Source organism: Streptomyces sp. NPDC050418, assembly GCF_044458745.1.
Taxonomy (GTDB): Bacteria; Actinomycetota; Actinomycetes; order Streptomycetales; family Streptomycetaceae; genus Streptomyces.
The window spans coordinates 118,143-232,075 of sequence record NZ_JBITIG010000013.1; the positions used below are offsets into that span (position 1 = coordinate 118,143).

General features: G+C 70.4%; 100 protein-coding genes (1 of these 100 only partly in view). 47 read left to right on the plus strand and 53 right to left on the minus strand.

Annotation, left to right across the window (positions count from 1 at the left end; all coding sequences use genetic code 11):
• Positions 1-736 precede the first annotated feature (736 nt).
• Positions 737-3,349: an alpha-glucan family phosphorylase gene (glgP, locus tag ACIBI4_RS28800; RefSeq protein WP_399207029.1), complete on the minus strand. Its 2,613-nt coding sequence runs from the start codon at positions 3,347-3,349 to the stop codon at positions 737-739.
• A gap of 216 nt (positions 3,350-3,565) precedes the next feature.
• Here glgP and ACIBI4_RS28805 point away from each other — a divergent pair, with 216 nt between their 5' ends.
• The 6 genes from ACIBI4_RS28805 to ACIBI4_RS28830 all read left to right on the plus strand — a co-directional run bounded on the left by ACIBI4_RS28805 (position 3,566) and on the right by ACIBI4_RS28830 (position 11,871).
• Entirely contained in the window at positions 3,566-4,549 is a 984-nt protein-coding gene (locus ACIBI4_RS28805; RefSeq protein WP_399207030.1) for a helix-turn-helix domain-containing protein, read from the plus strand.
• Positions 4,550-4,613: 64 nt separating this feature from the next.
• Entirely contained in the window at positions 4,614-6,227 is a 1,614-nt protein-coding gene (locus tag ACIBI4_RS28810; protein WP_399207031.1) for a protein kinase, read from the plus strand.
• Positions 6,228-6,318: 91 nt separating this feature from the next.
• Positions 6,319-8,796 (plus strand): protein kinase, encoded by a 2,478-nt coding sequence (locus ACIBI4_RS28815; protein WP_399207032.1) that lies wholly within the window; start codon positions 6,319-6,321, stop codon positions 8,794-8,796.
• Positions 8,797-8,804: 8 nt separating this feature from the next.
• On the plus strand, positions 8,805-9,548 hold the full coding sequence (locus tag ACIBI4_RS28820) for a serine/threonine protein kinase (RefSeq protein ID WP_399207147.1): 744 nt from the start codon (positions 8,805-8,807) through the stop codon (positions 9,546-9,548).
• Between the two features lie 10 nt (positions 9,549-9,558).
• Complete coding sequence (locus ACIBI4_RS28825; RefSeq protein WP_399207034.1) at positions 9,559-10,473, plus strand: hypothetical protein; 915 nt, start codon at positions 9,559-9,561, stop codon at positions 10,471-10,473.
• A gap of 201 nt (positions 10,474-10,674) precedes the next feature.
• Positions 10,675-11,871, plus strand: a complete 1,197-nt coding sequence (locus tag ACIBI4_RS28830) for a S8 family peptidase (protein ID WP_399207035.1) — start codon at positions 10,675-10,677, stop codon at positions 11,869-11,871.
• 120 nt (positions 11,872-11,991) lie between these two features.
• Here ACIBI4_RS28830 and ACIBI4_RS28835 read toward each other — a convergent pair whose 3' ends face one another.
• Both ACIBI4_RS28835 and ACIBI4_RS28840 read right to left on the minus strand, forming a co-directional pair.
• A complete protein-coding gene (locus ACIBI4_RS28835) occupies positions 11,992-13,515 on the minus strand; it encodes a DEAD/DEAH box helicase (RefSeq protein ID WP_399207036.1) in 1,524 nt (507 codons plus the stop codon).
• A gap of 159 nt (positions 13,516-13,674) precedes the next feature.
• Positions 13,675-13,878, minus strand: a complete 204-nt coding sequence (locus ACIBI4_RS28840; protein ID WP_399207037.1) for a cold-shock protein — start codon at positions 13,876-13,878, stop codon at positions 13,675-13,677.
• A gap of 260 nt (positions 13,879-14,138) precedes the next feature.
• Between ACIBI4_RS28840 and ACIBI4_RS28845 the strand changes: the two genes are divergently transcribed.
• Genes ACIBI4_RS28845 through glgB form a run of 4 tightly spaced genes read left to right on the plus strand, consistent with a single transcriptional unit; the run spans position 14,139 to position 22,010 of the window.
• Positions 14,139-16,148, plus strand: a complete 2,010-nt coding sequence (locus ACIBI4_RS28845) for an alpha-1,4-glucan--maltose-1-phosphate maltosyltransferase (protein WP_399207038.1) — start codon at positions 14,139-14,141, stop codon at positions 16,146-16,148.
• Between the two features lie 19 nt (positions 16,149-16,167).
• Entirely contained in the window at positions 16,168-17,868 is a 1,701-nt protein-coding gene (treS, locus tag ACIBI4_RS28850; RefSeq protein ID WP_399207039.1) for a maltose alpha-D-glucosyltransferase, read from the plus strand.
• Positions 17,869-17,924: 56 nt separating this feature from the next.
• Positions 17,925-19,388: a maltokinase gene (locus ACIBI4_RS28855; protein WP_399207041.1), complete on the plus strand. Its 1,464-nt coding sequence runs from the start codon at positions 17,925-17,927 to the stop codon at positions 19,386-19,388.
• 54 nt (positions 19,389-19,442) lie between these two features.
• The gene (glgB, locus tag ACIBI4_RS28860) at positions 19,443-22,010 is read left to right on the plus strand and encodes a 1,4-alpha-glucan branching enzyme (RefSeq protein ID WP_399207042.1); all 2,568 of its coding nucleotides are present in this window, start codon (positions 19,443-19,445) and stop codon (positions 22,008-22,010) included.
• A 68-nt stretch (positions 22,011-22,078) separates the two neighbouring features.
• On the opposite strand, the gene ACIBI4_RS28865 is transcribed toward glgB, so the two are convergent.
• From ACIBI4_RS28865 to ACIBI4_RS28875, 3 genes are all read right to left on the minus strand, one after another.
• A complete protein-coding gene (locus ACIBI4_RS28865) occupies positions 22,079-22,534 on the minus strand; it encodes a hypothetical protein (RefSeq protein WP_399207043.1) in 456 nt (151 codons plus the stop codon).
• A gap of 160 nt (positions 22,535-22,694) precedes the next feature.
• Positions 22,695-24,989, minus strand: coding sequence for a HelD family protein (locus ACIBI4_RS28870; RefSeq protein ID WP_399207044.1), 2,295 nt, complete (start codon positions 24,987-24,989; stop codon positions 22,695-22,697).
• 131 nt (positions 24,990-25,120) lie between these two features.
• Positions 25,121-25,900 carry an NAD(P)H-dependent oxidoreductase gene (locus tag ACIBI4_RS28875; RefSeq protein ID WP_399207046.1) on the minus strand — a complete coding sequence of 260 codons (780 nt, stop codon included), beginning with the start codon at positions 25,898-25,900 and terminating at the stop codon, positions 25,121-25,123.
• A gap of 162 nt (positions 25,901-26,062) precedes the next feature.
• On the opposite strand from ACIBI4_RS28875, the gene ACIBI4_RS28880 reads away from it, so the two are divergent.
• Positions 26,063-26,977 (plus strand): helix-turn-helix transcriptional regulator, encoded by a 915-nt coding sequence (locus ACIBI4_RS28880; protein WP_399207047.1) that lies wholly within the window; start codon positions 26,063-26,065, stop codon positions 26,975-26,977.
• 24 nt (positions 26,978-27,001) lie between these two features.
• Here the strand turns inward: ACIBI4_RS28880 and trxA are convergent, their stop codons facing one another.
• From trxA to ACIBI4_RS28895, 3 genes are all read right to left on the minus strand, one after another.
• A complete protein-coding gene (trxA, locus tag ACIBI4_RS28885; protein ID WP_399207149.1) occupies positions 27,002-27,334 on the minus strand; it encodes a thioredoxin in 333 nt (110 codons plus the stop codon).
• 5 nt (positions 27,335-27,339) lie between these two features.
• Positions 27,340-27,789: a MerR family transcriptional regulator gene (locus tag ACIBI4_RS28890; RefSeq protein ID WP_399207048.1), complete on the minus strand. Its 450-nt coding sequence runs from the start codon at positions 27,787-27,789 to the stop codon at positions 27,340-27,342.
• Positions 27,790-27,873: 84 nt separating this feature from the next.
• Entirely contained in the window at positions 27,874-28,287 is a 414-nt protein-coding gene (locus tag ACIBI4_RS28895) for a DoxX family protein (RefSeq protein WP_399207049.1), read from the minus strand.
• A 79-nt stretch (positions 28,288-28,366) separates the two neighbouring features.
• Between ACIBI4_RS28895 and ACIBI4_RS28900 the strand changes: the two genes are divergently transcribed.
• A complete protein-coding gene (locus ACIBI4_RS28900; protein WP_399207050.1) occupies positions 28,367-28,819 on the plus strand; it encodes a MarR family winged helix-turn-helix transcriptional regulator in 453 nt (150 codons plus the stop codon).
• Positions 28,820-28,892: 73 nt separating this feature from the next.
• Here the strand turns inward: ACIBI4_RS28900 and ACIBI4_RS28905 are convergent, their stop codons facing one another.
• The gene (locus tag ACIBI4_RS28905; protein WP_399207051.1) at positions 28,893-30,323 is read right to left on the minus strand and encodes a cation:dicarboxylate symporter family transporter; all 1,431 of its coding nucleotides are present in this window, start codon (positions 30,321-30,323) and stop codon (positions 28,893-28,895) included.
• A 103-nt stretch (positions 30,324-30,426) separates the two neighbouring features.
• On the opposite strand from ACIBI4_RS28905, the gene ACIBI4_RS28910 reads away from it, so the two are divergent.
• From ACIBI4_RS28910 to ACIBI4_RS28930, 5 genes are all read left to right on the plus strand, one after another.
• A complete protein-coding gene (locus ACIBI4_RS28910) occupies positions 30,427-32,088 on the plus strand; it encodes an ATP-binding protein (RefSeq protein WP_399207052.1) in 1,662 nt (553 codons plus the stop codon).
• A 14-nt stretch (positions 32,089-32,102) separates the two neighbouring features.
• Entirely contained in the window at positions 32,103-32,825 is a 723-nt protein-coding gene (locus ACIBI4_RS28915; protein ID WP_399207150.1) for a response regulator, read from the plus strand.
• A 148-nt stretch (positions 32,826-32,973) separates the two neighbouring features.
• The gene (locus ACIBI4_RS28920) at positions 32,974-34,344 is read left to right on the plus strand and encodes an ABC transporter substrate-binding protein (RefSeq protein WP_399207053.1); all 1,371 of its coding nucleotides are present in this window, start codon (positions 32,974-32,976) and stop codon (positions 34,342-34,344) included.
• Complete coding sequence (locus ACIBI4_RS28925) at positions 34,341-35,201, plus strand: carbohydrate ABC transporter permease (RefSeq protein WP_399207054.1); 861 nt, start codon at positions 34,341-34,343, stop codon at positions 35,199-35,201. Before ACIBI4_RS28920 ends, ACIBI4_RS28925 begins: the two co-directional genes overlap by 4 nt.
• A gap of 1 nt (position 35,202) precedes the next feature.
• Positions 35,203-36,051 (plus strand): carbohydrate ABC transporter permease, encoded by an 849-nt coding sequence (locus ACIBI4_RS28930; protein ID WP_399207055.1) that lies wholly within the window; start codon positions 35,203-35,205, stop codon positions 36,049-36,051.
• A gap of 57 nt (positions 36,052-36,108) precedes the next feature.
• Here the strand turns inward: ACIBI4_RS28930 and ACIBI4_RS28935 are convergent, their stop codons facing one another.
• Entirely contained in the window at positions 36,109-37,353 is a 1,245-nt protein-coding gene (locus ACIBI4_RS28935; RefSeq protein ID WP_399207056.1) for a glycoside hydrolase family 64 protein, read from the minus strand.
• 251 nt (positions 37,354-37,604) lie between these two features.
• Here ACIBI4_RS28935 and ACIBI4_RS28940 point away from each other — a divergent pair, with 251 nt between their 5' ends.
• The gene (locus ACIBI4_RS28940) at positions 37,605-38,288 is read left to right on the plus strand and encodes a helix-turn-helix domain-containing protein (protein ID WP_399207057.1); all 684 of its coding nucleotides are present in this window, start codon (positions 37,605-37,607) and stop codon (positions 38,286-38,288) included.
• Between the two features lie 112 nt (positions 38,289-38,400).
• Here the strand turns inward: ACIBI4_RS28940 and ACIBI4_RS28945 are convergent, their stop codons facing one another.
• Complete coding sequence (locus ACIBI4_RS28945; protein WP_399207058.1) at positions 38,401-39,426, minus strand: ATP-dependent 6-phosphofructokinase; 1,026 nt, start codon at positions 39,424-39,426, stop codon at positions 38,401-38,403.
• Between the two features lie 339 nt (positions 39,427-39,765).
• Between ACIBI4_RS28945 and pta the strand changes: the two genes are divergently transcribed.
• From pta to pyk, 3 genes are all read left to right on the plus strand, one after another.
• Complete coding sequence (pta, locus tag ACIBI4_RS28950) at positions 39,766-41,859, plus strand: phosphate acetyltransferase (protein ID WP_399207059.1); 2,094 nt, start codon at positions 39,766-39,768, stop codon at positions 41,857-41,859.
• Positions 41,856-43,076 (plus strand): acetate kinase, encoded by a 1,221-nt coding sequence (locus ACIBI4_RS28955; RefSeq protein WP_399207060.1) that lies wholly within the window; start codon positions 41,856-41,858, stop codon positions 43,074-43,076. Before pta ends, ACIBI4_RS28955 begins: the two co-directional genes overlap by 4 nt.
• Before the next feature lie 89 nt (positions 43,077-43,165).
• A complete protein-coding gene (gene pyk / locus ACIBI4_RS28960; RefSeq protein WP_399207061.1) occupies positions 43,166-44,596 on the plus strand; it encodes a pyruvate kinase in 1,431 nt (476 codons plus the stop codon).
• A gap of 79 nt (positions 44,597-44,675) precedes the next feature.
• Here the strand turns inward: pyk and ACIBI4_RS28965 are convergent, their stop codons facing one another.
• The 4 genes from ACIBI4_RS28965 to ACIBI4_RS28980 form a co-directional block, all read right to left on the minus strand.
• Positions 44,676-46,061 (minus strand): hypothetical protein, encoded by a 1,386-nt coding sequence (locus ACIBI4_RS28965; RefSeq protein WP_399207062.1) that lies wholly within the window; start codon positions 46,059-46,061, stop codon positions 44,676-44,678.
• Positions 46,051-46,581, minus strand: a complete 531-nt coding sequence (locus tag ACIBI4_RS28970) for a DUF6114 domain-containing protein (RefSeq protein ID WP_399207063.1) — start codon at positions 46,579-46,581, stop codon at positions 46,051-46,053. The genes ACIBI4_RS28965 and ACIBI4_RS28970 overlap by 11 nt, the downstream gene beginning before the upstream one ends.
• 165 nt (positions 46,582-46,746) lie before the next feature.
• A complete protein-coding gene (locus tag ACIBI4_RS28975; RefSeq protein ID WP_399207064.1) occupies positions 46,747-47,385 on the minus strand; it encodes a DUF6230 family protein in 639 nt (212 codons plus the stop codon).
• A gap of 724 nt (positions 47,386-48,109) precedes the next feature.
• Positions 48,110-49,081, minus strand: a complete 972-nt coding sequence (locus tag ACIBI4_RS28980; protein ID WP_399207065.1) for a tetratricopeptide repeat protein — start codon at positions 49,079-49,081, stop codon at positions 48,110-48,112.
• A gap of 553 nt (positions 49,082-49,634) precedes the next feature.
• Here ACIBI4_RS28980 and ACIBI4_RS28985 point away from each other — a divergent pair.
• Positions 49,635-50,279, plus strand: coding sequence for a TetR/AcrR family transcriptional regulator (locus ACIBI4_RS28985; protein WP_399207066.1), 645 nt, complete (start codon positions 49,635-49,637; stop codon positions 50,277-50,279).
• Positions 50,280-50,326: 47 nt separating this feature from the next.
• Here the strand turns inward: ACIBI4_RS28985 and ACIBI4_RS28990 are convergent, their stop codons facing one another.
• Together ACIBI4_RS28990 and ACIBI4_RS28995 are read right to left on the minus strand one after the other, a co-directional pair.
• Positions 50,327-51,334 carry an SDR family NAD(P)-dependent oxidoreductase gene (locus tag ACIBI4_RS28990; protein ID WP_399207067.1) on the minus strand — a complete coding sequence of 336 codons (1,008 nt, stop codon included), beginning with the start codon at positions 51,332-51,334 and terminating at the stop codon, positions 50,327-50,329.
• On the minus strand, positions 51,331-52,491 hold the full coding sequence (locus ACIBI4_RS28995; protein ID WP_399207068.1) for a UDP-N-acetylglucosamine--N-acetylmuramyl-(pentapeptide) pyrophosphoryl-undecaprenol N-acetylglucosamine transferase: 1,161 nt from the start codon (positions 52,489-52,491) through the stop codon (positions 51,331-51,333). The genes ACIBI4_RS28990 and ACIBI4_RS28995 overlap by 4 nt, the downstream gene beginning before the upstream one ends.
• Before the next feature lie 64 nt (positions 52,492-52,555).
• Here ACIBI4_RS28995 and ACIBI4_RS29000 point away from each other — a divergent pair, with 64 nt between their 5' ends.
• Entirely contained in the window at positions 52,556-53,257 is a 702-nt protein-coding gene (locus ACIBI4_RS29000; protein WP_399207069.1) for a response regulator transcription factor, read from the plus strand.
• On the plus strand, positions 53,254-54,720 hold the full coding sequence (locus ACIBI4_RS29005; protein WP_399207071.1) for a sensor histidine kinase: 1,467 nt from the start codon (positions 53,254-53,256) through the stop codon (positions 54,718-54,720). The genes ACIBI4_RS29000 and ACIBI4_RS29005 overlap by 4 nt, the downstream gene beginning before the upstream one ends.
• Here the strand turns inward: ACIBI4_RS29005 and ACIBI4_RS29010 are convergent.
• Entirely contained in the window at positions 54,717-55,700 is a 984-nt protein-coding gene (locus tag ACIBI4_RS29010) for a DUF5937 family protein (RefSeq protein ID WP_399207072.1), read from the minus strand. The genes ACIBI4_RS29005 and ACIBI4_RS29010 overlap by 4 nt on opposite strands.
• Positions 55,701-55,806: 106 nt before the next feature.
• Here ACIBI4_RS29010 and ACIBI4_RS29015 point away from each other — a divergent pair, with 106 nt between their 5' ends.
• The gene (locus ACIBI4_RS29015; RefSeq protein WP_399207074.1) at positions 55,807-57,087 is read left to right on the plus strand and encodes an MFS transporter; all 1,281 of its coding nucleotides are present in this window, start codon (positions 55,807-55,809) and stop codon (positions 57,085-57,087) included.
• A 6-nt stretch (positions 57,088-57,093) separates the two neighbouring features.
• Here ACIBI4_RS29015 and ACIBI4_RS29020 read toward each other — a convergent pair whose 3' ends face one another.
• The gene (locus ACIBI4_RS29020) at positions 57,094-58,278 is read right to left on the minus strand and encodes a hypothetical protein (RefSeq protein ID WP_399207075.1); all 1,185 of its coding nucleotides are present in this window, start codon (positions 58,276-58,278) and stop codon (positions 57,094-57,096) included.
• Between the two features lie 170 nt (positions 58,279-58,448).
• On the opposite strand from ACIBI4_RS29020, the gene ACIBI4_RS29025 reads away from it, so the two are divergent.
• The 4 genes from ACIBI4_RS29025 to ACIBI4_RS29040 all read left to right on the plus strand — a co-directional run bounded on the left by ACIBI4_RS29025 (position 58,449) and on the right by ACIBI4_RS29040 (position 62,353).
• Positions 58,449-58,958: a MarR family winged helix-turn-helix transcriptional regulator gene (locus tag ACIBI4_RS29025; RefSeq protein WP_399207076.1), complete on the plus strand. Its 510-nt coding sequence runs from the start codon at positions 58,449-58,451 to the stop codon at positions 58,956-58,958.
• A gap of 56 nt (positions 58,959-59,014) precedes the next feature.
• Positions 59,015-59,356, plus strand: a complete 342-nt coding sequence (locus tag ACIBI4_RS29030; protein ID WP_399207078.1) for a DUF3817 domain-containing protein — start codon at positions 59,015-59,017, stop codon at positions 59,354-59,356.
• Positions 59,357-59,439: 83 nt separating this feature from the next.
• Positions 59,440-61,140, plus strand: coding sequence for a methylmalonyl-CoA mutase (locus ACIBI4_RS29035; protein ID WP_399207151.1), 1,701 nt, complete (start codon positions 59,440-59,442; stop codon positions 61,138-61,140).
• Positions 61,141-61,315: 175 nt separating this feature from the next.
• Positions 61,316-62,353: a glycoside hydrolase family 6 protein gene (locus ACIBI4_RS29040; protein WP_399207079.1), complete on the plus strand. Its 1,038-nt coding sequence runs from the start codon at positions 61,316-61,318 to the stop codon at positions 62,351-62,353.
• Positions 62,354-62,462: 109 nt separating this feature from the next.
• On the opposite strand, the gene ACIBI4_RS29045 is transcribed toward ACIBI4_RS29040, so the two are convergent.
• The 7 genes from ACIBI4_RS29045 to ACIBI4_RS29075 form a co-directional block, all read right to left on the minus strand.
• Positions 62,463-64,424 carry a galactose oxidase-like domain-containing protein gene (locus ACIBI4_RS29045; RefSeq protein ID WP_399207080.1) on the minus strand — a complete coding sequence of 654 codons (1,962 nt, stop codon included), beginning with the start codon at positions 64,422-64,424 and terminating at the stop codon, positions 62,463-62,465.
• A 3-nt stretch (positions 64,425-64,427) separates the two neighbouring features.
• Positions 64,428-66,251 (minus strand): glycosyltransferase family 2 protein, encoded by a 1,824-nt coding sequence (locus ACIBI4_RS29050; protein ID WP_399207081.1) that lies wholly within the window; start codon positions 66,249-66,251, stop codon positions 64,428-64,430.
• Positions 66,252-66,692: 441 nt separating this feature from the next.
• Positions 66,693-67,370, minus strand: coding sequence for a TetR/AcrR family transcriptional regulator (locus ACIBI4_RS29055; protein ID WP_399207152.1), 678 nt, complete (start codon positions 67,368-67,370; stop codon positions 66,693-66,695).
• 11 nt (positions 67,371-67,381) lie between these two features.
• Positions 67,382-68,062, minus strand: coding sequence for a DUF4166 domain-containing protein (locus ACIBI4_RS29060; RefSeq protein WP_399207082.1), 681 nt, complete (start codon positions 68,060-68,062; stop codon positions 67,382-67,384).
• 2 nt (positions 68,063-68,064) lie between these two features.
• Positions 68,065-68,862 carry a hypothetical protein gene (locus ACIBI4_RS29065; RefSeq protein ID WP_399207083.1) on the minus strand — a complete coding sequence of 266 codons (798 nt, stop codon included), beginning with the start codon at positions 68,860-68,862 and terminating at the stop codon, positions 68,065-68,067.
• Between the two features lie 148 nt (positions 68,863-69,010).
• Positions 69,011-69,310 carry an MTH1187 family thiamine-binding protein gene (locus ACIBI4_RS29070; RefSeq protein ID WP_399207084.1) on the minus strand — a complete coding sequence of 100 codons (300 nt, stop codon included), beginning with the start codon at positions 69,308-69,310 and terminating at the stop codon, positions 69,011-69,013.
• Positions 69,307-69,651 carry a DUF3817 domain-containing protein gene (locus ACIBI4_RS29075; protein ID WP_399207085.1) on the minus strand — a complete coding sequence of 115 codons (345 nt, stop codon included), beginning with the start codon at positions 69,649-69,651 and terminating at the stop codon, positions 69,307-69,309. The genes ACIBI4_RS29070 and ACIBI4_RS29075 overlap by 4 nt, the downstream gene beginning before the upstream one ends.
• Before the next feature lie 120 nt (positions 69,652-69,771).
• Here ACIBI4_RS29075 and ACIBI4_RS29080 point away from each other — a divergent pair, with 120 nt between their 5' ends.
• The 4 genes from ACIBI4_RS29080 (at position 69,772) to ACIBI4_RS29095 (ending at position 72,429) form a co-directional block, all read left to right on the plus strand.
• A complete protein-coding gene (locus ACIBI4_RS29080) occupies positions 69,772-70,410 on the plus strand; it encodes an AIM24 family protein (RefSeq protein ID WP_093608165.1) in 639 nt (212 codons plus the stop codon).
• Entirely contained in the window at positions 70,410-71,060 is a 651-nt protein-coding gene (locus ACIBI4_RS29085) for an AIM24 family protein (protein WP_399207086.1), read from the plus strand. Before ACIBI4_RS29080 ends, ACIBI4_RS29085 begins: the two co-directional genes overlap by 1 nt.
• Positions 71,057-71,827, plus strand: a complete 771-nt coding sequence (locus ACIBI4_RS29090) for an AIM24 family protein (protein WP_399207087.1) — start codon at positions 71,057-71,059, stop codon at positions 71,825-71,827. The genes ACIBI4_RS29085 and ACIBI4_RS29090 overlap by 4 nt, the downstream gene beginning before the upstream one ends.
• 122 nt (positions 71,828-71,949) lie before the next feature.
• Positions 71,950-72,429, plus strand: coding sequence for a MarR family winged helix-turn-helix transcriptional regulator (locus tag ACIBI4_RS29095; RefSeq protein ID WP_399207088.1), 480 nt, complete (start codon positions 71,950-71,952; stop codon positions 72,427-72,429).
• Here the strand turns inward: ACIBI4_RS29095 and ACIBI4_RS29100 are convergent.
• The 4 genes from ACIBI4_RS29100 to ACIBI4_RS29115 are packed head-to-tail and all read right to left on the minus strand — an operon-like array spanning position 72,426 to position 76,802.
• Positions 72,426-73,847 (minus strand): ATP-binding protein, encoded by a 1,422-nt coding sequence (locus tag ACIBI4_RS29100; protein ID WP_399207089.1) that lies wholly within the window; start codon positions 73,845-73,847, stop codon positions 72,426-72,428. The genes ACIBI4_RS29095 and ACIBI4_RS29100 overlap by 4 nt on opposite strands.
• Positions 73,844-74,536 carry a response regulator transcription factor gene (locus ACIBI4_RS29105; protein WP_399207090.1) on the minus strand — a complete coding sequence of 231 codons (693 nt, stop codon included), beginning with the start codon at positions 74,534-74,536 and terminating at the stop codon, positions 73,844-73,846. Before ACIBI4_RS29105 ends, ACIBI4_RS29100 begins: the two co-directional genes overlap by 4 nt.
• A 52-nt stretch (positions 74,537-74,588) precedes the next feature.
• Entirely contained in the window at positions 74,589-75,545 is a 957-nt protein-coding gene (meaB, locus tag ACIBI4_RS29110; protein WP_399207091.1) for a methylmalonyl Co-A mutase-associated GTPase MeaB, read from the minus strand.
• Between the two features lie 54 nt (positions 75,546-75,599).
• Entirely contained in the window at positions 75,600-76,802 is a 1,203-nt protein-coding gene (locus tag ACIBI4_RS29115; protein WP_399207092.1) for an acetyl-CoA C-acetyltransferase, read from the minus strand.
• 140 nt (positions 76,803-76,942) lie between these two features.
• Here ACIBI4_RS29115 and mce point away from each other — a divergent pair, with 140 nt between their 5' ends.
• The 7 genes from mce (at position 76,943) to ACIBI4_RS29150 (ending at position 86,746) form a co-directional block, all read left to right on the plus strand.
• Positions 76,943-77,383, plus strand: coding sequence for a methylmalonyl-CoA epimerase (gene mce / locus ACIBI4_RS29120; protein ID WP_399207093.1), 441 nt, complete (start codon positions 76,943-76,945; stop codon positions 77,381-77,383).
• Between the two features lie 190 nt (positions 77,384-77,573).
• Complete coding sequence (scy, locus tag ACIBI4_RS29125) at positions 77,574-81,332, plus strand: polarized growth protein Scy (RefSeq protein WP_399207094.1); 3,759 nt, start codon at positions 77,574-77,576, stop codon at positions 81,330-81,332.
• A gap of 319 nt (positions 81,333-81,651) precedes the next feature.
• A complete protein-coding gene (locus ACIBI4_RS29130) occupies positions 81,652-82,584 on the plus strand; it encodes a cellulose-binding protein (protein ID WP_399207095.1) in 933 nt (310 codons plus the stop codon).
• A gap of 89 nt (positions 82,585-82,673) precedes the next feature.
• Positions 82,674-83,648: an ABC transporter ATP-binding protein gene (locus ACIBI4_RS29135; protein WP_399207096.1), complete on the plus strand. Its 975-nt coding sequence runs from the start codon at positions 82,674-82,676 to the stop codon at positions 83,646-83,648.
• A 3-nt stretch (positions 83,649-83,651) separates the two neighbouring features.
• Positions 83,652-84,422, plus strand: coding sequence for an ABC transporter permease (locus ACIBI4_RS29140; protein ID WP_399207097.1), 771 nt, complete (start codon positions 83,652-83,654; stop codon positions 84,420-84,422).
• Between the two features lie 159 nt (positions 84,423-84,581).
• Positions 84,582-85,835, plus strand: a complete 1,254-nt coding sequence (locus tag ACIBI4_RS29145) for an ATP-binding cassette domain-containing protein (protein ID WP_399207098.1) — start codon at positions 84,582-84,584, stop codon at positions 85,833-85,835.
• The gene (locus ACIBI4_RS29150) at positions 85,832-86,746 is read left to right on the plus strand and encodes an ABC transporter permease (RefSeq protein WP_399207100.1); all 915 of its coding nucleotides are present in this window, start codon (positions 85,832-85,834) and stop codon (positions 86,744-86,746) included. The genes ACIBI4_RS29145 and ACIBI4_RS29150 overlap by 4 nt, the downstream gene beginning before the upstream one ends.
• Positions 86,747-86,760: 14 nt before the next feature.
• Here ACIBI4_RS29150 and ACIBI4_RS29155 read toward each other — a convergent pair whose 3' ends face one another.
• Complete coding sequence (locus ACIBI4_RS29155) at positions 86,761-87,099, minus strand: ATP/GTP-binding protein (protein WP_399207101.1); 339 nt, start codon at positions 87,097-87,099, stop codon at positions 86,761-86,763.
• A 373-nt stretch (positions 87,100-87,472) separates the two neighbouring features.
• On the opposite strand from ACIBI4_RS29155, the gene ACIBI4_RS29160 reads away from it, so the two are divergent.
• Positions 87,473-88,501, plus strand: a complete 1,029-nt coding sequence (locus ACIBI4_RS29160; protein ID WP_399207102.1) for an LLM class flavin-dependent oxidoreductase — start codon at positions 87,473-87,475, stop codon at positions 88,499-88,501.
• A 73-nt stretch (positions 88,502-88,574) separates the two neighbouring features.
• Here ACIBI4_RS29160 and ACIBI4_RS29165 read toward each other — a convergent pair whose 3' ends face one another.
• A complete protein-coding gene (locus ACIBI4_RS29165; protein ID WP_399207103.1) occupies positions 88,575-88,967 on the minus strand; it encodes an SCO5389 family protein in 393 nt (130 codons plus the stop codon).
• 268 nt (positions 88,968-89,235) lie between these two features.
• Between ACIBI4_RS29165 and nucS the strand changes: the two genes are divergently transcribed.
• Complete coding sequence (gene nucS / locus ACIBI4_RS29170) at positions 89,236-89,895, plus strand: endonuclease NucS (protein WP_399207104.1); 660 nt, start codon at positions 89,236-89,238, stop codon at positions 89,893-89,895.
• Positions 89,896-90,000: 105 nt separating this feature from the next.
• Here nucS and ACIBI4_RS29175 read toward each other — a convergent pair whose 3' ends face one another.
• The 3 genes from ACIBI4_RS29175 to ACIBI4_RS29185 form a co-directional block, all read right to left on the minus strand.
• The gene (locus tag ACIBI4_RS29175; RefSeq protein ID WP_399207105.1) at positions 90,001-92,505 is read right to left on the minus strand and encodes an ATP-binding protein; all 2,505 of its coding nucleotides are present in this window, start codon (positions 92,503-92,505) and stop codon (positions 90,001-90,003) included.
• A 239-nt stretch (positions 92,506-92,744) separates the two neighbouring features.
• Entirely contained in the window at positions 92,745-93,059 is a 315-nt protein-coding gene (locus ACIBI4_RS29180) for an STAS domain-containing protein (protein ID WP_399207106.1), read from the minus strand.
• A 205-nt stretch (positions 93,060-93,264) separates the two neighbouring features.
• On the minus strand, positions 93,265-94,113 hold the full coding sequence (locus ACIBI4_RS29185) for a 3-hydroxyacyl-CoA dehydrogenase family protein (RefSeq protein ID WP_399207107.1): 849 nt from the start codon (positions 94,111-94,113) through the stop codon (positions 93,265-93,267).
• Between the two features lie 276 nt (positions 94,114-94,389).
• On the opposite strand from ACIBI4_RS29185, the gene ACIBI4_RS29190 reads away from it, so the two are divergent.
• A complete protein-coding gene (locus ACIBI4_RS29190) occupies positions 94,390-94,965 on the plus strand; it encodes a cob(I)yrinic acid a,c-diamide adenosyltransferase (RefSeq protein WP_399207108.1) in 576 nt (191 codons plus the stop codon).
• 18 nt (positions 94,966-94,983) lie between these two features.
• On the opposite strand, the gene ACIBI4_RS29195 is transcribed toward ACIBI4_RS29190, so the two are convergent.
• Positions 94,984-95,658: a TetR/AcrR family transcriptional regulator gene (locus ACIBI4_RS29195; RefSeq protein WP_399207109.1), complete on the minus strand. Its 675-nt coding sequence runs from the start codon at positions 95,656-95,658 to the stop codon at positions 94,984-94,986.
• 137 nt (positions 95,659-95,795) lie between these two features.
• On the opposite strand from ACIBI4_RS29195, the gene ACIBI4_RS29200 reads away from it, so the two are divergent.
• A complete protein-coding gene (locus ACIBI4_RS29200; RefSeq protein WP_399207110.1) occupies positions 95,796-96,185 on the plus strand; it encodes a VOC family protein in 390 nt (129 codons plus the stop codon).
• 21 nt (positions 96,186-96,206) lie between these two features.
• On the opposite strand, the gene ACIBI4_RS29205 is transcribed toward ACIBI4_RS29200, so the two are convergent.
• Entirely contained in the window at positions 96,207-96,779 is a 573-nt protein-coding gene (locus tag ACIBI4_RS29205; RefSeq protein WP_399207111.1) for a hypothetical protein, read from the minus strand.
• A 161-nt stretch (positions 96,780-96,940) separates the two neighbouring features.
• Here ACIBI4_RS29205 and ACIBI4_RS29210 point away from each other — a divergent pair, with 161 nt between their 5' ends.
• The 3 genes from ACIBI4_RS29210 to ACIBI4_RS29220 all read left to right on the plus strand — a co-directional run bounded on the left by ACIBI4_RS29210 (position 96,941) and on the right by ACIBI4_RS29220 (position 100,822).
• Positions 96,941-98,119, plus strand: a complete 1,179-nt coding sequence (locus tag ACIBI4_RS29210; protein ID WP_399207112.1) for a sensor histidine kinase — start codon at positions 96,941-96,943, stop codon at positions 98,117-98,119.
• Entirely contained in the window at positions 98,116-98,763 is a 648-nt protein-coding gene (locus ACIBI4_RS29215; RefSeq protein ID WP_399207113.1) for a response regulator, read from the plus strand. Before ACIBI4_RS29210 ends, ACIBI4_RS29215 begins: the two co-directional genes overlap by 4 nt.
• Positions 98,764-98,983: 220 nt before the next feature.
• On the plus strand, positions 98,984-100,822 hold the full coding sequence (locus ACIBI4_RS29220) for a glycosyl hydrolase family 18 protein (RefSeq protein WP_399207114.1): 1,839 nt from the start codon (positions 98,984-98,986) through the stop codon (positions 100,820-100,822).
• Between the two features lie 66 nt (positions 100,823-100,888).
• On the opposite strand, the gene ACIBI4_RS29225 is transcribed toward ACIBI4_RS29220, so the two are convergent.
• The 15 genes from ACIBI4_RS29225 to prmC all read right to left on the minus strand — a co-directional run.
• Entirely contained in the window at positions 100,889-101,335 is a 447-nt protein-coding gene (locus ACIBI4_RS29225; RefSeq protein ID WP_399207115.1) for a DUF2550 domain-containing protein, read from the minus strand.
• Between the two features lie 159 nt (positions 101,336-101,494).
• Complete coding sequence (locus ACIBI4_RS29230) at positions 101,495-101,869, minus strand: F0F1 ATP synthase subunit epsilon (RefSeq protein ID WP_399207116.1); 375 nt, start codon at positions 101,867-101,869, stop codon at positions 101,495-101,497.
• A gap of 135 nt (positions 101,870-102,004) precedes the next feature.
• Positions 102,005-103,441, minus strand: coding sequence for a F0F1 ATP synthase subunit beta (gene atpD / locus ACIBI4_RS29235; RefSeq protein WP_399207117.1), 1,437 nt, complete (start codon positions 103,439-103,441; stop codon positions 102,005-102,007).
• A complete protein-coding gene (locus tag ACIBI4_RS29240; RefSeq protein WP_399207118.1) occupies positions 103,441-104,358 on the minus strand; it encodes a F0F1 ATP synthase subunit gamma in 918 nt (305 codons plus the stop codon). Before ACIBI4_RS29240 ends, atpD begins: the two co-directional genes overlap by 1 nt.
• Before the next feature lie 20 nt (positions 104,359-104,378).
• Positions 104,379-105,977, minus strand: coding sequence for a F0F1 ATP synthase subunit alpha (gene atpA / locus ACIBI4_RS29245; RefSeq protein WP_399207119.1), 1,599 nt, complete (start codon positions 105,975-105,977; stop codon positions 104,379-104,381).
• Between the two features lie 131 nt (positions 105,978-106,108).
• Positions 106,109-106,930: a F0F1 ATP synthase subunit delta gene (locus ACIBI4_RS29250; protein WP_399207120.1), complete on the minus strand. Its 822-nt coding sequence runs from the start codon at positions 106,928-106,930 to the stop codon at positions 106,109-106,111.
• Entirely contained in the window at positions 106,927-107,475 is a 549-nt protein-coding gene (locus ACIBI4_RS29255; protein ID WP_399207121.1) for a F0F1 ATP synthase subunit B, read from the minus strand. The genes ACIBI4_RS29250 and ACIBI4_RS29255 overlap by 4 nt, the downstream gene beginning before the upstream one ends.
• 41 nt (positions 107,476-107,516) lie before the next feature.
• On the minus strand, positions 107,517-107,762 hold the full coding sequence (gene atpE / locus ACIBI4_RS29260; RefSeq protein WP_052579491.1) for an ATP synthase F0 subunit C: 246 nt from the start codon (positions 107,760-107,762) through the stop codon (positions 107,517-107,519).
• A gap of 73 nt (positions 107,763-107,835) precedes the next feature.
• On the minus strand, positions 107,836-108,606 hold the full coding sequence (gene atpB, locus ACIBI4_RS29265) for a F0F1 ATP synthase subunit A (RefSeq protein WP_093608359.1): 771 nt from the start codon (positions 108,604-108,606) through the stop codon (positions 107,836-107,838).
• A 273-nt stretch (positions 108,607-108,879) separates the two neighbouring features.
• Positions 108,880-109,317 carry a hypothetical protein gene (locus ACIBI4_RS29270; protein WP_399207122.1) on the minus strand — a complete coding sequence of 146 codons (438 nt, stop codon included), beginning with the start codon at positions 109,315-109,317 and terminating at the stop codon, positions 108,880-108,882.
• Between the two features lie 250 nt (positions 109,318-109,567).
• Positions 109,568-110,944, minus strand: coding sequence for an MraY family glycosyltransferase (locus tag ACIBI4_RS29275; RefSeq protein WP_399207123.1), 1,377 nt, complete (start codon positions 110,942-110,944; stop codon positions 109,568-109,570).
• Between the two features lie 139 nt (positions 110,945-111,083).
• Positions 111,084-112,346, minus strand: a complete 1,263-nt coding sequence (gene glyA / locus ACIBI4_RS29280; RefSeq protein ID WP_399207124.1) for a serine hydroxymethyltransferase — start codon at positions 112,344-112,346, stop codon at positions 111,084-111,086.
• Between the two features lie 86 nt (positions 112,347-112,432).
• Complete coding sequence (locus tag ACIBI4_RS29285; RefSeq protein WP_399207125.1) at positions 112,433-113,110, minus strand: protein-tyrosine-phosphatase; 678 nt, start codon at positions 113,108-113,110, stop codon at positions 112,433-112,435.
• Positions 113,107-113,754 carry an L-threonylcarbamoyladenylate synthase gene (locus tag ACIBI4_RS29290; protein ID WP_399207126.1) on the minus strand — a complete coding sequence of 216 codons (648 nt, stop codon included), beginning with the start codon at positions 113,752-113,754 and terminating at the stop codon, positions 113,107-113,109. The genes ACIBI4_RS29285 and ACIBI4_RS29290 overlap by 4 nt, the downstream gene beginning before the upstream one ends.
• A gap of 37 nt (positions 113,755-113,791) precedes the next feature.
• Positions 113,792-113,933, minus strand: partial view of a peptide chain release factor N(5)-glutamine methyltransferase gene (gene prmC, locus ACIBI4_RS29295; RefSeq protein WP_399207127.1) — the 3' portion only. The gene runs 704 nt beyond the window's last position; 142 of the gene's 846 nt are visible here — the last part of the coding sequence; the start codon falls outside the window, past its right edge; it ends in the stop codon at positions 113,792-113,794.

Consider the following 113,933-nt stretch of genomic DNA (forward strand, 5'->3'; position numbering starts at 1 on the left):
GGAGACCATTCCGCGAGCGGCCGGGTCGGCCACAGGAGACCATTCCGCGAGCGGCCGGGTCGGCCACAGGAGACCATTCCGCGAGCGGCCGGGTCGGCCACAGGAGACCATTCCGCGAGCGGCCGGGTCGGCCACAGGAGACCATTCCGCGAGCGGCCGGGTGGAGCACGGATTTCCGCCCCGGCAGACCGGTCGAGTACGCCACGGCGGTCGGCGCCTCCACTGCCCGGTTGCGCCGCAGCGGACCGCTTCGCAGGCGCGCCGTTCAGGCCACGGCACGCAGGGCCTGAACGACAGCCGAGGCCCGGCCGCTGCTCCGGGTAACGGACGCCGTACGTCGCGCAACGGACGAGATCCGGCCAACCGGTGCGGGGGCGGTCTGGCATGGACCCGTCAGCGCTGTCACGCTGCCAACGCGCGCGCAGCAGCCAAGCACCCGCATGCGTCGCACTTCCCCGGAGCCCGGGCGGTCCCCCATGCCGCCCGGGCTCACCTCACACCTGGCCCGGCACCTTGTGCGGCCCTCGCACCTCAGGTCCCCCGGCACCTCGTCCGCGCCGACGCGCCACGCCGGCCGCCCGGGCGCACCTCACACCCGGGCCCGACGCTCGCGGGCCTGGCGCCTCGCGGACCTGGCGCCTCGCGGACCTGGCGCCTCGCGGACCTGGCGCCTCGCGGGCCGAGCGCCCCGTACCCACCCCTCGTGCGCCCCTCGCCCCACGCACCCACCCCCACCTCACCGCATCAGCACCCCGGCCCCCTCCCCCGTCAGCTCCGACGGCAGGGCGACCAGGCCCAGTTCCTGTGGGGACGTGAGGAGGCGGTGGGACGGGAGGATGCGGACCGTGTAGCCGAACGGGCCCGTGCGGTCGAGGGCCAGGGGGCCCTCGTAGATCCAGCGGCCCTCCAGGTCCGGGCCGCCCGCCGGCTTCAGCGGGGTCGCCACGGCCTCCGTGAGCGTGTCCGAGGAGTCGACGCGGCCCGTCACGGACTGCACCTCGACGTCGTCCGGCTGGAGTTCACCGAGGCGCACCCGGACCCGCAGGGCGACGGTCGCGCCGAGCTCCGCCGTCGAACCGCCGGCCGCGGACTCCACGTGGTCGACCGCGATATGCGGCCAGGCACCCCGGATCCGGCTCTTCCACGCGGCGAGTTCGCGCGCGGACGTGAGGTCGAGGCCGCGCTGGGCCTGGGCGGCGGGCGTGTACAGATTGGCGACGTACTCGCGCACCATCCGCCCCGCAAGGACGCGCGGCCCGAGCGAGGTCAGGGTCCTGCGGACCATCTCGATCCAGCGGTCGGGCAGCCCCGCGGGCCCGCGCTCGTAGAAGCGCGGCGCCACCCGCTGCTCCAGGAGGTCGTAGAGCGCGGCCGCCTCCAGCGCGTCGCGCCGGTCATCGTCCGTGGCCGCGCCGTCGGCCGTGGGGATCGCCCAGCCGAAGTCCGGCTCGTACCACTCGTCCCACCAGCCGTCCAGGACGGACAGGTTGAGGCAGCCGTTGAGCGCGGCCTTCATCCCGCTCGTGCCACAGGCCTCCAGGGGCCGCAGCGGATTGTTGAGCCAGACGTCGCAGCCGGGATAGAGCTTCTGCGCCATCGCCATCCCGTAGTCGGGCAGGAAGACGATGCGATGACGTACGCGAGGATCGTCCGCGAACCGCACCAGCTCCTGGATCAGCCGCTTGCCCCCGTCGTCCGCCGGATGCGCCTTGCCCGCGACGACGATCTGCACGGGCCGCTCGGGATGCGTGAGCAGCTCCATCAGCCGGTCGCGGTCGCGCAGCATCAGGGTCAGCCGCTTGTACGAGGGCACGCGGCGGGCGAACCCGATGGTGAGCACATCGGGGTCCAATACCTGGTCGATCCAGCCGAGTTCGGCCGATCCGGCACCCCGCTGCCGCCAGGACGCCCGCAGGCGCGCCCGTACCTCGTCGACCAGATGGGAGCGCAGCACCCGCCGCAGCTCCCAGATCTTGTCGTCGGGGATCTCCGCCACGGCGTCCCAGCGTTGCGAGCCGCCGATGGTGAACGCGTCCTCGGTGCGCTGCGCACCGATCTGCTGCGCGCCGAGGCGGAACACCTCCGGGGCGACCCAGGTCGGTGCGTGCACCCCGTTGGTCACCGACGTGATCGGCACCTCCTCGGGGTCGAATCCCGGCCAAAGCCCGGCGAACATCTCGCGGCTGACCCGTCCGTGCAGCGTCGACACCCCGTTGGCGCGGGCCGCGAGCCGCAGCCCCATCACGGCCATGTTGAACAGATTCGGCTCGCCGCCCGCGTATGTCTCCATCCCTAGCCCAAGGACTCGCTGCACGTCGATGCCGGGCAGCTCGGCGCCGGGGCCGAAGTGCCGGGCGACCAGCTCGCGGTCGAAGCGGTCGATCCCGGCGGGCACGGGCGTGTGCGTGGTGAACACGGTCCCGGCCCGTACGACTTCGAGGGCGGCATCGAACTCCACGCCCTGCTCGGTGAGTTCGGCGATCCGCTCAAGACCGAGGAAGCCCGCGTGGCCTTCGTTCGTGTGGAACACCTCGGGTTCGGCGTGACCGCTCAGGCGGCAGTACGTCCGCACGGCCCGCACCCCGCCGATCCCGAGCAGCATCTCCTGCAGCAGCCGGTGCTCGCTGCCGCCGCCGTAGAGCCGGTCGGTGACATCCCGCTCCCCCGGGTCGTTCTCCTCGACGTCCGAGTCGAGCAACAGCAGGGGTACGCGGCCGACTTGGGCCTGCCACACCTGGGCCCGCAGCCGGCGTCCGTGCGGCAGCGCGAGCGCCACCTGGCTGGGCGTGCCGTCGGGCTCCTCGAGGAGCGTGACCGGCAGCTCGTTGGGGTCGAGCACGGGGTACTGCTCCTGCTGCCAGCCGTCCCGGGAGAGCGACTGCCGGAAGTAGCCGTGCCGGTAGAGCAGCCCGACACCGATGAGCGGCACCCCGAGATCACTCGCGGCCTTCAGATGGTCACCGGCGAGGATGCCGAGACCGCCGGAGTACTGGGGCAGCGCCGCGGTGATCCCGAACTCGGGCGAGAAGTAGGCGATCCCGGCGGGCGCCCCGGCACCGGACTCCTGCTGGTACCAGCGCTCCCCGGTCACGTACTCCCGTAAGTCCTCAAAGACCGCGCGCAGCCGGCCGAGGAACTCCTCGTCCCCGGCGAGCTCGTCGAGCCGCGACGGCGGCACGGTCCCGAGCAGGTGCACGGGATCCCCGTCCCACCGCCCAGGATCGACGGAGGCGAAGAGCTCCCTGGTCCCCGCGTGCCAGGACCAGCGGAGGTTGCGGGCGAGACCGCTGAGTGGCTGCAGGGGCTCGGGGAGCACGGGACGCACGGTGAATCGACGAATTGCCTTCACGGGTTCCACCTTCGCAAGGGGCCGACGCGCACAGGGAATACGGAGAACCGGGATACGGGGACACACACCGTCGTACGTCCCCCTCGTCGCCTTCGACGGTAGCGGCGGGCGGAGGCGGCGGATAGCGGCTCCCGGGCGGCGCGGGCGGCATACGGAGGTCCGCCGGGTTCCCGATGCGCCCCGGCCCGCACCGGCCCGCACGGCTACCCTCCTGCCATGTCCGGCACACTGCGTATCCACTTCACGCCGCAGGATCTGCTGCTCACACAGCTGGCCAGGCAGCCCGATCCCATGTGGGACGCGGTGCTCGGTGTGCAGGTCCTGACGACCGCGAACGGGCTGCTCGACGCGCGGCTGCGGGCCTGGAAGGCGGGTGCGCGCCGGCGGATGGACAGCGATATACGGGCGGCGTGCCGGCTGCTCACGGATCTCGCTCCCGCCACCGCCACGTACTTCCCCGACTTCCTCACACCGCTGGACGCCTCGGAGGGCCTGGACGCCGGTCTCGACGCGTTGCGCTCGACTCCGCGCAGCCGGGTGGCGCGCGAGCTGGCGGTGGCGGCGGGGCGGCGTCAGCTGCCGCGCTGGACCGGGCGCCTCGCGGATGCCGACGGTACGGCGATGGCCGAAGTGTCCCGGTCGTTCGAGGTCGTTCACGAGCAGTTGATACGCCCCGAGTGGACCCGCGTGACGGCCACGGTCGAGATGGACCGCGCTCGTCGGCTCGGCGCGCTCGAACACGGCTTCTCGGCTCTGCTGTCCGCGATGGCCCCCTTCACCTGGAAGGATCCGGTGCTGTCCGCTCCGTATCCGATGGACTGGGACATCCGGCTGCGCGGGCGCGGCATCTGCTTCGTCCCTTCGTACTTCTGCGACCGGCTGCCGGTCGCGATCGTCGACCCGCACCTGCCGCCCGTGGTCGTCTATCCGCTGCAGGACCCACCGGACGACGGGCCGGGCGACGCGGCTCTCGACGCGCTCCTCGGCGCCAACCGGGCGCGGGTGCTCGCCGCACTGCGCACCGCCTCGACGACGGGGGCCGTCGCACGGCTCACGGGGCTGCGGGACTCCGTGGTCTCCAATCACCTGAAGGTGCTGCGGAACGCGGGACTCATCGACAGCGAACGGCGCGGAACCCACGTGGTGCACACCGTCACCGCGCGCGGCAGCATCCTGCTCCGTCACGACAACCCCAACTGACCTCGCCTTTTGCCCCTCAGGAAAACTCCGCCGGCTGATCCGGCACCGCGGTCGCCTACGATCCGTGACCTCCATTCCGGCCAGGACCAAGGCCGGTTCGGGCAGGGGCGAAGGCGTGCACAGGAGCGGGGGCCGTACGGTGCACAAATCGGTGGGCCGCTACGCGCTGCTCGAACGCGTGGGCCGGGGCGGCATGGGCGAGGTCTGGGCCGCGTACGACGAGCGGTTCGACCGGCGCGTGGCGGTGAAGCTCGTCAGCGACGTGATCCTGGAGCATCCCCACCGCGCCGTACTGCTGCGGCGCTTCGAGCGCGAGTGCCGGGCCGCCGCGCGCATCGAGCACCCGGGGCTCGTACCCGTGTACGACACGGGGGCGGTCGGCGAAGAGGCCTTCTACCTGGTCATGCAACTGGTCGAGGGCCGGGATCTGTCCGGGCTCGCGCCCGCCTGGCATCCGGCTCCGTGGCAAACGGCCGTGGCCGTCGGCGCCCAACTGGCCGCCGCGCTGGCCGCGGTGCATGCCGCGCCCGTGGTCCACCGTGACGTCAAACCGCAGAACGTCATGGTCCGCACGGACGGCACCGTGGTCCTGCTCGACCTGGGCATCGCGTCCCTCGTGAACGACGAGGGCACCAAGCTGACCCGCCGGGGCGAGCCGCTCGGCACCCCCGCGTACATGGCGCCGGAACAGAGCCGCGAGGGGGCGGCCACCCCCGCCTGTGATCTGTACGCACTCGGCTGTGTCCTGTACGAACTCCTCGCCGGCGCACCCCCGTTCACAGGCGAGACGCGGATGGAGATCCTGATCCGGCACTGGCAGGAGGAGCCCGCGCCCCTGCACGCGCACCGTCAGGACCTGCCCGAAGCGCTCACTGCGCTGGTGCATGAGCTGCTCGCCAAGGATCCAGGGCTGCGCCCCGGCGACGCACGCGAGGTCTACCGGCGACTGCTGCCGCTGCTGCCTCCCGTCTGCACGGACGGGGCGGCGGCACTCGCCCCGCACCCGGCGTGCGATCCGACCCGTCCGTTCCGCTTCCCGTTCGCGCCCGCCGTCGAGGACGCGCCGGCGGCCGCGCCTGCCGCCGCGGGCGCGACGCAGCACCGGCTGCCCACGGTCGTCGACCCCCACGGCGACGCGCTGCTCGACGCGCGCCACCAGGCGCAGCAGTTGGTCGGGCAAGGACTGCCCGCACGCGCCGCCGACGTACTGGACCGTGCCGTGCCCTTGGCCGTGCGGCAGCGCGGCGGGCAGGACCCGGGGGTCGCGGTGGCCCGCCGGCAGCACGCGCAGGTGCTCATCCTGGCCGGACGGTACGAGGACGCCCTGGCCGTGCTCGACCTGGTCCTGCCGCATCTGGCCGCGGACGAGGGGGCCGACAGCCGCAAGACTCTCGACTACTGGTTCCGCAAGGCCTCCTGCCTCGAACAACTCGGCCGCCTCGACCAGGCTCGCCCGCTGTACGAGTGGCTGGCCGATGCGTACGCGCGCTCCGTGGGCCTTGATCCCGTGGACCTGTACGGCCTGCGGCAACGCATCGGGCGGATCCAGCTCACGCTGGGCGAGACGGCATCGGCCCGGCAGACCCTGCGCGCGCTGCTCGGCGAGATGACGTCGGCGCTGGGCCCCTACCACCAGGACGTCATCGGGGTGCGCACGCTCCTGGAGCGCACCCGGTGAGCCGGTCCCGCCGCGGCACCCTCCAGGCCCGGAGGTACCGCCGCCGCACGCCCCGCGCTGTACTCGGGCCGATCCCAACTCTGGAGGCAAGGTGACCACACCGTCCCCGGCCTGGGCGCCGCCCGGGTACCGGAACATCCGCGAGCTCGGCCGCGGGGCCCAGGGCATCGTCTGCCTGGCCTTCGACGAACGGAGCTACCGGCAGGTGGCCATCAAGTACTTGAAGGGGCCTCTGGCACGGGACCCGCATTTCCTCGGCGCGTTCCGCGAGGAGGCCGCCCTGCTCACGCGGCTGCGCTCCCCGCACATCAGCCCGCTCCTGCAGTGGGTGGAGCACCCGACGGGGTGCGCCATCGTGATGGAGCTTGCGCAGGGCATCACCCTGAGCGAGCTCATCGAGCACGGCGGCGCCCTGCCGCTGGAGGCCTCGCTCGCGGTCCTGAAGGGTTCGCTGCTCGGCCTGGCCGAGGCGCATCGCGCGGGCGTGGTCCACCGCGACTACAAGCCGGGGAATGTGATCGTCGGCCCCGAAGGCGTCTCCCGGCTCCTCGACTTCGGCATCGCCGCACGGTCCGGCGAGCGGGCGGGCCTGTCGGGGTCCGCGCCCTATATGGCTCCGGAGCAGTGGCGGCAGTGGCCCGCCTCGCCGGCGTCCGACGTGTATGCGGCCACCGCCACGTTCTACCAGTGCCTGACCGGACACCCGCCCTTCCCGGGCCCCGGCCCCGACCAGTACGCCGCACAGCATCTGTACGACCGGGTGCCCGAGCACGGCTCCCTGCCGCCGACGGCGCTCCGGCTGATCCGCAGCGGGCTCGCCAAGCTTCCGGAGGAACGCCCCCGCGGCGCGCAGGAGTTCGCGGTGGAACTCGACCGGCTCGCGTGCGGGGAACACGGCGGGGACTGGGAACGGCGCGGGCAGCAGAACCTCGCGGCGTGGGTGACGGAGCTGGCCGGGCGCGGTCTCGGCCTGTGGTTCCTGCAGGAATCCCTGTCCAGCGGCGGCGAGTTCACGGGCCAGGCTCCACCCCCGCCTGAGACACCTCCCACTCCGCCGGACACTCCGCCGCCTGCCACGCCGGACACCCCGCCCATGCCCGTACAGGACCCGGCCCACGCCTTCGGCGATCCCGGGCTCGCGGCCGGTGAGGCAGGCCGGGCCGCCGTGAACGCGGGCCACCGCGCGGCCGGACGGGGCGCGCGTGCCCTCTGGCCGAAGGCCGTCGCGGGCGTGGCCGGTGCCGCGGTGATCGCGGGTGGGGCGATCTACCTGCTGCGGCCGGACCCGGCGCCCGGCGATGACGCGGGCGGCCGGTCGGACCGGCGCCCGGCGGCCGCCGACAAGGCCTCCCCCGCCCCATCCGCCGGCACCCCCTATGCCGGGCCTCCGCTGCCGGGCCTCAAGCCCAAGGCCACCTGGGGCAGTTCGGACGACGAGGCCTGGCCGGTGGGCAACAGCATCGTGGTGCTCACCGGCGAGGACAGCGCCTCGGGCCGCACGCTGGAATTCCGTACGGCGAGCAGCGGGAGGCTCCTGAGGAAGGTGCCCGTGAAGGGTTCGGCGCTCCCGGCGACCTGGCACGGGGAGCCGGCCGTGGAGGTGTACACGAGCAGAACCAAGGAGGCGTCCGGCCTCGACAAGGCCGACACGCTCCGTACCACCACCGTCTACAGCGCCACCGGCAAGCAGCTCGGCAAGGTCGAACGGGCAGCGTCCGAGGGCGAGTACACGGTCGTGGACGGCTGGCTCGTCACCCAGGAGCCGGACGAGAACCAGAAGGCGGAGATCTCGGACGTACGAGGCGGCCCCAAGCGCAAGGTGACCTGCCCCGAGAACCCGCAGTGCCAGATCGACGTCGACTTCAAGTCGGGCTCCGCCGAGATGATCTCCACAGGTCCCGACACCCCGCTGGTGACGGCGGGCCTCACGTTCACCTGGCAGGACGCCGACGACGACCTCTTCACCCACGACTACCGTCTGGTGGCCACCGATCTGACGACCGGACGCAAGGCCTGGGACTCCTCCGCCCTGAAGCGTCCCGCGCAGGCGCTGCCCGAGGCGGGCCCCGGGGACAACGACGACTCGGTGCCGTCCGTGCTCGGCGACCTCAACGGCCGGCTGCTGCTCTCCTGGGACGCGGAGGGCGGATGGTCCGACGCCTGCCTGGTGGGCGTGCACGATCCGGCGACGGGCCGGCTGAAGAGCCATGGACCGCTCCTGAAGGGCGACATCCTGCTCGGCGCCGAGCAGAACTTCACCTACGACCGGGCAGGGACGCTCGCCGCCATGGGCAGCGAACCCACCACGGCCTGGGACCTCAAGACGGGCACGAAGCTGTGGAGCCTGGAGAAGGACGAGCGTGTGGTGACCCCGGCCGCCCTCGGCAACGGGGTCCTCTACGCCCGGTTCGACGAAGGCGAGGGCCCGGCGATCGCGCTGAACGCCCGCACCAAGGCCGTCCTCAGCGACAAGCCGGAACTCGATGTGCCGCGCTTCACCGTGAACGGCCACGGCCTCGTGACGACCGACACGGGCTTCCACGTATTCGCCCCGGACCCGGTGAGCTGACCATGCCCATGCTCTCCTCACCGTCCCCGTCCCCGTCCACGCCTCGGAGCACGGTGATCGTGGAGCCGCCCGGCAGCCGCGGCCCCGCCGACCTGCTGCATCTCTCCGCGGGCGATCTGCTCGCCTTCGGCCGGGACATGAGCGCCTGCGGACTGCACCTTCCGGAGCCCGGCCTCTCCCGGATCGCGGGCGTGATCACCCCGGCGGACAGCTACTGGACCCTGTCCAACCACAGCCGTCATCACACGTACGCCGTGGAGAACCCGGAAGGCGCCGGCGAGTACCTCAAGGTCCCACCGCTGCGGCTTCGCTGCCCTGTCCCCTTCGAGATCTCCCGGGTGGTGCTTCCCACCCGGGACGGCCTGGTGTCCTTCCGGGTGTACGCGCCCGAGCACGCCTTCGACGACGAGAGCGACTCGCTCACCGGCCATCTCACGCCCGTCCCCTTCGCACTCGACCGCACGGCCAAGTACTTCCTGGTCCTCGTCGCCCTGTGCGAACCCCGTCTCAAGGACCGCTCGTACGTCGCCATCCCCACGGCGGAACAGGTCGCGGCCCGGCTGCGCCCTCTCCCGGCCTGCGGCGACATCACCCCGAGCGCCGTCCACTACCACATCAAGTACCTGGCCGACACGAAGCTGCGCATCGGCTCCAAGTCCCCCGGCGTTCAAGGCCGCAAGCAGGAAGGGCTCGTCGATTTCGCCCTCCGCTTCAACGTCGTACGCGAAGAGCATCTGCCCCTGCTGCCCTGAGGGAGCCCCCGTGATCCCCACCGAAATCCCTGTCGAACTGCCTGCGGTGCTGCCCGCCGACGGCAGTCCGCCACCGCTGCCCGAGAGCCCGGACATCAGCCCCGGTGACCTGTTCATCGAGCTGCTCGGGGCGCTCTTCGGCTGGACCAACCCCGTCGTCGTCGCCCTCGCCTATCTCGTCTCGATACTGATGCTGGCGAGCTGGATCCACTCCGTGTGGACGGACTCGCGGCGTGCTGCGCGCGGCACGGTGCGCTCGGTCATGGGCGTCCTCCGCTTCCTCGGCCGCACTCCCGGCCGCCGCACCCTGGCCCTGTTCCTGGGTCTCGGTCTCGCCCTCGTCCCCTGGGTGGGACTCTCCTGGTTCCTGGGCAGCTTCGGGGCCGCGGTGTGGCGGATCAACGTGCAGCACGACGAGGAGCTGCTGCGGCGGATCGAGACCGAGCACTGGGGTCCGCTGCTCGGCACCGACGAGGCCGTGCTGTTCGCCGCCGTCTGTGCCTGCATCCCTGTGGTGGTCTTCCTCGCGTACGCGGCGGCACGGGGCCGCAACCGCGACATCGTCGCCAACGTCGCCGGAGGGGTCGTCGCCGTCCCCCTCGCCCTGCCCGCGGCTCTGCTCGGTGTCGTCACGGCACTCGTCGTCGCCGTCGTCGGCGGGCTCGCGGGGGTCTTCCAGGTGCTCGCCTGGATCTACAATCTGCTGCCGTTCGGCGATGTGCACGAGATCTACGGAGCCGATTTCTGGCCGGTGATGGGCGCCATCCTGCTCGCCTGCGTGCTCTGCGCCATCCACGTGGGCGGGTTCGTCCTGGCGGTGGCAGGGACCACCGCGGTGATGGAGGAATGGGACCGCTCCGCCCGCCCGGGCCCCACCCCCGCACCCGGCAGGCGTTCCGGCCTCTCCGGCCCCGGCTTGTCCTGATTCCGGCGCAACCCTTTACACAACGCACAGTCCACGCACAGCCGATATGGCCGATTCCCCCCGGAGGTACGCCTTGTTCCACTTCGGGGCGTACGGGAGGCTGCCTGATGTCGCCGGGAAAGCAGGGGGTGCGGGCCGTCGACCACGCTCGTGACCCCTTCCGGCCACTTCCGATCCAGGAGGGGAACGAGCGGTATGGGCATGAGCAGGACACGCCTGCGCCGGGCGGCCGGAGTGACCGCCGCGGTCACCGCGGTGATGGTCTCGGCCATCTCCGCGCCCGCGCAGGCCGCCCCGCACGAGGGGCGGATACTCGGGGCCGGGCAGGCCGGCGCGATCGGGAACAGCTACATCGTCACGCTGGACGAGGACACGGATTCCGCGTCCGGGGCGGGCAGGTCGCTCGCCGAGAAGTACGGGGCCAGAATCAGCCACACCTACGACGAGGCGCTCAACGGGTACGCGGTACGGCTGAGCGCCGGTCAGGCCAAGCGGTTCGCGGCCGACCCGAACGTGGTGTCGGTGGCGCAGGACACCAAGGTGACCACACAGCACACCCAGCCGGACCCGCCGTCCTGGGGGCTGGACCGGATCGACCAGCCCGCGCTGCCACTTGACCGCTCCTATACCTGGCCGGAGTCCGCGGGCGCCGGCGTGAAGGTGTACGTGCTCGACACCGGCGTGCGCGTCTCGCACCGCGACTTCGGCGGACGGGCGCAGAACGGCTGGGACTTCGTCGACAACGACCCGGTGGCCCAGGATGGTCTCGGGCACGGGACGCATGTGGCCGGGACGATCGCCGGGGAGAAGTACGGCGTCGCCAAGAACGCCGAGATCGTGGCCGTGCGGGTGCTCGACGACGAAGGCGCGGGCACGACCGCCGGGATCATCGCGGGCATCGACTGGGTGGTGCGGCACAAGGACGGGCCCGCCGTCGTCAACATGAGCCTGGGCGGACCGGCCGATCCGAACCTGGACACGGCCGTGCGGAACGCGACAGCCGCCGGGATCACCTTCACGGTCGCGGCCGGGAACGAGTCCCAGCCCGCCGGCCTCGTCTCGCCCGCACGCGTACCCGAGGCGATCACCGTCGGCTCGACCGACGCGAACGACATGCGGTCGCTGTTCTCCAACTGGGGTCCCGCGCTCGACCTGTTCGCGCCCGGCGGCGCGATCACGTCGCTGTCGAACGCGAGCGACACGGCGGTCGCCACCGAGTCCGGTACGTCGATGGCGGCACCGCACGCGGCGGGCGCGGCGGCGCTGTACCTGGGCGACCACCAGGCGGCCGCCCCGGCCGAGGTGGCCCAGGCGCTGCGGCAGAAGGCGGCGCCGGGGAAGGTGTTCGGGGCGCTTCCGGGGTCACCGAATCTGCTACTGCAGGTCAACAACCCATAGGGCAGGGGCGGTTCAGCTGCCCGCACGGGGTTCGGAGAAGGGCCGGCCCCCTGTCGCTCGTACGCGACAGGGGGCCGGTCCATGATCCGATCAGGTCGGGTCAGGTCAAGTCAGGTCGGCTCAGGCCGAGCGACGCACCCGCGCCGCCTTGCGCGCCTCCGCCATCTCCCGCGACTCGGCGGCCCGGCGCGAACCGCCGCCGGAACGGCCGCCGGCACGACCCGCACCGCCCGCAGGCTGGCCACGACGGGTACCCCGGCCGCGGAACGGGGCGCCGCCGCGCGGCTGCTTGGGCCGGTCGGTGGCCGGCGCGGCCATGACGACCGGGACGCCGGACGGCGCCTGCGCACCGGTGACCTGGGTGAGCGCGGCATCGCCGGAGCGCACGTCGGTGATGGTCGGGCGGATGCCGGCGTCGGACATCAGCCGGCTCATCTCGCGGCGCTGGCTGGGCATCACGAGCGTGACGACGCTGCCGGACTCGCCGGCGCGTGCGGTGCGGCCGCCGCGGTGCAGGTAGTCCTTGTGGTCGCCCGGCGGGTCGACGTTGACCACGAGGTCGAGGTCGTCGACGTGGATGCCGCGGGCCGCGACGTTGGTGGCGACCAGCGCGGTGACCTCGCCGTTCTTGAACCGGTCGAGGGTACGGGTGCGCTGCGGCTGGGACTTCCCGCCGTGCAGGCCCCCGGCCCGTACGCCGCTGGCGAGCAGGTGCTTCACCAGCTTGTCCACGGCGTGCTTGGTGTCGAGGAACATGATCACGCGCCCGTCGCGGGCGGCGATCTCGGTGGTCACCGCGTACTTGTCGGCGACCTGGATGTTCAGGAGGTGGTGGTCCATCGTGGTGACGGCACCGGCCGACGGGTCCACGGAGTGCACGACGGGGTCGGTGAGGTAGCCGCGGACGAGCTTGTCGACGTTGCGGTCCAGGGTGGCCGAGAACAGCATCCGCTGTCCGTCGGGACGCACCTGGTCGAGCAGCTGCGTGACCTGCGGCAGGAAGCCCAGGTCGCACATCTGGTCGGCTTCGTCGAGGACGGTGATCGCCACGCGGTCGAGACGGCAGTCACGCCGTTCTATGAGGTCCTTCAGACGGCCGGGCGTCGCGACGACGATCTCGGCGCCGGAGCGCAGCGCACCGGCCTGCCGGCCGATGGACATTCCGCCGACGACGGTGGCCATGCGCAGATTGACGGCCCGGGCGTACGGGGCGAGGGCCGCGGTGACCTGCTGGGCGAGCTCACGCGTGGGGACGAGGACGAGACCGAGCGGCTGCTTGGGCTCGGCCCGGCGGCCTGCCGTGCGCGCGAGCAGCGCGAGGCCGAAGGCGAGGGTCTTGCCGGAGCCGGTGCGGCCGCGGCCGAGCACGTCGCGGGCCGCGAGCGAGTTCGGCAGGGTGGCGGCCTGGATCGGGAAGGGCGCGGTGACGCCCTCGGCGGCCAGCGTCTTCTGCAGCGCGGCCGGCAGGTCGAGGTCCTGGAAGGACTCGACGGAGGGCAGCGCGGGGGTCACGGTCTCCGGGAGCGCGAACTCCGCGGGCGGGGTGCTGCGCTTGCGGCCGCGGCCGGCGTTGCGATTGCCGTTGCCGCCGGCGTTGCGGTTGCCGTTGTGCTTCTTCGGGTTCGCACGGTTGAAACGGTTCATGGAGAACCTTCCTCGATGGGGCACGCATCGAGGAATTCATGGCGAAATCGAGCAGCCGAATGAATTGCAGGTACGAGCCGGTAAATAAAACTGTGTGAAACATCACGAAGCAGCCGGGATCGCGTGAACGATCCCGGCTGCGTCGTGCAGCGCCTGCGATCAGGCAGGAACGATGTTCTCCGCCTGCGGACCCTTCGGGCCCTGCGTGACGTCGAAGGTCACCTTCTGGCCCTCGAGCAGCTCACGAAAGCCCTGGGTGGCGATGTTCGAGTAGTGGGCGAAGACGTCGGGGCCGCCACCGTCCTGCTCGATGAAGCCGAAGCCCTTTTCCGAATTGAACCACTTCACGGTTCCAGTGGCCATGACAATCTCCTTTGGTAAAAACAAAAAGTGCCTCGCGGCATCCAGCCGTCGAGGCGCTTGAAGTCAGACACCAGGGTAACCCACTTTGCGTCCGCCGCTCACCACGCCGCGCTCGGGGCCCGCCACGTCTTGTCTGCGCGCTTACGCGCTAGTAGGTAACAAAGCACCGGATTGCCCGGCCCGGGAGCGTGGAAGGCTCCCCCGGTACGCGCTCCGCACCACCCCGCCACCCACCCCCAGGTGATGCCGTGAAGCCAAGCGTGAGCAGGTCCGCCGCCGGCGGATCCATATCCTCCGCCACCGTCGGGCGGATCCCCGTCCTCGACGTACGGCCCCTCCTCGACTGCGGCCGCAGACCCGTGAAATCCGTCGCGGGCGAGACCTTCCAGGTCACCGCCACCGTGTTCCGCGAGGGCCATGACGCGGTCGCCGCGAATGTCGTCCTGACCGCGCCGGACGGGACGGAGGGCCCATGGACCCCGATGCGGGAACTGGCCCCCGGCACCGACCGCTGGGGCGCCGAGGTGCGCGCGGACAGCGAGGGGCTGTGGACGTACCGCGTGGAGGCCTGGGGCGATCCGGTCGCGACGTGGCGGCATCACGCGGGGATCAAGATCCCGGCCGGGATCGACACCGAGCTCGTCCTGGAGGAAGGCGCCGCGCTGTATGAGCGCGCCGCCGCCGGCGTGCCGAAGGCCGCGGGCCGGGACGCCGTGCTGCGGGCCGCGGAGGCGCTCCGGGACACCCGCAGGCCGGCGAGCGCGCGGCTCGCGGCGGCGCTCACCCCGCAGGTGGACCAGGCGCTGAGGCGTCATCCGTTACGGGACCTCGTCAGCGCTTCCGCCGAGTTACCGCTGCTCGTGGAGCGCACCCGCGCGCTGTTCGGCTCGTGGTACGAGTTCTTCCCGCGCTCCGAGGGCGTGCGGACGCTGCCCGACGGGACCCGGACCGGCGGCACCCTGCGCACGGCCGCCGAGCGGCTGCCCGCCATCGCCGCGATGGGCTTCGACGTGGTCTATCTGCCGCCCGTCCACCCCATCGGCACCACCTTCCGCAAGGGCCGCAACAACAGCCTCTCGCCGGAGCCCGACGACGTCGGCGTCCCGTGGGCGATCGGTTCGCCGGACGGCGGGCACGACGCGGTCCACCCGGATCTGGGGACGATCGAGGACTTCGACGCGTTCGTCGCCGAGGCCGCGCGCCACCGTCTGGAGGTCGCGCTCGACTTCGCGCTGCAGTGCTCCCCCGACCACCCCTGGGTCGGCAAGCACCCGGAGTGGTTCCATCACCGCGCGGACGGCACGATCGCGTACGCGGAGAACCCGCCGAAGAAGTACCAGGACATCTATCCGATCGCCTTCGACCAGGACATGCCGGGCCTGGTCGGCGAGACCCTGCGCGTCCTGCGGCACTGGATGGACCACGGTGTACGGATCTTCCGCGTGGACAATCCGCACACGAAACCGGTGGTGTTCTGGGAGCGGGTGCTCGGCGAGATCCGGCGCACGGACCCCGATGTGCTCTTCCTCGCGGAGGCGTTCACGCGGCCCGCGATGATGCGCGCTCTGGCCTCGATCGGCTTCCAGCAGTCGTACACGTACTTCACCTGGCGTAATGAGAAGCGCGAACTGACCGAGTACGCCGAGGAGTTGGCGCGTGAGACGGCGCACTACATGCGCCCGAACTTCTTCGTGAACACGCCGGACATCCTGCACGCCTATCTCCAGGAGGGCGGGCGCCCCGCCTTCGAGGTGCGGGCGGTCCTGGCGGCGACCCTCTCCCCCACCTGGGGTGTCTACAGCGGCTACGAGCTGTGCGAGAACACTGCGCTGCGGCGCGGCAGCGAGGAGTATCTGGACTCCGAGAAGTATCAGCTCAGGCCGCGCGACTGGGCGGCGGCCGAGCGCGCGGGCCGCTCGATCGCCCCGTTGATCACGCGTCTCAACAGCATCCGCCGCAACAGCCCGGCCCTGCGGCAGCTGCGCCGGATCCACTTCCACGAGGTCGACAACGACGCCGTCATCGCGTACTCGAAAACGCATGGCCCGAACACGGTTGTGGTGGTCGTGAACCTGGATGCCCACCACACCCAGGAGGCCACCGTCTCGTTGGACATGCCGCAACTCGGCCTCGACCGGCATGAGTTCACCGACGTGCGCGATGAGCTCACCGGCGAGGTCTACCACTGGGGCAGGGCCAATTACGTGCGCCTCGAACCGGGCCGCGCGCCCGCACACATCCTCACCGTCCTGCGACCGTCCTCGCCGTGAATCGGAGGGTCACCCACCCATGATCGTCAATGAGCCCGTCCCGGACACCTTCGAGGACACCCCCGCCAAGGACCGTGACCCGGAGTGGTTCAAACGCGCCGTCTTCTACGAGGTCCTCGTCCGCTCCTTCCAGGACAGCAACGGTGACGGCATCGGCGACCTGAAGGGCATCACCGCCAAGCTCGACTATCTGCAGTGGCTCGGTGTGGACTGCCTGTGGCTGCCGCCGTTCTTCGCCTCGCCGCTGCGCGACGGCGGCTATGACGTCTCCGACTACACGGCCGTCCTGCCGGACTTCGGTGACCTGGCGGACTTCGTCGAGTTCGTGGACGCCGCGCACCAGCGCGGGATGCGCGTGATCATCGACTTCGTCATGAACCACACCAGCGACCAGCACCCGTGGTTCCAGGAGTCGCGCGCCAACCCCGACGGCCCGTACGGGGACTACTACGTCTGGGCCGACGACGACAAGCAGTACCAGGACGCCCGGATCATCTTCGTCGACACGGAGACCTCCAACTGGACCTTCGACCCGGTCCGCAAGCAGTACTTCTGGCACCGCTTCTTCGCCCACCAGCCGGACCTCAACTTCGAGAACCCGGCGGTGCAGGAGGAGATCGTCTCCGCTCTGCGGTTCTGGCTCGATCTCGGCATCGACGGCTTCCGGCTCGACGCGGTGCCGTATCTGTACGCGGAGGAGGGCACCAACTGCGAGAACCTGCCGCGTACGCACGAACTGCTCAAGCGGGTCCGCAAGGAGATCGACCAGCACTACCCCGACACCGTGCTGCTCGCCGAGGCCAACCAGTGGCCCGAGGACGTGGTCGACTACTTCGGCGACTTCCAGGAGGGCGGGGACGAATGCCATATGGCCTTCCACTTCCCCGTGATGCCGCGGATCTTCATGGCCGTACGACGCGAATCGCGCTACCCGGTCTCGGAGATCCTCGCCAAGACACCGGCGATCCCGGCCGGCTGCCAGTGGGGCATCTTCCTGCGCAACCACGACGAGCTCACCCTCGAAATGGTCACGGACGAAGAGCGCGACTACATGTACGCGGAGTACGCCAAGGACCCGCGGATGCGTGCCAACATCGGCATCCGCCGCCGTCTGGCCCCGCTGCTCGACAACGACCGCAACCAGATCGAACTGTTCACGGCCCTGCTGCTCTCGCTGCCCGGATCGCCGATCCTCTATTACGGGGACGAGATCGGGATGGGCGACAACATCTGGCTCGGTGACCGGGACGCCGTACGCACCCCCATGCAGTGGACCCCCGACCGCAACGCGGGCTTCTCGTCCTGCGATCCGGGGCGGCTCTACCTCCCCACGATCATGGACCCGGTCTACGGCTACCAGGTGACGAACGTCGAGGCCTCGATGTCGTCCCCGTCCTCGCTGCTTCACTGGACGCGGCGAATGATCGAGATCCGTAAGCAGAACCCGGCCTTCGGCCTCGGCTCGTACACCGAACTGCCCTCGTCCAACCCGGCCGTTCTCGCCTTCCTGCGCGAGCACGGCGACGACCTCGTGCTGTGCGTGCACAACTTCTCGCGCTTCCCCCAGCCCACCGAGCTCGACCTGCAGTCCTTCAGCGGACGGCATCCGGTGGAGCTGATCGGCGGGGTCCGCTTTCCCGCGATCGGTGAACTGCCCTATCTGCTCACCCTCGCGGGGCACGGGTTCTACTGGTTCCGGCTGCGGACCGACCCGACGTAATTTGGGACCAGGCACGCCTCTCCTCCCGCCATCGGACCGGGGAAAGGACACGCGCCATGTCGGAAGCCGTCATACGTCCGGCGGCGAACGCGCCGCCGGGCCTTCTCACCTCACTCGATCCGCTGTTACGGGCGTGGCTGCCGCGGCAGCGGTGGTTCGCGGGGAAAGGGCGGCCCGTCACCGGGTTCTCTCCGGTGGCCGTGACCGAGCTGCTGCCGGGCCCCGGTCCCCGGCTGCTGCATCTGCTGCTCCGGGCCGAACAGCCCGCGCTCGCCGATGACTCGGGCCCGGGCGACTGCTACCAACTGCTGCTCGGCATCCGCCCCACCCTGCCCCCGTCGCTCGCCCCGGCTCTGATCGGGCACGCCACGCACGGGCCGCTCGCGGGGTGCGCGGTGTACGAGGGGCTGCACGATCCGCGGGTCGCCGCGCTCCTTCTCGAACGGTTACGGGTGCCGGGCCGCCACGGCGTACTGCGCTTCACGAGGTCCGGTGACGTGCCCGGCGGTCTGGCACCCCGGCTGCTCGGCGTCGAGCAGTCCAACTCCTCGCTGGTGTACGGCGATACGTACATCCTCAAGCTCTTCCGCCGGGTCACCCCGGGCGTGAATCCCGACCTCGAACTCCCCCTGCTGCTCGCCCGCGCGGGCTGCGCCCGGGTGCCCGCGCCGGTCGCGTGGTGCGTCGCCGAGCTGGACGAGCCCGTCACGCTCGGGGTGCTCCAGCCGTATCTCGCGGGCGCCGAGGACGGCTGGGAGCTGGCGCTGCGGGCGCTGGCCAAGGGGGACGACTTCGCCCCCGAGGCCGCGGCGCTCGGCCGCGCCACCGCCGAGGTGCACGCGGCGCTCGCCTCGGCCGCCCCCACGGTCTCGCTCGGAGGGCCGCAGCGCGCGCTCCTGGCGGACGGGATGCTGGAGCGGCTGCGGGACGCGGCGCGGAACGTGCCGATGCTGCGGCCGTACGCGGGGGCGCTGGCAACGGCGTACGAGGCGCTGCGTGAACTCCCGGACGCCGATGAGCTGTTCGCTCAGCGAGTGCACGGGGATCTGCATCTGGGGCAGTGTCTGCGCGTCGGTGGCCGCGGTACGGAGGTGGGGGGCTCCGGGGTGGAGGGCTCCGAGGTGGAGGGCGGCCGGTCCGAATGGTCGGTGATCGACTTCGAGGGCGAGCCCGCCCGGCCGCTCGCCGAGCGCGTCCGCCCGCAGCCCGCGATGCGCGACGTCGCGGGGATGCTGCGGTCCTTCGACTACGCGGCCCGTACGCACCGGCCCTGGGCGCCCGCCTGGGCGCGGCGGTGCCGGGAGGCGTACTGCGCGGGCTACGTCACCGCCGGCGGCACCGACCCCTCCGCGCACCCCGCGCTGCTGCGCGCCTACGAGACCGACAAGGCGGTCTACGAGGTCCTGTACGAGGCCCGCCACCGCCCCGACTGGCTCCCGGTCCCGATGGCGGCGATCCGCCGCCTGGCCGGACCGACCGAACCTGACCGCGACCACGACCACGACCACGACGACCGCTGAACGGCCCCCGCACCACGCCCAGCCGGCCCGTACCCCCACGAGGAGGCCCCACCCGTGAGCACGCGCCCGCCCGAGCCCGACCAGCCCACCCCCCGCGCCACCGAAGGGTCCGTACCGGACGAGGGGGTGGTGCCGCGGCAGCGGGGGAAGACGGGGGCGAAGGCCTCGGGGAAGAAGGCCGTGGGGAAGCCCGCCGCCAAGGAGGCTGTGGCGAAGAAGGCTGTGCCGAAGAAGTCCGCGGCGAAGAAGGCCTCGGCGAAGAAATCCACGGCCATGAAGGCGGACGTGGCGCAGCCTGCGGGCGCGAAGAAGGCGCCGAAGACGGCCTCCGAGAAGGCGGCCGTCAAGAAGACGACGGCCAAGAAGACAGCCGCCAGGAAGACAGCAGCAAAGAGTCCCAAGCCCCGCCCGAAGAAGACACCCACCGAGCCCGCACTCCCCTCCAACCTCCCCGCCGAGGACCGCGACCGCCTCCTCCAGGGCACGCACCACGCCCCGCACTCCGTCCTCGGCGCCCACCCTCACCCCGACGGGGTGGTGTTCCGGGTGCTGCGGCCGTACGCGCTGAAGGTGACCGTCCTCGCGGAGGGGCTGCGGGCCGAACTCGGTGATGACGGCGAGGGGTTCTTCTCCGGGGTCGTACCGCTGCGGGACGTCCCCGCGTACCGCCTCCTCGTCACGTACGAGAGCACGGAGCTCGACACCCCCGACCCGTACGGCTTCCTGCCCTCGCTCGGCGAGTTCGATCTGCACCTGATCGGCGAGGGTCGGCACGAGGAGCTGTGGAAGGCGCTGGGTGCCGAACCCATGACGCACCAGGGCACCGACGGCACCCGCTTCACCGTGTGGGCGCCGAACGCGCGGGGTGTGCGGGTCGTCGGCGGCTTCAACTACTGGGACGGCACCGGGTTCCCGATGCGTTCGCTCGGGTCCTCCGGGATCTGGGAGCTGTTCGTGCCGGGGATCGGGGCGGGTGAGCTGTACAAGTTCCAGATCACGCGGCCCGACGGCTCGATGACCTTCCGCGCGGACCCGATGGCGCGCCGCACCGAGGTGCCGCCCGCCAATTCCTCGATCGTCCACACCTCGACGCATGTCTGGGCGGACGAGGCGTGGATGGCCGCGCGCGGTGAACGGCCCGCGCACGAGAGCCCGTTCTCCGTGTACGAGGTCCATCTCGCGTCCTGGCGCCCGGGGCTCGGCTACCGCGAGCTCGCCGAGCAGCTCCCCGCGTACGTCAAGGACCTGGGGTTCACGCACGTGGAGCTGATGCCGGTCGCCGAGCACCCCTTCGGCGGCTCGTGGGGCTACCAGGTGACAGGGTTCTACGCGCCGACGGCCCGTCTCGGCACCCCGGACGATTTCAAGCACCTGGTCGATGCCCTGCACCGCGCGGGCATCGGAGTGCTCATGGACTGGGTGCCCGCGCACTTCCCGCGCGACGACTGGGCGCTCGCGGAATTCGACGGGCGGCCGCTGTACGAGCACGAGGATCCGCTGCGGGCCGCGCACCCGGACTGGGGCACGCTGGAATTCGACTACGGCCGCACGGAGGTCCGCAATTTCCTGGTGGCCAACGCCGTCTACTGGTGCGAGGAATTCCATGTCGACGGACTCCGCGTGGACGCGGTCGCCTCGATGCTCTATCTCGACTATTCGCGCGAGCACGGCCAGTGGACACCCAACGAGCACGGCGGCCGCGAGAACCTGGACGCGGTGGCGTTCCTCCAGGAGATGAACGCGACGCTGTACCGGCGTGCCCCGGGTGTCGTCACGATCGCCGAGGAGTCCACGGCCTGGGACGGCGTCACCCGCGCGACCCACCATGAAGGGCCGGGCGGCTTCGGCGGGCTCGGCTTCGGGCTGAAGTGGAACATGGGCTGGATGCACGACTCCCTCGGCTACGTGGCCCACGAGCCCGTCCACCGGAAATACCACCACCACGAGATGACCTTCTCGATGGTGTACGCGTACAGCGAGAATTACGTGCTGCCCATTTCGCACGACGAGGTCGTACATGGCAAACGGTCCCTCGTCTCGAAAATGCCCGGCGACTGGTGGCAGCAGCGGGCGACTCACCGCGCCTATCTCGGTTTCATGTGGGCCCACCCCGGAAAGCAACTCCTCTTCATGGGCCAGGAGTTCGCGCAGGGCGCGGAGTGGTCGGAGGCGCACGGCCCGGACTGGTGGCTGCTCGACCCGACGTACGGGGCCGCGCCCGACCACCGGGGCGTACGGGACCTCGTCCGCGATCTGAACACGGTGTACGCGGCGGAGCCCGCCCTGTGGGAGCGCGACACCGTACCGGACGGCTTCGCGTGGGTGGCGGGCGACGCGGCGGACGACAACGTGCTCGCGTTCCTGCGGTACGACGCGGCGGGCAACCCGCTGCTCGCCGTCTCCCACTTCGCACCGGTGGTCCGGCACGACTACCGGCTCGGGGTGCCGGAGGAAGTGCCCGCCTGGCAGGAGGTCCTGAACACGGACGCCGAGCAGTACGGCGGCTCGGGCGTCACCAACCCCGGCTCCCTGAAGCCGGATCCGGTGGGGTGGCAGGGGCGCGGAGCCAGTCTGCGGCTGACGCTGCCGCCGCTGGGGACGGTGTGGCTGCGGCCGGCGTGAGAGTCGTCGGGATGTGCGCGGGCCCCGCCGGAACAGCTCCGGCGGGGCCCGCGTTCAGTGTGCTTCCGTCAGCACTTCGCGCTCTTCGGCAGGTTGCCGTACTCGTTGCCCTTGAAGTAGATGGCGCTGGCCCAGCCCTTGCCGACCCGCAGCCAGATGTGGTTCTTCGTCCCCTCGGCTTCCACGACGCGCCCGGGTGCCCAGCACTTGGCCGTGGTGGACACATTCTTCCTGAGGCCGCCGAGCTTCTTCGACCGCTGGTCCGGGTGCTGACGGATGGAGACCGACTCCCAGGTCTTGACGTTGTAGGCACGGCCGAGACCGCCGCCGGGCCCGCGCCCGGCACCACCACCGGAACCGGTGCCGGCCTTGCCCCCCGTACCGGCCTGCCCCTGGATCTTCTCGCTCTTGCCGGTGCCCTTGCCCTCATCGGTTGAGCCAGAGCCCCCGCAGCCGACCGTGAGCGCGAGCATCATCGTGCCCGCTGTGGCCGCCAGGAACGTCTGCTTCTTGATGCGGTTCATGAGTGAATCCCCCGTGTGCCGTTGACTGTCATGTGCAGTGCAGTTCGACACGGGGACCATGGCAGCCGCGAAGGCGGCGGCACCACCGGTCACCGCCGGTGGTTGCCGCTCCGCCCTCGCTCCGGAACGGGACCCGGACATTCCTCCCGGGCCCTGCACATCAACGCGACGAGTCCTTCAACTCGCCGAGTGCCGCGGGGAGTTGGCCGGTGTGCAGGACTGCCAGGGTATGCGTGGCCCGGGTCAGGGCGACGTAAAGGTCGCTCGTGCGGCACTGTGCGGGCTCGACCACGATCACCGCGTCGAACTCCAGGCCCTTCGACTGGCGCGCGTCGAGCAGCACGACGCTGTGCGTGAGATCGGGCTCCTGGCCTGCGGTGACCCCGTCGAGGTGGTCCGCGAGCGCGGCGTGCAGAGCACGCGGCGCGATCACCGCGAGCCGCCCCTCCTCGGGCGTCATCTCGCGCGCCAGCCTGCCGGTCTCCGCGGCGAGGTCCTGCGCCGCCACCCCCGTGATGCGGGGCCGGACTCCCGTCGAGCGCACCGAACGCGGCGGCTCGAAGTCCGGGTTGCCCTCGCGGATGACGGCCGCGGCCAGTTCCATGATCTCGGCGGGCGTGCGGTAGTTGACGTCGAGCCGTACGTGCTCGTAGCGGTGTCCCACGTACGGTCCGAGGATCGAGGCCCACGAGCCGAGCGCGGCCGCGTCGCCGGCCTGCGCCGGATCGCCCACGAGCGTCATCGACTTGGTGGGCGAACGCCGCATCAGAAGCCGCCACGCCATGGCCGAGAGCTCCTGCGCCTCGTCCACGATGATGTGCCCGAACGCCCAGGTCCGGTCCTCGGCGGCGCGCTCGGCGGCGCTGCGCAGATCGGCCTCCTCCTGGCGCTCGGCCATCCGCTCGGCGTCGATGATGTCGTGCGCGGAGAGCACCTCGGCGGCGTCTGCCTTGTCGATGTACAGTTCCTCCTTGTCCTCGAACTCGTAGGTGCGCGAGGCGAACGACAGGTCGAGCACGCCCTGCGCGTACTCGATCCTGCGCTGGCGCTCGGCCTCCTGCAGGGCCCGCTCCGCCGAGTCGTCGACGCCGAGCAGCTCGGCGGCCTCGTCGAGCAACGGGACGTCGGCGGCGGTCCACGGTCCGGACGCCCGGCGGATCAACGCGGCGTCCTCGTCCGGGAGATAGCCGACGGGGTCGGCGAGCAGCTCCCGTACGAGCTGCTGCGGGGTGAGCTCCGGCCAGAGGTCCGCGATGGCGCCGTGCACGGCCGCGCTGGTCGCGACGTCCTTGCCGAGCTGGGCGATGTCGTCGGGCCCGAGCAGATTCGGACCGCCGAACGGGTCGGCGCCGATCCGCTCGACGAGCTGCTCGGTGAGCGCGTCGACGAGCCGGAACGCGAAGTAGGGGCGGGCGAGGTTGTGCGGCAGGTGCGTCTCGCGCGCGGCGGTCCGCGCCGCCTCGGCCATCGCGGTGTCCAGGTACAGCGTCCCGTGGTCCTCGTGGTCGATCTCCAGGACGGTGCCGGGCACGGACTGCCGGTCCCGTACGAACTCGGCGAGCACCTCCGCCATCGCGGCGCGTCCCTTCACCTCGGCGGCGTCCTGGGTGTCCTCGCCCGTGGCGTGGACGCCGGGGAACAGCTCGCCGACGGTCGCGAGCAGTACGCCTGTCTCGCCGAGCGAGGGCAGCACCTCGCCGATGTAGCCGAGGAAGGCCGGGTTGGGTCCGACGATCAACACGGCGCGCTTCGCGAGCAGTTCGCGCTGTGCGTAGAGGAGGTACGCGGCCCGGTGCAGCGCGACCGCGGTCTTGCCGGTGCCGGGCCCGCCCTCCACGACCATCACGCCACGGTGCGGGGCCCGGATGATGCGGTCCTGCTCGGCCTGGATGGTCTGCACGATGTCGCCCATGCGGCCCGTGCGCGCGGCGTTGAGCGCGGCAAGCAGCACCGCGTCGCCGTTCGGGTCCTCGAAGCCGGTGCGCCGCTCGTCGCTGAGGTCGAGGATCTCGTCGTGCAGCGCGAGGACCTCATGGCCCTTCATCGTGATGTGCCGGCGGCGGCGAAGACCCATCGGCACATGGTGCGTGGCGAGATAGAAGGGCCGTGCGACATCGGCGCGCCAGTCGATCAGGATCGGTGTGCGGTCCCGGTCGTCGGCGCGGATTCCGATGCGTCCGATGTGGAAACTGTCGCGTTCCTCGATGAGGTCGTCCGGATGATTGAGATCGATACGGCCGAAGACCAGACCGTTTTCCACCCCGTTCAGTTCGGCGACCAGACGGCCCTTCTCCTCGACGGCGACATCCCGTTCGAGGCGTGCCTGCCGCCCGCTCCCGACCTGCTCAAGGGCGCGTGCGGCCGCGTTCTCGGCGGCTTCCTGGAGCTGTCCCAGACGCGTATACACACGGGCGACGAATTCCTGCTCGCTCCGCAGCTCGTCGGACGTTGACAATTCGGCTCCTCGCGCGATATGGTGTCTTCGTTGGACCTCTTCGAGAGGTCCTTTTCTGTGTGCACAGAAACATCCAATATACGCGTGGAATTGCCTCGGTTGTCAAACAGCCGGGGATTTTTTATGCCCCTTCACCGGCGTACGTGCAGCCCGAATCCGCTGCGTCCCGCGGGCTCAAGACCCTCCTTCAACTGGAGCGAAGGGAGCTCGTAGTCGCCGAAGTTCTGCCGCCGGTACGGGATCGGCTCCGCCTCCTCCAGCGTGAGCAGCCGCTCGCGCCAGGCCTTGGCGATGTCCGCGAACGTGTCCTCGGACATCCGGTCCGCGCCGTGCACGACGAACGGCTCGACGGACTCGATGCCCGGGTAGAAGAGGATCCCGTGCTGGATGGGGAACAGCAGGTCCTCGATCGGGCCGTTGATGCCGCGCGGTCCGTAGTGCGCCTCGGGGCCGCCGACGGTCACCGAGAGCAGGGCCCTGCGGCCCGCGAGGGTGCCTTCGCCGTACCGCTCCCCGTACTTGACGTCGCTGTGCTCACCGACCCCGTACGCGAAGCGGTAGGTGAAGACCCGGTCCACCCAGCCCTTGAGGATCGCGGGCATCGAGTACCACCACAGCGGGAACTGGAGGATGACGGTGTCCGCCCACAGGAGCTTCTCCTGCTCGGCGCGTACGTCGTCGCCGAGCGCCCCGGCCTCGAAAGCGCGGCCGGAGTCCGCGGCGACCTTGAGCGGGGTGGAGGCGTGCGGACCGTAGTCCCCGGCGTCGGCGGCCGCCTTCCACCGCATCGCGTACAGATCACTGACCCGCACCTCGTGGCCGGCCTCCCGCAACGTCGATACGGCGATGTCCTTGAGCGCGCCGTTGAGGGAACGGGGCTCGGGGTGGGCGTGGACGATCAGTACCTTCATCAGGACTCCTCGGCAGGGGATCCGGTCCTCGGCGGACCGGCTCGCCTCGATCCTGGGGGGCTTTCGGCGCGCGGATTCAGGGGCGCCGTATCCGTAGGACCGGACTTCCTGGTACTGGCAGGGCCACCCACGCGGGCGGCCGCCGCGGTGATACTCGAGGGCATGGCACCTGGGGAACGGGAACACGCGGAGACCGAGCGCACCGGCGGTGACGACCTCGGCGGCTTTCTGCGGACGCGGCGGGCGCGGGTCGATCCGGCGGGCGTCGGCATCCCCGTGGACAGCCGGCGCCGGGTCGCGGGGCTGCGGCGCGAGGAGGTCGCGCATCTGTCCGGGGTCAGCGTCGACTACTACGTACGTCTGGAGCAGGGGCGGGCCACACAGCCCTCCGACCAGGTGCTCGACGCGCTCGCGCGGGTCCTCGGCCTGGACGGGACCGAGCGCGAGCACCTCGCCCGGCTCGCCTGCCGGCGCCGCACGCGGGCGAAGGCGCCGGGCGGGCGGGTACGGCCCGAGCTGCTCCGGGTCCTGGACCTCGTACCGGACGCACCGGCACTGATCATGAACCACCGGCTCGACGTGCTCGCCGGGAACCGGCTCGCGGCCCTCCTGTTCGGCCGGTCCTCGGCGGCGGGGCTCAACACGGCGCGGCACATCTTCCTGGAGGAGGCCGAGCGCGGGCTCTACGCGGAGTGGGAGCAGTGCACGCTCGACGCGGTCGGGCATCTGCGGCTGGCCGCGGGCAAGTACCCCGACGACCCCCGACTCGCCTCGCTCATCGGGGAGTTGGCCATGGGCAGCGAACGCTTCCGGCGGCTGTGGGCCCGCGCCGACGTCCGGGCACGCACCCACGGCCGCAAGACGTACCGCCACCCGCTGGTCGGACTCCTCGAACTGCACCAGGAGAACTTCACGCTGCCCGACGCCTCGGGCATGGAACTCATCGTGCTCTCGGCGCCGCCGGGCAGCGCGGCGGCGGACGGGCTGCGGCTGCTCGGCGGGCTGAGCGCGGGCTCGGCGGGAGCGGCGGGGGCGGAACACGGCTCCCCCGCCGCCGCACCGCGGCTCCGGAACTAGGGCCTGTCCGGAGCCGGACAGCCCCTAGACCACCTCCGCGAGCTCCGCGAGAAGCTTGCGCTTGGGGCGGGCGCCGACCACTTGCCACACCGGTTCGCCGTCCTTGAACACCATCAGGGTGGGCATCGACAGAACGCCGTACGCCGTCGTCGTACCGGGGTTGGCGTCCACGTCGAGCTGGACCACCTTGAGGCGTTCGCCTTCCTCGCGTGCGATCTCGCTGAGCACGGGCGCCAGTTGGCGGCACGGCCCGCACCAGGCGGCCGTGTACTCGACGAGCACGGGCAGTGGGGCCTTCAGAACCTCCTGCTCGAAGTCGGCATCGGTCACCTCGGGCACACCTTCGGCCTTCACCACGGTCCTCACCCCTCGTTCTCCTGCGACGGCGCCCCGGTTGGCGTCGTCTCGCACAGCGGATCGGGGCCGCCGGGCACCGCCGCCTCGGCGGCGAGGCGGGAGCGGGCCTCCTCGGCTCGCACCAGCTGACCGCGCACCTTCGCCCGCACCGACTCCAACTCGCCGATCAGCGCGTCGAGTTCATCGAGCTTGCGCCGGTAGACGGCGAGCGAGGCGGGGCAGGAGTCGCCCTCGGGATGGCCCGCGCGCAGACACTCCACGAACGGCCTCGTCTCCTCCAGGCCGAACCCGAAGTCCTGCAGCACCTTGATCTGCTCCACGAGCCGCAGATCGCTCTCGTCGTACGCCCGGTACCCGTTGCTGCCGCGCCGCACGGGCAGCAGCCCGCGCGCCTCGTAGTACCGGAGCGTGCGCGTGGTGGTCCCGGCCCGCTCGGCCAGCTCGCCGATTCGCATGCGTACGACGGTAATCCTTGACGCCGACGTCAAGGAAAGCCCCGGCGGTGGGGAGCCCCGGCGCCGGAGTCCGCGGCGGACCGCTTACGCGGAGGCGAGGCGCAGCACCACGGCGGCGGCGGCGAGCAGGACGAGGACCACGACGGGCGCGACCGCGTAGTCCTTGGCGCGCACGTGGAAGACGACGGCGCCGATGAAGTAGAGGACGACACCTATCCCGGCGGCCACCCCGATGAACGGGACCGCGAGCCCGACGAGCAGACCCACCGCGCCGGCTGCCTTCAGTGCGGCGAGCCGCGGCAGCCAGGACCCGGGGACACCGACCTTGTCCATGGACTCCACGATCGCGGGGTTGCGGGAGAACGTGAGGGTGGCGGAGGCGGCGAGGGCGAGGGCGAGCAGGACGCCGACGATCGCGTAGGCGAGGAACATACGGGACTCCAGGGAGATGGGGACGGGCACCGGCCCGGGCGCGGACCAATGCTGCTTGGCCCTCAACCATCGAAGGCTCGACATCATTGAAGCACATCAATGATTTAAGTTATTCCACCATGGAGCCCTTGGTACCGTGTGGGGTATGGCACCCTCCGAGCCCGCAGAGCCGCACTACCGCCCGGCGTTCCTGCTCGCGTACCACGGCGGGATCACCGAGAGCCTGATCCGCAGAGCGGTCGGCACGGCCGGGCTCAGCCCGCGGCACGTGGCCACGCTGCAGCTGCTGTCCGACGGGCCGGTCTCGCAGAAGGCCCTGATCGACGGCCTGGGCGTCGACCCGAGCGTCCTGGTCGCGCTGCTCAACGGCCTGGAGAAGGACGATCTGATCCACCGCCGCCGCGACCCCGCCGACCGCCGCCGCCACATCGTGGACATCACCCCGGAGGGCAAGGCCCGGCTGCGCAAGGCGGACTCGGCGCTCGACACGGTCGAGCAGGAGCTCTTCGCCGACCTGTCCGAGCGCGAGCGCACGACGCTGCGCACGCTCCTGGGCAAGCTGAGGACCTCGCCCGAGGACTTCACCTGCGGCGAGTAGTGACCCGCTGAACGCACCCGGGCCCGGAACCTGTCGAGGTTCCGGGCCCGGGTGCGTGTGGCGGGAGGTGCGGTCAGACCGCGGCCTCCTCCTTGTCGCCGCTCTTCTGCAGCGGCACCGTGTCCGACCGCTCGCCCGTGCCGTGTCCGTCGTCGAGGAGCGTGCGCTCGTCGAAGGGGATACGGCCCGCGAGGACCTCGTCCACGCGGCCGCGGTCGATCTCCTTGGTCCAGGTGCCGATGAGGACGGTGGCGACCGCGTTGCCCGCGAAGTTCGTCAGGGCGCGGGCCTCGCTCATGAAGCGGTCGATGCCGACGATCAGACCGATGCCGTCGACGAGGGCGGGCTTGTGCGACTGCAGACCGCCGGCCAGGGTCGCGAGACCGGCGCCGGTGACACCCGCCGCGCCCTTCGAGGCGACGAACAGGAAGAGCAGCAGCGGGATCTGCTCGCCGATGGACATCGGGGTGCCCATGGCGTCCGCCACGAACAGGGACGCCATGGTCATGTAGATCATGGTGCCGTCGAGGTTGAAGGAGTAGCCGGTCGGGATGGTGATGCCGACCACGGGCTTGCTGACGCCCATGTGCTCCATCTTCGCGATGACGCGCGGCAGCGCCGACTCGGAGGACGAGGTCGACAGGATGAGCAGGAACTCACGGCTCAGGTACTTGAAGAGCGTGAGGATGTTGAGGCCCGCGACGATCCGCAGGAGCGCTCCGAGCACGAGGAAGACGAAGAGGATGCAGGTGATGTAGAAGCCGATCATCAGGACCGCGAGGCTCTTGAGCGCGTCGAGGCCCGCGGAGCCGGTGACGGCGGCGATGGCGCCGAAGGCACCGATCGGGGCGGCCCACATGATCATCGAGAGGATCCGGAAGACCAGGCGCTGGATGTGCTCGACCCCGCGCAGGATCGGCTGGCCGGTGTCGCCCATGGCCTGCAGCGCGAAGCCGGCGAGCAGCGCGACGACCAGGGTCTGCAGGACCTCGCCGCCGGTGAAGGCGGAGACCAGCGTCGTCGGGATGACGCCGAGCAGGAACTCCTCGGTGCTCTTGGCCTCGGCGTCGACCTGCTCATGACCGGTGGCCGCGACGGAGTCCGTCACCGCGAGACCCGTACCGGGGTCGAGGATGTTGCCGACGACAAGACCGATCGCGAGCGCGACCATCGACATGGCCGTGAAGTACAGCAGGGCGATACCGCCCACCGCGCCGACCTTCGCGGCCTTCCGTACGGACCCGATGCCGAGCACGATCGTGCAGAAGATGATCGGCGAGATCATCATCTTGATCAGGTTGACGAAGCCGGTCCCGATCGGCTTCAGCTCCACCGCGACACCCGGGGCCGCGAAGCCCACGACGATGCCGAGCGCCACCGCGACAATGACCGCGATGTAAAGGTAGTGAGTCCTGTCCCGCTTGACCGGCGGAGCGGTTGTCGCTGCCACGGTGCCTCCTCGCACATACGGCTCTTCACAGCTGTTCACAGCCCTGTGCCGCATGTCCGCACAGCTCTGTGGTTCGCCGTGAATATCCATGAGTCCGTGAGCGGGGTCACCCTTGCGTACATTTAGTTCGCGCTTACGTCATGTGCACACTGGCTGCGTGTCACCGATACCCCCGGTCCCGCGGCCCCGCACGCTGCCCCGGATCCCCCGCCCGCGCTCCCTCGCCGCCCAGCTCTTCGCGATGCAGGTCGTCCTGGTCGCGGTCGTCGTGGCGGGCTGCGCGGTCTTCGCGTACGTGAGCGCGCACCACCAGGCCGAGAACGCAGCCGTGCGGCAGGCGACCGCGGCGGCCCGCTCGGTGGCGCTCTCCCCGTCGGTGCTGCAGGCGATCCGCGGTGACCACCCGACCGCGACCCTGCAGCCGTACGCCGAGTCGGTCCGCGAGGTCGCCGATGTCGACTTCGTGACGATCATGAATCCGGAGGGCATCCGCTGGACGCACCCGGAGCCGCAGAACATCGGCGCGAAGTTCCTCGGCCACATCAAGCCCGCCCTCGACGGCAGCACGTTCTCCGAGACGTACACGGGGACGCTCGGCCCCTCGGTCCGGGTCGTCACACCGATCCGTGACGGCGAGCGGATCGTCGGCCTCGTCAGCGCCGGCATCAAGATCGAGGAGATCACCGAACGCGTGCAGCGCCAGCTCACCGGGCTGCTCGCGGTGGCGCTCGGCGCCCTGGCCCTCGGCGGCATCGGCACGTACGTCACCAACGCGCGGCTGCGGCGCTCCACGCACGGGATGAACGCGGCCGAGCTGAGCCGGATGCACGACTACCATCAGGCCGCGCTGCATGCGGTGCGCGAGGGTCTGCTGATGCTCGACGGACAGCGCAGGATCGCGCTGCTCAACGACGGGGCGCGGGAGCTGCTCGGCATCGAGGGCGAGGTCGTCGGCCGCAACGCCGCGGACCTGGGGCTGCCCGCCCCGCTGACCGGGGCGCTCCTGGCGGCCGAGCCGCGCGTCGACGAGGTGCATCTGACCGCGGACCGGGTGATCGTCGTGAACACCTCGCCGGTGACCGGAGGTGAGCGGCGCGGCACCGTGGTCACGCTGCGCGACCACACCGAACTGCAGGCGCTGACCGGCGAGCTGGACCATGAGCGCGGCTTCACGGAGGCACTGCGCTCGCAGGCGCACGAGGCCGCGAACCGGCTGCACACGGTGGTCTCGCTGATCGAGCTGGGGCGTTCGGAGGAGGCTGTCGAGTTCGCGACGGCCGAGCTGGAGCTGGCCCAGGCGCTCACCGACCGGGTGGTCACCGCGGTCGGCGAGCCGGTGCTCGCCGCGCTGCTGCTCGGCAAGGCCGCGCAGGCCAACGAGCGCGGGGTCGAGCTGGAGCTCTCCCCCGACAGCAGGCTTGACGACCGGCTGCTTCCGGATACGCTGCCCGCCCGTGACCTGGTCACCGTGCTCGGCAATCTGATCGACAACGCGGTGGACGCCGCGACCGGCACCCCGGGTGCCGCGGTCACGGTCACCGCGCTGGTGCACGAGGGCGAGCTGCTCGTCTCCGTGTCGGACAACGGTCCGGGCGTGCCCGACGGTGTGGACGTGTTCGCGCGGGGCTGGTCCGGCAAGGGGCCGGGGCGCGGGATCGGTCTGGCGCTGGTGCGACAGACGGTGCACCGGCACGCGGGCACGGTCACGGTCGACGCCTCGGAGGACGGCGGCGCGCAGTTCACCGTACGGCTGCCGCTGAGCGGGCTGCCGGGGCAACGGGAGACGGACGGGGAGCGGGAGACGGAGGTGCGGACATGAGCGAGGCCAGAGGGATGGGCCGGCCCGGGGACAGGCCCCGGGACCCCGGCGCCGGTGAACCGTCCGACGCCATCCGGGTCCTGATCGTCGAGGACGACCCGGTGGCCGCGGACGCGCACGCCATGTACGTCAACCGCGTCCCCGGCTTCCGCGCGGTCGCCAAAGCACACTCGGGCGCGGCCGCCCGCAGGGCCCTGGAGCGCACCCGGATCGATCTGCTGCTGCTCGATCTGCATCTGCCCGACGGGCACGGTCTGCAGCTGGCCCGCAGCCTGCGCGCGGCCGGGCACCAGGCGGATGTGATCGCGGTGACCTCGGCGCGCGATCTGGCCGTGGTCCGCGAGGGTGTCTCGCTGGGCGTGGTGCAGTACGTGCTCAAACCGTTCACGTTCTCGACGCTGCGCGACCGCCTCGTACGCTACGCGGAGTTCCGTACGACGACGGGCGAGGCCACCGGTCAGGACGAGGTGGACCGGGCGCTGGCGTCGCTGCGCGCACCGCAGCCGGCCGCGCTGCCGAAGGGGCTCAGCGCACCGACCCTCGACCGGGTCATCGGCACGCTCCGGGCGGCGCCGGAGGGGCTGAGCGCCGCGGCGGCCGCCGAGTCGGCGGGGCTGTCGCGGATCACGGCCCGCCGCTACCTGGAGCATCTCGTCGACTCGGGCCGCGCGGTGCGCGCTCCGCAGTACGGGCAGGTCGGGCGGCCCGAGCTGCACTATCGCTGGGTCACGGGGTGAGGTCCCGCTCCCGCACCGCCATCTCCCCCGCGCCATAACAACGTTGTCACAGATCCGATCTCTGCGGGCGCACGGGCATTGACCCTCGGTGAACAACGACCGTACGTTCACCGAGCAGCCGCCCCGCAGGCTCGTAGGAGGTCCTATCGTGCGCCGCCGTCGTCGTGCCACCGCGCCCCTGGCACTCGCCGCATCCGCCCTGCTCGCCGCCACCACGCTGACTGCCTGCGGGGATGACTCCGGGAGTGACCCGGACACCCTCAAGGTCTCGTTCAAGCAGTCCACGGACAATTCCATCAAGGTCCAGGACAAGAACCTCGCCGCGATCAAGAAGCAGTTCGAGAAGGAGAATCCGGGCAAGAAGGTCGAACTGATCCCGATCAAGGCCCCGGACGCCGAGTACTACACGAAGGTGCAGCAGATGCTGCGCTCCGCGAAGACCGCGCCCGACCTCGTCTACGAGGACACCTTCCTCATCAACTCGGACATCACCAGCGGCTATCTGACCCCGCTGGATCCGTATCTGAAGAAGTGGAAGGACTGGCCGCAGTTCATCGAGACCGCGCAGGCCGCCGCGAAGGCCGAGGACGGCAAGACCTACGGGGTTCCCGACGGCACCGACACCCGCGGGATCTGGTACAGCAAGGCGCTCTTCAAGAAGGCCGGACTGCCCGAGGACTGGCAGCCGAAGAACTGGGCGGAGATCCTCGACGCCGCGCGCACCATCAAGAAGAAGGTGCCGGACGTCATCCCGCTGAACGTCTACACCGGAAAGCCCGGCGGCGAGCAGTCCACGATGCAGGGCTTCGAGATGCTCCTGTACGGGACGGGCGCGGACCCGCTGTACGACCCCTCGTCGAAGAAGTGGGTGCAGGGCAACCAGGGCTTCAAGGACTCCCTGGAGTTCGTGGAGACGGTCTACAAGGAGAAGCTGGGCCCGCCGGTCGAGGACGCGCTCGACCCGAACATCGGCACGCGCGTACGCGGTGAACTGCTCCCGGAGGGGAAGCTGGCCATCAACCTCGACGGCTCCTGGCTGCCGCAGGACTGGCTGGAGGGCTCGGGACACGAGTGGCCCACCTGGTCCGAGGAGCTGGGCCTGGCGCCCATGCCGACACAGAACGGCCAGGCGCCCGGCAAGGTCTCCATGTCCGGCGGCTGGACCTGGGCGATCCCCTCGAAGGCGGCCAACAAGGACCTCGCCTTCGAGTTCATCAAGACGATGCAGACCAAGGAGAACGCCCAGCGCTGGTACATCGCGAACTCCGGGATCGCGGTCCGCAACGACGTCGCGGAGGACCCGGAGTACGTGAAGGCGCAGCCCGGCATCAAGTTCTTCACCGATCTCGTGGAGTTCACCCACTACCGGCCCGCCTACCCGGCGTATCCGCAGGTGTCGGTGGCGATCCAGGAGGCGATGGAGTCGGTCACGACCGGTGACTCATCGGTCGACGAGGCGGCCTCCACGTATGACGAGGAACTCGAGTCCGTCACCAAGGGCGAAGTAACCAAGAAGTGAAAAAGCGCTCTCTGACCCGGGCCCTGCCCCTTTCGCCGGCGGTACTGCTGCTGCTCGCGTTCCTGGCAGGGCCCATCGGGTACTGCGTCTATCTGGCCTTCACGGATCTCCAGCTGACCGGCCAGGCGGACTCGTCCTTCATCGGCTTCGAGAACTTCCGCGAGGCGTTCGGCGACGACGACTTCCTCAACGCGGTCTGGCTGACGCTGGTCTTCACGGTCCTGTCGTCGCTGATCGGACAGAACACGCTGGGCCTCGGTCTCGCACTGCTCATGCAGCGCGCCTCGAAGACGGTGCGCACGGTCACCGGCGGCATCGTGGTGACCGCGTGGGTGCTTCCGGAAGTCGTCGCGGGCTTCCTGCTCTACGCGTTCTTCCGCCGCGAGGGCACCCTGAACTCGATCCTCGAATTCCTTCATCTCCCGTCCCAGAACTGGATGTTCACGCTGCCGATCCTGGCGGTCTCGTTCGCGAACGTCTGGCGCGGCACGGCCTTCTCGATGCTCGTCTACTCGGCGGCGCTCAACGAGATCCCCAAGGAAGTCGTGGAGTCGGCCGAGGTGGACGGCGCGGGCGGCTGGCGCCGCCTGTGGCACATCACGCTGCCGATGATCCGCCGCTCCATCGGCACGAACCTGATGCTGAACACCCTGCAGACGCTCTCGGTCTTCGGCCTGATCTGGGTGATGACCCGTGGCGGACCGGGCGGCCGCAGCCAGACCCTGCCCCTCTACATGTACGAACAGGCCTTCCAGAACAGCATGATCGGATACGCGACGGCCGTGGCACTCCTGCTCCTCATCGTCGGCTCGCTGTTCTCGCTCGTGTACATGCGGCTGCTGCGGACGGAGGTCTGAGATGGCGCTCTCCGGGGTGAGCAAGCTCCGCCGCCGTACGCGGCACCGCATCGCGGCCGATCTCGGGCTGCTCGCGGTGGCGGCGGCGTTCGTGCTGCCGCTCGCGTGGGTGGTCCTGTCCTCGCTGGACGCGGACGCGAATCTGAAGGTGAAGCTGCCGGGCAGCTGGACCTTCGACAACTACGACGCCGTCCTCGTCGACGACATCACCTTCACACCGCTGCTCAACAGCCTGATCCTGTGCGGCGGCGGGACCCTGCTCACGGTGGTGTGCGCGGCCTTCGCCGCGTATCCGCTGTCGCGCTACCGCTCGCGGTTCACGCGGCCGTTCCTGATGACGATCCTCTTCGCGACCTGTCTGCCGATCACCGCGATCATGGTTCCGGTGTACGCGCTGTTCGTCCAGGTCGACCTGATCGACTCGATGTCCGGCACCATCTTCTTCTTCGCCGCGTCCCAGCTCCCGTTCGCCGTCTGGCTGATGAAGAACTTCATGGACGGGGTGCCGAAGGAGCTGGAGGAGGCGGCGTGGACGGACGGCGCGTCCACGCTCACCTCGATGCTCCGGATCGTGCTGCCGCTGATGGGACCGGGCGTCGCCGTGGTGACGGTCTTCTCCTTCGTCATGATGTGGGGCAATTTCTTCGTCCCGTTCATGCTCCTGCTCGACCCCGCCCAGATGCCGGCCTCGGTCTCCATCAACGACTTCTTCGGCAACCGCGGCACCGTCGTGTACGGCCAGCTCGCCGCGTTCTCGATCATCTACTCGACACCGGTGATCCTGCTGTACGTGCTGATCGCGCGGCGGCTCGGCGGGGGTTTCGCGCTGGGTGGTGCGGTGAAGGGCTGAGCCCCGGAATCCGAGGTGAGGGCTGACCCCCCGGAATCCGGGGGCTCAGCCTCGGGGTCAGGCGCCGACGCTCACCGTGAACCGGCGCGGGTTGCCGTCGTGCGCCGCGCCGGACACATCCGGCTGGCCTTCGGGGCGTACGTCGTCGTACGGGAAGGCGTATCCGATCGGGGAGTTGGCGTGGACGACGCGTGACCAGTGGTTGGTGGTCGCGTCCTTGTAGTAGTCGTCCGCGGTCGTGCCGTTCGGCTGGTCGGGGTGCGTGAGCATGATGCTGCGGTTGAACCCGGCGGCGAGGCGGGCCAGGAGGCCCTTCTTGTCGTCGGAGTCGGCCGGGTTGTTGGTGAACGGCCCGTGGTTGCAGGTGAAGATGTCCTTCGAGGCCGGTTTGGGGAAGCTGTGGCCGCCGTTGAACGTGAGCGTGTCCCCGCTGACGCGGCCGGTGAACACCCCGCGCCCGCCCTGCAGATCGATCCGCAGGTCCTCGCCGCGGTACTTCTCCCAGACCCGGTCGACGTAGCCGTTCCACAGATCGCGGAACGGCATCTGGTCGGGCCGGTCGAAGTACGGCGCCATCAGGTTCTGCGGCGAGATGCAGCGCAGCACCTTGCCGTCGCCGCCCCGGATGACCAGCCGGTCCCAGGGCTGTCCGTCGCGGGCGGCCTGTGCCTGGAGGTCGGCGGCGATCCGGTCGACGGCGCCGTCGGGCAGCGGTGCGACGGTGTGCGTGGCGTCGCCTTCGAGGGTCAGACCGACGGGCAGGGCCGTCACGAGGTCGACGTAGCTGATGTTCGCGAAGAGCTGCTGCGGATTGAAGGTGAACTCGCAGAACGACCAGGTCTTGCCGTAGTTGGAGTCGGTGGGGGTGGCGAAGGCCGGTTCGACGAGGCCGGGGCCCGGGTTGAGATAGAAGTCCAGGGTGTCGTCGCGTACGAAGTAGACGCGCGCGCCGAACATCTGCGGCAGCGTGACGACCTTGGGCGCCGCGCCCGCGGGGTTCAGCGGGATGGCGCAGTCGACGGGCAGCGGGGTCTGCGGGGCGCCCGGCGACTCGGGCCGGTAGACGGAGCCGTCGGCCCGCAGCAGGACCCAGTTGCCGGTGCCCTGTTCGTGCCCGGTCACATAGGCACGGACGGTGCCGCTCAACGACTTGTTGGCCAGGGCGAGTTCGCAGGTGGCGGGGGCGGCGGCCGCGGGACCGTCCTGGGCGGCTCCGGCACTCCAGGACGGTACGGCGAGGGATGCGGCGGCAGCGGCTGCGCTCGCCGTGGCACCCGTGAGAAACAGTCGGCGCGATATCACGATCGGCGCTCCTGTGGTGGGGGGTTGTGGGGGTGGGCCCACTGTTGCGAGCGGGACGGGAGGCGTCAAGACTTGGGACGGGGAGCGCTCCCACTTTCTCTTTTCCTTCAGAAACTGAAGGCCGGGGCCCGCGGAAAGCCTGGTCCGGACCTTTGCAGGTCAGCGCGTTGTGCGCCCGTACGTTCCTACGACCCGTGATCCTGGGCGAACGCACCGTAGCCAACCGCCACCGCCGCACTTAGCGTGACCGCGTGTCTCAGACCTCTCCGCCGTTCAACGCTCCCGCCGCCCGCCGGCTCCGGGAGGCGCTGGGTATGGCGCCCGGGCATGTGGCGTACGGAATCCGGGCCAGTTACGGGTTGCCGTATGTCACCCCGGACACTGTCATCGCCTGGGAGCGCGGCCTCGTCGCGCCGACCGGCAGCGAACTGACCGCGCTCGCGGGCGCCTTGTGGTGCACGCCGGCCGAACTCCTCGGCGCCGCCCGCACCTTGCGCGAGCACCGGCTCGCACGGGGGCTCGCGACGGAGGACCTGGCGCGGGAGGTCGGCATCGACCACCGTACGTATCTGGCGATGGAGGAGCGCGACGCCTGGGACGGCAACGAGCGCCAGTCGAACGCGCTCGCGCAGGTCCTCGGCCTCTCCCCCAAGGCGTACGCCTCGGTGATGGGCCTCGACAAGCGCCTGACGGAGCTCCTCACCAGCGCGGCGACCGCGCGCTGGCAGCCGTACGTCAAACCGATCGCCAAGCTGATCCCGCTCGCGGCCCGGCACATCGAGCCCGCCCTGGAATCCCTGCACGACGAGTACCACGGCCGGATGGCGGCCACGCTCGGCTGGGGTGATTCGGGCGACACCGGAGAGGGTGCCCGCGAGTTCCTCACCCGGATTCTGGACCATTTCTGGACGAGGGTCCGTGGAGGAGGGGCCTGAGGTCCCGGCCGGGGAAGGTCCGACGACCGGTCAGCGGCCGGTCCGCAACCGCCCGCGCCCCCAACGCAACAGGCCCCCACCAAGGCGGGGGCCTGCACCGGAGCAGGACTGCTCAGAAGACGGACTCCGCCTCCGCCATCCGGTACTCCGGCACGGTCTTCAGCTCGGTCACCGCGTCCGCCAGCGGCACCATCCGTACATCCGTGCCGATCAGCGCCGTGAACTTCCCGAACTCACCGCGGTGCGCGGCCTCGACGGCATGCCAGCCGAAGCGCGTCGCGAGCACGCGGTCGTACGCGGTCGGCGTGCCGCCGCGCTGGACGTGGCCGAGGATGACCGGCTTGGCCTCCTTGCCGAGGCGGTGCTCCAGCTCGTGGGCGAGGGCGGTGCCGATGCCCTTGAAGCGCTCGTGCCCGTACTGGTCGATCTCGCCGGTCCCGTAGTCCATCGTGCCGTCGATGGGGTGCGCGCCTTCGGCGACGCAGATGACCGCGAACTTCTTGCCGCGCGCGAACCGCTCCTCGACCATCTTCACCAGGTCGGCGGGGTCGAACGGCCGCTCCGGCAGACAGATTCCGTGCGCACCGCCCGCCATCCCGGACTCCAGCGCGATCCAGCCCGCGTGCCGGCCCATGACCTCGACGACCATGACGCGCTGATGCGATTCGGCGGTCGTCTTGAGGCGGTCCATCGCCTCGGTGGCCACACCGACGGCGGTGTCGAAGCCGAAGGTGCGGTCCGTGGCGTTGATGTCGTTGTCGATCGTCTTCGGGACGCCGACCACCGGCATCCCGGCGTCCGACAGCATCCGGGCCGCGGTGAGCGTGCCCTCGCCGCCGATCGGGATGAGCACGTCGATACCGAGCTTCTTGGCGAGCGCGGGAGCGTTGGCGACGGCGTCCTCCAGACGGCCCTTCTCCAGGCGGGCGGAGCCGAGGATCGTGCCGCCGCGGGAGAGGATGCCGCTGACGCCGACGAGGTCGAGGGGGCGGTAGTAGCCGTCGAGGAGTCCCTTGTAACCGTCCTCGAAACCGATGACCTGGTCCCCGTGCGCGGCGACGGCGCGGTGCACGACCGACCGGATCACTGCGTTCAGGCCGGGGCAGTCGCCGCCTGCGGTGAGAACTCCGATACGCATCGTGCTGTGTCTCCTGCTCGCTAGTCGTACGCGTGAGGGCGGCCCATATGGCCCCGATTGTTCCACGGGCCACACAGGTGTGCCCCGTTCACTTACTCCACCGGAAGGGACCCTCAGGGCCCTTCGTCCCACCGGACTCGGGGCCTTCGTCCACCGGGCGCCCTATCCACCCACGGGGGTATTGTCAAGAGGGCAAGCCCACCATAACGGGTAATTTTCAGCCGCCCACGCCGCGGTGGATGACCGTACGAACTCACGTACCCGATCCGCAGGCGCACCGCCGCCTGCCGCCCGACAATCGAGCGAAGCACCCGACGAAGCAAGGAACGGAGACCAGGCGTGACGCGCAGCGTGTACGTGACCGGAATCGACCGAGGTGACGGCCGGCAGGTCGTCGAACTGGGAGTCATGGAGCTCCTGACCCGCCAGGTCGACCGGGTGGGCGTCTTCCGTCCGCTCGTCCACGACGGTCCGGACCGGCTCTTCGATCTGCTGAGGGCGCGCTACCGCCTCACGCAGGACGCCGCGAGCGTCTACGGCATGGACTACCACGAGGCCTCCGCGCTCCAGGCCGAGCAGGGCACGGACGAACTGGTCTCGCAGCTGGTCGACCGCTTCCACCAGGTGGCCCGCGAGTACGAGGTGGTGCTCGTGCTCGGCACCGACTTCGCCGCCACGCAGCTCCCCGACGAACTGGCGCTCAACGCACGGCTCGCGAACGAGTTCGGCGCGTGGGTGCTCCCCGTCGTCGGCGGCAAGAACCAGGGGGCCGGTTCCGTGCGCTCCGAGGCGCGCAACGCGTACCGCGCGTACGAGGCGCTCGGCTGCGATGTGCTCGCGATGGCCGTGAACCGGGTCGCGGGCGAGGACCGCGATGTGATCGCCGAGAAGCTGGGCGTCCAACTCCCCGTGCCCTGCTACGTCCTGCCCGACGAGCCGGCGCTCGCCGCACCCACCGTCGCGCAGATCACGCATGCCCTCGGCGGCAAGGTGCTGCTCGGCGACGACTCCGGACTCGCGCGCGACGCCCTGGACTTCGTGTTCGGCGGCGCCATGCTGCCCAACTTCCTCAAGGCGCTGACCCCGGGCTGTCTCGTGGTGACGCCCGGCGACCGCGCCGACCTGGTCGTGGGCGCGCTCGCCGCGCACAGCGCCGGTACGCCGCCGATCGCCGGTGTGCTGCTCACCCTGAACGAGTACCCCGGCCAGGAGATCCTGCGGCTGGCCGAGCGGCTCGCGCCCGGCACCCCGGTGATCTCCGTGGCCGGCAACTCCTTCCCGACAGCGGCCGAACTCTTCGCCATGGAGGGGAAGTTGAACGCCGCGACCTCACGCAAGGCGGAGACCGCGCTCGGCCTCTTCGAGCGCCATGTGGACGGCGGCGAGCTGCTCGGCCGCCTGGAGGTGTCCCGCAGCGGCAAGGTCACTCCGATGATGTTCGAGCACAAGCTGATCGAGCAGGCCCGCTCGGACAAGCGCCGTGTGGTGCTGCCGGAGGGCACCGAGGAGCGCGTGCTGCGCGCCGCCGACGTCCTGCTGCGCCGCGGCGTCTGCGATCTGACGCTGCTCGGCGACACCGAGGCCATCCGCAAGAAGGCCGCCGACCTGGGCATCAACCTCGCCGACGCGCAGATCATCGACCCCGCGACCTCGGAGCTGCGCGCGACGTTCGCCGAGAGTTACGCCCAGATGCGCGCCCACAAGGGCATGACCGCCGAGCTGGCGAGCGACGTCGTGGTGGACGTCAACTACTTCGGCACGCTGATGGTGCAGAGCGGGCTCGCGGACGGCATGGTCTCGGGTTCGGTGCACTCCACCGCGGCCACGATCCGCCCGGCCTTCGAGATCATCAAGACCAAGCCCGACGCGAAGATCGTCTCCTCGGTCTTCTTCATGTGCCTGGCCGACAAGGTCCTCGTGTACGGCGACTGCGCGGTCAACCCCGATCCGAACGCCGAGCAGCTCGCGGACATCGCGCTCCAGTCGGCCGCCACCGCCGAGCAGTTCGGCGTCGAGCCGCGGATCGCGATGCTCTCGTACTCGACCGGCACGTCCGGCAAGGGCGCCGATGTCGACAAGGTGCGCGAGGCCACCGAGCTGGCCCGGGCGCAGAACCCGGACCTGAAGATCGAGGGCCCGATCCAGTACGACGCCGCCGTAGAGCCCTCCGTCGCGGCGACCAAGCTGCCCGGATCCGAGGTCGCCGGCCAGGCCAGCGTGCTGATCTTCCCCGACCTCAACACCGGCAACAACACGTACAAGGCCGTGCAGCGTTCGGCCGGCGCCATCGCCGTCGGACCGGTGCTCCAGGGTCTGCGCAAGCCGGTCAACGACCTGTCCCGCGGCGCTCTCGTCCAGGACATCGTCAACACGGTCGCCATCACGGCGATCCAGGCCCAGAGTCCCACCCACAAGGAAGCGCCACTTCAGTGACTGCGACCCGCGTACTCGTCCTCAACTCCGGCTCCTCGTCCGTGAAGTACCAGCTGCTCGACATGGCCGACGCCTCGCGTCTGGCCGTCGGCCTGGTCGAGCGGATCGGCGAGGAGACCTCCCGGCTCAAGCACACCCCGCTGTCCGGCGGCGGCGCCGAGGCCCGGGTCTTCGAGGGCCCGATCGCCGACCACAAGGCGGCCCTCGAGGCCGTCGCGGCCGAGCTGTCGAAGGACGGCCTCGGTCTCGACTCCCCCGAACTGGCCGCGATCGGCCACCGCGTGGTGCACGGCGGCACCGAGTTCACCCAGCCGACCGTCGTGGACGCCGAGGTCCTCGCCGAGCTGGCGAAGCTCGTCCCGCTCGCGCCGCTGCACAATCCGGCGAACGTCACCGGGATCGAGGTGGCCCGCGCGATCCGCCCGGACCTCCCCCAGGTCGCGGTGTTCGACACGGCCTTCCACGCGACGATGCCGGAGTCCGCGTACCGCTACGCGATCGACCGCGAGACCGCCGACGCGCTCTCCATCCGGCGCTACGGCTTCCACGGCACCTCGCACGCGTACGTGGCGCGGGAGACGGCGAAGCTGCTCGGCAAGGCGCCCGAGGAGACCAACGTCATCGTCCTGCACCTGGGCAACGGCGCCTCGGCCTCGGCGGTGCAGGGCGGGGTGTGCGTGGACACCTCGATGGGCCTGACCCCGCTCGAAGGCCTGGTCATGGGCACCCGCTCGGGTGATCTGGACCCGGCCGTGATCTTCCATCTGGCGCGGGTGGGCGGGAAGTCGGTCGACGAGATCGACGCGCTGCTCAACAAGCGCAGCGGTCTGATCGGCCTGTGCGGCGACAACGACATGCGGGAGATCCTGCGCCGCCGCGACGAGGGCGACCGGAGCGCGGCGCTAGCGTTCGACGTGTACATCCACCGCCTCAAGAAGTACATCGGCGCGTACACGGCCGTGCTCGGCCGGGTGGACGCGGTGGCGTTCACCGCGGGCGTCGGCGAGAACTCCGTGCCGGTGCGCGAGGCGGCGGTCAAGGGCCTGGAGGAATTGGGTCTGGCTCTGGACAGCGAGCGCAATTCCGTCCGCGATGAGGAATCCCGGCTGATTTCTGCTGATTACGCGCGAGTAGCAGTAGCCGTTGTTCCGACCGATGAGGAGCTGGAGATCGCCACTCAGGCGTACGCGCTCGTGACGGGTTCACCGCAGGACTGAACTCCCGACATCTGAGCACCCGTTCGCCCATTTGGACTTTCCACTAGACGGAATATTCCGCGAGAAAACAAACCGATAGGATCCGTCCCATGCGCCGTTCCAAAATCGTCTGCACTCTGGGCCCCGCCGTCGACTCGTATGAGCAGCTGAAAGCTCTCATCGAGGCCGGAATGAATGTGGCCCGCTTCAACTTCAGCCACGGATCCCACGCAGAGCACCAGGAGCGGTACGACCGTGTCCGCCAGGCTGCCGCCGACACCGGCAAGGCCGTGGGTGTGCTCGCCGACCTGCAGGGACCCAAGATCCGCCTGGAGACCTTCGCCGAGGGTCCCGTCGAGCTGGTGCGCGGTGACGAGTTCACCATCACCACCGAGGACGTGCCCGGCGACAAGTCGATCTGCGGGACCACCTACAAGGGTCTGCCCGGAGATGTCGCCAAGGGCGACCAGGTCCTCATCAACGACGGAAATGTCGAACTCAAGGTCGTTTCGGTCGACGGCCCGCGGGTCAAGACGGTCGTCATCGAGGGCGGGGTGATCTCGGACCACAAGGGAATCAACCTGCCCGGTGCCGCGGTCAATGTCCCGGCCCTTTCCGAGAAGGACGTCGAGGATCTCCGTTTCGCACTCCGTATGGGCTGCGACATGGTCGCCCTGTCCTTCGTGCGCGACGCCAATGACGTCAAGGACGTCCACAAGGTCATGGACGAGGAGGGCCGCCGGGTCCCCGTCGGCGCCAAGGTCGAGAAGCCGCAGGCCGTCAACAACATGGAGGGCGTCGTCGCGGCGTTCGACTGGGTGATGGTGGCGCGCGGCGACCTGGCCGTCGAGTACCCGCTGGAGAAGGTCCCGATGGTGCAGAAGCGCCTCGTGGAGCTCTGCCGCCGCAACGCCAAGCCGGTGATCGTGGCGACCCAGATGATGGAGTCGATGATCACCAACTCCCGCCCCACGCGCGCCGAGGCCTCCGACGTGGCCAACGCGATCCTGGACGGCGCGGACGCGGTCATGCTCTCCGCCGAGTCCTCGGTGGGCGCGTACCCGATCGAGACGGTCAAGACGATGTCGAAGATCGTCCAGGCCGCCGAGGAGGAGCTGCTCTCCAAGGGACTGCAGCCGCTCGTGCCCGGCAAGAAGCCGCGCACGCAGGGCGGTTCGGTGGCGCGTGCCGCCGCCGAGATCGCGGAGTTCCTCGACGCGAAGGCGCTCGTCGCCTTCACGCACTCCGGTGACACCGCGCGCCGGCTGTCCCGCTACCGTCCCGTCCAGCCCATCGTGGCGTTCACGACCTCCGAGGACACCCGCAACCAGCTCGCGCTGAGCTGGGGCGTGAACACCCAGATCGTGGACCACGTCGACAACACCGACGACATGGTCGAGCTGGTCGACGACGAGATGATGAAGATCAACGCCTGCGGCAACGGCGACACCATCATCATCACGGCCGGTTCGCCGCCCGGCGTCCCCGGCACCACCAACATGGTGCGCGTGCACCACCTCGGCGGCGGCCGCCGCGACTGACGCGGTCAGCTGTCCCGTACGGACGAAGAGGGCGCCCTCCTTGCGGAGGGCGCCCTCTTCGTGTGGCGGAGCAAGTGGCTTACTCCTCCACGTAGTTCTGGAAGCCGGGCACCGTCAGCGTGCCCCCGAACTGGCCGGCGTTGAGCACCGTGACGTTGGTGAACAGCGCGAACGGGACGTTCAGCGGCGGCGGCGTCTCGGGCGTGAAGTGCACCGGGATCAGCCCGAAGAGGTTGCCCTCGAGCGACTCGGTGTACATCGTCACCGTGCCGCCGCGGAACTTCGAGGTGGAGCCCTTGGCGCCCTTGATGTGCGCGGCGGGACCGCCCTTGGGGTCCTGCACGGTCTGGTGCAGGTCCTTGATGTCGACCTCGTCCGCTGTGAACTTCAGGACCGGCTTGACCTTGCCGTTGGCCGTCTTGACGTTCACCACGCCGTGGTAGTCGAGACCGCGCAGCGTGAGGCTGCTGGCGTCGAGCCGCCACGGGTAGTCCGGCAGCGCGGGGATGCCCTGCTCGAACTCGGCGTCCGCGAGGGCCTTCGGGTCCTCCTCGGCGCACGGGAAGCGGGGCTTGCCGTCCTCGCCGAGCGGGAGGTCCTTGAGCGCCTCGTCGAGGGTCGGCACGTCGATGTCCTCGACGTCGGCGCCGACCTTGTCCGCGGCCTTCTTGATGTCGGCCTTGAGCTTGTCCGCGGCCTCGGTCGCCTCGTCGGTGACCTTCTCGGCGGCGTCCTTCGCGGGCTCCTCGGCGGCGGAGTCCTTGTCGGCGGAGTCCTTGGCGGGCTCCTCCTTCTCGGGCTCCTCGGCGGCCGGCTTCTCGGTCTCCTCGGCGCTCGGCGTCGCGCCGGGCTCCGGGTCGGCCGTCTCCTTGTCGTCCGGCGTGAAGAAGTCCTTGACGTCCTCGCCGAACTGTTCGAGCTTCTCGCCGACACCCAGCGGGTCCAGCGGGTTCTTCGTCTCGGACGGCGCCGGGGTCGGCTCGGCGGCCGGTTCGTCGGCGGCCTTCTGCGTCGTGGCGCCGGCCGCGTCGTCCTCGGTGGCCTTGGTGTCCTCGCCGGAGGCGCTCGCCGACGGCGAGGGCTCGTCCGAGGGCTTCGCCTCGGGCTTCTCCGCGTCCTCGGCCTTGTCACCCGTCTCGGAGGCCGAGGGGGTCGGCGTCGGCGACGCGCTCTCCTCCTGGGCCGCCTCCGCGTCCTCGCGCGTCACGCAAGGTCCGGAGGAGAAGGGGTTCTCCGCGTCGTCGGCCACCGCGGGATTGGGCATCAGGCCCATGCCCACGAACACGGCGGTCGGCATGGCGGCGAGCGCCATGGCCTTGTTCGCCGGTATGTGGAGCTTCGTGAGCAGCGACTTCCGCGGAGCCGCGTGCTTGGGACCGGTCTTGCCCGTGCGTATGCCGTTCAGCGCCGGGCTCTCGGCGCCGTCCGCGGCATCGAGGGCCAGTTGCGTACCGTCACCCGGCACTGTGGTGCCTCCCGCCGTTGGTCTCCAGTGTGGTGTCCGCGCCGCCGGCTTCGTCGGTGTGCGGTGCGGTGTCCGGCTCCGGCTCGGGCTGCTCCTCCTGCGCAGAGGACTTCTGCTCGGCCGGCTTGCCCGGGACCCACGCGATCGCGAGACCGCCGCCGATCAGCGAGCACAGCAGGCCGATGCCGAATCCCCCGAGATTCGACAGCGGGATCGAGACGAGGCCGAGGATGATCGCCGCGACACCCGCGAAGACCCGCACGATGTGGTGGAACCACAGCGTGAAGCCGAGCGTGATGAGCAGCACACCGATGATCGCCGCGCTGGCGCCGCCGGTGGTCTGCATGGCCAGCGTCAGGTTTCCGAACTTGAGACTCGCGTACGGAAAATAGGCGATCGGGATGCCGCCGAGGATGGTGAAGAGGCCCGCCCAGAACGGCCGGGAGCCTCGCCAGGCCCTGAACTTCCTCCAGTAGACCTTGACGATGTGGTCGTTCCGCCCCGGTGCATCGGCGCTCATGGGACAACAGCTCCTTGGAACCGGCAGTACATGAATTCAGTGGGTCGTGGGCGGCGACGGCCTGCGTGGCGGGCGGGGAGACGGAGCTCCACGCCCGCCGGGCCAGTCGCCCGACGGCCCGCCGCCTCTTCGGGAGAGGCGGCGGCCGCTGTGCTCAGCGAGTGCTTAGTAGCACTCGTTCTTGCCCTTACTCAGGGACAGTCCGAAGCCGCTCAGTTCGAGCGTGCTCGCGCTGGTCGCCCAGGCGGTCTGCTTCACGTCCTTGATGACGGCCGAGTCGGCACGCTGGGCGAAACCGTTGGGGTTCGCCTGCTCCTTGCCGCCCTTCATCGGAGGCACCTTGTCACCGGCGGAGCCGGCGGCAACACCGATGTCCACGTTGCCGAACGTGGCACTGGAGGAGCCCAGCTGCGCCACGTCGATGTAGATGTTCTTGGCCTTGACCGGGGTGCCCTTGTTACCCGCGGTCAGCTTCATCGTGACGTCACCGATGACCGGCACGTGCGTCACGACCGACTGGCACATGTTGTCGATCTCGGCCGTCTTGAAGGCGTTGATGGCCACCGGGTGGGCGGCCTTGTTGCCTTCAAGGTCCACGCCGGTGTCAACACCGCCGTACTGGAGCATGTCGTAGCCGCGGAGCTCGTCCGCCGACACCTTGAACGACTGTCCCGAAACGCTGAACGATGCCGCAAGCGCACCCTGCGAGAGGGCCACGCCTATCGCGGCAGTAGCCGCGACGCTCGGCACCATGACTACGGCGAACCGCTTCCACCTGGTTCCGCCACGAGCCACGGATTCCATGAAGTTCCTCCTTCTCGGACGTACATCTCCTGACCCTGACTGCCTCATCAGCGGCTCAGCCGGGCAGGGATGGGAGAAGTGCTACGTCCTCGGGAAGGAGAGCGCCTTTTTCCGGTACGCAGACAGGAACTGCTGCGGTGCGGAAGACGGGCGATCACCCCCGAGCGACAACCACATGGCCGCGTTTGGGCGCGGCCGGTCGGACAGGCCCCACCGGATTGGCGGAGACCCCCCTGTCCAGGCCGTCGACTTTTCGTCTCCGGCCACTCGGTGGGGACCCAGGAACCCGCGTCCCGAGCTGGCTGTCGGGCGTACGTGAATGGACCGAGCGTGGCCGATCGTGGTGCATTCGGAGCGCCCGCACAAGGGGGTTCGTTACTCGCTGGTAACGGCTCCATAACCCCGCCACGACGGCCCGGCATCGGGTGGGTACACAGGGTGCATACGACCCCCGGTACAGATCCGTTGATCACCGGGCGGAACCGGACAGAACACCGCTGTTGCTTTACTCCAAGTAACAGCGGCCGCGATTACCAAGTTTTGGTAAAGCGCGGCCGCCGTGTCGCTCTGTCGTCAAATCTTCACAAGACCAGTTGGGTGTCGCCGGTTTAACGACAGGTCAGGTACGCACCTTCCGGAACATTCGGACGGATGGCCCGTACTGCCATGTCAGAACCGGTACTTATCGCTCCGTCTGCGGGGGTTGTGCACCCTGGAGCGCGCTCTAGAAAAGGGCGCGGGCGAGGGCCGAACGAGCCTTGGTCACGCGCGGGTCATCGGCCCCGACGACCTCGAACAGTCCCAGGAGATGCACGCGTACGGCGTCCCTGTCGTCACCGAAGACCTTCTTGACGGTGTCGACGAGGCGGCCGAAGGCGTCCTCGACATGACCGCCGACCAGATCCAGGTCGGCCGCGGCGATCTGCGCCTGCGGATCGGCCGGCTTCTCGGCCGCCTCCTGGCGGACCTTCTGCGGGTCCAACGCCTGCACCCGCTGCAGCAGTTCGGCCTGGGCCAGACCCAGCTTGGCCTCGGTGTTCGCCGGGTCGTCGGCCAGCACATTCCGGTACGCCTGCACCGCGCCGCCCAAGTCGCCCGCGTCCAGCGCCTGTACGGCGGCTTCGAGCAGGGCGTCGTAAGGGCCGGCCGGTTCGGCGGCGGGCTCCTGCTCCGCGGCCTCGGCGTCCGGGTCGACGAGCAGGCCCGTCAGGCCGAAGCGCTCCTCGGCGACCTGGATCAGCTGGTCGACGGTCTGGCGGATCTGGGCCTCGGGGGCGGCGCCCTGGAAGAGCGGCAGGGCCTGGCCCGCGACGACCGCGAACACGGCGGGGATCCCCTGGATCCCGAACTGCTGCATCAGCATCTGGTTGGCGTCGACGTCGACCTTCGCCAGGACGAAGCGGCCGTTGTACTCCAGAGTCAGTTTCTCGAGCAGCGGGCCGAGCTGCTTGCAGGGCTCGCACCACTCCGCCCAGAAGTCGATCACGACGGGCACTTCGGCGGAGCGCTGGATGACGGCGCTCTCGAACGTCGCCTCACTGACGTCGATCACCAGGTCGGCGGGCGAGACAGCACCGCCGCCGCCCTGCCGGGCCGCTTCGGCCCTGGCCTGCTCGGCCTTGGTCTTGGCCTCCTGGGCCGCCTTCACCGCGGCGAGGTCGACGACTCCGCTCATGGACATGTTCCGTGGCTGCATGGTCCTATCCTCCCCCCTCGTGGCTCGGTGGTTGTCGCCCCCGGGCAAATCGGCCTGCGGCCGCCGCTTCGCCGGGCTCCGCCCGGAGGCTGCTCCGCCGCTCCGCGGCGGGTTGACAGTTGGGGGGCTGACGCCCCGCACCCCTCCGGGGGCTCCGCCCCCTTGACCCCCGCGGGGTGCTCCTCGCGCTCCCGCTCGCCCCCCGTAGGCGGGCTCCGCGTCGCCCCGAGCCGGGCCGCGCGTCGCCGATCCGTCCGCCGTGCCCGTCCGCAGCCCCCCGCCGGTTTGCGGGGCGTACGGACAGGTCACGGCAATTGGGCCTGGTGCGGTGGCCCTGTGGTCCGAGGAGGACCTTCGGTGCGGGGTCCCCACCCCGCGGATGTGGTTGCCGCTCGTGGTGAGTGGCTCACGTACGAGCTTTCGCTACGGGTCGTAGCGTATATCGTTCGGCTTGCGCCCGGCGCGTGATCTCCCTCACGGGGGTGGGGCGATCACGCGCCGAGGCGCCACCCGTACGGGCCCGAGCGCCATACCCCCCGGTATGGTCACCGCCATGCACAGCACCACCGACCACCCCGGCAGAACCGGCCGCACCGGCCGCCCTCGCAGCGCCGAGGCCGATGCCGCGATTCTGGGAGCCACGCGGGACGCCCTCGTGGAGCTCGGCTGGTCGAAGCTGACCCTGGGGGACGTCGCCACGCGGGCGGGCGTCGCGAAGACGACCCTGTACCGGCGGTGGGCCGGGAAGAACGAGCTCGTCGTCGATGCCGTCGCCGTGCTGTTCGACGAACTGGAGCTGCCGGATCTCGGGAGTCTCGCCGCCGACGTCGAGGACGTCGTGCTGCAGTTCGCCCGGCTCCTGGAACGGCCCGAGACGCGGACCGCGTTGATGGCCGTCGTGTCCGAGTCGACGCGGGATGACGCACTGCGCGTACGGATCCGCTCGTCCATCGTCGAACGGCAGAAGCGGCTCGTGCTGCTCGGGCGGGAACGTGCGCAGGAGCGCGGTGAGTTGCCCGTGCAGGAGGACGCCGAGGCCGCGGCCCGTACCGCCGATCTCATCTTCGACGTCGTGGCGGGGGCCGTCGTGCACCGCTCGCTGGTGAGTGCCGAACCGGTGGACCGGGAGTGGGCCGGCCTGTTCGTACGGCTGCTGCTCAAGGGCCTGGGCGGGATGGCGGCGGACGCGGCGGAGTGAGCCGCGGGTGGACGGCCATGTCCACCCGCGCCCCGCCCTCGCGGCCTTCAGACCTGGTAGCGCTCCACGTCGAACAGCCGCAGGTTCTCCGCGACCCACTCCGACGTGCGCTTCAGGCCCTCGCCCAGCGACACCTCCGGCTCCCAGCCCGCCCACTCCCGCGCCCGGGAGTTGTCGGAGAGCAGCCGTTCGACCTCGCTGCCCGCGGGACGCAGCCGGGCCGGGTCGGCCACCACGGCCGCCTCGCGGCCGGATGCCGTGATGAGCTCCTCGGCGAGGCGGCCGATGGATATCTCGCGCCCGGTGCCGAGGTTGACGACCTCGCCGAGCGCCTTGTCGCACGCGGCGACGGCGAGGAAGCCGCGGGCCGTGTCCGTGACGTAGGTGAAGTCACGGGTCGGCGTGAGCGAACCCAGCTTGATCTCCCGTACGCCCGCGTGCAGTTGCGCCAGGATCGTGGGGATGACCGCGCGGGCCGACTGGCGCGGGCCGTAGGTGTTGAAGGGGCGGACGACCGCGACGGGCAGCTCGAAGGCGTGCCGGTGCGAGAGCGCCATCATGTCCGCGCCGATCTTCGAGGCCGAGTACGGCGACTGCGGCTGCAGCGGGTGCGTCTCGCTGATCGGCACGGTCAGGGCGGTCCCGTACACCTCGCTGGTGGAGGTGTGGATCAGACGGCGGACGGCGTGGCGCCGGCAGGCCTCGGCGATGTTCTCGGTGCCGACGACGTTCGTCTGCACATACGCGCCGGGCGAGTCGTAGCTGTACGGGATGCCGATGAGGGCCGCGAGGTGGAAGACGGTGTCGCAGCCGGCCACCGCGTCCATCACCCGGCCGCTGTCGCGGACGTCGCCCGCGATCATCTCGACCTCGGACGAGCCGAGGTAGCGGGCGAGGTGGCCCTTCTCGGCGTACGGCTTGTAGTGGACCAAGGCCCGTACGCGCGCGCCCTGTTCGACGAGCAGGTCCACGAGCGTCGAGCCGATGAAGCCCTCGGCTCCGGTGACGAGGACGGTGCGGCCCGCCCAGTCGAAGGTCTTCCAGTCGGTGGTCATGCGTTCTCCAGAAGGGTGGGGTGGCCCGCGAGACGAAGCACCTCGGAGGTGAGGTTCCGTGCTGCGTCGGCGTGCGGTCCGGGGTCGGCGGCGCGCGCCATGGCGGCGAGGCGTTCAGGTCGGTCGAGGAGCGGGGCGACGAGGTCGGCGAGGCGCTCGGCGGTGGTCTCCGCGTCGGGAAGGAGCAGGCCCGCGCCCGCGTCGGTGAGCACGCGGGCGTTGTGGGTCTGGTGGTCGCCGGGCGCGTGCGGGTACGGCACGAGGACGGCGGGCACGCCGGTGGTGGCGAGTTCGGCGACGGTGGCCGAGCCCGCCCGGCAGACGACGAGGTCGGCGGCCGCATACGCGTGGTCCATCCGGTCCAGGTAGGGCACGGCGTGCGCGACGGGAGAGGCGCCGAGCCGGCGGCGGGTGTCCTCCAGGGCGGCCGGGCCCGTCTTGATGAGGAGGTGGACGTCGGGGCGTCCGCGCCACAACTCGGCCAGGCCGACGGCCGCTTCGGTGAGGCGGGCCGCGCCGAGGCTGCCGCCGTTGAAGACGATCAGACGGACGTCCTGCGGCACGCCGAGGGCCCGGCGGGCCTCGCCGCGCAGTGCGGTGCGGTCGAGTCCGGCGAGTTCGGCGGCGATCGGCATCCCGACCACGCGCGCCCAGGCGCCGCCCGCGAGATGCGCGCGGCTGCGGTCGAAGGCGACGGTGAGGTGCGGGGTGAGGCGGGCAGCGAACTGGTTGGCGCGCCCCGGCACCGCGTTGGACTCGTGGATGACGCTCGGCAGCCCGGCGATCTTCGCGCCGAGGATCACGGGCGCGCTCGGGTAGCCGCCCATGCCGACCGCGACCTGGGCGCGCTGCTCGCGCAGGATCGTGCGGACCTGGCCCGCGGACCTGAGGAGGGCCGCGGGCAGCAGATAGCGGCGGGCGCCGAGCGAGGGGTCGAAGGGGATCATGTCGACGGTGTGCAGCCGGTAGCCGGCGCCGGGTATGAGCCGGGTCTCCAGGCCGCGAGTGGTTCCCACGAAGGAGATCTCGGCGTCGGGCACGGCCCGGCGCAGGGCGTCGGCGAGCGCGAGACCGGGGTAGATGTGGCCGCCGGTGCCGCCCGCGCCGATCACCACGGACAGGGGCGGTCGGGGTGAGGGTGGGGGTGAAGTCAGCATGCGAGGCACCCTGACGAAGCGGGCTAAGAGGGTTCTAAGAGCCCGGTTTGGCACTCTTTGGTGCATGACAGTTCTCGGCGGGCCGGCCCGCATCCTTGTCGTCGACGACGAGCCCGAGGTGCGGGCCGCCGTCGAGGACGGGCTCATGGTCGAGGGATACGAGGTGCGGGGCGCCGCGGACGGACTGACGGCGCTGTCCGAGGTGGCGGCCTGGCAGCCGGACGCGATCGTGGCGGACGTGATGATGCCGGTGATGGACGGGCTCGCGCTCTGCCGGCGGCTCCGCGCGCTCGGCGACCGTACGCCCGTCCTCGTCCTGACCGCGCTCGGCTCGGTGAGCGAGCGCGTGGACGGGCTCGACGCGGGCGCCGACGACTACCTGGTCAAGCCCTTCGCGCTGGACGAACTGGCAGCGCGCGTCCGGGCGTTGCTGCGCCGGGTCGCCCCCGATCCGGCCGCCGCGGGCGGGCTGCTGTCCTTCGCGGACCTCACCGCGGATCCCGCGACGCGCACGGGACAGCGGGCGGGGCGGCCGCTGGAGTTCAGCCGCACGGAGTTCGCGCTCCTGGAGCAGCTGCTGCTCAGCCCGGGCCAGACCCTGCCGCGCGAACTGCTCCTGGAGCGCGTCTGGGGTCAGGACTTCGGCCCGGACTCCAACTCGCTCGCCGTCTACGTGGGTTACCTGCGGCGCAAGCTCGAAGCGGGCGGCGAGCCTCGGCTCGTCCACACCGTGCACGGCGTCGGCTACCGCCTGGACGTGGCGTGAGCGGGGAGCGCGGGCGCGGATCCGGGGTGCGCGACGCCGGGCCCGCGCACGCGCTGGGGGCCCGCTGGCGTCGCCGCCGTCCGCTGCGGACCCGGCTCGCGCTGGCCGCGACGGCCGCGGTGGCGCTGGTGGCGATCGGGATCTGCACGGCCGCGTTCTTCGTGATCCGCTTCAAGCTGTACCAGCAGCTCGACCAGAACCTCGCCCAGTCGGCGACGCTGATCGCCCAGCAGTACGACGACGAGGGCCCGGGGGTCTACACGGGCGAGTGCCGCTATCTGGGCGCGCCCGCGTGTGTGCAGCGGGTGCCCGCGGACGAGGCGGACGACCCGTCCAAGCCGTACGCCTCCGGTGCCTCGGATCCGTATCTGCTGCCCGTGGCGCGCACGACCCGCCAGGTGGCGGCGGGACGGCACGCCGCGTACTACACGAACTTCCGGCTCGAAGGCCATCCGGCCCGGATGTACACCGTGCCCTCACGCGACGGCACCGCCCTCCAGGTCGCCCTGCGCGCCGACGTCGCCGACCGCGGGGTGCGCCAGGCCGCGACACTGCTCGCGCTCGTCGGTGCGGCCGGGGTGCTGCTCGCGGCCGCGGCCGGGTACTGGGTCTCGCGGACGGCGCTCGCGCCCGTCACGCGGCTCACCGCCACCGCCGAGCGGATCGCGGCCACCCGCGACGCCCGCCACCGCATCGAGCTGCCGCCGGGGCCCGCGGGGCGCGAGGACGAGGTGACCCGGCTCGCGGCCACGTTCAACACGATGCTCGGCGAGCTCGAACAGTCGGTGACGGCCCAGCGCCGCCTCGTCGCCGACGCCTCGCACGAATTGCGCACCCCGCTCACGGCGCTGCGCACGAACGCCGAACTCCTGGCCCGCGCCGACCGGCTGACCCCCGCCCAGCGCGACCGCGCCGCGCAGGCGCTCGGCCGTCAGCTGCGCGAAGTCACAGGACTCGTCAACGATCTGATCGAGCTCGCGCGCGACGAGGAGCCGCATCCGCTGCTCGAAGAGGTGCGCCCCGCCGCCCTGGTCGCGCACGCCGTCGAGGCCGCCCGCACCCACTGGCCCGCCGTCGCCTTCACCGTGGACGAGACCTCGGCCGCCGCGGCCGTCACCTTCCCGGGCATCCCGGTGCGCCTGTCCCGGCTCCTGACGAACCTCCTCGACAACGCGGCGAAGTTCTCGCCGCCGGGCGGTCCCGTCGAGATCGCGGTGACCGCGCACGAGGTGACGGTCCGCGACCACGGCCCCGGCATCCGGCCCGAGGACCTCCCGTACGTCTTCGACCGCTTCTACCGCGCGGAGTCCGCACGCGCCCTGCCCGGTTCGGGTCTCGGGCTCGCGATGGCCCGCCAGATCGCCCGTGCGCACGCGGCGGACCTGACGGCGGAGCAGGCGCCTGGTGGGGGCGCCCTGTTCCGCCTGACGTTTCCGGGGCCGTCGGTCCGCACGGCGACCTAAGCGGCACCTGCCAGCGCGATTCCCAACGGCGTCCGCTCGTACAGGACTTGATGCCCGTAGCGGCGCGAGACCAGCAGCCCCGCCCCCTTCAGTGCGGACAGGTGCGCGGAGACAGAGGAGGGCGCGAGGGCGAGGCGGAGGGCGAGTGCGGAGGTGCTCGCGGGGTCCGTGAGTGCGCAGAGGACGTCGGCGCGGGCGCGGCCTAGGAGGCGGGCGAGGGCGTCGGGGGTCCGGTCGCCCTCGTCGCTCCACAGGCCGCCGATGCCGCGCGCCGGGTAGATGATCGCGGGCCGCCACGGCTCCTCCTGGCCGCTGACCACGTTGGGCCAGGTGAACACCGAGGGCATCAGGACCAGCCCCTCGCCGTGCAGCGTGCGCTCGTACTCGCCCATGCTGCTGACGACGGTCAGGGTCGAGCCCTCCCAGCGCAGGTTGGGGTTCAACTCGCCGAGCAGCTCGCGGAATCCGACGGCCGCGAGCACCCGCGAGTGGTACGCGACGTCCGCTTCGAGCAGCGCGCGCAGGCGCGGCCACTCGGGGGCGATCAGGCGGTGCCAGGCCTGTTCGAGGCGGTCGGCCAGGAACTGCACGGCGGCTGCCGGATCGGCAAGCAGCCGCCGTCCCAGCGCGCTCTCGACGGCGCCCGGCTGCTCGACCAGGGTCAGACGGAGATCGGTGTACGCGTCCTCGGCGGGTGTCGCCCGCACCCGCGCCAGCTCCTCCTCGAAGGTGGCGAGCGCGCTCGTCGGCGGCGGGCACCAGAAGTCCGGGTTGCGGCCGCGCTGCGGCATCAGGCGCAGAACGGGCGCGAGGTCGAGTTCGGCCGCCGCGTCCTTGATCCGGCGCAGCCACGGCAGGTGGTAGCCGTGGCTCGCGGGCCGCGTGAGCATGCCGATCGCCGCCTGCGTCTCCCAGATCGGCGAGATCGCGAACCGGCAGTGCAGCAGGTCGTGCTCACCGAAGTGCAGATGAAAGGGCATGCCCCGACCCGTCTCCTGGGAAGACCGTAACGGCCCCGAGCGTACGAAGATTCGGCCTGAGCCGAAAGTCTTAGCCGTACGCGACGGGCACGCCAGGCTGCCGTACATGTCGACCGAGACCAGCGCCACCACCCCCGAAGCCGCCCCGTCCCAGGGGTACGGCGCCGTCTTCCGCGTCAAGGAATTCCGCGCCGTCTTCGCCGCCCATCTGCTCTCGCTGCTCGGCGTGATCGTCAGCGAGATCGCGCTGACCGTGCTCGTCTACGAGCTCACCGAATCACCGCTGCTCAGCGCCCTCACCTTCGCGCTCGGCATGCTCCCCTACCTCGTCGGCGGCACGCTGTTCGCCGGTATCGCCGACCGCTACCCGGCCCGCCGCGTCCTCGTCGTCTGCGATCTGATCTGCGCCGCGTGCGTCGCCGTGATGATCGTGCCGGGCACCCCGGTCGCCGCGCTGCTCGCGCTGCGCGTCCTGATCGCCGCCGTCGCCCCGGTCTTCACCGGTACACGGATGGCCGCGCTCACCGACATCCTCGGCGAGGGCGAGCTGTACGTCCTCGGCCGCTCGATCCTGCGGATCGTCTCGCAGAGCGCCCAGCTCGCCGGGTTCGGCGTCGGCGGCATCCTGCTCACGATCGTCTCGCCGCGCGGCGCGATCACCCTCACACTCGGCACCTTCCTCGCCTCGGCCGCCCTGCTGCGCTTCGGCACGAAGGCACGTCCCGCCCGGGCCCGCGGCGGCGCGACCCTGATGCGCGAGTCCCTGGCCGGCGCCCGGATGGTCTTCGCGGACCGCCGGATGCGCGCCCAGATCCTGCTCTTCTGGCTGCCCGCCATGTTCATCGTCGCCCCCGAGGCACTGGCCGCCCCGTACGCCGCGCACATCGGCGCGGGCCCGGCGGCGCTCGGCCTGATGATGTGCGCGATGCCCGTCGGGCACATCGCGGCCGAACTGTGGGTGGGCACCCGCCTGAGCGCGCACACCCGCTCGCGCATCGTGTTCCCCATCGCCGCGGTGGGCCTGCTCCCCTATATCGGCTACGTGATGGCGCCCGGCCTCGGCGTCACGCTGCTGCTCCTCATGCTCGCCGGGGCGGGCGGCGCCTACGTCCTCGGGCTCGACCAGTGGTTCGTGGCGACCGTCCCCGAGTACCTGCGCGGCCGCGCCATGACGCTGATGACCGCCGGCCTGATGACGGTCCAGGGCGCGGGCATGGCCCTCGCGGGCCTGGCCGCCGAGTTCTGGCCGGTCCACCACGTGGTCACGGGCGCGGGCGTCCTCGGCACGGCCGTCTCCGCACTCCTCGTATGGGAAGCCCGTCGGGCCGGCGCCCGGCCCGACGGTCACGCACCACAGAGCGTGACTTCCCCGCTGTCCACCGGCTGACGCCGGTCAGTGGCGGCCCCGGTGGGTACGCCGGCGCCCCGCGAACAACGCGGCACCGCCCAGGAGAAGCAGCCCTGCCGCCGCGCCGACGACACCGGCCGCCGTCCCGCCCGACGAGTCACCCGCACCGGTCTCCGCCAGCTCACTCCGGCTCGGACTCGGCTCCGGATCGGGCGTCCACGTGGACTCGGTCGCGGTCGGCGTGGGGGTGGTCGGGGGGTCCGTGGGGGTCGGGGGGGCCGTCGAGGTCGGCGGGTCGGTCGGGGTCGGCGGGTCGGTCGGGGTCGGCGGGTCGGTCGGGGTCGGCGGGTCGGTCGGCGTAGGCGTAGGCGTCGGCGAATCCGTCGGTGTCGGCGTCGGCGAATCCGTCGGCGTAGGCGTAGGCGAATCAGTCGGTGTAGGCGAAGTGGCCGGGGAACAGTCGGCGTGGACCTCGCCCAGGCGCACCTTGGTGATCGGGCCGGTGTAGACGGTGGCGCCGCCGGTGTCCTTCAGGGTGCCGGTCACGGCGACGTCGAACCAGGCCTCGGCGCTGTACGCGCCGGGAGTCTGGGCACCGCTCGCCGGGACCTGGTGCTGGGTGAACTCGACGGTCAGCGTGCTCGGGCCGAGTTCCGGCCGGCCGAGGTCCGCCCCGGTGACGTCCAGCTCCGTGGTGCCCAGGTCGACCAGGCGTCCGAGCACCTCGATCTGCTGGCCCGCCGTGCGCGCGTACGCCAGGGCATAGGGGCCGGTGGGAGGCGGCGTGCACTCGGCGTACGTGTTGAGGGAGCCCGCCGCACCCGACGGCGTGCGCAGGAACTCCGTGCCGTTCAGCTCCACGACGAGTGCGGTCGCGTCCACCTTCGCGTAGTGCTTGCCGTCGGTACGCGAGGTGGTGACCGCGTGGGTGCCGTCGCTGTAGTACGCGGTGACTCCGTCGGGGTCGGAGAAGTCGCCTGTGTCGGGCGCCGAGTTGAGCTCGGGCGAGCCCGCGGTGCCGTAGACGCCGGAGAAGGCCTCGTGCTCCAGCGCGGGGACATCCGAGACGGTCAGATCGATCAGCGCCGCACTGGTCCCGCCGGGGTCCACGGCCGCCGCCGCGCTGTCCGTCGTGACACTCACGGCCAGACCGCCGGCCAGGGCCAGTGCGGCGGTGGCCGCGGCCGAGAGGGCAAAGGCACGGCCGGCGACAGAGGGCTTCGCATTCATGCGGCCTGTATAGATCACCGGATAATCCGCACAAAACAGACGCGCGGACGGTCCCCCGCCTGTCCCTCCGCCGCCACGGACCGACCTAGGACCGCCCCAAGGACCGTACGGAAGGACCGAACTGCGAGACACCTCTGGCCACGATGTGACCGCCCGGTAAGGTCGGGGGCGTGTCCAAGCCCCTCAGCCTCCGCTTCGACCCCATCGCCCGAGCCGACGAACTCTGGAAGCAGCGCTGGGGGACGGTGCCCTCCATGGCCGCCATCACCTCGATCATGCGCGCCCAGCAGATCCTGCTCGCCGAGGTCGACGCGGTGGTCAAGCCGTACGGGCTGACGTTCGCGCGGTACGAGGCGCTGGTGCTGCTCACGTTCTCGCAGGCGGGCGAGTTGCCGATGTCGAAGATCGGCGAGCGGCTCATGGTGCATCCGACCTCGGTGACCAACACCGTCGACCGGCTGGTGAAGTCGGGCCTTGTCGCCAAGCGCCCCAATCCCAACGACGGCCGCGGCACCCTCGCCTCGATCACCGACAAGGGCCGCGAGGTCGTGGAGAGCGCGACGCGCGACCTGATGGCGATGGACTTCGGGCTCGGGGTGTACGACGCGGAGGAGTGCGGCGAGATCTTCGCGATGCTGCGGCCGCTGCGGGTGGCGGCCGCGGACTTCGAGGAGCGCTGAAGGGGCCTGCACACCCGCGCAAAGATCACGCAAACCGGACGGCTACCCTCGTCCGTATGAAGAAGAGCGTCCTGACCCGCTACCGCGCCCTCGCCTACATCACGGGTGTCCTGCTCGTCCTGCTGACCCTCGGCATGATCGGCAAGTACGCCCTGGACATGGACGCCGCCGCGGACTTCACCAAGGTCGTCAGCATCGCGCACGGCTGGCTGTACGTCGTGTACCTGGTGTTCGCCTTCGACCTGGGCTCCAAGGCCAAGTGGCCGGTCGGCAAGCAGCTGTGGGTGCTGATCGCGGGCACGATCCCGACCGCCGCGTTCTTCGTCGAGCGCAAGATCTCCCGCGAGCTGGAGCCGGTCTTCACCGAGGACTCGGACGCCGCGGTCGCCAAGGCCTGATCCACCCCCTGTGGGCGTGACCACAGGGGGTCGGCCATCGACATTTACTAGGACGTCCTAGTAAATTCGAAGGCATGGGAAGCATGGACGCTGACGCGATCGAAGAGGGCCGCCGTCGCTGGCAGGCCCGGTACGACAAGGCCCGCAAGCGGGACGCCGACTTCACCACGCTCTCCGGCGACCCGGTCGATCCGGTCTACGGGCCCCGCCCGGGCGACACCTACGAGGGCTTCGAGCGCATCGGCTGGCCCGGCGAGTACCCGTACACGCGCGGTCTGCACCCGACGGGCTACCGCGGCCGGACCTGGACCATCCGCCAGTTCGCGGGCTTCGGCAACGCCGAGCAGACCAACGAGCGCTACAAGATGATCCTGGCGAACGGCGGCGGCGGTCTGTCCGTCGCGTTCGACATGCCGACGCTGATGGGCCGCGACTCCGACGAGCCGCGCTCGCTCGGCGAGGTCGGGCACTGCGGTGTCGCGATCGACTCGGCCGCCGACATGGAGGTCCTGTTCAAGGACATCCCGCTCGGGGACGTCACGACGTCGATGACCATCAGCGGTCCCGCCGTCCCGGTCTTCTGCATGTACCTGGTCGCGGCCGAGCGCCAGGGCGTGGACCCGGCGGTGCTCAACGGCACGCTGCAGACGGACATCTTCAAGGAGTACATCGCGCAGAAGGAGTGGCTCTTCCAGCCGGAGCCTCATCTGCGTCTGATCGGCGACCTCATGGAGTACACCTCCGCCGGGATCCCCGCGTACAAGCCGCTCTCCGTCTCCGGCTACCACATCCGCGAGGCCGGGGCGACGGCCGCGCAGGAGCTGGCGTACACGCTCGCCGACGGCTTCGGTTACGTGGAGCTGGGCCTCTCCCGCGGTCTGGACGTGGACGTCTTCGCGCCCGGCCTGTCCTTCTTCTTCGACGCGCACGTGGATTTCTTCGAGGAGATCGCCAAGTTCCGCGCCGCGCGCCGGATCTGGGCGCGCTGGATGAAGGAGGTCTACGGGGCGAAGACCGACAAGGCCCAGTGGCTCCGCTTCCACACGCAGACCGCCGGTGTCTCGCTGACCGCGCAGCAGCCGTACAACAACGTCGTACGTACGGCGGTGGAGGCGCTCGCGGCGGTGCTCGGCGGCACGAACTCGCTGCACACCAACGCGCTCGACGAGACCCTCGCGCTGCCGAGCGAGCAGGCCGCCGAGATCGCGCTGCGCACGCAGCAGGTGCTCATGGAGGAGACCGGCGTCGCCAACGTGGCGGACCCGCTGGGCGGCTCCTGGTACATCGAGCAGCTGACCGACCGGATCGAGGCGGACGCCGAGAAGATCTTCGAGCAGATCAAGGAGCGCGGTCTGCGCGCCCACCCGGACGGGCAGCACCCGATCGGCCCGATCACCTCCGGAATTCTGCGCGGGATCGAGGACGGCTGGTTCACCGGCGAGATCGCCGAGTCGGCCTTCCAGTACCAGCGCGCCCTGGAGAAGGGCGAGAAGCGGGTCGTGGGCGTGAACTGCCACGACGGCTCGGTCACCGGCGACCTGGAGATCCTGCGGGTCTCGCACGAGGTCGAGCGCGAGCAGGTGCGCATCCTCGGCGACCGCAAGGCCGGCCGGGACGACGCCGCAGTGCAGGCGGCGCTGCAGGCGATGCTCGCCGCCGCGCGGGACGGCTCCAACATGATCGTCCCGATGATCGAGGCGGTACGGGCCGAGGCCACGCTGGGCGAGATCTGCGGTGTGCTGCGGGACGAGTGGGGCGTGTACACGGAGCCCGCCGGGTTCTGAGCCCGCGCCTCGCACCACTTCATGATCCTCACGGACGACCGAGGGCGCCCCTCCTGACGGGGGCGCCCTCGGTGTCATGTCCTGCCGATGCTCACCCCGGTGTCATGTCCTGCCGATCTTCAACCGTTATGTAACGATTGCCCGGTTCCCGTGCGCCGTCCTCCAAGGGGTCCGGATGATCGCCCGCAAAGCCCGCACCTTCCGCGGCAGGCCGGCCATCGCCGTCGCTGTCAGCGCCTGTGCCGCCCTGACCGCCGCCTGCTCCGGCGGCAACGCCGGCCAGGCCACCGACGCCCGCGAGGCGGGGTTCGTCTCCCCTCCCAAACCGGCGCCCGCCGCGCAGCCCTTCTGGGTGGATCCGGACAGTCCGGCCGCCCAGCAGATCGAGCAGTGGGAGAACAGCGGCCGCGCCGCGGACGCCGCGCTGCTGCGGCGGATCGCCGACCGGCCGCTCGCCGTCTGGCCCGCGGGCGACGAGCCCGGCTGGCAGATCCGGGCGGCACGCGACGGGGCGGCGAAGACCGGGAGCACGATGGTCCTCGTCGCGTACAACATCCCGCACCGCGACTGCGGCCAGCACTCGGCCGGCGGTGCGCACAGCGAGGCCTTCTACCGGCAGTGGCTCGGCGCCTTCGCCGACAACATCGAGGACAAGAAGGCCATCGTCATCCTGGAGCCCGACGCGCTGCCGCACGTCGCCGACGGCTGCACCCCCGCCGAGTACCACGAGCAGCGCTACCGGCTGATGTCGGAGGCCGTGAAGCGGCTCAAGCAGCAGAAGAACACCAAGGTCTACCTCGACGCGGGCAACCCGGAGTGGATCACGAACCCCGGCAACATCGCCCAGCCGCTGTGGCGCGCGGGTATCGCCGAGGCCGACGGCTTCGCGCTGAACGTGTCCAACTTCCAGCCGACCGCGGAGAACATCGCGTACGGCCGCAAGCTCTCCGCGCTCGTCGGCGACAAGCCCTTCGTGATCGACACCAGCCGTAACGGCAACGGCCCCCTGCCCGGCAGCGGCACCGATGCCTGGTGCAACCCGCCCGGCCGCGCGCTCGGCGCCGCGCCCACGACGAAGACGGGCGACCCGCTCGTCGACGCGTTCCTGTGGATCAAGCGTCCCGGCGAGTCGGACGGCGAGTGCCGGGGCGGCCCGGCGGCCGGGAAGTGGTGGCCGGAGTACGCGCTCGGCCTGGCGCGCAACAGCAAGTAGGTCCGCCCGCGCCGCAACCGGAGCAGGCGGCACAGGAAACGGCCCGTTCCCTCTCGCCAGAGGAACGGGCCGTTTCGTATGGGGGTGACCGCTGTGCCACCTGGGGTGGCTACTTCGCCACGTGGATCCACTGCGCCTCGGACGGCGTGCCTTCACCGTCCACGCCGAAGACCATGTACCAGCCGGGCGGCACCAGCGTCCGGTCCTCGGGGACCGTGACGGTGACGGAGTTCCCGGACTTCTTCAGGTCGAGCGCGATGGAACGCTGCTCGACATCCGTCGTGTGCGTGACCGCGCTGGGCCGCATCAGCCGGGCCTTCACGATCTTCGAGGGATCGGCCGACTCGAAGGTCGCCCGCCCCTTCCCGTCCGGCTCCCGCGGCCCATTGCTCAGCTGCGGCCGGTCCGCCTTGTCCCGGTAGAGGTACGGCGGTGTGTAGACCTCCATCCGCTGCTCGAACTTGCCGAGCTTGGTGTTGTCCTTGTCGCCGAAGAGCGAGTCGGAGCCGAAGGTCGCCACGCGTCCGTCGGGCAGCAGCAGCGCCTCGGAGTGGTAGTTGCGGCCCACGGAGGGGTCGGCCGCCGTGAAGAAGCGGTCCGCCGAGGGGTCGTAGAACTGCGCCTTGAGGATGTTGGACGCGCCGCGCCCGCGGTAGTCGTACGAGCCGCCGCTGGTGAAGACGGTGTCGTCCGGCATGATCACGCTGTTCAGGTAGCGCGTGCCCTGCGGGAGATCGGGCCCGGTGCGGAACTCCGGGTCGTCCTCCTTCAGGTCGATCACGGCGGTGCGCGCGGTCGCCTTGTCGGACTCGCCGACCCCGCCGCCGCCGAGGATCATCACCTTCTGGTCCTGGGCGGGCGGCAGGAGCAGCGAGGCCGAGGTCTCGGTCTGGTCCATGTCCTCCAGGCCCGGGACCTTCTCGAAGGTGTTGTTCTCCAGGTCCCACAGGCCCGGCTCGCGGCCCTTCTCGGCGGGCCCGTAGCCGGCGTTGGAGGCCGGGTAGAAGAGCTTGCCGCCCTTGGTGAGGAAGAGGGCGGGATAGGTCGGGAAGTAGCGGAACGGTCCCTTCTTCCACTTCTTCGTCGCCGGGTCGTAGATCTCGTTGTCGCCGGGGTCGACCACGCCGACCTCGTCGAGTCCGGAGACCGCGAGCACCTTGCCGTCCTGGAGCGTGACGAGCGTCGGGTACCAGCGGGCCTTCGCCATCGGATCGACCGGGATGTACTTCTCGGCCACCGGGTCGAACTCGTAGGCGGCCCGGATGCCCTGGAAGTCCTGCTTCTCCATGTCGATCTTCTCGGTGAGGCCGTAGACGTTGTCCGCGTCCTTGCCCCTGAGCCCCTCGATCTCGTACTGCGCCTGCTTCTCGGTGACCGAGGCGTCGCCCTCTTCGGCCGCCTCCACGAAGACGCGTTCCTCGGCGGCCTTCACCTTGGTCTTCCAGGGCTTCATCACCCCGCTCTTGGTGTACGACTTCTCGAAGGTGCGTTTCGCCTTGGGGATCTTGACGTCGAACTGGCTGATGTAGGTCTTGCCCGTGGGCGAGCGGAAGCGCGTGCCCTTCTTGAGGGTCACCTCCTTGTCCGGGCTCTCGTTCTTCACCCGCATCAGACCGCCGGCCCGGGTCACCGCACCGTCGAGCACCTCGTAGCGGGCGGTGCCCCCGGCCACCAGGAGCCGGCCGTCGGGGAGCTGGGTGTGGCCGGAGCAGAAGAAGTCCTCGGGGGTGGGGATCTTCTTGAAGGAGTCGTCGGCCGGGTTCCACAGGATGGTATCGAAGGTGCCGGCGTCGAAGTTCTTCTGGCTGTTGCCCGAACCGGCGACGATCAGCACCTTTCCGGTGTGCAGAAGGGCCGCGTGAATGGCGTTCGTACGGAACTCCTCGGGCACGTCGACCGTGTTCCAGGAGCCGTACTTCGCCTTGTAGCCGGGCTGCGAGATCTTGTACTCGTGGTACTGCTCCTCGGCGAAACCGACCGCGGCCGGTGCGTTGAGTCCGGCCAGGATGACGACGGCTCCGACGCCCATCACCGTCTTCTTCTGCCGCTTGCTCGGTGAGTAGTACGGCATCGGTCAGTTTCCTCCTGTCGAGCTGCTGGAAACGGTGGAGCCGGTGGAGACACTGGCCGGGGAGGGTGCGGGGGCCGGCGCGGCGGCCGCTGCGGAGGCCGCCGCCGCGCCGCTCACGGCGAGCGCGGGCTCGGGTCCGCCGGCGCGCACCATGCGCTTGCGCCGTATCTCCCCGAAGGCCCAGACGACCACCGGCGCCAGCGAGATCACGAGCGCGAGCACCGCCCAGGTGCGCATCGCCACATGGGTGTGGCCGAGCACGAAGGACGCGACGAGGGAGGTGGCGAGGATCGTGGCCCACATGAGGTGGATACGGAAGGTGAGCAGCCGGTCCGGTGAGGCGTCGCCGCCCTTGGGCGTGACCACGAAGCGGCTGGGGCGGCGCAGGACCGCCTCACCCAGCGACTTGGCGTAGATCGGCGCGGAGAGCGCGGACATCGCCATGCCCGCGAGTCCGCCGGAGCCCTCGGGTTCGTGCGGGGAGACGTTGTGCCGGCGGTTCCACAGGTAGAGGCCGACCTGGAGTGCGGCCGCGTCGCTGTAGAGCATCAGCCAGATCGACGCGGCGACCTGGGTGCCGGACGCGCCGAACCACAGGAACAGGACGCAACTGAGGATGCCGAGCACCCAGTTGACGGCCGTCATGGGGTAGTAGACGAGCATCAGCGAGTAGTTGAAGAGCCGCCCGAACGGCATCCGGAAAGGCGCCTTCCAGTACTGCTTGAACAGCGTCTCGTACGTGCCGCGCGACCAGCGCATCTGCTGGGTGAAGAAGTCGGTCCAGGACTCCGGGCCCTCGCCGACCGCGAGCACGTCCGGGGTGTAGACGGAGCGCCAGTGGTGGCCGGTGAGCGGGTTCTTCGTGCGGTGCAGTTCGAAGCCGGTGGCCATGTCCTCGGTGATCGAGTCGTAGAGCCCGCCGACCTGCTTGACGGCACTGATGCGTACGGCGTTGTTGGTGCCCACGAACATCGGGGCGCGGTAGCGGTTGCCCGCGCGCTGGATCAGCGCGTGGAAGAGGAACTGCTGGGACTCGGCGGCCTTGGTGACGGCGGGGTTGTAGTTGCCGTACACCTGCGGTCCGACGACGAAGGCGATGTCCGGGTCGCGGAAATAGCCGAGCATCCGCTCCAGGAAGTTGGGCATCGGCACGTGGTCGGTGTCGACGGAGGCGAAGAACTCGTAGTCCTTGCCGTGCATCGCCAGCCAGGCGTTGTAGTTGCCGTGCTTGGTCTTCGCCTTGTGGACGCCCTTGTCGCGGTTCCACTCGGGTATGCCCTTGCGGGTGAAGTGGCGCACGCCCAGTTCGGCGCAGAGCGCCTTGGCCTCGGGGTCGTCGCCCTCGTCGAGCAGCCAGACGTCCAGGAGACCGTCGTGACGTATCGTCACGGCGCCTTCGAGGGTGCCCCGCACCATGGCGAGGGGTTCCTTGCCGGGCACGTACGTCGTCAGGAAGGCGACGCGGGTGCCGGGTTCGGCCCGTACGGGGACCGGGTCGCGGGCGACCATCGTCGCGTGGGCGATGGAGACCACGTTGACCACCATGAACAGCTCGATCAGTCCGATCGCCACGAGCATCGTGGCGTCGAGATAGACGAGCCAGCGGTCGCCGCCCTCGCGCTGGGTCCAGTGCGTGGGCCAGACCAGGTAGACGAGCAGGATGCCGGTGAGCACCGGTGCGAGCGTCATCAGGAGGACGGCTCGTATTCGGTGCGGCTCACGCGAGAGGAGCTTGGTGTACTGCACCCGGTAGGCGGCTCCGTCGGGCTCGGTGAGCGGCCCGGCTATCCGGCTGTGGGTGTCGTAGTCGTAGCCCTCCGGCCGCACAGCGCCCTCCTCTGGATCGGTCCCGTCGCCCTGATCGAACGAGCCAATACCCCAACAAAAGAGGAGAAATCCGGGCGTGTCGACCGGAGGGAGACCGTAGAGGGCCGAGCGTGCGCTTTTTGATCCTGGACGGAGGGCCGGTCAGGGTTCGTGAGTTGCGCACTCGCCGAGGTGATGCGCAGGGGCGCGGACGGCAGACCGCCTGCGAACGCGGCCAGTTGCTCCTTAGAGCCTGTTTCCGAACCCCCGTCGTTCGTCCGGAGGACGGCGCAGCGGCGTTCGGTGCGTGCTCTCGGCGTGCGGCGGTCCAGGTCCTGTGGCGGAGCCACCGGTCCTGGGGCGCCGTGCGGCGAAGGGGGCACCTCCCTGCTCGAACGAAGTTGAGAGCTTGGGGGCGCGTGCCGGGCGTCGGGGCGCAGGCGGGGGTTCGGAAACAGGCTCTTAGCCGCGCACGGACCTGCGCAGCCGGTGCCGCACCGCGCGCTGGGCGATCGGACCGAGCTCCTCCACCGCCGCGACCAGCACGGACAGCTGTTCAAGGGCCGCCAGCGCACGCTCGGCGCCCGCGGGATCGACCCCTTCGTAGAGCTCGATACCGACGAACGAGGCACTCACCGCACGCGCGAGTCCGACCGGATCCGCGAACTCGCCGAGCGGGCTCGCGGACAGGACGCGAACGAGCACCTTCTCGATCTCGGCGATCCACAGCTCGAGACCGGCCGCGGTCGCCGGGGCGAGAGGCGCGTGGGTCTGGGCGCCGGCGAGGAGCTGGGCGAGGACGGCGACATGGCCGTCGGCGCTCTCCTGCTCATGCATCTCGCGGCCGAAGACCAGCAGGTCCGCGAGGGTGTCGATACGGTCGAGCCGCTCGCGGTAGAGCGCCACGCGCTGCTCGGAGGCATGGCGGCAGGTCTCGGCGAGCAGTTCGTCGACGGACCCGAAGTGGTAGAAGACCAGCGCCTGGTTGACGCCGGCCGCGGTCGCGATGGTGCGCGCGGACGCCTTGGCGATGCCCTGCTCGACGAGGGTGCGCAGGGCGCCCTCGATCAGCTTCTGCTTTGTCTCGGCGCTCTTGGCGGCCTTGTCCCGGGCCGCCTTCTCCTTGGCCGAGGCGCTGATGGCGCGGGGTGTCACGCGCGGGCCTCCTCGCGTACGGGGCGCAGGCCCGCGCGGACGCCGCAGCGGCCGACGTCGGTGTAGCGCGCGGTGAACGAGCCCTCGTAGCCGAAGAGCGGTCCGAAGCGGCGGTTGGTGACGCGCACGCGGATACGGAACCGTCCGGCCTGCTCGTCGTAGTGTTCGCGTACCTCCGCGTCGCCGCCGATCAGCTCGGGCACGCGCATGTCGAGGCGGCCCTCACGGAAGCGGTGGATGCCGGAACGGATCACCAGGCCGCCCCGGCCGTCCACCGAGAGGTGCAGGTCGGAGGCCAGGTGCTGGTGCGTGCCGAGGTAGTCGAGGATCCGGTCGCCCCGCGGGCCGAGCACCATCTGGGCGTCGAAGCGACGCGGGCCGCCGGGGAGCTTGAACGTGCGCACGAAGCTGACGGTCTCACGGCCGTACGTGTCGGTGTACGGCACGTTCTCGATGGTGAACGGGATGTGGCGGCCCTCGCGCGGGACGAGGATGTTGCGCGTGGTGCCGACCGCGAGGAACGGCTTGACCCAGGCGCCCCCGTGCCAGATGCGGTCCATCACGCCGGTGCCGAAACATGCCTCGCCGCTCGCCAGACCGACCGAGAAGCGGCGCTGCATCTCGGGGTGCAGCCGGTCGAATTCGGCGCCGAGTACGGTGCGGAAGATCGAGCTCATGGTCAGTTCTCCTGGTCGAGCGTGCGAAGGAGCCGGGGCGCGCGGGCCTCGGCACGCGGGGTGCGGCCGCAGCGGCGGGCGGCCGGGGTGAAGGGCAGCGGCGGCGCCTTCAGGAGCAGGAGCGTGATGGCCGCGGGCAGCCCGCCGATCACGAGGAACAGCGGGATCAGGCCGTATGAGAACTCGCCGTGGACCAGCGCGAGCAGGCCCATGAGCAGCGGCTGGAGCGCCATCACGACGAACAGGCCGAGCACGGCGAGCAGCAGCAGGGCCCGCAGGAGCATCTCGGTGAGCCAGTGCGCCAGCGACCAGCGCGGTGTGATGCCCTCCTCCAGCCAGAGCCGCAGCCGGTCGAAGGACCAGGCGGTGGCCCAGCCCATCAGCGGGCGGAACACGAGACGGTCGGCAGCCTTGCCGAAGCGGCCCCAGCGCGGGGTGTAGTCGTAGCCGGTGATGAAGCGGACGCCGCCCTCCTCGGGCACGTACCGCCAGTAGCCGCTGCCCTCCTTCAGGAGTGAGAGCGGGTGCGGCGAGGAGAAGCGCAGGGCGGAGGTGCGGCTGCCGTCGGGGCGGCGCTTCTCGCCGGCCGAGATCCCGGTGCCGGCGATCGTGAGGAAGGGCAGCGGACGGGTGGCGTACCGGAAGTGCTGCGGCTCGCCCTCGGCCTTCGGGAGGTAGTCGATCTCACCGAAGCGGAGGTCCCAGCGGGCGTGCTCGACCGGGTTCTGGGTGCGCTCCCAGAGGTCGTCCATGTCGGCGCGTATCAGCGCCTCGACGTACAGGCCCTTCGTCTCCCCCATGGTGAACTCCCTGCTCAGTACGTTCTTGAGCGACTGCTCAACAGGGAAGGTACACATTTTTGAGCGAGTGCTCAACTCCCGGGCACGAGAAAACCCCCGCCCTGATGGGCGGGGGTTCTCCACGCTTGCTCGGCGTCCGGTCCGAGCCTCAGCTCTCGGCCAGATACCGCTGCACGGTCTCGGCCTTCTTCGTCAGACCGTCGGTGTGCCCCGGCCGGATGTCGGCCTTCATCACCACGGACACCCGCGGGGCCCGTGCCTCGACGGCGGCGACGGCGCGCTTGACCACGTCCATCACCTCGTCCCAGGTCTCCCCCTCGACGGACGTGAACATCGCGTCCGTGCGGTACGCGAGACCCGAGTCCCGGACGACCCGTACGGCGTCGGCGACGTACTCCCCCACTTCGTCACCGACACCCAGCGGTGTCACCGAGAAGGCGACGATCATGCGCCGACCACGCCTTCACGGCGGGCACGCGAGGCGATGACCTGGTCGCGCTCCTCGGCGCGCAGCATCTTCTCGGCGTAGAAACCGCCGAAGGGGATGACCGAGAGCACGAAGAGGATCAGCGGGCGCTTCACGGCCCACTTCGTCTTGTTCCAGGCGTCCGCGAGGAACACGAGGAAGAGCACGACGAGCACACCGTGCACCGCACCCATCACGGGCACGGCGTTGAAGTCGGTGGTGCGCTTGAGCACCGAGCACAGGAGCAGCAGCAGGAACGACACCGCTTCCACGGCGGAGACGAGTCGCAGGCGGCGGATGGCGGAGGCGGTCTTGATGTCCACGGGGAGGGCACCTTCGAGACAGGGAAGTCAAAGGAGTCGTAAAGACTCAGGGCCCTCTCAGGGTACGGATCCGACTTCGGGCCCTGTCGTCGGGTATGCCCCTGCGGCTAACGTCTGCCCGTGGCAACGTTCCGACTCCAAGGCAGCAAGGTGCTCGCCGTCGACATGACCGGCGACGCCGTGAAGGCGAAGAACGGCTCGATGGTCGCCTATGACGGCCAGATGGCGTTCAAGAAACTCTCCGGTGGCGGCGAGGGCATCCGTGGGATGGTCACGCGCCGGCTCACGGGCGAGCAGATGGTGCTGATGGAGGTGAAGGGGCACGGTACGTGCTTCTTCGCCGACCGCGCCTCCGAGATCAACCTCGTCAATCTCCACAACGACAAGCTGTACGTCGAGGCCAGCAACCTGCTGGCCACCGACGCCGGCCTGCGCACGGGCACGACCTTCACGGGGATGCGCGGCGCGACCTCGGGCAACGGTCTGTTCACGACGACGATCGAGGGCACGGGCCAGGCGGCCCTGATGTCGGACGGTCCGGCCGTGGTGCTGCGCGTCTCGCCGCAGTACCCGCTGATCGTCGACCCGGGCGCGTACATCGCGCACCAGGGCAACGTCCGGCAGTCGTTCCAGTCCGGCGTGACCTTCCGCACCTTCATGGGCGAGGGCGGCGGCGAGGCCTTCCAGGTCCGCTTCGAGGGCGATGGTCTGGTGTACGTGCAGCCGAGCGAGCGGAACACCATCGGGGGTGATGTGTGATGGCCTTCCGCGAGATCAACTCGAGGATGATCGAGGTCACGGTGGCGCCCGGGCAGAAGCTGTTCTCGCAGCGCGGCGCGATGCTCGCGTACAAGGGGGATGTCTCCTTCACGCCCAACATCCAGGGCGGCCAGGGCGGAATCGCCTCGATGATCGGCCGGCGCGTGGCCGGCGAGGCCACCCCGCTGATGACGGTCGAGGGCAGCGGCACCGTGATGTTCGGCCACGGCGGCCACCACATCCAGGTGATCAACCTGACCGGCGACACGCTGTACGTGGAGGCCGACCGCCTCCTCGCCTTCGACGGGACGCTGCAGCAGGGCACGATGTTCATGGGCTCGCAGGGCGGGGTCATGGGCATGGTGCGCGGCCAGGTGACCGGCCAGGGGCTCTTCACGACCACGCTCAAGGGGCATGGCGCGGTGGCCGTGATGGCGCACGGCGGTGTCATCGAGATCCCGATCACCCCGCAGCGCCCGGTCCACGTCGACCCGCAGGCCTATGTCGCCCACCACGGGGACGTACGCAACAAGCTGTCCACGGCGCTCGGCTGGCGGGACATGGTGGGGCGCGGCTCGGGTGAGGCGTTCCAGCTGGAGCTGTCCGGCAATGGCGCGGTGTACGTGCAGGCCTCGGAGGAGAAGCTGTGACCGGCCCGGTGATCCACGATCCGACCACGCTGCCGTCGGACGACAACGTCAATGCGTACACCTTCTGCGTGGAGCTCAAGGGGAGCCAGTGGTTCCTGCAGAAGGGCAAGATGATCGCCTACTACGGGTCGATCGAGTTCAACGGGATCGGGCACGGGCGCCTGGACCGCCTGGTCCGTACGTCCTTCCACTCGCCGCTGCACGCGAGCGACTGGGTCGTGGCCGAGGGCAGCGGCAAGATGCTGCTCGCCGACCGCGCCTTCGACGTGAACTCCTACGACCTGGACGACGGCAACCTCACGATCCGGTCCGGGAACCTGCTCGCGTACCAGCCGACGCTGGCGCTGAAGCAGTCGATCGTGCCGGGCTTCCTGACGCTGATCGGGACGGGCAAGTTCGTGGCCGCGTCCAACGGCCCGGTGGTCTTCATGGAGCCGCCGATCCGGGTGGACCCGCAGGCGCTGGTGGGCTGGGCGGACTGCCCGTCGCCCTGCCACCACTACGACCACGGGTACATGTCGGGCGTGATGGGCGGCGTCCGGGCGCTGACCGGGATCGGCGGGGCCTCCGGCGAGGAGCACCAGTTCGAGTTCGTCGGCGCCGGGACCGTCCTGCTGCAGTCCAGCGAGGCGCTGATGGCCGAGCAGGCGACGGGCCACGTGCCGCACCAGGCCGGGGTGCCGGGCGGGGGCGGGACGCCGGGGCAGTCAGGGGTGCCGCGGATGCCGGGGCAGCTCGGAGATCTGCAGCGGCGGTTCGGGCTCTGAACGTGAACGGTAGTCTGCGGACTGTGACGTCGAACGCGTGCGCCCACGCGCGCGGTGTGACGCACCCCTCACCGGACCGGACTCACTGGTTCAATTTTCAACTTTCTAGGTAGAATCGATTCATGGAGACCGATAACGCCACCCCCCGCTGGCTCACCGAGGACGAGCAGTGCGCCTGGCGCACCTACCTCGCCGTGAACCGGCTCCTCACGTATCAGCTGGAAAAGGATCTGCAGCCGTTCGGCCTGACCTACAACGACTACGAGATCCTCGTGAACCTCTCGGAGTCCGAGGGTCTGCGGATGCGGATGAGTGATCTGGCCACGTCGACCCTGCAGTCCAAGAGCCGGCTCTCGCACCAGATCACCCGCATGGAGAACGCCGGGCTCGTCCGTCGCGAGAACTGCGAATCGGACCGGCGCGGTCTGTACGCGGTGCTCACCGACGACGGGCTGGCGACCATGCAGAAGGTCGCACCCCACCATGTCGCCTCGGTGCGCAAGCACTACATCGACCTGATGACCCCCGAAGCCCTCGCCGCCCTGCGCGTCACCCTCGGCCCGATCGCCGAACACCTGCACACGCAGCGCGGCAAGAGCTAATCCAGGGGGAGCTCGACGCGGAACATTGCACCACCGTCCGGCGAGCCACCGACACTCAGCCGGCCGCCGTGCCGTTCCACCACATCACGGGCGATGGCGAGCCCGAGCCCGGCGCCGCCTTCGTCGCGCGTGCGCGCGTCGTCGAGCCGGACGAACCGCTCGAAGATCCGGGCCCGTTCGTCCTCGGGAACGCCCGCCCCGTCGTCCGCGACGGTCAGCACGGCGAGCGCGCCCTCGCGCCTCAGGGCCACGGTGATACGGGACTTGGCGTGGCGCTGCGCGTTGTCCACAAGGTTGCCGAGCACCCGGGCCAACTGGCCGCGTGACCCGGTCACTTCGATGCCGTCCTCGGTCTCCGCGCCGACCGCGATCCGGTCCGCGACCCGCTGCGAGAGCTCCTCGCGCACGAACGCCGCGAGGTCCACGCGCGCCGAACCCGGCCGCTCCCCCGCGTCGAGCCGCGCGAGCAGCAGCAGATCGGCGGCCAGGTCCTGCAGCCGTACGGTGTCCTCCACCGCACCGTCGAGATCCAGCAGCTCCGGGTGCGCGGCGGCCACTTCGAGCTGGGTGCGCAGCGAGGCGATGGGGCTGCGCAGCTCGTGCGAGGCGTCGGCGACGAAGCGCCGCTGCCGCTCGACGCTCGCCTCCAGGGCCGCGAGCGTCTCGTTCGTCGTCCGCGCGAGCCGGGCGATCTCGTCGTGCGTCTCCGGCTCGGGGACACGGCGGGTCAGATCCTCGGACGCGGTGATCGCGGCCATCTCCTGGCGGATGCCCTCGACCGGGCGCAGGGCGCGCTGGGTGGCCAGCCATGTGACGCCGCCGACGACGATCACCATCGCGGGCAGACCGATCAGCATCGAGGTCAGGGCGGTGCTCGCGGCGCCCTCCGTGGCGCTCAGCGGGGCGCCCGCGTACACGGTGACGGTGGTGTCCTCGCGCGTGGTCACCTCGACCGCGGCGAAACGGTAGGAAGCGGTGTCACCGTCGACGGTGGCCTTTCCGCTCGCGTGCCAGACGCGGTCGGAGATCTCACCGATCTCCGGGTCGCTGTCGTCGCGGTCGTCGTCCTCGTCGTCGCCGTCGGGGGCGAGCGAGGGACGCGGCTGGACGGCGGCCACACCTGTCCCCGTGATCTGCTCCAGGTCCTCGCTGGCCGCGCGCAGCCGGTCCTCGCGGTCGACCACCTGCACCGGGTGGTCCTCGCCGTCCGGGAGATCGAGATTCGCGTACGGGGTGCCGAAGGCCAGCTGGGCCGCCACGCGGCGCGCGGCGGACTCGGCCTGCGCCGAGGCCTGTTCGGTGAGGTTGGCGCGCAGGGACAGGAAGACGGCGGCACCCGCGCCGATCAGCGCGACGGCGACCACGGCGGTGGCACCGAGGGCGGCACGGGCGCGTACGGAGGAGAAGAACCGCTTCATCGCGGCTCCCCCGCCCCGGGTCCCGGCCCGCCCTCCAGGCGGTATCCGGCGCCGCGCACGGTCTTGATCAGCCGGGCGCCGAGCTTGCGGCGCAGGGTGCTGACGTACACCTCGACGATGTTGGGATCGCCCTCGTACGCGAAGTCCCACACGTGCTCCAGGATCTCGCTCTTGGAGACGACCTCGCCGGCCCGCAGCGACAGCTGCTCGAGGACCGCGAACTCCTTCGCGGTGAGGGTGATCTCCTCCTCGCCGCGGTGCACGCGCCGCGCGGCGGTGTCGACCCTGAACTCCCCGAGCTCGATCACGGGCGAGGCACTGCGCGCGCTTCCCCGCCTGCGCAGCAGGGCCTTGATCCGGGCCACGAGCACGACGTACGAGAACGGCTTGGTGAGGTAGTCGTCGGCGCCGGTGTCCAGCCCTTCGGCCTCGTCGTACTCGCCGTCCTTGGCGGTCAGCATCAGGATCGGCACGTCGTTGCCGGCGGCGCGCAGGGTGGAACAGACGCGGTAGCCGTTCATGCCGGGCAGCATGATGTCGAGGATCAGCAGGTCGTAGTCGGTCTCGCTCGCACGATGCAGCCCTTCGAGCCCGTCGTGCACGACGTCGACGGCGTAGCCCTCGGCGGTGAGGCCCTTGGCCAGGGAGAGGGCGAGACGCTTTTCGTCCTCGACTATGAGCAGGCGCATGCGTCAAGGATCGCAGGGGTCGGCTGAAGAGATCTTCAGGCTGCGGGGCGACTCAGCCCCGCGTCAGCCCCGACACCAGCTCGTCCGCGGCCGCGTAAGGGTCGAGGCCGCCCGAGGCGACGCGTTCCGCGAGGGCGCCGAGGTGCTGGTCTCCGCTCAGATCCGCGATCCGCTCCCGCAGCGCCGTCACCGCGATGGTCTCCACCTCGCGCGAGGCGCGCGCGACCCGGCGCTCGGCCAGCACCCCACGCTCCTCCATCCACGCCCGGTGCTTCTCCAGCGCCTCGACCACCTCGTCGACCCCCTCCGCACGGGAGGCGACGGTCTTCACGATCGGAGGGCGCCAGTCGCCCGGCCCACGGGACTCGCCGAGCCCGAGCATGTGGTTGAGCTCGCGGACCGTGGCGTCCGCCCCGTCACGGTCCGCCTTGTTGACCACGTAGACGTCACCGATCTCCAGGATCCCGGCCTTCGCCGCCTGGATCCCGTCGCCCATGCCGGGCGCGAGCAGCACCACGGACGTGTCGGCCTGCGAGGCGATCTCGACCTCGGACTGGCCGACGCCGACCGTCTCGACGAGGACGACGTCGCAGCCCGCCGCGTCCAGGACCCGGATCGCCTGGGGCGCGGCCCACGCGAGGCCGCCGAGATGGCCGCGGGTGGCCATCGAGCGGATGTAGACACCGGGGTCGGAGGCGTGGTCCGCCATCCGGATCCGGTCACCGAGCAGCGCACCGCCGGAGAACGGCGAGGAGGGGTCCACGGCGAGGACCCCGACGCGCTTGCCGGCCCGCCGGTACGCCGACACCAGCGCCGACGTGGACGTCGACTTGCCGACACCGGGCGAGCCGGTGAGCCCCACCACGTACGCGTGACCGGTGAGCGGCGCGAGCGCCGCCATCACCTCCCGCAGCTGCGGCGACGCCCCCTCGACCAGCGAGATCAGCCGGGCCACGGCCCGCGGCCGGCCCTCCCGCGCCTGAGCCACCAGCGAGGGGACGTCGTGCATCTCAGCTCCAGTTCCTGTCGTACGTACGCAGTGAGACCCAGGCCCTTGGAGGCGTCAGGCCTTGGGGACCCGCACGATCAGTGCGTCGCCCTGACCGCCGCCACCGCACAGCGCGGCCGCGCCGATGCCGCCGCCGCGGCGCTTGAGCTCCAGCGCCAGGTGGAGGACGAGACGCGCGCCGGACATGCCGATCGGGTGCCCGAGGGCAATGGCGCCACCGTTGACGTTCACCTTTTCCGGCGTCACGCCGAGGTCCTTCATTGACTGGACCGCGACCGCCGCGAAGGCCTCGTTGATCTCGATGAGGTCGAGGTCCTCGACCGAGATGCCCTCCTTCTTGGCGGCGTGCTGGATGGCGTTGGACGGCTGCGACTGCAGCGAGTTGTCCGGGCCCGCGACGTTGCCGTGCGCGCCGATCTCCGCGATCCAGTCGAGGCCCAGCTCGATGGCCTTGGTCTTGCTCATCACGACGACCGCGGCCGCACCGTCGGAGATCTGCGAGGCGGTGCCCGCGGTGATCGTGCCGTCCTTGGCGAACGCGGGGCGCAGCTTGCCGAGGGACTCCGCGGTGGTCTCCGCGCGGATGCCCTCGTCCTTCGAGAAGATCACGGCGTCGCCGCGGCGCTGCGGGATCTCGACCGGGGTGATCTCGGCCTCGAAGATGCCGTTCGCCTGCGCGGCGGCGGCGCGCTGGTGCGAGAGCGCACCGATCTCGTCCTGCTCGGCGCGGCCGAGGCCCAGACGGGTGTTGTGCTTCTCCGTGGACTCGCCCATGGCGATGCCCTCGAAGGAGTCGGTCAGACCGTCGTGGGCCATCGAGTCGAGCATCTCGATCGCGCCGTACTTGAAGCCCTCGCGGGACTTCGGCAGCAGGTGGGGAGCGTTGGTCATCGACTCCTGGCCGCCCGCGACGACGATGTCGAACTCGCCGGCGCGGATGAGCTGGTCGGCGAGCGCGATGGCGTCGAGGCCCGAGAGGCAGACCTTGTTGACGGTCAGCGCCGGGACGTTCATCGGGATGCCGGCCTTCACGGCGGCCTGGCGTGCCGGGATCTGCCCTGCCCCGGCCTGAAGGACCTGGCCCATGATCACGTACTGGACCTGGTCACCGCCGATACCGGCGCGTTCGAGCGCGGCCTTGATCGCGAAGCCGCCGAGGTCGGCTCCGGAGAAGGACTTCAGCGAACCGAGGAGACGTCCCATCGGGGTACGGGCCCCGGAGACGATCACTGTGGTCGTGCTGTTCGTTCCAGACATGAGGCGTGGCCCCTTGCGAGATGAGGAGTGAACGAGGGTTTACTTGCAATGTACTGAGCGGTACCCGCCGCGGTCACCGGGCTATGAGTGTGATCGCGCGCACGTTGCGTAATCGCGGCCCGAGGCGCTGCACTGGGTGAATGCTGACGCGCATCGACCACATCGGGATCGCCTGCCACGACCTGGAGAAGACCGTGGAGTTCTACACCTCCACGTACGGCTTCGAGGTCTTCCACACCGAGGTCAACGAGGAGCAGGGCGTTCGCGAAGCCATGCTCAAGATCAACGAGACCTCCGACGGCGGGGCCTCCTACCTCCAACTGCTCGAACCGATCCGCGAGGACTCCACGGTCGCCAAGTGGCTCGCGAAGAACGGGGAGGGAGTTCATCACATCGCGTTCGGTACGGCCGACGTCGACGCGGACGCCGCATCCGTACGCGATAAGGGCGTCCGTGTCCTTTATGACGAGCCGCGAAAGGGATCGATGGGGTCAAGGATCACCTTCCTGCACCCCAAGGACTGCCACGGCGTCCTGACCGAACTCGTCACTTCCGCACCGGCGGAGTCCCAGGACCACTGACCTCGGCATATCGCGCCCGGTAGGGTTGGGGGCGGCCGTCCGCGCGTTCGGGACGGCCGCTTGCCGGGGTCTCGATCGCGGGGACGGGGCTGCCCCCGTCATGCCGATGATCTGACACCATTCCCCGGAGGCCCCGTTCGGCGGATGGACAGGGCTCGCACGAGGAGCTTGGGGAAGGATCGGACTCGCAGTGCGGGGCTACGAAGGCCAGGAGAGCAGGCGGCCGGCTGAGACCGACTCCCTCTCGCGGTTCGAAGCCGAGATGGACCGGCTGAAGAAGGACCGTGAGAAGGCGGTCCAGCACGCCGAGGATCTGGGCTACCAGGTCGAGGTGTTGCGCGCCAAGCTCCACGAGGCGCGCCGCAGCCTCGCGAGCCGTCCTGCGTACGACACGGCGGACATCGGCTACCAGGCCGAGCAGCTGCTCCGTAATGCCCAGTTGCAGGCCGACCAGCTGCGCAGCGACGCCGAGCGCGAGCTGCGCGAGGCCCGTGCCCAGACCCAGCGGATCCTCCAGGAGCACGCCGAGCAGCAGGCCAGGCTGCAGTCCGAGCTGCACTCCGAGGCCGTCTCGCGCCGCCAGCAGCTCGACCAGGAGCTGGCCGAGCGCCGGCAGACCGTCGAGAACCACGTCAACGAGAACGTCGCCTGGGCCGAGCAGTTGCGCGGCCGCACCGAGCAGCAGGCCCGCCGGCTGCTCGACGACTCCCGTGCCGAGGCCGACCAGGCGCTCGCCGCCGCGCGCGCCGAGGCCGAGCGGATCAACGCCGAGGCCCGCCAGCGGCTGACCGGCGAGGCCGAGTCGGCCCGCGGCGAGGCCCAGGAGATCCTGCGCCGGGCCCGCGCGGACGCCGAGCGCCTGCTCAACGCGGCGTCCACACAGGCCCAGGAGGCCACCGACCACGCGGAGCAGCTCCGGTCCAGCACGGCAAGCGAGTCCGACCAGGCGCGGCGCCAGGCCGGCGAGCTGAGCCGGGGCGCCGAGCAGCGGATGCAGGAGGCCGAGACGGCGCTGCGCGAGGCGCGCGCCGAGGCCGAGAAGCTCGTCACCGAGGCGAAGGAGGCCGCCGAGAAGCGGCTGGCCGGCGCCGAGTCGACCAACGAGCAGCGCACCCGCACCGCGAAGGAGCAGGTCGCCCGGCTCGTCGGCGAGGCCACCAAGGAGGCCGAGGCGGCGAAGGCGGCCGCCGAGCAGCTGCTCGCCGACGCCCGGGCCGCCGCCGAGAAGGTCACCGCGGACGCCACCGAGAAGGCCCGCACCATCACGGCCGAGGAGTCGGCCTCCCAGCTGTCGAAGGCCGCCAAGACCGCCGAGGACGTCCTGAACAAGGCGTCCGAGGACGCGCAGGCGACCACGAAGGCCGCCCAGGAGGAGGCCGAGCGGATCCGCCGCGAGGCCGAGTCCGAGGCGGACACGCTGCGCGGCCAGGCGCAGGACATCGCCGAGCAGCTCAAGGGCGCGGCCAAGGACGACACCAAGGAGTACCGCGCCAAGACCGAGCAGCTGCAGGAGGACGCCCGCCGGCTGCGCGGCGAGGCCGAGCAGCTGCGTGCCGAGGCCATCGCCGAGGGCGAGCGGATCCGCGGCGAGGCGCGGCGCGAGGCGGTGCAGCAGATCGAGGAGGCGGCGTCCTCCGCCGAGGAGCTGCTCGCGAAGGCCCGCACGGACGCGGACGAGCTGCGCGGCGCCGCGGGCACCGAGGCGGAGCGCGTACGGACCGAGGCCATCGAGCGCGCGACGACGCTGCGCAAGCAGGCCGAGGAAACGCTTGAGCGCACCCGTACGGAGGCCGAGCGGCACCGTACGGAGGCCGAGGAGCGCGCCGAGGCGGTCAAGGCGGAGGCCGAGGAAGCCGCCGCCAAGCTGCGCGAGGACACCGAACGGGCTGTGGCGCAGCGGCAGTCGGAGGCGGCCGACGAGCTGACCCGGCTGCACACCGAGGCCGAGCAGCGGATCACCGCGGCCGAGGCGGCGCTCGTCGACGCGCGCGCGGAGGCCGAGCGGCTGCGCCGTGAGGCGGCCGAGGAGACGGAGCGGCAGCGCACGGAGTCCGCCGAGCGGATCCGCACGCTGCAGGCACAGGCCGAGACGGAGGCCGAGCGGCTGCGCACCGAAGCCGCGTCCGACGCCTCGCAGGCGCGCGCCGAGGGCGAGTCCTTCGCCGTACGGCTGCGGACCGAGGCGGCCACGGAGGCCGAGCAGCTCAAGGCGGAGGCACAGGACAGCGCGGACCGGATCCGGGCCGAGGCGGCGACGGCCGCGGAGCGGCTCGGGACCGAGGCCGCAAAGGCGCTGCGCGAGGCGGGCGAGGAGGCGGCCCGGCGCCGGCGCGAGGCCGAGGAGCTGCTCGGCGGCGCGCGCGGCGAGGCCGACCAGGAGCGTGAGCGGGCCCGCGAGCAGAGCGAGGAGCTGCTCGCCGGTGCGCGCAAGCGGGTCGACGAGGCGCAGGCCGAGGCCGTACGGCTGGTCGAGGAGGCGGACCGCAGGGCCACCGATCTGGTGGCGGCCGCGGAGCTGACGGCCCAGCAGGTACGGGACTCCGTGAACGGGCTGCACGAGCAGGCCCAGGAGGAGATCACCGGGCTGCGTTCGGCCGCCGAGCACGCGGCGGACCGCACCCGCACGGAGGCGCAGGAGGAGGCGGACCGGGTCCGCGCCGACGCGCACGCCGAGCGGGAGCGGGCCGCCGAGGACGCGGGCCGGCTGCGGCGCGAGGCGGCGGAGGAGACCGAGGCCGCCAAGTCGCTGGCCGAGCGCACCACGGCGGAGGCCATCGCCGAGGCCGACCGGCTCAGGACCGAGACCGCCGAGCACGCCCAGCGGCTGCGCACGGAGGCCTCGGACACGATCGCGTCGGCCGAGCAGGACGCGTCGCGCACGCGGGCCGAGGCACGCGAGGACGCCAACCGGATCCGCAGCGATGCGGCCACGCAGGCCGACCAGCTGATCGGTGAGGCGACGAGCGAGGCGGAGCGGCTGCGTGCCGAGGCCGCCGAGAACGTCGGCTCCGCGCAGCAGCACGCCGAGCGCACCCGCAACGCGGCCGAGCAGATCAAGGCGGAGGCGGCGGCCGAGGCCGAACGGATCCGCGGCGAGGCGCAGTCGGAGGCCGAGCGCACGCTCGACGAGGCGCGCCAGGCCGCCAACAAGCGGCGCAGCGAGGCCGCCGAGCAGGTCGACAAGCTGGTCACCGAGGCGGTCACCGAGGCCGAGAAGCTGACGTCGGACGCGGCCGAGAAGGCGCTCAAGGCGGCCACGGACGCCGAGTCGCAGGCCGACACGATGGTCGGCGCGGCCCGTGTGGAGGCCGAGCGGCTGGTCTCCGAAGGCACTGTCGAGGGCAACTCCCTGGTCGAGAAGGCCCGTACGGACGCCGATGAGCTGCTCGTCGGCGCGCGCCGGGACGCGACCGCGATAAGGGAGCGGGCCGAGGAGCTGCGCGACCGGATCACGGGCGAGATCGAGGAGCTGCACGAGCGGGCGCGGCGCGAGTCGGCCGAGCAGATGAAGTCGGCGGGCGAGCGCTGTGACGCGCTGGTGAAGGCCGCCGAGGAGCAGCTCGCCGAGTCCACGGCCAAGGCCAAGGACCTTGTCTCGGAGGCCAACTCCGAGGCGGGCAAGGTCCGGATCGCCGCGGTCAAGAAGGCCGAGCAGCTACTCAAGGAGGCCGAGCAGAAGAAGGCCGAGGCGCTGCGCGAGGCCGAGCGGGTCAGGTCCGAGGCGGAGGCCGAGGCCGAGCGGACGGTCGACGAGGGCAAGCGCGAGCTGGATGTCCTGGTGCGCCGGCGCGAGGACATCCAGGCCGAGATCTCCCGTGTCCAGGACGTCCTGGAGGCGTTGGAGTCCTTCGAGGCGCCCGTCGGCGGGGCCGGCGGCAAGGACGGCGGCGTCAAGGCGGGGGCGAGCGTGGGGGCCCCTCGTTCGGGTGGCAAGTCCTCGGACGGGTAGCGGATGCGGCCTTTGTCCGTACGAGGTCAGGCGTACCGCGGGCGGTAAGGGCCGTCCCAGCAGGGCACGTTCGGGTGACGATCTGGCGGCTTGTCCGTGATGGTCTCGTTCGGGTGGCGTGACGTACCGGCGGTGGCCGGAGGACCAATCCCCGTGCTCGACAAGGACGTTCGACCCTGGCGCTGGCAAGCGATCTCACGCTCAGCCACTCAAAAGGGTGGGCATTCTCCAGATCAAAACGGCATACGCTCGATGACACGCCGCCCCGGCCCCTAGGATTCCCTCTATCACCTCACCGGTCTCATTCGACAGGAACCCCATGAGCGACACTTCCCCCTACGGCTTCGAGCTTGTGCGGCGTGGGTACGACCGCGCTCAGGTGGACGAACGCATTTCCAAGCTCGTCTCCGACCGTGACAGCGCGCTTGCGCGGATCACTGCTCTGGAAAAGCGCATCGAGGAGCTTCACCTCGAAACGCAGAACGCACAGGCCCAGGTCGCGGACGCCGAGCCGTCGTACGCCGGCCTCGGTGCGCGCGTCGAGAAGATCCTGCGCCTCGCCGAGGAAGAGGCCAAGGATCTGCGCGAGGAGGCCCGCCGCGCGGCCGAGCAGCACCGCGAGCTCGCCGAGTCGGCGGCCCAGCAGGTGCGCAACGACGCGGAGACCTTCGCCGCCGACCGCAAGACCAAGGCCGAGGACGAGGGCGTCCGGATCGTCGAGAAGGCCAAGGGCGACGCCGCGTCGCTGCGGGCCGAGGCGCAGAAGGACGCGCAGCAGAAGCGCGAGGAGGCCGACGCCCTCTTCGAGGAGACCCGCGCCAAGGCCGCCCAGGCCGCCGCGGACTTCGAGACGAACCTGGCCAAGCGCCGCGAGCAGTCGGAGCGCGACCTCGCGTCCCGTCAGGCCAAGGCCGAGAAGCGCCTCGCGGAGATCGAGCACCGCGCCGAGCAGCTCCGCCTGGAGGCCGAGAAGCTGCGGACCGACGCCGAGCGCCGTGCGCGCCAGACGGTGGAGACCGCGCAGCGCCAGGCCGAGGACATCGTCGCCGACGCCAACGCCAAGGCCGACCGGATCCGCTCGGAATCGGAGCGCGAGCTGGCGGCGCTCACGAACCGCCGCGACTCGATCAACGCGCAGCTGACCAACGTCCGCGAGATGCTCGCGACGCTGACCGGTGCGGCCGTCGCCGCCGCCGGCGCGCCGGAGGACGAGCCGGTCACGCGTGGGGTTCCGGCGCAGCAGTCCCGTTGATCCCGGGCCGCTGAGGCTGTCGTACAGAGGGCGAGGCCCCCTGCCACTCCGAGTGGCAGGGGGCCTTGTCCCGTCTTAGCGTGGGCCGCATGATCGAGCTCGCGGGCCTGACCAAGCGGTACGGCGAGAAGGTGGCCGTCAACGACCTGACCTTCGCCGTACGGCCCGGCATCGTGACCGGGTTCCTCGGGCCCAACGGGGCCGGCAAGTCCACGACGATGCGGATGATCCTGGGCCTCGACAATCCGACCGCGGGTGACGTACGGATCGACGGGAAGCATTACGCGCAGATCCGGCATCCCCTCAAGTACATCGGCGCGCTGCTCGACGCGAAGGCGATGCACGGCGGGCGCAGCGCGTACAACCATCTGCTCTGCCTCGCGCAGTCGAACGGGATCTCCGACAGCCGGGTGCGCGAGGTGCTCGACACCGTCGGTCTGACCGCCGTCGCCAAGAAGAAGGCGAAGGGCTTCTCGCTCGGCATGGGGCAGCGGCTCGGCATCGCGGGCGCGCTGCTCGGCGATCCGCAGATCCTGATGTTCGACGAGCCGGTCAACGGGCTCGACCCCGAGGGCATCCACTGGATCCGCAATCTCATGAAGGGCCTGGCCGCCCAGGGCCGTACCGTCTTCGTCTCCTCGCACCTGATGAGCGAGATGGCGTTGACCGCGGACCACCTGGTGGTGATCGGCCAGGGCCGGCTCCTTGCGGACACCTCCATGGCGGACTTCATCCGGGAGAACTCGCGCTCGTACGCGCGGCTGCGCTCACCGCAGCAGGAACGGCTGCGGGACGTGCTGCACGCCGAGGGCATCACCGTCATCGAGACCGGGAACGGGACGCTCGAAGTGGACGGCACCCCCGTGGAGCGGCTCGGTGAGATCGCCGCCCGGCACCAGCTCGTCCTCCATGAGCTCAGCCCGCAGCAGGCCTCCCTGGAGGAGGCGTTCATGCAGCTCACGGCGGAATCCGTGGAGTACCACGCGCACTCCGACACCGGCGCGCCGGACACGAACGGCTGGCAGCAGTCGAACCAGCAGTGGTCGCAGAAGAAGGAGCAGTGACCGATGTCGTCGACGCGGGTTCTGAAGTCGGAGTGGACCAAGATCAAGTCGGTGGCCTCGACGCCCTGGACACTGCTGCTCGCGATGGTCTTCACCATCGGCCTCGGCATGCTGATCTCGTACTTCGCCTCGAACGACTTCGACAAGCTGGACGCGAAGGAACGGCTGACCTTCGACTCCACCGCGATCAGCTTCGCGGGGATGGGGCTCGGACAGCTGGCGATGATCGTGTTCGGGGTACTCGTGGTCTCCAACGAGTACAGCACCGGCATGATCCGCACCTCGCTCGCCGCGGTGCCGCAGCGCGGTCGCTTCCTCTTCAGCAAGGTGGCCGTGGCGACCGCGCTGGCGCTGGTGGTCGGCATGATCACCGCGTTCGTGGCCTTCTTCCTCGGCCAGGCGATGATGGGCGACCACAAGGTGTCGATCGGTGACCCGGGTGTGCTGCGCGCGGTGATCGGCGGCGGGCTCTACATGACGCTGATCGCGGTGTTCTCGATGGGCGTCGCGTCGATTCTGCGCAGTCCGATGCTCTCGCTCGGCATTCTGATGCCGCTGTTCTTCCTCGTCTCGCCGATCCTCGGCTCGGTCTCGGCGACGAAGAAGGTCGCCCGTTATCTGCCGGACCAGGCGGGCCAGAAGGTCATGCAGGTCGTCGCGCCCTTCGACGACGACACTCCGTACGGGCCGTGGGGCGGGCTCGCGATCATGATCGTGTGGGTCGTGGTGGCGCTGGCCGCGGGGTATCTGCTGCTCAAGAAGCGGGACGCATAGCCCGTAACGGGTGTTGCCCGTGTGATCCCTGAGGTTTCCCGGATCCCTCCGGCCGCAGATGGCCGGAACCGTCAAGCGCTGGTTATCCTCCTTAGCTCCAAGGGGGACGAAGTTTCCGTGTGCCCCGACGACCTGTTCTGACCTGTCGATGGGTGCAGCATGATCGAGGCAGTCGGCCTGACCAAGCGCTATGGCGCGAAAACGGCCGTGTACAACCTTTCCTTCCAGGTGCGGCCCGGTGCCGTCACCGGCTTCCTCGGCCCCAACGGCTCGGGCAAGTCGACGACGATGCGGATGATCCTCGGGCTCGACAACCCCACGGCGGGCCATGTCACCATCGCCGGCCACCCGTACCGCAAGCTCCCCAACGCCCCGCGCCAGGTCGGTGCGCTGCTCGACGCCAAGGCGGTGCACGGCGGCCGGCACGCCCGTAACCACCTGCTCTGCCTTGCCCAGCTCTCCGGCATCCCCGCGCGGCGCGTGGACGAGGTGCTCGGGGTCGTGGGCCTCCAGGACGTGGCGAAGAAGCGCTCCAAAGGCTTCTCGCTCGGCATGGGCCAGCGGCTCGGCATCGCCGCCGCGCTGCTCGGCGACCCGCAGGTGCTGCTCTTCGACGAGCCGGTCAACGGGCTCGACCCCGAGGGCATCCTCTGGGTCCGCAACCTCATGAAGGCGCTCGCCGCCGAGGGCCGTACCGTCTTCGTCTCCTCGCACCTGATGAGCGAGATGGCGCTGACCGCCGACCACCTGATCGTCATCGGACGCGGGCAGCTGCTCGCCGACATGAGCGTGAAGGACTTCATCTCGGCCAACTCCGCCGACTTCGCGCGCGTCCGCACCCCAGACACCGAGCCGCAGACGCGCGAGAAGCTCTCGGCCGCGCTCACCGAGGCCGGCGGGCATGTGATGCCCGAGGCCGACGGTGCGCTGCGCGTCACCGGGCTCGCGCTGCCGCGCATCAGCGATCTCGCGCACGACGCGGACGTACGGCTGTGGGAGCTCTCCCCGCACCAGGCCTCGCTGGAGGAGGCGTACATGCGGATGACGCAGGGCGCCGTCGACTACCGCTCCACCGCGGACCAGAAGGCCGGTCTTCAGCAGCCGATGCCACCGCAGGGACAGTTCCCGCCCGGCCAGTACCAGCAGCCGATGCCCGGCCAGGGCCAGCCCGGCTGGTACGCGCCGCCGTCGCCGCAGCAGGGCGGCCAGCCCTTCGCGATGCCGCAGGGGGCTCCCGTTCCGCAGGGCGCTCCGCTCCCGCAGGACGCACCCACGCCGAACCCGTACGCGCAGGCCGCGCCCGCGCAGCCCGCCGCAGCACCGGCCGCTCCCCCGGCGCCCGCCGCCGCGCCCGCGCCTTCCGCGCCCGACCTGACCAAGTCCGCGACCGACGAGAACGGGGCCGCCCGATGAGCACCCCCACGCCCCAGCAGCAGGCCCCGCAGGTCCCGCCGCAGCAGCAGCCGTGGCAGGGCGCGCCCGCGCCGACGTACACCTCGCCGATCCCGATCCGCAGCACGCACCTCGGGCACGCGCTCACCTCGGAGTGGACGAAGATCCGCTCGGTGCGCTCCACGATGTGGACGCTCGGCGTGATGTTCGTGCTCGTCATCGGCATCGGCCTCGTCACAGCGATGGGCCTGTCGAGCTCCAGTTACGCCGAAGTCCCGCTGCTATCCGGCGGGTTGTTCGGCTTGATGCTCGGCCAAATCTGCATCGTTACGCTCGGCGTACTGGTCATCACGTCCGAGTACGGCACCGGCATGATCCGTACGACCATGACCGCCTGCCCCGCGCGGGGGCGGGTGCTCGCCGCGAAGGCCATGGTGTTCTTCGGCCTGTCGTTCACGATGACGCTGATCGCCACCACGCTGACCGCGCTGATCCAGTCGTCGATGCTCAGCGGGAAGCAGGCGAGCGAGTTCAGCTCGCTGCCCCCGGAGTCCTTCGTGAACGGCGAACTGGTCGCGAGCAGCGGCGAGTGGCTGGCGGCGACCGTCGGCGCCTCGCTCTACGTGGCGCTGCTCGGCCTGCTCGCCCTCGCGGTGGGTGCGATGCTGCGGCACTCGGCGGGTGCGATCACCACCATGCTCGGCGTCATCCTGCTGCCGTTGCTGCTCGCCCTGTTCATGCAGATGGAGAGCCTGCGCGACCTCCAGGAAGCACTGATCGACTACTCGCCGCTGAACGGTCTCGCCACTCTGTACGAGATGCCCATGCGCGACGCGGGCGGCAACGGCTGGGGCCTGCTCGCCGTTCTGGCCGGGGTGACGGTCGCCGCGCTGCTCGGCGCCTTCGCCCTCACCCACAAGCGGGACGTGTAACTCCCGCCCCCGGCTCAGTGTTTCGGCGCGTTACGGGACCGCTGCACCCTGGAGGTGCGGCGGTCCCTCGCGTTCCAGCAGGCCTTGTGCCAGTGCCTGCGGTCGTCCACCCCGCCGTACTGCGGCCACGCGACCACATGCGGGACGCCCGAGGGGATCTCCTGGTCGCAGCCCGGGCACCGGTACGTCTTGCCGACCGCGCTCGCGCCCGCCACATGCCGTACCCGGTACTCCTCGCCCTGATGGTCCTCGGCGTGCTCGAACCCGCCGTAACGGGCCCCGGACTCCTCGTCGCCGCCCCGGCCGGCACCGCCGGATCCTGAGCCCTTGGGGCGGTTCTTTCGCGGGGACACCGGAACACCTCACCGAACGCGTCATACGGATATGGACCGTTCTCCAGCGTACGCGTCACACGACCGGGTACTCGCGCCCGCACAGGTCCTCCGATCACCGGCCCGCGGCCCCACAATGGCGCTCACGGACGCCGGATGTCCCCGGCAACTTCCCGGGACATCCGGGTACGCGTACCACAAGGGTCCGGGCAAGGACACAAGACAGCACATCCCGCCTGGCACGCGCCACGATCGTATGAAAATGGGCCAACCTTTATGCCAGGCCGTGCCTTTGGCACGTGTCAGGCGTTCTTGCCCGTAGGACGTCAGGACCGGCCACGGCCGGGACCGGCAGGGGGAGTACCGCGTCGGCGCCAAGGAGGCAGGAGCAGCGATGCGTGTCGGAAGTTTTGTTCTCGCGGCCCAGTTCCCGGGCCAGGGCCAGGGGGAGGCCCTGCACCGTGCGGTGCGCAGTGCGGAAGTGGCCGAGGAGGCCGGGCTCGATGCCGTCTGGCTGGCCGAGCACCATTTCGTGCCGTACGGGGTGTGCCCCTCGGCCGTCACGCTGGCGGCGCTGCTGCTCGGGCGCACCCGGCGGCTGCGGGTCGGCACCGCCGTCAGCGTGCTGCCCACGCAGCATCCGGTCGCGCTCGGCGAGCAGGCCGCGCTGCTCCATCTCACGAGCGGCGGCCGTTTCACGCTCGGCGTCGGGCGCGGTGGCCCCTGGGTGGATCTGGAGGTCTTCGGCGCGGGCATCGAGGCGTACGAGAAGGGCTTCGAGGAATCACTCGACCTGCTGCACCGGTGGTTGACGCTGCCAAAGGTCTCCGCCTCCGGCGAGCGCTTCGCGTTCCGCGAGGTGCCGGTGGTGCCGCGGCCCGACGAGGCGCTGAGCGGGCCTGCGGGGCCTGAGCTGATCGTGGCCTGCACCTCGCCCGCGAGTGTCCGTCTTGCCGCCGAGCGCGGTCTGGCGATGCTGCTCGGGATGCACATCGGGGACGAGGAGAAGGCCGGGATGGTCGCGCTCTACCGCAAGTCGGCGCTGGCCGCGGGCCGTACGCCCGACGACGTGGCGGCGACGCAGCACGTGGCGGCGGGGGTGGCGCAGATCGCGGACCGGACGGTGGAGGCGGCCGAGACGCTCCTGAAGGCGATGCCCGGCTGGCTGAAGCAGGGTCTCGACGCGCATGTGACGGTCGACGGGCGCGAGCGCAAGATGCGCGACCCCTTCGAGTACACGCGGCTGCTGTGCTCGATCCACCCGGTGGGCACGCCCAAGCTGTGCGCGGACCGGCTCGCGGCGACGGCGGAGCGCACGGGCATCACGCGCTTCGCGCTGCTCACGGAGGGCTCGGGAGATCTTGACTCGACCGAGGAGAATCTGCGGCGCCTCGGCGCCGAGGTCCTGCCGCAGCTGACGTGACGGCGATGCGCCGGCGAGCGGGGGGCTGCCGCCCCGGATACACCTCCCGCGTACGGGGCGGCAGCAACAGGCCTCAGCAGTCCCGCAGTTCTGGTGACTGGTTAAGGAGCTGGCCGCGGATCGAGGTGAAGCGGGCCAGCCTGTCGTCGGCCTCGGGGCCGGCGGGGAACGCGGCGACACGGTGGCAGTTCTGGAATGCCAGGCGGACACCGAAGTGGCGCTGCAGCGCACCGCGTATCGCGTCACTTGCCAGGGCGCGCAGCAGCTGGCCGCGCTCCTGCTCGCTCGGCGGCGGCGTCTGGTTGTCGGCGAACTCTCCTCCGTCGACCTCCAGCTGAGCCACCAACGAGCTGATCATCTCCCATGCGTACGGCAGGGATGTCCGGACGCAGTCGACGAATTCCGCTTCATCGACCTCGCCTCGCTCGGCCTGTGCCAACAAAGCCGGTGAGACGTCGAGCGACATGGGTTCTCCTCTCGCACCCCCGGAAGGGCCGGGGGCTGACGGATAGGGCCGGAAATCGCCTACGCAGCGTGCTCGTTCCGCGACCTCCTGCTTCCACGGTAGGCAACGCATCGGGCGCGCACCAGGAGAAGGCGGCCACAACCGGCCAATAAATAACCAAGGTTGAACAGGGGCAAGCCGGACGATCCACCGCCGCCGGAGCCGGACCCCGCTCCGGTTTCCGGGGCGAATCGCGCGAACCCTCCCGCGTCGAGTAGCGTTGCCGACCATGCGTCTCGTCATCGCCCGCTGCTCCGTGGACTACGCGGGCCGGCTCACCGCCCACCTCCCGTCGGCCCCCCGCCTGATCCTCGTCAAGGCGGACGGCAGCGTCTCCATCCACGCGGACGACCGCGCCTACAAGCCGCTCAACTGGATGTCGCCGCCGTGCACCCTCAAGGAGGACGAGGGGGTGTGGACCGTCATCAACAAAGCAGGCGAGAAACTGATCATCACGATGGAGGAGATCCTCCATGACTCGTCGCACGAGCTCGGTGTCGACCCCGGTCTGATCAAGGACGGCGTCGAGGCGCATCTGCAGGAGCTGCTCGCGGACCGCATCGAGACCCTCGGCGAGGGCTACAGCCTGATCCGCCGCGAGTACCCGACCGCGATCGGCCCGGTCGACATCCTGTGCCGGGACGCCGAGGGGCAGACGGTCGCGGTCGAGATCAAGCGGCGCGGCGAGATCGACGGCGTCGAGCAGCTCACGCGCTACCTCGAACTCCTCAACCGCGACCCGCACTTGGCGCCGGTCCGCGGCATCTTCGCGGCCCAGGAGATCAAGCCCCAGGCCCGCGTCCTGGCCACGGACCGCAGCATCGGCTGCGCGGTCCTGGACTACGACGCGCTCCGGGGGATCGAGGACGACAAGCTGCGGCTGTTCTGATCCAGCCCCTGCGGCGCCGCTCGCAGCCGCCTTTCCCGTACGACGACGAACGCCGCGTCACCCGGATCCTTCCGGGGGACGCGGCGTTCTCGTTGCCACCAAGTCCTAGATCACGCGGGTCGCGCTCGCGCTGTCGGCCGGGCTGCTCGCCGGTTCACTCCGCGAGGGAGTGTTCGACACCGGTGCGCTCGCCGTGTCCGAGTCGTCCGGGGAGGACGGCGGCGGCGGTTCGGAGGACTCCGGCGGCTCCGAGGTCTCCGGCGGGTCGGATGTCTCCGGCGGGTCGGATGTCTCCGGCGGATCGGATGTCTCCGGCGGATCCGGTTTCGTCGGCTTGTCCGAAGGCGACTTCGTCGGCTTCTTCGTGGGCGACTTCGTCTCCGTCGGATCGTCCGACGGCTCCCCGCTCGTCTCCGGCGGCGTCGGATCGTCGGACGTGCCGACCACCCCGTCGTCCCCCGGATCCGTCGGCCGCTGCGTGGAGTCCGCCTCGTCGCCCTTGTTCGGCTTGTCGGCGCCCATGCCGCCGCCACCGTCGTCCTCGCTGGCGGTCTGGTTGGGCCGCACGCGGTTGGAGGGGTCGTCGTTGGAGGTCGCGCCGAGCGTCACCACGGTGCCGAGCACAGCCGCGAGCAGCGCGCCCGCACCCGCCGCGACGAGGTTGCGCCGGGTGCCGCTGAGCACGGCACGGCCCGCGCCGCCCTTCGGCCGCGCAGCGCCCGCGGACGGCGGGGCCTGACGGGAGATCACGGTCGGCGGCTCCGGGTCGGGAGCGGGCAGCGCGAGCGCCGCCGGTACGCCGCCGGGCGGCGAGGCCGACTCCTCGTACCGCGCGTCCGGCACCTCTTCGCCGGCCGGGGTGCGGCCGCCGTGCAGCACTCCCCCGGACCGGTCGGCGACCAGGGCGAGCGCCCTGCGCCCTGCGACCGTGCCGCGCTTGTCCGCGAGCGCGCCGCGCAGCCCGATCGAGGCCTCCAGCTCGGCGCGCGCCCGGTCGAGGCTGCCGCCGAGCAGCGCGAGGATCCCCAACTCGTGGTGGAAGTACGCCTCTTCGGCGACCTCGCCCGCGAGCCGGGCCGCTTCCTGTCCGGCCCGCAGCGCCCGCTCCCACGCGCCCCAGTCGAGCCCGGCCGCATAGGCGGGCGCGGCGGTGCGGGCGAGCAGCACGGCGGAACTGGTGAAGCCGGCGTCGGGTGCGGAGAGAAGCACCGCGAGCGCGGTCAGCGCGGCCTCGGATTCGGCGGCGGCCCGCTCGGGCGTGACCGAGGGATGCCCCGCCCACCACGCGTAGTGCTGCGCGGCGGTGTGGGCGAGTTCGGCGCGCTCCTCGGTGGTCGCGGCGTATCCGACGGCGGTGAGCTGGGCGTACACGCCCGCGGCGAGCCGCCAGCGCGGACCGACGGGCGTGATCAGGGCGACGGCGGCCAGTTCGCCGAGCGCGGCGTCCGCGTGGGTGTCGCCGACGAGCGCCGGCAGATGCGCCTGGTGCGGCACCTCGCCGCCGAGCGCGACGGCGAACCGCAGGGTGGAGCGTGCGGACTCGCTCAGGCGCGAGGCGAGCAGCCGGGCCGGCGCGGCGCCTTCGGCGAGCGTCGGCAGCGGTACGTCATGGCCGTCCTCGGCGTCGAAGGGCGCGTCGACGGGCGCCGCGTCGGGCCCGTCGTAGTACCCGTACTCGTCGAAGGCGGCCGGGTCGGCGCGCAGCAGGTCGCGCTGGCGCAGCAGTGCGCCCGCCTGGATGAAGCGCAGCGGCAGGCCCTCGGACTCGAACCAGAGGTCACCGGCCCAGCCGGCCTCGTCGTCGGTGAGCGCACGGCCGACCGCACGCTCCAGAAGCTCGAGACCGGCGCTGCGGCTGAGCCCGCCGAGGAAGACCTCCTCGATGTGCGAGTCGGCGGACGGCGCGGCCACGTCGGGCGTCGCGGCGAGCAGGAAGGCGCACTCGGGCGTGGCCTCCAGGAACTCGTCGAGCGCGCTGCCGCCGAACTCCAGGTCGTCGACGACGACCACGGCACCGATGTCCCGTACGAGATCGAGCACCTGGGCCCGGTCGGGGCGGTGCAGCGGCGAGCGGTAGACGGACGCGTACAGGTCGAAGAGCAGCTCGGTGCTGCCGCGCTTGTGGCCGTTGAGCCGGATGACGCCGTCGGGTGCCAGGTCGAGGCAGTCCTCGGCGACGGTGGTGAGAAGCGCCGTACGTCCTGATCCCGCGGGTCCGGTGAGCCGGACGGAGCGGCCGCGGGCGAGCAGCCGGACCAGGCGCTCGCGCTCCTCCTGCCGTTCGAGCAGGATGCGGCGCGGCTGCTCGGGCCCGGGCGGCACCGGCGGTGTGGCCGCGCGGGCCAGCTCGGTGCGCTCGGCGAGGGTGAACTTCTGCGGGCGCGGCGGCAGTTCGCCGGGCGGGCAGGGTTCGATCTCGCTGCCGTCCACGGGGTTCACCGTGAGCAGGAAGTCGCCGGACACCAGCTGGACCGTGCGCGCGGGCACGGGGCTGCCGAAGTCGGGCGTCAGAGCATCGCGGGGCGGGCGCTGCGGAGTGCCGCCGCCCGCGCTGTCGGAACGGTCCTGTTCATGACCGAAGTCGTGCGGTCCCCGGTTCGTCGGGTCCATGGTCAAAGCCCCCCAAAAGCGGATGTGCCGTGGCTTCCCCGGCCTTTCGCACACCACACTGTCGCTTCTGGTCCGGTGCTCTTCCCTGTCGGGTGAGCGACCGAACCTTAGACCTTCGCTCAGTATCTCCGAACAGCCGGGGTGCCGCGCCGTCCAGGACGTCACAGTCTCGTGAGGATTGTGCGAGTGCCGTGACTTGTCCCGGTCGGGTCCTGCTACGGGGGATGCGCCCGGTCCTGCTACAGGGGATGCGCCCCGATGCCGCCCTCGATCGCCAGGATCCGGTGCAGCCGTGTGGCCACCAGGAGGCGCTGCATCTGCGGCGGCACATTGCGCAGCACGAGCCGCCGGCCGCAGCGCCCCGCCTGGCGGTGCGCCCCCATGATCACGCCGAGTCCGGTGGCATCGAGCACGTCGAGCCCCCCGAGGTCGAGGACGAGATCGCCCGCCCCTTCGTCCAGGGCGGAGTGCAGGACGGTCCGGGCGTCCGCCGCGCTGCGGACGTCGAGGCTGCCCCCGACGGCCAGCTCGGCGTGGTCGCCCCTGATGTACATATGCGCTCCCCGGAGTGGTCCGTCATGGCGTGCGCAGCGACCTCATGCGTACGCGCCGTCTGCCTGACTGTTCAACCCAACTGACTGGCTTACGGTCACGGGAGTTGCCGTCCGTAAGCGAACCGATACCCAATTCACTCGTCCGAGCGACACGGGGCCTCGCCTCGCGTTCACTGCTCGAAGCGGGCCCGTGCCTGAGGCGGATTCAGTGCTTGTAGAAGCCCTGACCGCTCTTGCGGCCGATGTCCCCGGCGTCGACCATCCGGCGCATCAGCTCCGGCGGCGCGAACTTCTCGTCCTGGGACTCGGTGTAGATGTTGCTGGTGGCGTGGAGCAGGATGTCGACGCCGGTGAGGTCCGCGGTGGCCAGCGGGCCCATCGCGTGACCGAAGCCCAGCTTGCAGGCGATGTCGATGTCCTCGGCGGTCGCGACACCCGACTCGTAGAGCTTCGCGGCCTCGACGACGAGCGCCGAGATGAGACGGGTGGTGACGAAGCCGGCGACGTCGCGGTTGACGACGATGCAGGTCTTGCCGACCGACTCGGCGAACTCCCTTGTACGGGCCAGGGTTTCGTCGCTCGTCTTGTAGCCGCGCACGAGCTCGCAGAGCTGCATCATCGGCACGGGCGAGAAGAAGTGGGCGCCGACGACGCGCTCGGGGCGCTCGGTGACGGCCGCGATCTTCGTGATCGGGATGGCCGAGGTGTTGGAGGCGAGCACCGTGTCCTCGCGCGCGATCTTGTCGAGCGCGCGGAAGATCTCGTGCTTGACCTCGAGCTTCTCGAAGACGGCCTCGACGACGATGTCCACGTCGCCGCACGCGTCGAGGTCGGTGGTCGTGGTGATGCGCCCGAGCGCCGCCTCCGCGTCCTCTGCGGACAGCTTGCCCTTGCTCACGAATTTGTCGTATGAGGCCTTGATGCCGTCGGTCCCGCGGGTCAGGGCTTCGTCGGTGATGTCGCGCAGCACCACGTCCCAGCCCGCCTGGGCAGAGACCTGAGCGATTCCGGAGCCCATGAGTCCGGCTCCGACGACGGCGAGCTTCCTGGCCACTGTGCGATCCCCTAACCCGTCCCGCACACGACTCTGTGCGCACGACGTCCGTACCTACGGAACTTACGAACTGTTTACAGTGCTACTCGCCGGACACTAGCGGCCGTGAGGCCGGGATGGGGGTCTACGAGATGCGCGTCACGCCCGATACGACGCACATCACACCGGGCCGGTCCATCACGCGGCGCGCACCGCGTAGTTGAGGACCTTTTCGCCCAGGATTTCCGCGCGCCCGCCCGCGCCGGGAGCCCGGGCGGCGGGGCGTACGCTCGGGCCATGGTCAATCTGACGCGCATCTATACCCGTACCGGCGACAAGGGCACGACGACCCTCGGTGACATGAGCCGGACGCAGAAGACGGATCTGCGGATCTCCGCCTATGCCGACACCAACGAGGCGAACGCCGTGCTCGGCACCGCGCTCGCGCTCGGGAACCTCGACGACGAGGTCGCGCAGGTGCTCGTACGGGTGCAGAACGACCTGTTCGACGTGGGTGCCGATCTGTCGACGCCGGTCGTCGAGGACCCGGAGTACCCGCCGCTGCGGGTCGAGCAGTTCTACATCGACCGCCTGGAAGCGGACTGCGACACGTTCAACGAGCGCCTGGAGAAGCTGCGTTCGTTCATCCTGCCCGGCGGTACGCCCGGTGCGGCGCTGCTGCACCAGGCGTGCACGGTCGTGCGGCGGGCCGAGCGCTCGACCTGGGCGGCCCTCGAGGTGCACGGCGAGACGATGAACCCGCTCGCCGCGACCTACCTCAACCGCCTCTCCGACCTGCTGTTCATCCTGGCCCGTACGGCCAACAAGGAGGTCGGGGACGTGCTGTGGGTGCCCGGCGGCGAGCGGGACTGATCACCGCACTTCCACCGTTCAGTTCGGCTCGGCCGTCGCGTACGCACCCAGCGACGGTTCGAGCAGGCCGAAGGCGATTTCCGCCTCGGCCGTGACGAGGTCCGTGATCCGGGCGTTGTCCTCGCCCGCGAGGGTCAGCTCCTGGATCCGCTCGAACAGGGTGCGGTGCACGGCGCCGAGCAGGACCGCGGCGGCCCGCGGCCGGATGTCCCCGGCGCCCGCACCGGTGGCCTCGGCCAGCGCCTCGCACAGCGCCGCCTCGCGCAGATCGTGCAGATCCCTCAGCCGTGCGGTCAGGGTCGGGCTGTCCGCGATCATGCGCGCGAAGTCCGGGCCCGCGAACCCGGCCACCGGACTCGCCTCGGCGGCCGCCGCCAGGAAGTCCCGCCGCAGCGCGGCCCACGCCGACTCCCCCGAGGAGCGCTCCCTCACGACGCCGGCCAGTGAGGCCACGAAGGCGTCCTGGTGGTCGAGCGCCATGTCCTCCTTGCGTGCGAAGTAGTTGGTGACCGTCTTCTTCGCGACGCGGGCGACCTCGGCGATCTCGGCGATGGTCGTCCGGTCGAAGCCCTGCTCGATGAAGAGCCGTGTGGCGTGGTCGGAGATGAGCTGCCGTGTCTCTTGTTTCTTCGCTTCCCGCAGGCCGATGGGTGCGGCGGGTGCGGTGCGATCAGGAGCCGTGTCAGTAGCCATGAGGGAATCTTACACTCGTAGCAAATTTATGTTGACACCCTCACACCTCTCGGGCTAAGTTTACCTCCGTCGTAAGTTTTCCACGGCCAAACGAAACGTAGTGCCCCCATTGCCCAACCTCACCGAGGAGAACCCCCGTGCAGATCACCGCCACCACCGTCTCGCTCACCGTCGACGACGTCGCCGCCTCGCAGCGGTTCTTCACCGAGCACCTCGGGTACGGCGTGCAGATGGCCGCCGAGGGCTTCGCCTCGCTCTCCCGTCCCGACGCGGCGGCCGACATCGTGCTCCTGGCCCGCGGCACCGAGGTACTGCCGCCCGAGCAGCGCGACCAGCGCGCCTCGGGCCTGATCCTCGCCCTCACCCTCACCGGGATCGAGGGCGAGGAGAAGCGGCTGCGGGACGCGGGCGTGGAGATCACCATGCCGCTGCGCGAAGAGCCGTGGGGCGAGCGGCTGTTCCAGATCACGGACCCCAACGGGGTCGTGGTGCAGTTCGTCGAGTGGGCGGCCGAGGCCGCCCACTGACGCCCCCTGTGGAGCGCGGGTTCACCGCTTGGTGAGCTCGCGCTCCTCCGTCATCCCGGCGCTGACCGGCGCCTGCTTCGGGAACAGCGTGTAGGCGCCGGCGATGAGCACGTTGATGCCGATCAGGAAGAGCATCCTGGACTGCCACTGCTCCAGCGACGAGGTCGCCCCGTCCGGGCCGACGTACCAGATCGCGCCCTGCAGGAGGGCCATGGCGATCGCCGCGGCGAGGATCCAGCGGGCGGCGAGCTTCCACTCGTGCACCGCACGGGCCATGCCGTACTTGGGCGTGACCGGCGCCGGGCCGCCCGCGAAGCGGTGGGCGACGCGGACGTCGACCCACTTGATCGTGTAGTGGCCGAGCGCGATCGAGTAGCCGATGTAGACCGCCGCCAGGCCGTGCTTCCAGTCGGGCTCGGCACCGTTGCGCAGATCCATCGCCGTGACCACGAAGAGGACGACTTCGAGCAGCGGTTCGCAGAGCAGTACCGCGATGCTCGCGCGTGGCTTCTTCGCCCAGTAGCGCAGGGCGAGACCGGCAGCGAGCAGCACCCAGAAGCCGACCTCGCAGATGATGATGAGCGTGACGATCACGGGAACTCCTCTTCTCGGCCCCTTCGGTCCCTTCCAGAGTCCCGTGCGCCACGGCGCCGATCGTCGTCGTCGATGACGAACCGCGAGTACATCGAAGGATGCAGTGCGGGTTCGGCCCCGGTACGGAGGGCCCCGCGGGCGCCTGCGTGTTGGATGGACCCATGAACCGAGCGCGCCCGCACCCGCACGATGTGCTGATCGCCCTGGTCAGCTTTGGCGTAGGGCTGCTGTTCTGGGCCCTCGGCATCCACATGAACCTCACGGGTGCCGCGGCCCTGCGCGGCGCCTGGGTGCTGCTGCCGCTCTCCTTGATGGCCGTCCTGGAGGTCTTCCGCCGCACCCACCCCGGCGCAGTACTGGCGCTCGGCACGCTGGTGCTCGCCCTCGACCAGTGCACGCAGGGCAATGTGGCCACGACGACGATGTTCGCGGACCTCGTCTACGCGGCCGTCCTGTACGGCGGCGACGGGATGGCACGCCGTATCCCGTTCGCCGCGGGGGTGGTCACCGCCCTGTCGACCGTCACGTACCTGCTGGTCTTCCGCGAGGCCGAGGCACTGCTCCTGGGCGCCGTGGTCGCCCTGGTCACGCTGACCCCCGCGATCACCGGTTCCGCCGTGCGCAACCACCGCAAGGCGGCCGAGGCGGCGGAGCTGCGCGCGCAGCAGACCGCGCTGCTCGCCGAGATGGACCGCGCCCAGGCCGTCACCGCCGAGCGCGCGCGCATGGCCCGCGAGCTGCACGACATGGTGGCCAACCACCTGTCCGCCATCGCCATCCACTCCACGGCCGCGCTCTCCCTCGACGACCCGGGCACCACGCGGGACGCGCTCGCGGTGATCCGGGAGAACAGCGTCGAGGGCCTCGCCGAGATGCGCCGGCTGATCGGCATCCTGCGCGACAGCAGTGGCGACCTCGAACCGGCCGCCGCCCCGACCCTCGATGGTCTGGGGTCGCTCCTCGGCCAGGCCCGTACCAACGGCCTGGACGTCACGCTCGAAGACAACCGCACCACGGGCCCCGCCCTGCCCGCGCCCGTGGAAATGGCCGCGTACCGGATCGTCCAGGAGTCCCTGACCAACGCGCTCAAGCACGCCGCCCGCGGTGTCGTACGCGTCGAACTCGGGCAGGCGGACGGCCGGTTGACCCTCCGGATCACCAGCCCGGTCGGCGCCGTCGACGGTCCGCGCGCCCCTGGTTCCGGTGCCGGGCTCGTGGGCATGCGCGAGCGGGCGGCACTGCTCGGCGGCACGTTCCGTGCGGGCCCCGAGGATTCCACGTACGGAAAGATCTGGCTGGTGAGCGCCGAACTCCCCGTCACAGAAAGCGAGTCCGCATGATCCGCGTCCTGGTCGCCGAGGACCAGTCGGCCGTGAGAGCCGGTCTGGTGCTCATCCTGCGCAGCGCGCCCGACATAGAGGTGGTCGGCGAGGCGGCCGACGGGGAGCAGGCGGTGGCGCTCGCCCGTGAGCTGCGCCCGGACCTGGTCCTGATGGACATCCAGATGCCCCGGCTCGACGGCGTCTCGGCCACGCGACAGGTGGTCGCGGAGGGTCTCGCGGACGTCCTCGTCCTGACGACCTTCGACCTCGACGAGTACGTCTTCGGGGCGCTGCGTGCGGGCGCCTCGGGCTTCCTTCTGAAGAACACCGAGGCCAAGGACCTTCTGGACGCGGTCCGTACGGTCGGCCGCGGCGAAGGTCTGATCGCGCCCGCGGTGACCCGCCGGCTGATCGCGGAGTTCGCCGCGAAGCCCGTACGCGGTGGGTCCGCCGCCCACGATCCCGCGCTCCTCGACGCGCTCACACGGCGCGAGCGCGAGGTGCTCGCGTGCCTCGGCCAGGGGCTGTCCAACGCGGAGATCGCGCGGAAGCTGGAAATGGCGGAGGCGACCGTGAAGACGCATGTCAGCCGTCTCCTGGCGAAGCTGGAGCTGCGCAGCCGGGTCCAAGCCGCCGTGCTCGCACAGGAGTTGGGTATCTGAGCGACGGCCGGGTGTCGTCCGCCGAACCCGCGTACGGACACTGCGGAAACTTCCTGTCGAAAACGGCCGGATCTCAACTCCCCAGTGGTCCAGACCTATTGACGTAAGGTCCAGACCTTTCTACGCTCACCTCACTTTGCGGTGAGCACACGCCCCATCGTGCTCAGGGCAGCGCAGGTCCCACCCCCATATGTCCGGACCTCACGGCAGGAGGCGCTCGATGCGCTTCAGACCCACCCCCCGAGCACGACACAGACTGATCGCGGGCCTCACCACGCTCGTCCTCCCCCTGGCGGCGCTCGTCGGCCTCGCCACCCCGGCCGCGGCGGCGGCCGACGCCACCGCCACGTATGCCAAGACCCAGGACTGGGGCAGCGGCTTCGAAGGCAAGTGGACCGTCAAGAACACCGGCACCACGTCGATATCGTCGTGGACCGTCGAATGGGACTTCCCCTCCGGCACCTCGGTGACCTCGGCCTGGGACGCCACCGTCACCAGCTCGGGCAACCACTGGACCGCCAAGAACCTCGGCTGGAACGGGACGCTCGCCCCCGGCGCCTCGGTCTCCTTCGGGTTCAACGGCTCGGGCTCCGGCTCCCCCGCCAACTGCAAGCTGAACGGCGCGAGCTGCGACGGCGGCTCGGTCCCCGGTGACGCGGCGCCCAGCGCGCCCGGCACCCCCACCGCCTCCGACATCACCGACACCTCGGTGAAGCTGAGCTGGGGCGCGGCCACCGACGACAAGGGCGTCAAGAACTACGACGTCCTGCGCGACGGCTCCGTCGTCGCGACGGTCACCGGCACCTCGTACACGAACACCGGCCTGACCGCCGGCACCGACTACTCGTACACGGTCCAGGCCCGCGACACCGCCGACCAGACCGGTCCGGTCAGCGGCGCCCGCGCGGTGCGGACCACGGGCGGCGGCGGCAACCCCGACCCCGGGGACAAGATCAACCTGGGCTACTTCGTGGAGTGGGGCGTCTACGGCCGCAACTACCACGTCAAGAACCTGGTGAGCTCCGGCTCGGCGTCGAAGATCACGCACATCAACTACGCCTTCGCCAACGTCAAGAACGGCCAGTGCACGATGGACGACTCGTTCGCGGCCATCGACAAGGCGTACACGGCCGACCAGTCCGTGGACGGCGTGGCGGACACCTGGGACCAGCCCCTGCGCGGCAACTTCAACCAGCTGCGCAAGCTGAAGGCCAAGTACCCGCACATCAAGATCCTGTACTCGGTGGGCGGCTGGACCTACTCGGGCGGCTTCGGCCAGGCGGCGCAGAACCCGGCCGCGTTCGCCGAGTCCTGCTACAAGCTGGTCGAGGACCCGCGCTGGGCCGATGTCTTCGACGGCATCGACATCGACTGGGAGTACCCCAACGCGTGCGGTCTGACCTGTGACACCAGCGGGCCCGCGGCCTTCAAGAACGTGATGTCCGCGCTGCGCACCAAGTTCGGCCCGGACAACCTGGTGACGGCCGCGATCACGGCGGACGCGACCTCGGGCGGCAAGATCGACGCGGCCGACTACGGCGGCGCCGCGGCCTCGGTCGACTGGTACAACGTGATGACGTACGACTTCTTCGGCGCCTGGGCCAAGACCGGCCCGACGGCCCCGCACTCCCCGCTCACCCCGTACGCCGGCATCCCGCAGGACGGCTTCACGTCGGCGCAGGCCATCGCGAAGCTCAAGGGCAAGGGCGTCCCGGCCTCGAAGCTGCTGCTCGGCATCGGCTTCTACGGCCGCGGCTGGACGGGCGTGAGCCAGGCGGCACCCGGCGGCAGCGCCACCGGGCCCGCGGCCGGTACGTACGAGGCGGGCATCGAGGACTACAAGGTCCTCAAGGGCAAGTGTCCGGCGAACGGCACCGTGGCCGGGACGGCGTACGCGCACTGCGGCAGTGACTGGTGGTCGTACGACACTCCGGCGACGATCGCGTCGAAGATGAACTGGGCCAAGGACCAGGGGCTCGGCGGCGCGTTCTTCTGGGAGTTCAGCGGAGACACCTCGAACGGCGAACTCGTCTCGGCCATCCGCACAGGCCTCGGCTGACCCCCGGGTCCCCCCACACGAAGCCGGAGCCACGGGTCTGCCCCCTGTGGCTTCGGCTTCTTGGCCCTACGCCACGTTCACCCGCTGGCCGGGCGGAGCGGCCTCCAGCCAGGCCAGGAAACCGGTGAGCGCGTCCTCCGACATGGCCAGCTCCAGGCGCGTACCCCGATGGGTGCAGCCGAGCACGATCGCGTCGGAGAGGAGCGCGACCTCCTCGTCGCCGTCGGGCGCGCGCCGGTCGACGACCTCGATCGCGGCCCGCTCCAGGACGCGCCGGGGCCGAGGCGCGTACGAGAAGACGCGGAACCACTCGATCCGGTCCCCGGAGTACCGCGCGACCCCGTAGCTCCAGCCCTTGCCGGAGGAATCCCCGCCCGCGGGCGCGTTCCACCGCAGCGAGCAGTCGAAGGTGCCGCCGGACCGCTGGATCAGCCGCCGGCGCAGACCGAACACGAAGAGCCCCACAAGCACCAGGGCGACGACCAGTCCGCAGACAAGCAGAGCGAGGACCATCAGCACCGACCTCCTCGACTCGCACTCGAACCAGAACCGGAACCCGAACTCGTCACGTTCCGCAACCGACTTTGTCCCGCATTCACCTCAGCCGCGGCCGGTACTGGCGAAAACCAGTCCCGGCCGCGGCTGAGTCACATACTGTCCCGGCGCAGCCCGTCAGCGCGTGGCGACGGCCCGCAGACGTACATCGGCGCGACGCTCCGCACCGGCGTCCGCCGCCGACTTCGCCCGCTCCAGGGCACGCTCGGCGCGCTGGACATCGATCTCGTCCGCCAGCTCGACGATCTCGGCCAGCAGCGAGAGCTTGTTGTCCGCGAACGAGATGAAACCGCCGTGCACAGCGGCCACCACGGTCTCACCCGCGCTCGTACGAATGGTCACCGGGCCCGATTCCAGCACACCGAGCAGCGGCTGGTGACCGGGCATGACGCCGATGTCGCCGGACGTGGTGCGCGCCACGACCAGGGTGGCCTCGCCGGACCAGACCTGGCGGTCGGCGGCGACCAGCTCGACGTGCAGCTCAGCAGCCAAGGTTGGCTCCTCGGATCACCACCCGGCGGTGATGCCGGGTGTTGGGTCGAATTCTAGTGGGCGTTTCGCAGGGGGCGGGACGCGCCCGCCCCCTGCGGAAGTCACTGCAGCTCACAGCGGTGAGCCGCGCGTGATTCAGGAGACGCCCAGCTCCTTGGCGGCAGCCTTCAGGTCGTCGATGCCACCGCACATGAAGAACGCCTGCTCCGGGAAGTGGTCGTACTCGCCGTCGCAGATCGCGTTGAACGCGGTGATCGACTCGTCGAGGGACACGTCCGAACCGTCGACGCCGGTGAACTGCTTGGCGACGTGCGTGTTCTGGGACAGGAAGCGCTCCACGCGACGGGCACGGTGGACGACGAGCTTGTCCTCCTCGCCGAGCTCGTCGATACCGAGGATCGCGATGATGTCCTGGAGGTCCTTGTACTTCTGCAGGATCCCCTTGACGCGCATGGCGGTGGAGTAGTGGTCCGCCGCGATGTACCGCGGGTCGAGGATGCGGGACGTCGAGTCCAGCGGGTCCACGGCCGGGTAGATGCCCTTCTCGGAGATCGGACGGGACAGAACCGTCGTCGCGTCGAGGTGGGCGAAGGTGGTGGCCGGGGCCGGGTCGGTCAGGTCGTCCGCGGGCACGTAAATGGCCTGCATGGACGTGATCGAGTGACCACGGGTCGAGGTGATGCGCTCCTGGAGGAGACCCATCTCGTCGGCCAGGTTCGGCTGGTAACCCACCGCGGAGGGCATACGGCCGAGCAGGGTCGAGACCTCGGAACCGGCCTGCGTGAAGCGGAAGATGTTGTCGATGAAGAACAGCACGTCCTGCTTCTGCACATCGCGGAAGTACTCCGCCATGGTCAGACCGGCAAGGGCCACGCGCAGACGCGTGCCCGGCGGCTCGTCCATCTGACCGAAGACCAGCGCGGTCTTGTCGATGACGCCCGACTCGGCCATTTCCTCGATGAGGTCGTTGCCCTCACGGGTGCGCTCGCCGACACCGGCGAACACCGACACACCATCGTGGTTGTTGGCCACGCGGTAGATCATTTCCTGGATCAGCACGGTCTTGCCGACGCCGGCACCACCGAACAGACCGATCTTTCCACCCTTGACGTACGGGGTGAGAAGGTCGATGACCTTGACGCCGGTCTCGAACATCTCCGTCTTCGACTCGAGCTCGTCGAAGTTCGGGGCCTTGCGGTGGATCGACCAGCGCTCGCCGGTGTACTCCTCGTCGGTGTTCAGCACCTCGCCGAGCGTGTTGAACACCTTGCCCTTGGTGAAGTCACCGACCGGGACGGTGATGCCGTCGCCGGTGTCGGTCACCGGGGCCTGGCGGACCAGACCGTCGGTGGGCTGCATCGAGATCGCGCGGACCACGCCGTCACCCAGGTGCTGGGCGACCTCGAGGGTCAGCGTCTTCTTCTCGCCCGCGTTGGCCGGGTCGGAGACCTCGACGTGCAGGGCGTTGTAGATGTCGGGCATCGCGTCGACGGGGAACTCCACGTCGACGACCGGGCCGATGACACGGGCGACACGGCCCGTCGCCGTCGCCGTCTCAACAGTGGTGGTCATTACTTGTCACTCCCCGCGCTAGCGTCGGCCAGGGCTGCAGAGCCACCGACGATCTCGCTGATTTCCTGGGTGATTTCGGCCTGGCGGGCCGCGTTGGCAAGCCGGGACAGATTGTTGATCAGATCCCCGGCGTTGTCGGTGGCCGACTTCATCGCGCGGCGCGTGGCGGCGTGCTTGGAAGCAGCCGACTGCAGCAGCGCGTTGTAGATACGGCTCTCGACGTAGCGCGGCAGAAGGGCGTCGAGGACGTCCTCCGCCGACGGCTCGAAGTCGTACAGCGGGCGGATCTCGTCCTTCGTGCCCGCCTCTACCGCGACCTCTTCGAGGCTGAGCGGCAGCAGCCGCGCCTCGACCGCGTTCTGCGTCATCATCGAGACGAACTCGGTGTAGACGATGTGGAGTTCGTCCACGCCGCCCTCGGCCGTTTCCTTCTCGATCGCCTCGATCAGCGGCGCCGCGATCTCCTTGGCGTCGCCGTAGGCGGGCTCGTCCGTGAAGCCCGTCCACGTGCCGGCGATCTTGCGCTCACGGAAGTTGTAGTGCGCGATGCCACGGCGGCCGACGATGTACGTGTCGACCTCCTTGCCCTCGCCCTGCAGCTTCGCCGTGAGCGTTTCCGCGGCCTTGATGGCGTTGGAGTTGAAGGCGCCGGCGAGTCCGCGGTCGCTCGAAAGAAGCAGCACCGCGGCCCGGGTCGGCGACTCGGCCTCGGTGGTCAGCGGGTGCTTGTCGTTCGCACCCGTGGCCACCGCGGTGACCGCGCGGGTCAGCTCGGTCGCGTACGGCGTGGAGGCCGCCACCTTGCGCTGCGCCTTGACGACACGCGAGGCGGCGATCATCTCCATCGCCTTGGTGATCTTCTTCGTCGCGGTGACGGACCGGATGCGACGCTTGTAGACCCGGAGCTGGGCTCCCATGAGTCAGGTCCCTTCCGTCGTCACTTGGAGACGTTGACGGCGGCCGGAGCGTCCTCGCCGATCAGCTTGCCGTCCGAGGTCTCGAACTGCTTCTTGAACTCGGTGATGGCGTCCGCGACGGCGGTCAGCGTGTCGTCCGACATCTTGCCGCCCTCCTTGATGGAGGTCATGAGGCCCTGCTCCTTGCGGTGCAGGAACTCGAGGAGCTCCTTCTCGAAGCGGCGGATGTCCTCGACCGGAACGTCGTCCATCTTGCCGGTGGTGCCGGCCCAGACGGAGACGACCTGGTCCTCGGTGGCCATCGGCTGGTACTGAGCCTGCTTGAGCAGCTCGACCATGCGCTGACCGCGCTCCAGCTGCGACTTCGACGCGGCGTCCAGGTCGGAACCGAAGGCGGCGAAGGCCTCCAGCTCACGGAACTGGGCGAGGTCCACGCGGAGGCGGCCGGAAACCTGCTTCATCGCCTTGTGCTGCGCGGAACCACCGACTCGGGAGACGGAGATACCGACGTTCAGCGCGGGGCGCTGACCGGCGTTGAAGAGGTCCGACTCCAGGAAGCACTGGCCGTCGGTGATGGAGATGACGTTGGTCGGGATGAACGCCGAGACGTCGTTGGCCTTCGTCTCGACGATCGGCAGACCGGTCATCGAGCCCTTGCCCATCTCGTCCGAGAGCTTCGCGCAGCGCTCGAGCAGACGGGAGTGCAGGTAGAAGACGTCACCCGGGTAGGCCTCGCGCCCCGGCGGGCGGCGCAGGAGCAGGGACACGGCGCGGTAGGCGTCGGCCTGCTTCGAGAGGTCGTCGAAGATGATGAGGACGTGCTTGCCCTCGTACATCCAGTGCTGGCCGATGGCCGAGCCGGTGTAGGGCGCCAGGTACTTGAAGCCCGCCGGGTCGGACGCCGGGGCGGCGACGATGGTCGTGTACTCCAGCGCGCCGGCCTCTTCCAGGGCGCCACGCACGGAGGCGATGGTCGAGCCCTTCTGGCCGATGGCGACGTAGATGCAGCGGACCTGCTTGTTCACGTCGCCCGAGCGCCAGTTGTCGCGCTGGTTGATGATCGTGTCGACGGCCAGGGCGGTCTTGCCGGTCTGGCGGTCACCGATGATCAGCTGACGCTGACCGCGGCCGATCGGGGTCATCGCGTCGACGGCCTTGTAGCCGGTCTCCATCGGCTCGTGCACCGACTTACGGACCATGACGCCCGGTGCCTGCAGCTCGAGGGCGCGGCGGCCGGTGGACTCGATCTCGCCGAGGCCGTCGATCGGGGCGCCGAGCGGGTCGACGACGCGGCCGAGGTAGCCGTCACCGACGGCGACAGAGAGGACCTCACCGGTGCGCTGCACCGGCTGACCCTCCTCGATGCCGCTGAACTCGCCGAGGACGATGGCACCGATCTCACGCTCTTCGAGGTTGAGCGCGAGGCCGAGGGTGCCGTCCTCGAACTTCAGCAGTTCGTTGGCCATGGCCGAGGGAAGGCCCTCGACCTTCGCGATGCCGTCGCCGGCAAGGGTGACCGTACCGACCTCCTCGCGCGAGGCCGCGTCCGGCTCGTACGCCTGGACAAAGTTCTCCAGTGCGTCCCGGATCTCCTCCGGCCGGATCGTGAGCTCCGCCATCTGGGTTCCCTGCTCTCCTTGTTGGGCCCGAAGTTTCACTTGGGGGGTGTTCCTGATCGGACTCCCCCCACAAAGAGGTGAATCCTCTGCACGGCCCAACCGGGCCGCCGGTCTTGCTAGTTCAGTTTGTGTCAGCCGGTCACGCGGCGGGCGGCGTCATCGATGCGGTCCTGAATCGAACCGTTGATGACCTCGTCGCCGACCTGCACCCGGATCCCGCCGAGGACCGCGGGGTCCACGTCGAGGTTGAGGTGCATCTGACGGCCGTACAGCTTCGCCAGTGCACCGCCCAGACGCTGCTTCTGCGCGTCGGACAGCGGCACCGCCGAGGTGACGACCGCGACCATGCGGTTGCGGCGCTCCGCGGCGAGCTTGGAGAGGGACTCGAGTCCCGCTTCCAGGCTACGTCCACGCGGCGCGGTCACCAGTCGCGTGACGAGACGCTCGGTGACCTGCTCCGCGCGCCCGCCGAGCAGGCTGCGAAGGAGCTCGCCCTTGGCGGACTTCGGCGCGGTGCGGTTGGTCAGCGCCGCACGCAGCTCGGTGTTCGAGGAGACGATCCGGCCGAACCGGAACAGCTCGTCCTCGACGCCGTCGAGCTTGCCCGTCTTCTGCGCAGCGGTCAGGTCCGCGGTGTTCGCGAGCTCTTCGAGCCCGTCGACCAGGTCGCGGGGTGCCGACCAGCGGGACCGCACGAGGCCCGCCACCAGGTCGGCGGTCTCACCGCTGACCTGGGCGCCGAGCAGCCGCTCGACGAGCTGGGCCTTGGCCTCTCCGGACTGCGCCGGGTCGGTCAGGACCCGACGCAGCGAGACCTCACGGTCGAGCAGCGCGGTGACCGAGGCCAGCTCGTCGGCGAGCTTCGCCGCGTCGACCGAGGTGTTGTCGGTCAGCGCGTCGAGACGCTCGCGTCCGGCGGCCAGTGCCTCGCGGCTGGCTCCGTGCGCACTCATCGAGTCGCCTCGGCCTTCTCCTCGAGCTCGTCGAGGAAGCGGTCGATCACGCGGCTCTGGCGGGCGTGGTCGTCGAGCGACTCACCCACGAGCTTGCCGGCCAGGGTCGTGGCGAGCGTGCCGACGTCCTGGCGCAGCGCGGAGGACGCGGCCTTGCGGTCCGCCTCGATCTGGGCGTGACCCGCGGCGACGATCTCCTCGCGCTGCCGCTGGCCTTCCGCCCGCATCTCGGCGATGAGCTGGGCACCCTGCTCCTGCGCCTCCTGACGCAGACGCGCGGCCTCGTGACGGGCCTCGGCGAGCTGGGCCTTGTACTGCTCGAGAACGGACTGGGCCTCGGCCTGCATGGCCTCGGCGTTCTCGATGCCACCTTCGATCTTCTCGTGGCGCTCTTCCAGAACCTTGTTGATGTTCGGGATGAGCTTCTTCCAGAAGAAGAAGAACACGATGGCGAAGGCGATGGTGCCGACGAGCAGCTCGGGGCCGGGAGGAATGAGCGGGTTCTGCTCTTCCTCGGCCGCCAGCTGAATCAGGTTGGCGATCACATCAGTGCCTTTCGTCGGATGGGACTGTTCGTCTCAGGCGATCAGGAGCCGTAGACGAACGGCATGACGATGCCGATGAGGGCGAGGGCCTCACAGAAGGCGAAGCCGAGGATCTGGTTGGCGCGGATCAGGCCGGCAGCTTCGGGCTGACGGGCCAGGGCCTCGGTGCCCTTACCGAACACGATGCCGACGCCGACACCGGGGCCGATGGCCGCGAGGCCGTAGCCGATGGAGCCGAGGGCCTTGATGTCACCGGTGAGGGCGGCGAGCTCGAGAGTCGCGGACATGCCGTTACTTCCTTCTCTTTCATGGACCGGTGGGGGTTGGCCACCGGGCGTCTAAGGGGTGGGCGGGGCTGGCTCAGTGGTGCTCGGAGACGGCGCCCTGGATGTACGAGCAGGCGAGGAGCACGAAGACGTACGCCTGGACGGCCTGCACGAAGAGTTCGAAGACGATCATCCCCATCGTCATGATGAAGGAGACGCCGGCAGCGGGGATGAGCCAGCTGTTCAGCAGGTACCAGGAGGCGACGGTGAACATCACCAGCATCAGGTGACCGGCGAACATGTTGGCGAAGAGTCGGACCGCGTGCGTGAACGGGCGCACCAGCAGGTTCGAGAAGAACTCGATGAACGAGACGAGCCACTTGATCGGGCCGAGCGACGGGTCGTAACCCGTGACGTTCTTCCAGCCGCCCACGAACCCGTGGCGCTTGAAGGTCAGCGGCACCCAGACCAGGTAGACGATGGCGGCGAGCACGGCCGGGAAGGCGATGGACGCGGCGACCGGGAACTGGGCCAGCGGGATCACGGACCAGATGTTCATGATCCAGATGAAGAAGAACAGCGAGACCATCAGGGGGACGTACTTCTCGCCCTCCTTCTTTCCGAGGGTCTCGTACACGATGCCGCGGCGGACGAAGTCGTAGCCCATCTCGCCGAGCAGCTGGAGCTTGCCGGGCACGATCTTCGCCTTGCCGAAGGCAAGGGTGAAGAACGTGACGACCACGAGCGTGCTGAGCAGCGCCAGCAGCATGATCTTGTTGAACTCGAACCCGCCGATGGTGAAGATCGGCTTGAAGAGGAACGAGTGGAGGCCCGGCGCCGGGAAGCCACAGCCGTTGTCGGCCATGATCCGACAGCTCCAGTCGAAGGCGAGCTGGGTCTTGTCAGCACTCACCGCGGGCTCCTTCGGCGTGACGCATAGGTACGGCAACCTCGTTGTGTCGGCGCGGCGCGCAGCCGCGAGTCGGCACCGGACTGGTGTTTCGGATGTGGGGGCGGCAATCAGGCGTTGAGCCTCGCGATGGAACAGGCGTCAGCTCGTGTGCCCGCGCCCGCAGTGCCGCAGTTGGCACCGGACGATAGCAGGGTCTGCGACGGCTCTTTATCCCGGCCCTACCCCTCATGAGGAAGAGCCCGTCTTCTCGCTCTTCGAAGCATCGGAATGCCCCGGGTCGATGTAGAAGATCTTGGCCTTCTTGTGCGCGACTGCCATCGAGACCACCCAGGTCAGGGTGCAGACGATGATGGCGGCTGCGAAGACTTTGGGGTTGAACGCCGTGGTGTCCTTGAAGACCGCCACGAAGACGAACAGCACGAGCAGCAAGGTGACGTAGAGCGCGAGCCCCATGGCCTGGAACAGACTCGGCCAGTGCTTGGCCGTGTACTGCAGACCCAGGATTCCGGCGCCCATGAACACGATCACCACGAGCGCGCCGATGATCCCGCCGAGCGCTCCGGTACCCCCGTCGACCACTGCGCCGACGACCGCGGTGACTGCACCGGCGGCGGCGGTCGGAAGGGCGATGGGCAGCAGGATCCGTGCGTCGAGAGACGGCATGGCGGCAACTCCGCTTACTTGCTGGGGACGAGTGTCGTCATGGTCGAGCGTAGACCCGGGCAAAGATCTCTCTTTTCGCCAACGGACCGTCGCACTACGGTCTTTCGGCTCTACCCCGGGATCTCGTGAACCGTATCACAAACTATTTGATGAGGTCTTTACCTGCGAAGTGTGCTGGCCGTCACACATGAGAGGTAATGCGCGCGTCTGGGCGGGACTTTGCACTCAATGCGTGGTAATGCCCGTTTCCCTATGGCCGTTTTGAGGTGACTTCGGAAGCGGCGGTGTGGGATTCCCTACGGAGCCGATCACCGAACCGGTCCGTGAAGCGGGCCCGTCCGCCCACCGCCGTGGCCCCGTTCAGGCGGCCCGCACCGGCTCCCACAGGCGTGCGCTCCTCGGCGGCGGGGGCCGGCGCGGCGGCCGGCTGTTCGCTCTCGTACACGACCGTCGTGGCCCTGCTGCGGCGGTAGCGCGGCGGGACGAAAGCCTCGGCCCAGCTCGGGGTGCGCGGCGTGAAGCGCGGCAGCAGGAGCAGGACCAGACCGACCGCGCTCAGTGCCACGATCAGCAGGACGATCCACATGGACGCCGAGTGAACGGAGTACGCGACGGCGCCGAAGGCGATCAGCGCCGACCAGAAGTACATGATCAGGACCGCGCGGCTGTGGGAGTGCCCGACCTCCAGGAGCCGGTGGTGCAGATGCCCGCGGTCGGCGGCGAACGGCGACTGGCCGTTCCACGTGCGCCGGACGATCGCGAGGATCAGGTCGGCCATCGGGATCGCGATGATCGTCAGCGGCAGCAGCAGCGGGATGTAGACGGGCACCATCTCGTGCACGGCGGCGCGCTCGGAGCCCGCGAAGTCCGAGAGCAGGTCCGGGTCGACCTGTCCGGTGATGGAGATCGCGCCGGCGGCGAGCACCAGGCCGATGAGCATCGAGCCGGAGTCGCCCATGAAGATCCGGGCGGGATGCATGTTGTGCGGCAGGAAGCCCAGGCACATGCCCATCAGGATCGCCGCAAAGAGCGTGGCGGGGGCGGCGGCCTCGATGCCGTAGCCGTACCACATGCGGTAGGCGTACATGAAGAACGCGGTGGCCGCGATGCAGACCATGCCGGCGGCGAGACCGTCGAGGCCGTCCACGAAATTCACCGCGTTGATGGTGATGACCACCAGGGCGACGGTGAGCAGCGTGCCCTGCCACTGGGTCAGGGAGACCGAGCCGACGCCGGGGATCGGCAGCCACAGGATCGTCAGACCCTGCATGACCATGACGCCCGCGGCGATCATCTGGGCGCCCAGCTTGATCAGGGCGTCGATCTCGAACTTGTCGTCCAGGACACCGATCAGCCAGATCAGGGCCGCGCCGGAGAGCAGGGCCCGCGGCTCGTTGGACTTCTCGAAGACCTCGTTGAGCCCGACGAGATGGTCGGCGACCAGGAGTCCCGCGCACAGCCCGAAGAACATGGCGATACCGCCGAGCCGCGGTGTCGGTTCACGGTGCACGTCCCGCGCGCGGACCGCGGGCATCGCACCGGCGACGATGGCGAACTTCCGCACCGGCCCGGTCAGCAGATAGGTCACCGCGGCTGTGACGCAAAGCGTCAGCAGGTATTCACGCACGGGCTTCCCCACAGGTATCGCTGGCCATCTCAGCCCCACACCCTAGCTTCGGAGGCATACGGTTGGGGACTTCCGGGTAGCGAAGATGGTTGCACGCCTGGCTGTGCATGCCACCCCGCTTACCCCTTCCGGCGGCCTCTCAGGCCGGATACGGCGGAAATCTCCGCACCATGTCCCGCACTTCTTCGCGTACGGTCCGGCCCCCGTGCTCCTGCACCCCGCGCAGCGCGGCCCCGAAGAAGCCCGCGATCCGGGCCATCTCGGCCTCGCCCATGCCCTGGGTGGTGACGGCCGCGGTGCCCAGGCGCAGACCGCGGGTCTCGTCGTGGGGCAGCGCGCAGGTGTCGAGGACCATGCCCGCGCCGGCCAGGAGTCCGCGGGCCGCCCTGGCCTCGACGCCGAGCGGGGCCGGGTCCGCGATCACCAGATGGGTGTCGGTACCGCCGGTGGTCACGGCCAGGCCCTCGGCGGCGAGGCATTCGGCGAGCACCCGCGCGTTCGCGACCACCTGATGGGCGTACGCGGTGAACGCCGGTGTTGCCGCCTCGCCGAACGCGACGGCCTTCGCCGCGATCGTGTGCATCTGCGCACCGCCCTGCGTGAACGGGAACACGGCCCGGTCCACGCGCTCGGCCAGGTCTCCGCCGCACAGCAGCATCCCGCCGCGCGGTCCGCGCAGGACCTTGTGCGTCGTCGCGCAGACGACATCGGCGTACGGAACAGGGTTGGGCGCCGCTCCCCCGGCGACCAGGCCGATGGGGTGGGCGGCGTCGGCGATCAGATAGGCGCCCACCTCGTCGGCGATCTCACGGAAGGCCGCGTAGTCGACATGGCGCGGATACGAGATCGAGCCGCAGACGACCGCCTTGGGGCGGTGGGTGACGGCGAGTTCGCGAATGCGTCCGTAGTCGAGCAGCCCGCTCTCCTCGTCGACGCCGTAGCCGATGAAGTCGAACCAGCGTCCCGAGAAGTTCGCGGGCGAGCCGTGCGTGAGGTGCCCGCCGTGGGTCAGACCCATCGCGAGCACTTTGTCGCCGGGGCGCAGCAGGGCGGCGTACGCGGCGAGGACCGCGGACGAGCCGGAGTGCGGCTGCACATTGGCGTGCTCGGCGCCGAACAGCGCCTTGGCCCGGTCGACGGCGATCCGCTCGGCAACGTCGACCAGTTCGCAGCCGCCGTGGTGGCGGGCGCCGGGGTAACCCTCGGCGTACTTGTTGGCGAGGGGTGAGCCGAGTGCGGTGAGCACGGCGGGCGAGGTGAAGTTCTCGGCGGCGATCAACTGCAGACCGCTGCTCTGGCGCTCCAGTTCACCGAGGAGGATCTCGGCGAGCTCGGGGTCCTGGCGGCGCAGGGCGTCGATCCCCGCCTCGTTGACGCGCGCAGCTTCGGTCCCGACCGCCATGGTTCCAATGTAGGACCGATTCGGCCCCTGCGGCGGTCGAGCGGATCCAAATGGAGTGCGGATGCCCGGTCAGCGGCGCGGACCGCTCACGCCCGGGCAGCCAGTCCCGTCAGCGCCGTCACCACAGGCTCCAGCGCCTGGTCGATCTCCTCGCCCACCGAGCGGAAGTACGTCAGGGGTGCGCCGTACGGGTCGTGGACCTCGTCCGCCTCGATGGACGGGGCGAGGAGCCACCCGCGTAGAGCGGCGGCAGCACGGACCAGCGCGCGGGCGCGTTCGACCACACCGTCGTCGAGCGGATCCGGCAGCGTGGCCGGATCTATGGCCCGTACGAGACGGGTGAACTCCTTCAGCGTGAAGGTCCGCAGCCCGGCCGAGTGCCCCATCGAGATGACCTGCGCGCGGTGGTCGCGCGTGGCCGTGAGTACCAGGTCGGCGCGGATCACGTGCTCGTCGAGCAGCTCGCGGCCGACGAAGCCGGTGGCGTCCGCACCGAACTCGTCGAGGACCGTGGCCGCGTTCGCCTCCATCGGGGCGCCCTCGTGCCCCCAGGTCCCCGCGCTCTCGACGATCAGACCGCCCGCGGCCGCGAGGCCGAGCCGGTGGGTCAGGGCATGCCGGGTCAGCCGCTCGGTCATCGGCGAGCGGCAGACGTTGCCGGTGCTGACGTGGAGGATGCGGAAGGTTTCTGCAGGGCCGGAGAGATCCGAGATGCCCGAAAAGCTCGAAGAAGCCGCTATGCCACGCCCCTCAGGGGCCGTCAATTCGCCACCTCGAGGTCGGGGACGACCTTGCGCAGCTCCTCGGCGGAGAGCGCGCCCGCGCGGAGCAGCACGGGCACCTTGCCGGTCACGTCGACGATCGAGGACGGCACGATGCCGGGCGTCGGACCGCCGTCGAGGTAGACGGAGACCGCGTCGCCGAGCATCTCCTGCGCGGCGTCGCAGTCCTCGGGCGCGGGGTGGCCGGTGAGGTTGGCCGAGGAGACGGCCATCGGGCCGACCTCGGTGAGCAGTTCGATGGCGACCGGGTGCAGCGGCATCCGGATCGCGACGGTGCCGCGGGTGTCGCCGAGGTCCCACTGCAGCGAGGGCTGGTGGCGCGCGACGAGCGTCAGGGCGCCGGGCCAGAACGCGTCGACGAGCTCCCAGGCCTTCTCCGAGAAGTCGGTGACCAGGCCGTGCAGGGTGTTCGGGGAGCCGATGAGGACGGGCGTGGGCATGTTGCGGCCGCGGCCCTTGGCCTCCAGGAGATCGACGACGGCCTCCGAGCTGAAGGCGTCCGCGCCGATCCCGTACACGGTGTCGGTGGGCAGCACGACCAGCTCGCCGCGGCGCACCGCGGAGGCGGCCTCGCGCAGGCCGGTGGCGCGGTCGGTGGCGTCGTTCGTGTCGTATCGACGTGCCATTACTCCCCAGCCCTCTCGAACACAAAAGTCTTGGTCATCACGGCATCGCCCTGCGCGCGGTGGCGAAGCGGGGCCGCTTGTTGAGGTCGGGATGGTCGGCCGCGTCCGCCCAGCCCCGCTCCTCGGTGAAGATCCAGGGCACCTGCCCGCCCTGGGTGTCGGCATGCTCGATGACGACG

Excerpts from the sequence above, each read along its gene's own strand:
- ACIBI4_RS28805 (WP_399207030.1), top strand. The coding sequence starts at position 3,566 with ATGTCCGGCACACTGCGTATCCACTTCACGCCGCAGGATCTGCTGCTC.
- ACIBI4_RS28820 (WP_399207147.1), top strand. The coding sequence starts at position 8,805 with ATGCTCTCCTCACCGTCCCCGTCCCCGTCCACGCCTCGGAGCACGGTG.
- ACIBI4_RS28830 (WP_399207035.1), top strand. The coding sequence starts at position 10,675 with ATGAGCAGGACACGCCTGCGCCGGGCGGCCGGAGTGACCGCCGCGGTC.
- ACIBI4_RS28835 (WP_399207036.1), bottom strand. The coding sequence starts at position 13,515 with ATGAACCGTTTCAACCGTGCGAACCCGAAGAAGCACAACGGCAACCGC.
- ACIBI4_RS28840 (WP_399207037.1), bottom strand. The coding sequence starts at position 13,878 with ATGGCCACTGGAACCGTGAAGTGGTTCAATTCGGAAAAGGGCTTCGGC.
- treS (WP_399207039.1), top strand. The coding sequence starts at position 16,168 with ATGATCGTCAATGAGCCCGTCCCGGACACCTTCGAGGACACCCCCGCC.
- ACIBI4_RS28855 (WP_399207041.1), top strand. The coding sequence starts at position 17,925 with ATGTCGGAAGCCGTCATACGTCCGGCGGCGAACGCGCCGCCGGGCCTT.
- ACIBI4_RS28865 (WP_399207043.1), bottom strand. The coding sequence starts at position 22,534 with ATGAACCGCATCAAGAAGCAGACGTTCCTGGCGGCCACAGCGGGCACG.
- ACIBI4_RS28875 (WP_399207046.1), bottom strand. The coding sequence starts at position 25,900 with ATGAAGGTACTGATCGTCCACGCCCACCCCGAGCCCCGTTCCCTCAAC.
- ACIBI4_RS28880 (WP_399207047.1), top strand. The coding sequence starts at position 26,063 with ATGGCACCTGGGGAACGGGAACACGCGGAGACCGAGCGCACCGGCGGT.
- ACIBI4_RS28890 (WP_399207048.1), bottom strand. The coding sequence starts at position 27,789 with ATGCGAATCGGCGAGCTGGCCGAGCGGGCCGGGACCACCACGCGCACG.
- ACIBI4_RS28900 (WP_399207050.1), top strand. The coding sequence starts at position 28,367 with ATGGCACCCTCCGAGCCCGCAGAGCCGCACTACCGCCCGGCGTTCCTG.
- ACIBI4_RS28905 (WP_399207051.1), bottom strand. The coding sequence starts at position 30,323 with ATGCGGCACAGGGCTGTGAACAGCTGTGAAGAGCCGTATGTGCGAGGA.
- ACIBI4_RS28915 (WP_399207150.1), top strand. The coding sequence starts at position 32,103 with ATGGGCCGGCCCGGGGACAGGCCCCGGGACCCCGGCGCCGGTGAACCG.
- ACIBI4_RS28930 (WP_399207055.1), top strand. The coding sequence starts at position 35,203 with ATGGCGCTCTCCGGGGTGAGCAAGCTCCGCCGCCGTACGCGGCACCGC.
- ACIBI4_RS28945 (WP_399207058.1), bottom strand. The coding sequence starts at position 39,426 with ATGCGTATCGGAGTTCTCACCGCAGGCGGCGACTGCCCCGGCCTGAAC.
- pyk (WP_399207061.1), top strand. The coding sequence starts at position 43,166 with ATGCGCCGTTCCAAAATCGTCTGCACTCTGGGCCCCGCCGTCGACTCG.
- ACIBI4_RS28970 (WP_399207063.1), bottom strand. The coding sequence starts at position 46,581 with ATGAGCGCCGATGCACCGGGGCGGAACGACCACATCGTCAAGGTCTAC.
- ACIBI4_RS28975 (WP_399207064.1), bottom strand. The coding sequence starts at position 47,385 with ATGGAATCCGTGGCTCGTGGCGGAACCAGGTGGAAGCGGTTCGCCGTA.
- ACIBI4_RS28980 (WP_399207065.1), bottom strand. The coding sequence starts at position 49,081 with ATGCAGCCACGGAACATGTCCATGAGCGGAGTCGTCGACCTCGCCGCG.
- ACIBI4_RS28985 (WP_399207066.1), top strand. The coding sequence starts at position 49,635 with ATGCACAGCACCACCGACCACCCCGGCAGAACCGGCCGCACCGGCCGC.
- ACIBI4_RS28990 (WP_399207067.1), bottom strand. The coding sequence starts at position 51,334 with ATGACCACCGACTGGAAGACCTTCGACTGGGCGGGCCGCACCGTCCTC.
- ACIBI4_RS28995 (WP_399207068.1), bottom strand. The coding sequence starts at position 52,491 with ATGCTGACTTCACCCCCACCCTCACCCCGACCGCCCCTGTCCGTGGTG.
- ACIBI4_RS29000 (WP_399207069.1), top strand. The coding sequence starts at position 52,556 with ATGACAGTTCTCGGCGGGCCGGCCCGCATCCTTGTCGTCGACGACGAG.
- ACIBI4_RS29010 (WP_399207072.1), bottom strand. The coding sequence starts at position 55,700 with ATGCCCTTTCATCTGCACTTCGGTGAGCACGACCTGCTGCACTGCCGG.
- ACIBI4_RS29015 (WP_399207074.1), top strand. The coding sequence starts at position 55,807 with ATGTCGACCGAGACCAGCGCCACCACCCCCGAAGCCGCCCCGTCCCAG.
- ACIBI4_RS29020 (WP_399207075.1), bottom strand. The coding sequence starts at position 58,278 with ATGAATGCGAAGCCCTCTGTCGCCGGCCGTGCCTTTGCCCTCTCGGCC.
- ACIBI4_RS29030 (WP_399207078.1), top strand. The coding sequence starts at position 59,015 with ATGAAGAAGAGCGTCCTGACCCGCTACCGCGCCCTCGCCTACATCACG.
- ACIBI4_RS29035 (WP_399207151.1), top strand. The coding sequence starts at position 59,440 with ATGGACGCTGACGCGATCGAAGAGGGCCGCCGTCGCTGGCAGGCCCGG.
- ACIBI4_RS29040 (WP_399207079.1), top strand. The coding sequence starts at position 61,316 with ATGATCGCCCGCAAAGCCCGCACCTTCCGCGGCAGGCCGGCCATCGCC.
- ACIBI4_RS29045 (WP_399207080.1), bottom strand. The coding sequence starts at position 64,424 with ATGCCGTACTACTCACCGAGCAAGCGGCAGAAGAAGACGGTGATGGGC.
- ACIBI4_RS29060 (WP_399207082.1), bottom strand. The coding sequence starts at position 68,062 with ATGAGCTCGATCTTCCGCACCGTACTCGGCGCCGAATTCGACCGGCTG.
- ACIBI4_RS29065 (WP_399207083.1), bottom strand. The coding sequence starts at position 68,862 with ATGGGGGAGACGAAGGGCCTGTACGTCGAGGCGCTGATACGCGCCGAC.
- ACIBI4_RS29070 (WP_399207084.1), bottom strand. The coding sequence starts at position 69,310 with ATGATCGTCGCCTTCTCGGTGACACCGCTGGGTGTCGGTGACGAAGTG.
- ACIBI4_RS29085 (WP_399207086.1), top strand. The coding sequence starts at position 70,410 with ATGGCCTTCCGCGAGATCAACTCGAGGATGATCGAGGTCACGGTGGCG.
- ACIBI4_RS29095 (WP_399207088.1), top strand. The coding sequence starts at position 71,950 with ATGGAGACCGATAACGCCACCCCCCGCTGGCTCACCGAGGACGAGCAG.
- ACIBI4_RS29100 (WP_399207089.1), bottom strand. The coding sequence starts at position 73,847 with ATGAAGCGGTTCTTCTCCTCCGTACGCGCCCGTGCCGCCCTCGGTGCC.
- ACIBI4_RS29105 (WP_399207090.1), bottom strand. The coding sequence starts at position 74,536 with ATGCGCCTGCTCATAGTCGAGGACGAAAAGCGTCTCGCCCTCTCCCTG.
- meaB (WP_399207091.1), bottom strand. The coding sequence starts at position 75,545 with ATGCACGACGTCCCCTCGCTGGTGGCTCAGGCGCGGGAGGGCCGGCCG.
- ACIBI4_RS29115 (WP_399207092.1), bottom strand. The coding sequence starts at position 76,802 with ATGTCTGGAACGAACAGCACGACCACAGTGATCGTCTCCGGGGCCCGT.
- mce (WP_399207093.1), top strand. The coding sequence starts at position 76,943 with ATGCTGACGCGCATCGACCACATCGGGATCGCCTGCCACGACCTGGAG.
- ACIBI4_RS29130 (WP_399207095.1), top strand. The coding sequence starts at position 81,652 with ATGAGCGACACTTCCCCCTACGGCTTCGAGCTTGTGCGGCGTGGGTAC.
- ACIBI4_RS29135 (WP_399207096.1), top strand. The coding sequence starts at position 82,674 with ATGATCGAGCTCGCGGGCCTGACCAAGCGGTACGGCGAGAAGGTGGCC.
- ACIBI4_RS29140 (WP_399207097.1), top strand. The coding sequence starts at position 83,652 with ATGTCGTCGACGCGGGTTCTGAAGTCGGAGTGGACCAAGATCAAGTCG.
- ACIBI4_RS29145 (WP_399207098.1), top strand. The coding sequence starts at position 84,582 with ATGATCGAGGCAGTCGGCCTGACCAAGCGCTATGGCGCGAAAACGGCC.
- ACIBI4_RS29150 (WP_399207100.1), top strand. The coding sequence starts at position 85,832 with ATGAGCACCCCCACGCCCCAGCAGCAGGCCCCGCAGGTCCCGCCGCAG.
- ACIBI4_RS29160 (WP_399207102.1), top strand. The coding sequence starts at position 87,473 with ATGCGTGTCGGAAGTTTTGTTCTCGCGGCCCAGTTCCCGGGCCAGGGC.
- ACIBI4_RS29165 (WP_399207103.1), bottom strand. The coding sequence starts at position 88,967 with ATGTCGCTCGACGTCTCACCGGCTTTGTTGGCACAGGCCGAGCGAGGC.
- nucS (WP_399207104.1), top strand. The coding sequence starts at position 89,236 with ATGCGTCTCGTCATCGCCCGCTGCTCCGTGGACTACGCGGGCCGGCTC.
- ACIBI4_RS29175 (WP_399207105.1), bottom strand. The coding sequence starts at position 92,505 with ATGGACCCGACGAACCGGGGACCGCACGACTTCGGTCATGAACAGGAC.
- ACIBI4_RS29180 (WP_399207106.1), bottom strand. The coding sequence starts at position 93,059 with ATGTACATCAGGGGCGACCACGCCGAGCTGGCCGTCGGGGGCAGCCTC.
- ACIBI4_RS29190 (WP_399207108.1), top strand. The coding sequence starts at position 94,390 with ATGGTCAATCTGACGCGCATCTATACCCGTACCGGCGACAAGGGCACG.
- ACIBI4_RS29195 (WP_399207109.1), bottom strand. The coding sequence starts at position 95,658 with ATGGCTACTGACACGGCTCCTGATCGCACCGCACCCGCCGCACCCATC.
- ACIBI4_RS29210 (WP_399207112.1), top strand. The coding sequence starts at position 96,941 with ATGAACCGAGCGCGCCCGCACCCGCACGATGTGCTGATCGCCCTGGTC.
- ACIBI4_RS29215 (WP_399207113.1), top strand. The coding sequence starts at position 98,116 with ATGATCCGCGTCCTGGTCGCCGAGGACCAGTCGGCCGTGAGAGCCGGT.
- ACIBI4_RS29220 (WP_399207114.1), top strand. The coding sequence starts at position 98,984 with ATGCGCTTCAGACCCACCCCCCGAGCACGACACAGACTGATCGCGGGC.
- ACIBI4_RS29225 (WP_399207115.1), bottom strand. The coding sequence starts at position 101,335 with ATGGTCCTCGCTCTGCTTGTCTGCGGACTGGTCGTCGCCCTGGTGCTT.
- atpD (WP_399207117.1), bottom strand. The coding sequence starts at position 103,441 with ATGACCACCACTGTTGAGACGGCGACGGCGACGGGCCGTGTCGCCCGT.
- ACIBI4_RS29240 (WP_399207118.1), bottom strand. The coding sequence starts at position 104,358 with ATGGGAGCCCAGCTCCGGGTCTACAAGCGTCGCATCCGGTCCGTCACC.
- atpA (WP_399207119.1), bottom strand. The coding sequence starts at position 105,977 with ATGGCGGAGCTCACGATCCGGCCGGAGGAGATCCGGGACGCACTGGAG.
- ACIBI4_RS29250 (WP_399207120.1), bottom strand. The coding sequence starts at position 106,930 with ATGAGTGCGCACGGAGCCAGCCGCGAGGCACTGGCCGCCGGACGCGAG.
- atpE (WP_052579491.1), bottom strand. The coding sequence starts at position 107,762 with ATGTCCGCGACTCTCGAGCTCGCCGCCCTCACCGGTGACATCAAGGCC.
- atpB (WP_093608359.1), bottom strand. The coding sequence starts at position 108,606 with ATGGCCGACAACGGCTGTGGCTTCCCGGCGCCGGGCCTCCACTCGTTC.
- ACIBI4_RS29270 (WP_399207122.1), bottom strand. The coding sequence starts at position 109,317 with ATGCCGTCTCTCGACGCACGGATCCTGCTGCCCATCGCCCTTCCGACC.
- glyA (WP_399207124.1), bottom strand. The coding sequence starts at position 112,346 with ATGGCGGTCGGGACCGAAGCTGCGCGCGTCAACGAGGCGGGGATCGAC.
- ACIBI4_RS29290 (WP_399207126.1), bottom strand. The coding sequence starts at position 113,754 with ATGGCACGTCGATACGACACGAACGACGCCACCGACCGCGCCACCGGC.